The organism is Oceaniglobus ichthyenteri (genome assembly GCF_003057885.1).
Taxonomy (GTDB): domain Bacteria; phylum Pseudomonadota; class Alphaproteobacteria; order Rhodobacterales; family Rhodobacteraceae; genus Oceaniglobus; species Oceaniglobus ichthyenteri.
Map to the genome: position 1 here is coordinate 286191 of NZ_QAGK01000002.1, position 115343 is coordinate 401533.

Here is a 115343-nt window from a genome sequence, read left to right on the forward strand (position 1 = left end):
CATTCCCGGCGAAGATGACGATGTGGTGGTTCATTCCTCAACCCAGCATCCAAGCGAGGCACAGCATATGGTCGCCCATGTTCTGGGCGTGCCATCCAACGCCGTGACGATCAACGTGCGCCGAATGGGTGGCGGGTTTGGCGGCAAGGAAACCCAGATGAACCTGTTTTGCGCCGTGGCGGCGGTGGCGGCGAAAAAGCTCAACCGCGCGGTAAAACTCCGCCCGGATCGCGATGACGATATGACCGCGACCGGCAAACGCCATGACTTCGTGATCGATTACGAGGTGGGGTTTGACGATGATGGGGTGATTCAGGCCGTCACCGGCGATTTTGCCGCGCGCTGTGGCTTTTCATCGGATTTATCGGGGCCTGTCACGGATCGCGCTCTGTTTCATGCCGATAATGCCTATTATTATCCCAACGTTTTGCTGAATTCCCATCCGTTGAAAACCAACACTGTGTCCAACACCGCCTTTCGCGGTTTCGGTGGGCCACAGGGGGTGATTGCCGCCGAACGGATGATCGAGGAAATCGCCTATCACCGGGGCGTTGACAGTTTGGAGATTCGCAAGCGCAACTTTTACGGCGAAAACGGGCGCGATGTGACGCCCTATCACCAGACGGTCGAAGACAATATCGCGCCGCGCATCGTGGCGGAATTGGAACACACCGCCGATTATCAGGCCCGCCGCCGCGCGGTGCTCGATTGGAACGCAAAGGGCGGCATCATCCGCAAGGGGATTGCCCTGACGCCAGTGAAATTCGGCATTTCGTTCACCGCCACATGGTACAATCAGGCGGGCGCGTTGCTGCATATTTATTCGGACGGGTCGATCCATCTGAACCATGGCGGCACGGAAATGGGCCAGGGATTGAACACCAAGATCGCGCAGGTCGTCGCAGATGCGCTTCAGGTGGATTTTGACAAGATCAAGATCACCAAAACCACGACCGAAAAGGTGCCAAATACCTCGGCCACGGCGGCCTCTTCGGGGTCTGATTTGAACGGTATGGCGGCGCTGGATGCGGCGATGCAGATCAAACAGCGCCTGATTGATTTCGCCGCACAGCATTGGAAAACCGACGCCGAAAATGTGCGCTTTGTCGCCAATGCGGTGCAGATCGGCGATGAAACGATCCCGTTTGCCGATTTCATTCGCGCCGCTTATTTGGCGCGCATCCATCTTTCGGCCGCCGGGTTTTACAAGACACCGAAAATCCATTGGAACCGCGACACCGGCAAGGGGCGGCCGTTTTATTATTACGCCTATGGCGCCGCCTGTTCCGAAGTGTCGGTTGACACCCTGACCGGGGAATACCGGGTTGAACGTACCGATATCCTGCATGATGTGGGGCGATCCCTGAACCCGATACTGGACAAGGGGCAGGTTGAAGGCGCGTTCATTCAAGGCATGGGGTGGCTGACCACGGAAGAATTGTGGTGGGATAAGCAGGGGCAATTGCGCACCCACGCGCCATCGACCTATAAAATTCCGCTGGCATCCGACCGACCGCGTGAATTTAACGTTGCCTTTGCCACATGGTCGGAAAACCGCGAAAACACCATCAAACGCTCAAAGGCGGTGGGTGAGCCGCCCTTCATGTTGGGCATTTCGGTGTTTGAGGCTCTGTCGCACGCGGTGGCCAGTGTGGCCAATTACAAAACCTGCCCGCGGCTTGATGCGCCCGCCACACCAGAACGGGTGCTCATGGCGGTTGAGCGGTTGCGGGGCTAGGGCGATGGATCTTGCCGCCTTCCTGAACCGTCACGCCGATGTCATTCACATTCGTCTGACACAGGTGCGCGGATCATCCCCGCGCGAAGAGGGGGCCGAAATTTTCGTCGCCCCCACGGCGGTGCAGGGCACGATTGGCGGTGGCCAACTTGAATATATGGCCATCGACACGGCGCGCGTGATGCTGCGCACTGGCGCGCAATCGGAAGATATGGATGTGCCGCTTGGCCCGGAAATCGGCCAATGTTGCGGCGGGCGCGTCACCCTGACCCTGACCCGGATGAGTGATGCCGACCGAACCGCTGCCTTGGCCGATGAGGCCCAACGCCATGCCGCCCGCCCCCATGTTTACGTTTTGGGGGCCGGGCATGTGGGCCGCGCCCTGTGCCGGTTGTTTCAATTTCTGCCGGTGCGCTGTGTCTTGATCGACAGCCGCGCGGCCGAGTTGAACCTGTCGGATGCGGCGGTTGAAAAACGCCTGACCCCAATGCCCGAGGCCGACATCCGCGCCGCCCCCCCCAACAGCGCCTTTATCGTGCTGACCCATGATCACGCGCTTGATTTTCTGCTGACCTGTGAAGCGCTGAACCGCCACGATGCCGCCTATGTCGGGTTGATCGGATCAGCCACCAAACGGGAAAAATTCGCGCGCTTTCACCGTGCCCATTCGGGTGGCGCAAACGCCAGCCGCCTGATTTGCCCCATCGGCGCAAACTCCAGCACCGACAAACGCCCCGAAGTCATCGCCGCCTTTGTCATGGCCGAGGTGATGAGCGCACTGAGCGTCCCCCAGACCATACCTGCCAAAATCAACAAATAACCCCATAAACCGCCAGAAAGAAGCGGCCAAAGGTCCAACATTTCCGAGGAGGAAACAGATGTCAGACGCGAGTTATGACTATAAATTGTTCAGCAAAGGCGATTCCAGCGCCTTTTGGGCGCTTTTCACCGACAACCTTGTGAATCTTCTGATCCTGTCCGGCGTGTGCCAGTTTGTGTTTCAGATGCCCGCCGAAATCGTGTTTGGCCGGATCGTGCCGGGTGCGGCAATTGCGATTTTGGCCGGTGTGGTGGTGTACACCCTGTTGGCCAAATGGGCGGCCAACAAACAGGGCAAAGACGTAACCGCCCTGCCCTATGGTATTTCGACGCCGGTGATGTTTGTTTACCTATTCGGCGTGATCGGGCCGATTTATTGGGCCACCAATGATCCGCTTTTGGCTTGGCAGGTCGGGATTGGCGCGGGTTTCATGGGCGGGATCGTGGCGGCCCTGGGGGCGATTGTCGGCCCCTATCTGAAACGGATCACGCCGCGCGCCGGGATGTTGGGCACGTTGTGTGGTATCGCGCTGGTGTTCATCGGATCGGTGCCGTTGGCGGAAATCTTTGAACATCCGATCATCGGGTTCACATCGCTTATGTTCATCCTGTGGGGGCTGATTGGCCGCTTTCGCCTGCCGGGCAATGTGCCTGCCGGATTGGTGGCGATTGCCGTTGGTACGATCATCGCGATCTTTCTGGGGCAGTCGTCGTTCGACACCTCAGGCATCGGATTTTACCCGCCCGTGCCGTATTTTGGCGATATGTTTGCGGGCATCCAATATCTGTTTGCCAATCCCGAACTGTTTCTGGTGCTGATCCCGGTGCAGATCTATAACTTTATCGAAACCATGAATAACGTCGAGTCCGCCGAGGCGGCAGGTGACAGTTATCCGGTGGGCCTGTGTCAGGTGACCGATGGGGCCGGCACGATGATTGGCGCGCTGTTTGGTTCCCCCTTTCCTACCACGGTTTATATCGGCCACCCGGCGTATAAACGTCTGGATGCGCGCGCCGGGTATATCATCGGCGTGGCCGTGGTGATTGCCGCTGCTGCATTCCTTGGCTTTCTGTCTTTCCTTGCCGGGCTGATCCCGATTGCCGCCGCCGCGCCAGTGTTGGTTTTTGTATCGGTCAGCCTGATCACCAACACCGCCTTTGCCGTCAAACCGGCGCATATGGCCGCGGTTGCCTTTGCGATCCTGCCGCATATTTCGGCGTTTTTGATCACCAAATGGGGGTCTTTGATCAACGCCCTGCGCTCAACCGGGGTTGAGGGGTTGCCCGCCTTGGGCGATGGCGAACTGACCGCCGCGTTACTGATGGAGGGCGCCCATTACGACGGCCACCTGGCCCTGTCACAAGGGGCGATCATCACCGGTCTGGTCTGGGGCGCGATCGTGGCCGATGTGATTGACGGACGGTTCAAATATGCCGGCGGCTTTGCCATCGCCGCGGCGGTCATGTCATCGGTCGGAGTGATCCACAGCTATACGCTTCAACTACCGCAGTTTGACGGGATCACGATTGGATACCTGATCATCGGGGTGTTCATGGTAATGTATCCCAAATTCGCCCCCAAGGACGATCTGCAACATCGGATCATCGTACCGGACGAGCCTGATTTTCTTGACGATAACAGCCCGGCGTTTGACCGCGCCTGAGGTGTAACAAGGCAAGGCGGCCCATTGGTGGCCTTGCCCCTTAAAAAGGTATGTCCGATGACCGATACTTTGCTGCGCGGGCGGTTTTTGACGTTTCACCGCGAACCCACAGGTGCAGAAGATGCCAGCGCCCATACCTATGTCGAAGATGGCGCGATCCTGATGCGACAGGGCCGGATCGTGGCCACCGGCGATTACGCCGATGTGGCGGCAACTGCAGGCGATGCAGCGGTCATCGATCACCGCCCGCATTTGATGATGGCGGGGTTTATCGACACCCACATTCATTTTCCACAGGTACAGATCGTGGCAAGCTGGGGCAGTCAATTGTTGGACTGGCTGAATGGCTATACTTTTCCTGCCGAGGCGGAATTTGGCAATGCCCAACATGCCCGGGCCATGGCGGGGCAATTCTGTACGCTGTTGACCGATCACGGCACGACAACGGCGGTGGCGTTTTGTTCGGTACACAAAGCATCGGCCGACGCCCTGTTTTCCGAGGCCGCAGATCGCAACATGCGGATCATCGCGGGCAAAACCATGATGGACCGCAACGCGCCCGATGCCGTGTTGGACACGTCGCAATCGGGCTATGACGACAGTAAAGAACTGATCGCCGCCTGGCATGGCAAGGGGCGGGCGTCTTATGCGATCACGCCGCGCTTTGCCATCACGTCATCGCCGGAACAGTTGCAAATGGCCAACGCGTTGGTGGGCGAACATCCCGAATGTTATGTGCAAACCCATCTGTCGGAAAACCACGATGAAATCGCGTTCACTGCCGAATTGTACCCGGACGCGCGCGATTATCTGGATGTTTACGAAACCTATGGCCTGTTGGGCAAACGCACGCTTTTGGGTCACGCCATCCACCTGAAACAGCGCGAGGTTGAGGCGATTGCCCAAACCGGCGCGCATCCGGTATTTTGCCCCACGTCCAACCTGTTTCTGGGCAGTGGCCTGTTTGATGATGCAGGCCTGCGCGCCCACGGAATTTCAAGCGGGATCGCAACCGATATCGGTGGCGGCACCAGTTATTCGATGCTGCAAACCCTGAACGAAGGCTACAAGGTGTTGCAGTTGCAAAACCAAAGCCTGCATGCCTTGCGCGCCTTTTACTGGATCACGCGGGGCAATGCCGATGTCTTGAGCATGGCTGACAGGATCGGAACGCTGGATCCCGGAACCGAGGCGGATATTGTGGTGCTGGACCCCCGCGCCACCCCTGCCATGGCCTTGCGCATGGGGCGGGCCGAAACATTGGCCGAGGAATTGTTTGCCTTGCAGATCATGGGCGATGACCGCGCCATCGTGCAAACCTATGTGGCGGGCGCGCCGCAAAAAGGCGCAACACTGCACCCCTGACACGCAAGCTCAGGGGTTTTGGGCCAAGGCGTCGGCCACCGCTGCATCTGCCATTTTCAATATCGCCTCGCGCGATGCGGCCACCGCAATGAACCGCCCGTTATGGCAAAACTTTGCCCCCGCGACGCCGCTCGCCATTTGCAGTGCTTCATCGGTCAACCCGGCCCAGGCGGCAGGCAGATCGGCGCGGTTTTCGAACGTATCGTCACCTTGGCGGATCGTGGTCAGCGCCCAATCGGTGCCGCGCGGATGAATGACAAACAAAAGATGGTCGGCCCCCGCCTTTTCAACGCCCGCACGAAACGGCATTCCCATTGGCAACTCCAGAATGCGCCCATCACCGGCGGCCTCGATGGCGGCCATGACCATGGATTCCGCGCGAAATTTCGCGGCCCTGCGTTTGATTTGCGCCTCGACAAAAGCGCGGGCCACCGGCAGGGCGGCCATGAAAGCACGATCATCAGCGCCCTCTTCGCGATCATCAAACACAGTTTTCAGGCTTTCCAGCAGAACCGGCAATGTCATGGCAGAAAACAGCGGCCCCGCCTCCGAGGTGTTGACCGCGCCATTATCGACAAGATCGACAGGCAAAACGAAACTGCGGTCAAAGGCGCCATGAATCGCCTCGATATCATCGGCAGGCACATCCATGGCGCGCAGGTAGTCGCGGCCATACTGCGCCCAGATCAAACCAAAAGAGCTGTAGGGCTGGCCATCGCTGCGCAGCGGGTTGGGCCGCTGATGATGATCGAAAATCTGCGCCTCGGCATCAAACTGCCCCCCCACGTCATAGATGATCCGGTCGGGGCCGGGGGTGATCCAGGAGGTGTCACGGCTGCGAATCAACCGGGCCTCGGGATACAGCCGCGTCAGGATGACCGATGACAACAATTCATCGGCATGAAAGCCGCCGGAATGGGTGACAAGGTGGGTGATGGTCATCAGGATGCGCTCCGGCAGGGCTTGAAATGAATTGGGCGACCAGAAAGGCCGCCCGTCGGATTGGTGTGAGAAAAGTTGCAATTAGCGCCGAATGCCCCGGAACAATGCCGTGCAGTCCCGCCATAAATACACGAAAAATTCGCGGGCACTTTGCCGCGGTTTACACGATCCTAATGGGTCCAGGATCCACGCCGGTTGGTGGCAAAGTTTTCGCCATAGCCACCCGCGCGGATGTTGGCGCGCCGCGTACGAGGCTGGGTGACAACGGCAACGATGCCGCGATCGTTGGCATATTCCAACGCTTCTTCTTTGGTTTGGAACCGCAGGCGCACCTGGGCCTGGGTGTCGGCGCTGCTGGTCCAGCCCATCAGCGGGTCAATTTCACGGGGCGCGGTGGGGACAAATTCCAGCACCCATTCATGCGTTTTTGCCGTGCCCGACGACATGGCGGTTTTGGCTGGTTTGTAAATGCGCGCGCCCATGGGGTGACCTCCGACTATGGTGCGACAGGTTATTGGCCACAACACCCCGAAAAGCAAGTGGCGGACAGTTAAAAAGCGCTGGTTGCCGAAGCCCGCGCTGGGTGAGCGAGGGGTGGGTGGAAAACGGGGCTTCGGCAACCAGGCCTTGCTGCTTGCCCTTTTAATAACGCATGGGCGGTCTTTTAAAACAAGTATAAAATACAACCCTAGATTGATTAAAATGCCCCACAGAGCCGTTCAGGCGGCTTACTGCCACCGACATCGGCCCCCTTTGGCAAGGCAACGCTTGCAACTGGCCGCGCGGGGGCCATTTATAAGGCAACCAAGGAATTGCCATGCCACATAACAATACCAACGCGATCACCGAGCGCCCAGATGTCTTGACCAAACCCAAACTTGAGGGTGGGCGCGCCTTTCGCATGAACAGCGAATTTTCTCCGGCGGGCGATCAGCCCACCGCGATCAAAGAGATTTCAGCCGCGATCAAGGCGGGCGAGCGCGATCAGGTGTTGTTGGGGGCCACGGGCACCGGCAAAACCTATACGATGGCGAAAGTGATCGAAGAAACCCAACGCCCGGCCATCATTCTGGCACCCAACAAAACCCTAGCGGCGCAGTTATATGGCGAATTCAAAGGTTTCTTTCCCGACAACGCGGTCGAATATTTCGTGTCGTTCTATGACTATTACCAACCCGAAGCCTATGTCGCCCGGTCCGACACCTATATCGAAAAAGAATCCCAGATCAACGAACAGATCGACCGCATGCGCCACTCGGCCACGCGGGCGTTGTTGGAACGCGACGATGTGATCATCGTGGCGTCAGTGTCGTGTATTTACGGCATCGGCTCGGTTGAAACCTATGGCGCGATGACAATCGATCTGATCGCCGGACAGGAATATGACCAGCGACAGGTGATGGCCGATCTGGTGGCCCAGCAGTACAAGCGCAACGATCAGGCGTTTTCGCGCGGCAGTTTCCGGGTGCGCGGTGACAGCCTCGAGATTTTTCCCGCCCACCTTGATGATCGCGCCTGGCGGCTGTCGTTTTTTGGTAATGAATTGGAAGGCATCACCGAATTTGACCCCCTGACAGGGCAAAAAACCGATACGTTCGACCGTATTCGCGTTTACGCCAATTCCCACTATGTGACGCCCCGCCCGACCATGAAACAGGCGGTGATCGAGATTAAAAAAGAGCTGCGGATGCGGCTGGATCAATTGGTGAATGACGGCAAACTGCTTGAGGCGCAGCGCCTGGAACAACGAACCAATTTCGATATTGAAATGCTTGAGGCCACCGGCGTGTGCAACGGCATTGAAAACTATTCGCGCTATCTGACCGGGCGCGCGCCGGGCGAACCGCCCCCCACCCTGTTTGAATTCATCCCCGATAATGCGATTGTGTTTGCCGATGAATCCCACGTGTCCGTGCCGCAAATCGGCGGCATGTACAAAGGCGACTATCGGCGCAAATTCACTTTGGCCGAACACGGTTTCCGCCTGCCGTCGTGCATGGATAACCGCCCGCTGAAATTCGAAGAATGGGATGCCATGCGCCCACAATCGGTGTTTGTGTCGGCCACGCCTGCCGCCTGGGAGATGGAGCAGACCGGCGGTGTGTTTACCGAACAGGTGATCCGCCCCACGGGCCTGATTGATCCATACGTTGAAATCCGCCCTGTTGAAATGCAGGTTGATGATTTGCTCGATGAAATCCGCAAAGTCACGCAAGACGGGTATCGTACACTTTGCACTGTTTTGACCAAACGCATGGCCGAGGATTTAACCGAATATTTACATGAACAGGGCATCAAAGTGCGCTATATGCACAGTGATATCGACACATTGGAACGTATCGAAATCCTGCGCGATCTGCGGCTGGGGGCGTTTGATGTGTTAATCGGCATTAACCTGTTGCGCGAGGGATTGGATATTCCTGAATGTGGGCTGGTGGCCATTCTGGATGCGGACAAGGAAGGGTTCCTGCGCAGTGAAACCAGCCTTGTGCAAACCATCGGCCGGGCCGCGCGCAATGCCGAAGGCCGGGTGATCATGTATGCCGACCGGATCACCGGCAGCATGGAACGGGCGTTGGCCGAAACCGAACGCCGCCGTGACAAACAGATCGCCTATAACACCGAACATAATATCACCCCGGCCACAGTGAAAAAGAACGTCGAAGACGTGCTTTCAGGGCTGTATCAGGGCGATGTCGATATGAACCGGGTCACCGCCACAATCGACAAGGGGCTGTCAGGAAGCAATCTGAAGGCGGTTCTTGACGGATTGCGCACCGATATGCGCAAAGCCGCCGAGAACCTGGAATTCGAAGAGGCCGCGCGCCTGCGTGACGAACTTAAACGTCTGGAAGCGGTGGACCTGACCATCGCCAACGATCCGCTGGCGCGCCAATCGGCGGTGGATGCGGCAAAGGCAGAATCCACCAAGATGGCAGGCCGTTCGACCGCCGGGCGGCCCGGTCAACGCGGCGGCAATGTGCAAAGGCGAAAGAAACGCTAGCGCGGTTAACAATGTGTTAAGATAATCTGTCGCATTCTGCGCATACGGGACAAAGGACTCCGTATGCGCCAAATTCTTTTCGCCATCCTTTTGCTTTTGCCCAATCTGGCCCTGGCCGGGGCTTGGCCGCGCGCCGAGAGCAGCACCTTTGTCGCGCTCAGTTGGAATACCGGCAAAACGGAGTCCGATCAGACCGACGGATATCGGTCATTTTTCCTTGAAACAGGGTTTACGCCAAAAACCACGCTTGTCGTCAAATCCTGGAGCCGAAATGACGGCGCCTATGGTGATCTGGTCGGATCACTCTCTTATCATCCGCAGGCCACGAAAAATGGCCATCAATTTTCGTTTGGTTTGGGATTGGGCGTGCGGCATTTCAAAAATGCCACACCGCGCCCGTTGATCATGCCGACCGTATCTTGGGGCAAAGGGTTTGAAACCCCGCGCGCAAACGGCTGGATGAGCGCCGATCTGACCCTTGGGCACACTGTGGGGCTTGGTGAAACCTGGCACAAGGCGGATTTCACGTTCGGCCTGAAACCCGATGACACGACACATCTTATCCTGCAACTGCGCAGTTTTCATGAACCCCAGGGGCAGGTGACAGCCCTTGCCCCCAGTTATGTCAAAAAACTTCGTGACGGGGTGAATATGGAAATCGGGATGACCTATCGCACGACAGGGCAGAACCGGGTCGGGTTAACCATCGGCAGTTGGATCGAATTTTGATCGATGCAGGGCGGCCCACCACGCCGCCCTGCCCCGGCCCTTTAAAACGGTTTGTCGCACCGCGCGGTCACCTGCACCCGGCCCCGCGTTGGCACCGACCATCCCAGCCGCACACGGTTCTGGCCCGGACCATCCATCGGCGTCACTGACGGCATATCATAAACCCGCGCCTGCCCCGAGGTCAGCAATTCGCCCTCGGGCACTACGGCGCAAACCGTTCGCGCATAACCTTGAAACGGCAGGAACCCACCAATCCCCAGGGTCCAGGTTTCGGCATTGTCATTCTGGCTGAATTCCAGGGTGACAGGATTGATCGTCAGCTGCTGAATGCCGTTGAACGTGTTGCCCTGAAAATTGATCAACCGTGCCAGACTGTGATCCAGACCGGCGATCGATGTATCCACGCGGTCAATCCGATCAATCTGTCCGTTGATCGATTTGAACGTATTGCCCACCACATTCAGACCCTGCACAAAATGGCCCGGCCCGAATGGTTTTATCACCAGCCAACTGAACCAGGATGCAACGTTATTAGCTGTAAAAATACACCCGGTAATCGAGAGCCCGCCAAAGGAAAATTCATTTGCAAAACCGGGTTGCGCGTCGTGCTCATTGGTCCATTCAATGAAGGAATTGTCGATATAACAGCCGGTAATCACCGTTTTCACGTTTGTTTCAGTCAGAACCAAACCCGCCGTGCGCGGCCCGTTGTTGACATTGTCACCCTGAAACCAATGGTTGCCCACCAACAGATGCCCGTTGCCAAACAACACCATTGTGGTGCCCAATCTCTGAAATCTGCTGTCGCGGATTTTACCATCATTGGCATTGATGTTCAGGCCGACAGAAATTCGTTGTGTCGCGGGCAGGGATTGTTCGGCCGAAATGAAATGACACCGGTCGATTTGCAGATCCTGACAGCCCCGGCCAATGCTGGTAATGCCACGATGTTTCGGCTTGGTGATGAAGCAATCCTTGACGTGAAATGTTTCGCCATCCGGGGCCATCATGATGCCACTGGCCAGGGAATCGAGCTGAAATTCAATATCGGCCAGGGTAAATTTGCTCAGCCGGTTGAACCCGCTGAAATCCAGGGCATAGCGGAATCTGCGAAAGGTGTAATTCTGTGTGCCGACCGCATCATACAACGGCTGACTTAGCGAAATCGTACCTTGGCCGACGTTTTTCGAACTGACGTAAACTTCGCGCCCGACACCGTTCCCCGTAACCAGCGATCCAACCTCGATATTCGCCACATTTGTCACCTGGGTCAGGGTGCGTGGATTATTCTCGGAATACCGCGCCGATGAGGACACGGCCGGCGTGTTCCACCCGGTGCCCGGCACACAGTTGAACTGCCCGTTTCGGATCACCCGGCGGATCTCATAGGTGGTCAGGTTGTCAACCGCGGCCGCCATGTCTATCGGCTCGCTCAGCTCAATCCGCCGCCCGCCCATATCCAGACTTTCATGGTCGGTATTGTTCAAAAGCGCCTGAAAGGCTTTTTTGAATGCCTCAACCTCATTGCCGAAGGCATCAATATAGGTCGGCAAATCGAAATTCTTGCGCAGCACAAGCCGGCGATTGACCGGCATCGAAACTTTGCCGACGAACCGGGTTTCATTCGCCATCGTCACGTCGGAGTTCAGCCGGAAATTTCCCTCGGGCACCACGACATAGCGCCCGTTGGCCGCCGCATCGGCCGCGTTGAAGGCAGCGCTGTCATCGGCGCTGCCGTTGCCCACCGCGCCATAGTCGCGCACATCGACAAAATCCAGAAGGCTGCGCAGAAACGCGCCGGTCACATCCTCGATTTCGATATCGTCAATCCGCACAACACCGCCATTGGGCCCGGTCAGATCCAGCCCGAAATGGCCGTAAATCGCATCGCGGCCCCACACCATGTCAACGCCGTTGCGCGCGCCGACGCCGACAATCGCGCGCACCTCAACCACATCACCGTAGCTCGACAATTGGGTCGTGGGCCCCACCGTCACGACACCGTTGATCGGGTTGCCCCCGGCCCGTGCGCCATAAGCCGCGATGCGCACGCCGGGCAAATTCCCGGTCACCGCCTTGACCCGCGCACGGATCTGCAAATAACAGCCGGGCAAAATCGGGGTTTCGCCGGTATATCGCAACCGCTGGGTGCCTTGGGTCTTGATCAACTCCAGGCAGCCGCCAAAATCCTGATCCGCAGGCACAAAGGCCGCGTTTGACGCACCGGCATAGGTGGCCGACCCCGGCGTGCCATCCTCGCTGGACCAAACATTCAACCCGCCCGAAAACGGCGGAGGCATCAGAACCAGCCCATCGGTTATCGCTTTGTTCATCGCAGTCCCTTTCATACGCCAAGCCCAACCGCGACACCAAAACAAAACCCCGCAGGCCGGTTTGGCCAACGGGGTCTCGCAATGTTGAATGTCGTGATTTTCTGGCCAAAGGAATAACAGCGGGCCGTTAACCACCCCCTAAATCACCGCGCGGTGCAGCGCATCAAACCCCCAGTTGCGGCGCCTGCAAAAGCTGCACACCATTGATCTGCCAACCGATTTCGCCCTTGATCATCTGATAATCAAGCGCGTGATAGACACCCGATGCGTCGCGCACCACCACCTTTTGCCAAAGTTCACCGCGGATTTCACGCAGCTCCTGAAACTCGACGGCACTGGGGCGATGCACCATGGGGTATCCTTGTTGCACCATGGCGGCGAACCTGTCGACCGAGCCGAACATCGATTTTATGGTGGGTGAGGCATAGTCAAACGCCGTGGCGAAATCATCGGCCAGAAAGGCATCGATCTGCCCCTGGATCACCCGTTCAATCGCCGGATATTGCATGGGGTCCGTTTGCGCCTGGATCGGGCCGGCAAGGCCAATCGCCAGGGTCAGGATCATAAACAGCCGTGTCATCGCGCGCCCTTTCATGTGTTCGTTGAAAAACACGTAGCGCGCGATGCAAAAGTTTCACGCCAATCCGTGGCCCGCGTTATCCCGCGGCCAGTTCGCCGCGCGCCCCCGCTTCGATCAGGGCGATACTTTCATCGATCCCGTAAAGCGCGATGAAACCGCCAAACCGTGGCCCTTGCGAGGCACCCAACAACACCTCGTAGAGGGTTTTGAACCAATCGCGCAGTGGTTCAAACCCGTGATCCTTGCCCACGGCAAAGACCACAGTTTGCAATCCTTCGGCGTCCAATCCGCCCTGCCAGTCGCGCAGACGTGCCGCCAGATCATTCAGGGCCGCCGCTTCGCGTTCATCGGGCAGGCGGAACACTTTTTCAGGCTTCACAAAGTCGTTGTAATACCGCACGGCAAACCCCGCCGCCTGATCCAGATCGGCGTGGGTTTCGGGCGTCGCGTCAGGGGCATAGCGTTGGATAAAGCCCCACAGCGCCGCCTTGTCTTCGGCGCTGGACACGCTGGCCAGATTCAACAGCATCGCAAACGGCACCACCATGGTGGACACCGGCACATCGCCGCTGTGTACATGCCACACCGGGTTGTTCACCCGTCCCGCGGCATCCTGATCGACATAGGCGCGCAACTGCTGATGATACTCATCCACCGCCTTGGGGATCACATCAAAATACATCCGCTTTGCGGTTTTCGGCTTTTGATACATGAAATACGACAGGGATTCGGTGCTGGCATAGGTCAGCCATTCATCAATGCTCAACCCGTTGCCCGAAGATTTCGATATCTTCTGGCCCTTGTCATCCAGGAACAATTCATAGGTGAAATGGTTCGGCTTGCGCCCGCCCAAAATCTCGCAAATCCGGTCATAGATCGGGGTGTTGGTGGAATGGTCTTTGCCGTACATTTCAAAATCAACGTCCAGCGCGGCCCAGCGCGCGCCGAAATCGGGCTTCCACTGCAATTTCACATTGCCGCCAGTCACCGGCAGGGTCCATTCGCGCCCTTCTTCATCGTCAAACGTGATTTCACCTTTTGCGCCATCCACATGTTTCATCGGCACATATAAAATCCGCCCGGTTTCCGGATGGATCGGCAGGAAACAGGAATAACTCTGCTGCCGCTCTTCGCGCAGGGATTTCAACATCACCGCCATGATCTGATCATAGCGTTCCGCCGCGCGCAAAAGCACCGCGTCAAACTGCCCCGAGTTGTAATATTCGGTCGCCGAGATGAATTCATACTCAAACCCGAACGTATCCAGAAACCGCCGCAACATGGCGTTGTTATGGGCGCCGAAACTGTCGTGGGTGCCAAATGGGTCGGGCACGCTGGTCAGCGGGCGCTGAAGATGCTCGGCCAGGGCGTCGGGGTTGGGCACATTGCCCGGCACCTTGCGCATCCCATCCAGATCATCGGAAAAACAGATCAGGCGCGTCGGAATATCCGAAATCGCCTCGAACGCGCGGCGGATCATCGTGGTGCGCGCCACTTCGCCGAATGTGCCGATATGGGGCAGGCCCGATGGCCCGTATCCGGTTTCAAACAGCACATATCCCTTTTCGGGCGGTGCCTTTTCATACCGTTTGAGCAGCGCGCGCGCCTCTTCAAAGGGCCAGGCCTTTGATGTCATCGCAGCAGCGCGCAAATCGGACATGGTATTTCTCCTGTTAAAGTGAACGATCGGGAACCGTCACTCCCTATTGCCCCCAAGGCGCGGCGTCAATATTCTGCACCGCAACATAAAGGATATCAGCATGACAGATAACTCTTACGCGATGACGGCCCAGGATTGTCTGGTGGCGGTGATGATTGCCGTCAGCGTGTCGGATGCAAATATCCACACCGCCGAATTGCTGACCATCGAAAGGATCGTGAATCACCTTCCGGTGTTTGCCAGTTACGATCAGGACCGCATCGCAAAAGTGGCCGAAATTGTGTTTGATCTGTTTTCAGAAGAGGATGGGCTGGACGCCCTGTTTGGCCTGATCCGGGATAATCTGCCGGAAAAGCTGAATGAAACTGCCTATGCGATGGCCTGTGATGTGGCCGCCGCCGATGGCCGGATCGAAGACACCGAACTGCGCCTGCTGGAAGAAATCCGTTATGAGCTGACCATTGACCGGCTGCACGCCGCCGCCATCGAACGCGCCGCGCGCGCGCGCCACCTGACCCTGTGAACCAATGTCTGACCGAATAGAGCGCCCATGGCGCACGCCATTGCGGCCCTGACGGGCCTGCGGGCGCCCGTGGCTCAGGCTGCGTAAATCGTCGACCACCGGTCCAACAGCGCCCATTGCAACGTACGCGCCCGCCGCGCCCAGGCAATACCGCCTTCGGGGCGTTCGCGCTCTGCCTCGCTCAGCGCGGCACGGCGCGGCGGATCGGCACAAAAGATCGCAAAGCCCAGATCAACATCGCCTGGCGCCCTGACATATCCCGTCAGGGCCGATACAAAGTTCAACGTGCCGGTTTTCGCCTGAACCAACACATCTGGCCGGTCTTCGATCGGATAGGTTTTCATCAGGCCGCGCAACCGCCCATCAGACGCGGCATGCACCATGACACGCGCCATATCTGCGGCACTGATCCGCGAATCGCCTCCCAGACCCGAATGATCGATCAGGCCTGCGCCCGCCGCGCCCGCCGATTGTGCCAACCAGTGGTTCATCATCGCAGCGCTTTTGGGCAGGTCTGACAGGGTGGCGCCACGCTTGGCGCTGGCGCTCAGGCCTATGATTTCCGCCGTCATGTTGGTTGAATATTTCAGCATATCCTGAACCACATCAGCCAACGGCACGCTGCTGTGGGTCACAAGGGTTTCGCCCCTGGCCTCGGTTGCGCGGTGGGCGTCATGGCCCAGTTGAATGCCGTTTGCCCGCGCCAACGTCATGAACACTTCGCCCGCGTACAGGGCCGGATGGCGCACTGGCAACCACCGTGCCCCACCGGTGCCCAATGCCCGGCGCGATACCGTCCATTCATCGCGCAGATCACCCTTGGCATAGGTGTAAATCGGCACCGCGCGGTCGATCACCTGCATCCGCGACACCGCAACATCGGGGCGGTATTTCGATGATCGGGCATCCATCGTCACCTTGTATGCGCCACCCTCGCGGCGCCATTCAAAATGAACCCGGTTGAAATTAAGGTTCAGGCCGCCAATCGCGGGGTTATACCCCACATGATCGGGCTGCTCCGTGTCGATTTCGGGCAAGCGTGGCAGCGCCTGATCCCAGACGCGGAATCTACCGGCCACTTCGCGCACGCCGACGCGTTTCAACTGGGCCGCCATGTCGGCCAGACCGTCGGTGTCCAGGGTCGGATCACCGCCGCCCACCAAAATCAGATCCCCTTCGATCCGGCCATTTTCAACCGGGCCGGTGGCCACAAGCCGGGTTTCAAACCGGTGATCGGCGCCAAGGGCATCCATGGCATAAAGGGCCGTCAGCGCCTTGGCGGTGCTGGCGGGGGGTTGGGGCACATGGGCGGAACGGGATTCCAGTATTTTGCCGGTGCGCAGATCGGTCACCGCAAAACTGACCGATCCGGTCAGCCGCGCCTCATCAACCAGATCCTGCGCAGATTTGACCGCCTGTTTGAAAAAGTCGCTCGCGCGGGGATGGGGGCGGATTGAGGTTGTCGGCGCCTCGGCCACAAGCGGTGTGGCGGCGCTGGCGAATAAGCCACCCAGAACCGTTCGTCGTGTTAGGCGCACTGCATGTCTCCCCAGGTGCGTCGGTATTTTGCGGGCCGGTTCAGGCCCGACCAGACCCGATTTAACCGCCCCCGCCGCCGCACTGCAACCCCGCAAGGGGCAAATGCCTAGTCCTGCCAGCCCCCCGAGGCGCGAATCGCGCTGGATGACAGGGTATTCATCGGAATATTCACAAAACACCACACCGGGGTGTCATGACGCGCCAACAGATGCGATTCGCGCCCGCGCAGACGAAACCGCTCAAACCGCGCGGCGGCCGGCGACATGCGTGCCGAAATGCGCTGCCCCGGGCGGGCCAGAACGCCGACCGGCACGTTTGACAAAATCCATTGCCAATTGTCCCACAAATGGAAATCGGCCAAACTATCGGCGCCCATAAGCCACACAAACCGCACGCCCGGATACATCCGGTGCAACCGCTGCAGCGTTGCGGCGGTATAGCGGGTGCCGATCCGTTCTTCGATATCGGTAATCTGAACGCGCGGATGATCCATCACGGCGCGTGCCGCCGCCAGACGTTGGGGCATCGGCGCCGGGCCTTTGGATTTCAGCGGGTTGCCGGGCGTGAGCAGCCACCACACCCGATCCAGATCGAACCGTTTCAACGCCTCTTTGGTGATGTGAACGTGGCCGGCATGGGCGGGGTTGAACGACCCGCCCAAAAGGCCAATCACCTGCCCCGCCCGCGCAACCGGAATATCAGGGCCGGTGAGCGCCAAGATACGCCTAAACGCCTTCGCTGGATTTGGCCCACAGGTTGATGTCTTCTTCCTGTGCGACCGCGTCGATCTGGGCCAGCTCATCATCGCTGAACTCAAGGTTGCCAACCGCACCAGCGCAATCCACCACCTGTTCCGGCTTGCTTGCGCCGATCAGGGCAGTGGTGATGCCGCCGCCACGCAACACCCAGGCAATCGCCATCTGCGCCAGGGTTTGGCCACGGTCGCTGGCGATGGCATCCAGCTTGCGGATGCTTTCAATCGCACTTTCGGTAATCTTGCCGGGTGCCAGGGATTTGCCCTGCGCGGCGCGGCTTTCCTCGGGGATGCCGCCCAGATATTTCTTGGTCAACATGCCTTGGGCCAAAGGGGTAAAGGCGATTGATCCGATGCCCAGATCGGCCAATGTGTCTTTCAAACCGTCGCGTTCCACCCAACGGTTCAGTATATTATAGCTGGGTTGGTGAATGACACAGGGCGTTCCGAGGTCTTTCAAAATCGCCGCCGCCGCGCGGGTGCGTTCGGAGTTGTAAGACGAAATCCCCACATACAGCGCCTTGCCCGAGCGCACGATCTGATCCAGCGCGCCCATGGTTTCCTCAAGCGGGGTATCGGGATCAAACCGGTGAGAATAAAAGATATCGACATAGTCCAGCCCCATGCGTTTCAACGACGCATCACAGGACGAAATCAGATATTTGCGCGATCCCCATTCGCCGTAAGGGCCATCGTGCATGTGATACCCCGCCTTGGATGAAATCACCAATTCGTCGCGGTATCCGGCGAAATCCGTGCGCAAAATCTCACCGAATGCGGTTTCGGCCGATCCGGGGGGCGGGCCGTAATTGTTGGCCAGATCGAAATGGGTGATGCCATGGTCAAATGCGGTCCGGCAAATCGCGCGCTTTGTTTCGTGCGGCGAATCGCCTCCGAAATTATGCCACAGCCCCAATGATACAGCAGGCAGTTTCAAACCGGACGCGCCACAGCGGCGGTATTGCATACGGTCGTAACGGTCGGGATCGGGGCGATAGGTCATGTCATATCCTTTTCCAATTCCTCTTCTTTTGGCGGCTGGTGTCGGGCGTGTCAAATCCGCTCTGGGGTGGCGCATCACGCGCAGGTCGGTCATGTTGGGCCAAAGCATGCTCAACAGATCGGACACCCCAATGAAAATCGCGATGATGGCGCAAAACGCCAACCTGTATTCCCATCAACGCCTCAAAGACGTGGCTGAGGCCCGGGGTCATGAGTTCGATATCATCAAGACTTTGGGCTGTTACATGAACATCGCGTCGCGCCGCCCCGAGATTTATTATAACGGCGCAAAGCTGCCGAAATATGATGCCGTGATCCCGCGGATCGGGGCCAGTGTCACGTTTTACGGTCTGGCCGTGCTGCGCCAGTTTGAAATGCAGGGCGTGTTTCCGTTGAACGAATCGGTGGCAATAGGCCGGTCGCGCGACAAACTGCGATCGATGCAATTGATGGCACGCGATGGCATCGGCCTGCCGGTCACCACCTTTGCCCATGACGCGAAACAAACCGAAGAGGTGCTGAAACTGGCCGGGGGCGCACCCACGGTGATCAAGCTGCTCGAAGGCACCCAGGGCATCGGTGTGGTTTTGGCCGATACCGACCGCAGCGCGAAATCGGTGATCGAGGCGTTTCGCGGCGCCAACGTCAATATCATGGTGCAGGAGTTTATCAAAGAGGCCGGCGGCACCGATATTCGCGCGCTGGTGATCGGCGGCAAAGTGATCGCCACCATGAAACGCACCGGGGCCGAGGGCGAGTTTCGTTCAAACCTGCACCGGGGCGGCAGCGCCGAAACCATCAAGATCAGCCCCGAAGAACGCGCAACCGCCGTGCGCGCTGCCAAATCCATGGGGCTGAACGTGTGTGGCGTTGATATGCTACGCTCGAACCATGGGCCGGTGGTGATGGAGGTAAACTCATCCCCCGGACTGGAAGGCGTGGAAAAGGCGACAGGAATCGACATCGCAGGCAAGATTATCGATTTCATCGAAAAGAACGCCAAAGAGGGCAAAACCAAAACGGTTGGCAAAGGCTGATGACGCAGACAGCATTCGAAATCGGCGGCGTTACCCTGGCACCGGGCGAACGGCGCCGTGTTGAATTGCCGGTTTCGGTGCTGTCCGATCACACGCCCGTTACCCTTTCGGTGCAGGTGATTCATGGCAAACGCCCCGGTCCGGTTCTGTTCGTGTCCGCCGCTGTGCATGGGGATGAGGTGATCGGCGTGGAAATCGCCCGCCGCCTGTTGCGCGCGCCGCAATTGCGCAGTCTGGCAGGCACGCTGATGGTGGTGCCGATCGTCAACAGTTTCGGGTTTCTCAACAATTCCCGCTACATGCCCGACAGGCGCGATCTGAACCGGGTGTTTCCTGGCTCGCCCACCGGCTCACTTGCCGCGCGGCTGGCGCATCTGTTCATGTCCGAGGTCGTGGCACGCGCCGATTTCGGCATTGATCTGCATTCTGCCGCGATCCACCGCACCAACATGCCGCAAATCCGGGTATCGGCCAGCAATGAAACCACGCTTGAACGGGCCGAGGCCTTCGGCGCACCGATCATCGTGCGCGCCAAGCTGCGCGATGGCAGTTTGCGCGCCGCCGCCCGCGAAGTGGGCTGTGACATCCTGCTTTATGAGGCGGGCGAGGCGTTGCGCTTTGACGAATTATCGGCCCGTGTGGGCAGTTCCGGCATCCTGCGGGTGATGCACCAAATGGGGATGATCGGCACTAAGGGCCTGCCAAAACGCCGCGCCGCGCCGATACAGGCCAGCTCATCGTCGTGGTTGCGCGCCCCGGCCGGCGGGCTTTTGCGCTGTTTCAAAGAGGTGGGCGAAGGCGTTGAGGAAGGCACATTATTGGCCGCCGTCGCCGACCCGTTTGGCGAACAGGAACACGAAATCATCGCCCCCGCCCCCGGTATCATTCTGGGCCGCGCGATGATGCCGGTGATCAACGAAGGCGACGCCTGCTATCACATTGCCGCCACCCCGATTGATCCCCAAAAACGCATGGAGCGGCTGGCCGCCGATCTGGAAGCTGATCCAATGTTTGACGAAGACGAGATCCTCTAGCCAACGCATTGCCCCCGCGCCAAAGCCCAAGTACACAAGGGCGAAATTCATTTAGCGGAGCATCCCCATGGCAGCCTATCAATACGTCTATCACATGGACGGTGTCAGCAAATCGTATCCCGGCGGCAAAAAGCTGTTCGAGAACATTCGCCTGTCGTTCCTGCCCGGTGTGAAAATCGGTGTCGTCGGGCCAAACGGCGCGGGTAAATCGACCCTGCTTAAAATCATGGCCGGGATCGACAAGGAATTTACCGGCGAAGCCTGGGCCGCCGAAGGCGCCAAGGTTGGGTATCTGCCCCAGGAACCCAAATTGGACGAATCCCTGACAGTGCGCGAAAACGTCATGTTGGGTGTGGCCGGGAAAAAGGCAATTCTTGACCGGTACAACGAACTGGCGATGAATTATTCCGACGAAACCGCCGATGAAATGGCCACCTTGCAAGATGAAATCGACGCGCAAAACCTGTGGGATCTGGACGCGCAAATCGACGTGTCGATGGAGGCCCTGCGCTGCCCACCCGACGATGCCTCTGTCGCGTCACTTTCCGGCGGTGAGGCACGGCGCGTGGCACTGTGCAAACTTCTGCTCGAAGCACCCGATATGCTGCTGCTTGACGAACCGACCAACCATTTGGACGCCGAAACCATTGCATGGCTTCAGAACCATCTGATTGATTATAAAGGCACAATCCTGATCGTCACCCATGATCGGTATTTCCTTGATGATATCACATCCTGGATTCTGGAACTGGACCGGGGCCGCGGTGTGCCATGGGAGGGCAACTATTCTTCCTGGTTGGAGCAAAAGGCCAAACGCCTGGCACAGGAAGCCAAAGAGGACAAATCGCGCCAGAAAACGCTGGAGCGCGAATTGGAGTGGATGCGTCAGGGGGCCAAGGCCCGCCAGGCCAAATCAAAGGCCCGGATCAGCGCCTATAACGAACTGGCCGGCCAATCCGAGCGTGACAAGCTGGCGCGCGCACAGATGATCATCCCGAATGGCGAGCGTTTGGGCAATAAAGTGATCGAGGTCAACGGATTGACCAAGGCGATGGGCGACAAACTCTTGGTCGAGGACCTGACATTTTCGCTGCCACCCGGCGGTATTGTCGGTGTGATCGGGCCCAACGGCGCGGGTAAAACCACCCTGTTCAAAATGCTGACCGGTCAGGAAACCCCCGATGCCGGCACTGTCGAATATGGCGAAACGGTCCAGCTGTCCTATGTCGACCAATCCCGCGATGCGCTGGATCCGAACGTGACCGTATGGGAGGAAATCACCGGCGGTGCCGAAATCATCCAACTGGGCGATGCCCAGATGAACAGCCGCGCCTATTGCAGTGCCTTCAATTTCAAAGGTGGTGATCAACAGAAAAAGGTATCGATGCTGTCGGGTGGCGAACGCAACCGTGTTCACATGGCCAAACTGCTGAAAGAAGGCGGCAACGTGCTACTGCTCGATGAACCGACCAACGATCTTGATGTCGAAACCCTGCGCGCATTGGAAGATGCGCTGGTTGATTTTGCCGGCTGCGCCGTGGTCATTTCCCACGACCGTTTCTTCCTTGACCGGATCTGTACGCATATGCTCGCGTTTGAGGGCGACGCCCATGTCGAATGGTTTGAAGGCGGATTCACCGATTACGAAGAAGACAAAAAACGCCGCCTTGGCGCCGATGCGCTGGAACCCAAGCGCGTGAAATTCAAGAAATTCGTGCGTTAAAAAAATCGCCCCAACAACACGCAAAAATGCCGGTGTTGATGGGGCAAACCCGCTCTGACACAGGCCGCCCTTCGCCGTCTGCGATACAGTCGGTCGCGTGGCATTGGCGAAGTACTCAGTAAAACATGCATGATCCGTGCTGGTATGGCACGGTTGATCCTGCACTGTTCCTTTTGCCAAATACCCCCCCGATCTTTCACTCAACTTCTCACCGCCCAGGCGCGCCCTGCCCCATTGGGCCGGTCAGGTGGGGCGCAAAATTTTTCCTGACTAAAAGGATCAACTATGTTGCAATCCCGTCAGCTTCAGGTAATTGAGTAAATCAGTAAGGTATCACAACGGAGCTTTCGATGACACGCATCACCACAATCTCAACCTTCGCGCTTACGGCTGTGGCAATTCTAAGCAGCACCGCCGCCTATGCAGAGGGCGATCTGAACCTGTATTCCTCGCGCCATTATGATACGGACGAACGGCTGTATTCTGATTTCACCGACCAGACCGGCATCACCATCAACCGGATCGAAGGCAATGCCGATGAGTTGATCGCGCGGATCGAGGCCGAAGGGCGCAATTCGCCTGCCGATGTTCTTTTGACCGTGGATACATCGCGCCTTGAGCGGGCGAAAAACGCCGGTGTGCTGCAAAGCATCGATAGCGCCGTATTGGAAGACCGGATTCCCGCCAACCTGCAGGATTCCGACAATCAGTGGTTCGGCTTTTCACAGCGCGCGCGGATCATCTTTTACGACAAGGCCAACGTGACCGAACCGCCGATGGATTATCTGTCCTTGGCCGATCCAAAGTATAAGGGCATGGTCTGCCACCGCTCGTCCAGCAACGTGTATGGGCAAACCCTGTTGTCCTCGATCATCGAAAACCATGGCGAAGAGGCCGCCAGGGAATGGGCGCAAGGCATGGTTGATAACTTTGCCCGCGATCCCGAAGGCGGCGACACCGACCAATTGCGCGCGCTGGTTTCTGGCGAATGCGATATTTCGGTGTCAAACACCTATTACTTCGCCCGCGCTGTGCGCACTGATGTCAGCGGCCTGTCGTCCGATCTGGACAAAATCGGCTGGGTCTTCCCCGCGCAGGACGCCGAAGGCGCGCATATGAACCTGTCGGGCGCCGGCGTCGCGGCAAATGCACCAAACCGCGACAATGCGATCAAATTTCTGGAATATCTGGCCTCGGATCAGGCCCAGCAGTATTTCAGCGCCGGAAATGATGAATACCCCGCCGTTCCCAGCGTTGAGCGCAGCGAAAGCGTAAAATCACTGGGCGAATTCAAAAGCGACACGGTGAACCTGTCGGATGTGGCGAAAAACCTGCCCACCGCTCAGAAGATCTTTAACGAGGTTGGCTGGGAATAATCCCGTACATCCCTGAAATGACGGCGCGCTTTGATGGCAAAGCGCGCCGTTTTTTTATGGCCCGACGAGGCCAAAGCCGCGTCCGTTAACCGCCCCGCCCCACCTTGCGACACAGCAGGATAACAGGGATCAACCCGATCGCGGCAATCACCAGACTTGGCATCGCCGCCCCCTCCAGCCGTTCATCACTGGCCAGGCGAAAGGCCTGCACAGCCAATGTGTCATAATTGAACGGCCGCATGATCAGGGTCGCGGGCAATTCTTTCATCACATCGACAAACACGATCAGCGCGGCGGTCAGCAAACTGGGCGTCAGAATGGGCATATGCACCCGGCGCAACACGCCCCACTGGCTTTGTCCCAGCACCCGCGCGGCGCTGTCCATATTGGGGCTGACGGCGGAAATCCCCCCCTCATATGCGCCCAGCGCCGCCGCCAGAAACCGGATCATATAGGCGGCGATCAACAACCAGATCGAACCGGTCAAAAGAAGCCCGGTTGAGATATCGAATGTTTCGCGCATCCAACTGTCCAACGCATTGTCAAACGCCGCCATCGGCACCAACAACCCCACGGCAATCACCCCGCCCGGCACCGCATATCCCATCCGCGCAACATATGCGGCAGCAGACGACAGCCGCCCCTTGCGCTGGCGCTGATAGGCGCCCAGCAAAATCGCCGCGCCCACGGTGATAAGCGCGGCCAGACTGGCCAGAGTGAGCGAGTTCCTGATGAACCCGACATAGCGCTGGCTCAGCAGATCCTGTTGCGATTCCAGCGCCATAACCACCAGGGCAATCACCGGAACGATCAACCCGAACACAACCGGCAGCGCGCACAGCAAAACCGCCGCCCATTTGGTCGCGCCGGTCAGGTTCATGCGCGCCATCGCCTCTTGCCGCCGCCCCGAGGTATATTGGGCATCCCCCCGGCTGGTGCGTTCCAAAATCGCCAACAACAGGGCAAACGCCAACAGCCCCAATGACAACTGGGCCGCCGCCGCCCGGTCGGCCATGGAAAACCAACTAGTATAAATGCCGGTGGCAAATGTCTGCACCCCGAAATACGCCACCGTCCCGAAATCGGCGATGGTTTCCATCGCCGTCAGCAAAACCCCCGCCGCAATTGCCGGGCGCGCCATTGGCAACGACACGCGAAAAAACGCACCCAGCGGTGTTTTCCCCAAAGACCGGGCGGCAAAAAACGTGGTCGCGCTTTGCGCCGTAAACGCGGCCCGGGCCAGCAGATAAACATAGGGGTACAGCACCAGAATCAGCATCGCCGCCGCCCCGCCCAGGGATCGGATTTTCGGAAACCAATAATCGCGCGGCCCCCACCCCATCACATCGCGCAGCGTCGATTGCACAATGCCCGGATGATCCAACAGATGCGTATAGGCATAGGCCAGAACATAGGCCGGAAAGGCCAGCGGAATAACCAGCGCAATTTCAAACCAGCGGCGGCCGGGAAATTCGGCCATGGTCACAACCCACGCGGCCCCGGTGCCGATACTGGCCGTGCCGATGCACACCAGCACGACAAGCGCCAGAGTGGTCTGGGTATAGCCGCCCAAAACCGTTTCCGCCAAATGGGTCAGCGTATCAAGCGACCCCATGAACGCCGCCACCAACACGCCCAGATGGGGCAATGCACAGATCACCGCGATGGTCAGCGCGGCAATGGTCAGCCCCCGGTCGGACACTGACTTGAAGAATTGGGATTTCATGATCTGGCGCATTCCGCCCCTAACAGCCGATGAACAGTGCCCTGCACCTAACCCATTCCATCGCCGGGACAAAGGCCCAAGCCAACCTTTTCTGTCGGATATGACGGTTGTGCACGCCCGCCCCGACAGGCAGACGTGCCACCCCAAGAGCCGGGATCAGTCCTTGTCAAACATCAGCCGCACCGTGACCGGCGATGTGCGGGTGATGCCCGGCAAACTGGCCAGTTCCATCATCTTGTCGATCCCCGCCGCAAGGCCCGCATCTTCGATATCAAGAAACACCAGACCATCCGTGCTGACCAATGTCTGGGCCTCGCTTGCGCGCAGAACAAACATATCGCTTTCCACTGCGATGGTTTGTCCAAGAAACGACAGATCGCCCACCGCAAAGACGGTTCCGTGACCGCCCACCGGAATGGCGTTCAACTCAGCCATATCCATTCCGACCGACAATGTGGCGGTGGCACTGTCGCCGAAAACAAATTCGATCATCCGTTCATTTCGGATTTCGATATTGGTTTCAATCGACGTCAGGTCGATCTCGATTTCGACCATGCCATCTGCCGAAACCGTGCCTGAAAGGGATTTGAAACTGTGCACCTCGCCGGTGCGGTCATTCTTGATCGATCCAAAGGACAGCTTTGATGCGTCATTATTCAACGTCCAGGTCTCGGCCGATATCGCCGAAGCCATGAGCGCACCCGCGAAAAACGCCGCCATAGATGTCTTGAGCATTGCATGTCTCCAATTTTGTCTGAATCCGAACATCGCCAGATTCAACCCTAACATGATCCACCTGCAAATGATCCGCGGATTTGCAAAACCGGGTGGCACAGCGCGTGTGATCCCTCAATTGGCGCTTTGTTAGCGTTATAAATTCCAAATTCTGCAATCGTTCGTTGCAAACCTTGCCCCCGCGTTTATCGTTCACGGGTCACTTGGCGCAACTGCGTCAGACCACCACGAACGTCACCCCAAAAAAGGGGTGCGACACATTAGGGAAGGATACCCATGAAAACGGCCATCTTTATCGCCGCCACAGCACTTAGCGCCAATGTGGCCTTTGCCGAGGCACATCAGGACCGCACCGATTGGCCCGAAAGCTTTACCGTGGCCACTGCATCGCAGGGCGGCACATATTTCGCCTATGGCTCGGGCTGGGCCAATCTGGTCGCCAAAGAGCTGGGCATCACCGGCGGTGGCGAAGTCACGGGTGGCCCGGGCCAGAACATGGCCCTGGTTCATACCGGCGATGCGCAATTCGGCATGACCACGATGGGCCCCGCCGCCGAGGCGATTCGCGGTGAAAGCCCGATCGCCCCCGGCCTTGCGATGACCAACGCCTGTGCCATGTTCCCGATGTATCAGACACCGTTTTCGGTAACGGCCCTGGCGTCCTCGGGCATCACATCGGTCAGCGAAATTCCCGATGGGGCGCGGATCGGGTTTGGTCCTGCCGGATCAACATCCGACACATATTTCCCGCTGATGATGGATACGTTGGGCGTGAAATACGAACGCCGCAATGGTGGCTGGACAGATCTGGGCAGTCAGCTTCAGGATGGTCTGCTGGATGTGATCGCATTTGCCGCCGGTGTACCGGTGCCCGCCGTCAGCCAGCTTGAGGTGCAGACCGATGTGAACATCATCGAATTCACCGAAGAAGAGCAGCAAAAGATCATGGATGCCTATCCGGTTGCACCCTTTGATATAGCCGCAAGCACTTATACCACGCTGGAAAAAGATGCACGTTCGGTTTCGATGTGGAACTTTGCGATCGCCAACTGTGATCTGCCCGAATCCTTCGTCAATGCCGTGGTCGACATCGTCATGTCAGACAACGAGCGGATGATGAACATTCACAAGGCGTCACGCTCAACCTTGCCCGAAAACTGGGACAAGAACCGTGGCGTCATCGCATGGCACCCCGGTGCGGCGAAATGGTTTATTGAAAATGCCGGCGCCGACATTCCCGCCGACCAGATTCACAGCAAATAAACATTGCTCGGGGCCGCGCCATTGTGCGGCCCCGCTTGCCTCTGCACTATTTTACGCCCTGAATTGAACGTCAACGCGGCTGCCTTCTGCAGACAACCGCATGGAGGAACCCAATGACAACATCCGCCCCCCGCGATGATCAGATCAACGGCCCATTGGATACCGAAGGGGTGGACGACGAACCAATCGAACATAACCGCCGTATTTTTAGCGGGCGGACCTATCTTGCGGTGGCGGCGTTTTCCGGGTTGTACGCCATTTTTCATATGGCGGTGCTGAACGGGTGGTCGATCCGGTCCTGGACCGGCGTTGATATTCCCGGCTTGCCGGTGTTTCCGATGGAAACCTGGAATTTTCGCATTGTTCATATCGCCGGGGCGCTGATCCTTGGGTTTATCCTGTATTCTGCCCGCGCCTTTCCTGACGATGAAAACGACCGGCGCAATCCTTTGGATATCGTTGCTTTCCTTGGTCTTTTGCCCGCATTTTATGCGCTTTACACGGCCTTTGGCTTTGCCATGGATATTCAGGGCGGCGTGATGTGGAATGGCGTTGATCCGGGGATCAAGGCGCGCGAAATCTATCATTTCGGCATCCCTTTGGTTGTGGCAACCGGCATGGGCATTGTTCTGGGCTGGGTGCGGCCCCGGGTGCGCGGCACCATTGCGCCTGCCGATGTGCTGTTGTCGGTCTGTGCGATCACTGTTGCGACCTATCTGATCACGATCTTTGGCACCTTGATGCGCAATGCCACCGGCACGCCCTTTGCCCCCATCGGGATGAGCATCGCAGCCGTTGCCGGCACCGCCCTGATCATGGAGCTGACCCGCCGTGTGGCCGGTTTGGCGCTGATTGTGATTTCGGGTTTTTTTCTGCTTTATGTGTTCGTGGGTGAAAAGCTGCCCGGTTTCCTGAATGCCCCCGACATCGCGTGGGAGCGTTTCTTTAGCCAGGTTTATACCGATGCCGGTATCCTTGGGCCAACCACCGCCGTTTCATCGACCTATATCATCCTGTTCATCATTTTCGCCGCGTTTTTGCAGGCCTCGAAAGTGGGGGAATATTTCGTCAACTTCGCCTTTGCCGCCGCCGGGCGCGCGCGCGGTGGCCCGGCCAAGGTGGCGATTTTCGCATCCGGTTTGATGGGGATGATCAACGGCACATCGGCGGGCAATGTGGTGGCCACAGGCTCGCTCACCATTCCGCTGATGAAAAAGGTTGGGTATAAACCCAAAACCGCCGGCGCGGTTGAGGCCGCAGCATCGACCGGCGGACAAATCATGCCGCCGATCATGGGCGCCGGCGCGTTCATCATGGCCGAAATCACCGGCATTCCATACACCGACATCGCCATTGCCGCGATCATCCCGGCGGTTTTGTATTTCGTTTCGATCTACTTCATGGTTGATTTTGAGGCGGCAAAACTGGGCATGCGCGGAATGCGCGAAGATGAGTTGCCCAAGTTCAGGGACATGATCCGCCGGGTCTATCTTTTCCTGCCGATCATCATCCTGATCACGGCCTTGTTCATGGGCTATTCGGTGATCCGGGCGGGCACCTTGGCCACCGCCTCGGCCGCGGTGGTCAGTTGGCTGACGCCGTACCGGATGGGCATCAAATCGGTGTCAAAGGCGTTTGAAATCGCTGGCATCATGTCCATTCAGATCATCGCGGTCTGTGCCTGTGCCGGTATCATCGTCGGGGTTATTTCCCTGACCGGGGTTGGCGCGCGGTTTTCATCGGTTCTGCTTGATATTGCCGATGCCAACCAATTGCTGGCGTTGTTTTTTGCCATGTGCATTTCGATCCTGCTGGGCATGGGCATGCCGACCACCGCCGCCTATGCCGTGGCCGCGTCGGTCGTGGCACCGGGCCTGGTGCAACTGGGCATTCCGGCGCTGACGGCGCATTTCTTTGTGTTCTATTTTGCCGTGGTGTCGGCGATCACACCGCCGGTGGCTCTGGCCAGTTACGCCGCGGCGGGCATATCGGGGTCAAACCCGATGGCAACATCCGTGGCGTCATTCAAGATCGGGATTTCGGCATTCATCGTGCCGTTCATGTTCTTTTACAACAGCGCCATCCTGATGGATGGCACCTGGTTCGAAGTGTCGCGCGCTGCGGCCACCGCCATATTCGGCGTGTTCCTGTTGTCCTCGGGCGTTCAGGGCTGGTGGGCGGGCGGCGTGGCCAATCCGCTGATCCGGGTCGCGCTGATCATTGTGGCGCTGTTCATGATCGAAGGCGGCCTGATTTCCGATCTGATCGGGATTGGCGGCGCGGTTGCGCTGTTTTTGCTGGCGCGGATGACCGGCGGCAACAAACCCGCCACCACCTGAATCAAAAAGCGCCCGGCGGTTGTGCCGGGCGCTTTCGATATTCGGTATGCGCGGGCCTATGCGACGCGCGACAACCGATCAGCCTGTGCATATCCATCGCGGGTTTGCGGCAGTTTCATTCCCAAAACGGATGAGGCCACCTGATTGCGCAACATCTGCGCGGTGCCCCCGGCGATGGTGAACATGCGCACATCCCGCGCCATCCGCTCCATCGGCAGGTTGCGCGAATACCCCATCGCGCCGTGAATCTGCAGCGCGTCATTGGCCACCTTGATCGCCGTGTCCGACGCCAGGATCTTGGCCTGTGCGGCATCCTGCATGCTGGGAAACCCGTCACCCGCACCCAGCGCAGCCTTGTAAATCAGCGCCTGAGATGCCGATAACCCGACCGACATATCGGCCAGCATCCACTGCAGCCCCTGAAATTCGGCAATCGGGCGGCCAAACTGTTCGCGCTCCAACATATAATCGCGCGCCCGCTCGAACGCGCCCTGGGCCAGGCCGTGTGCCACAGTGGCCGCACCCACCCGTTGGCCGTTATAGGCATTCATCAACGCGGCAAAGCCCCGCTTGAACCCTTCGGGCAGACGCACAACCATGTTATCAGCCACGAACATATCGTCGAAATGCATGTGGGTTTCGGGAATACCGCGCAGGCCCATGGCCGGTTCGCGCGCGCCCACGCGCAGCCCTTCGGTTTCTCCGCGAAACGCGAGGAAACCACCGATCCCCTGGGTCACGCCGTTTTCGATCACGCGCGCAAACACCAGATGCACCTTTGACACACCGCCCCCGGTGATCCAGTGTTTGGTGCCGTTCAACACATATCCGCCCTCACACCGGGTGGCGGTGGTGGTCATTTCCGTTGCGGCCGATCCGGCCTCGGGTTCGGTGATGCAGATCGCCGGTTTGTCCCCCGCCAGAACATAGGGCGCGACCTTTTGTTTCTGTTCTTCACTGCCATAGGCCATGACAGCGCCGATGCCGCCCATGTTCGCCTCGACCACGATGCGCCCGGTCGCGCCACAATTGCGCGCCATCTGTTCGATCACCAGCACCGTATCAAAATAGCTTAAACCGCGCCCGCCGAATTCCTTGGGAATGGTCATGCCCATGAACCCGCCTTCGGTCAGTTTTTCAACCGTGTCCCAAGGATAGGCTTCGGTGCGGTCCACCTCGGCGGCGCGGGCGGCCACATGGCCATTTGACAGCTCGGCCGCCTGGGCCTGAAGGGTGCGTTGATCGTCGGTCAGGGAAAACATCAGGTATCCTTTCAGGAATGGCTTTGCCCCAGAGTACCAGTAAAGTTTTCCTTTCGAAATATGGCGAAACCTATAATCTAATGTGAGGAAACATCACGAAAGGCGCGCCGTGAACCTGCGATTCTTGCAATCTGCCGTTGCTTTTGCACAGGCCGGCAGCCTGGCCGGGTCGGCACGCGCGCTGGGGCTCAGCCATTCTGCGGTCAGCCTGCATATCAAGGGGTTAGAGGATGAATTGCAGATCGCCATCCTTGATCGCACCACCCGGCCACCGCGCCTGACTGATGATGGATTGGCCTTGGTCGAACATGCGCGCCACATGCTGGCCCTGACCGATACGATCCGCGCCTTGGCCACCGCCGACACATTGGTGGGGCAGGTGCGCATCGGGGTGGTGCCATCGGCCCTGATCCGCCTGATCCCACCGGCGCTGGCGCGCCTGCGCGCCGCCCATCCGGGGCTGGATATTCAAATCAGCAGCGGGTTATCCGGCCAGCTTTTGAACGATCTGCGCAACCGCGATCTTGACACAGCTCTGGTTACCCAGCCCGAAACCCTGCCCGATGGGGTGCAGCAAACGCTGATTTGTCGCGAACCTTTGGATGTGATCACTGCCGCCACGGTGCCATCCGCGCCGCTGCGCGATTTGTTGGAAACGCACCCGTTCATCTGGTTCAGTCGGCGCACCTGGACCGGGCAACAGATTGAACGACACCTGCGATTGCAACAGATCACCGTCAAAACCGCGATGGAAATCGACAGTATCGAAGCGATTGAATCCTTGGTTGCCAATGGGTTTGGCATTGCGATTTCACCGCGGCGCGTGGGATTTTCCGGCAGTGACCCGCGGCTGAACCGGAGCCCGTTTGGCGCGCCGGATCTGGCGCGCGGCCTGTCGTTGATCAGCCTTGAAAGAAACCCCAGAAAACGGGTGGTTCAAGCCCTCACCGCAGAATTGCGCGCGCTTGTGGCTAGCGATACTTGGCCGCAGTGATGAATTCGGAAAATGCCTCGCACCAGATCAGAACCGTGGTGTAATCGCCAATGTCGATGCCTGCGGGAATGTCCAACATGAACCCGTCAAAGGTTTTTACATCGCCAATCTGCAAGGCGCGATCCTTGATCGCCTCGAATTGGGCTTCGGTATCGACAAAATCGCTGACCAGGTACAATTTGTAATCCGGCCCCGGTGCCAACGCGCCCTGGTGAATGATCCGGGTTTCGGTCAGGCTGATTGTGCCTTCGCCCCAGTGCAGAAAATCACTGCCCGGCAATTCCCGCACGAACGTGCCGGTGAACAGCGCATCTTGTGCCGTTTCGGCCAAAACGGCCGGATCGGCGCTGTCGGGGGCGGTCAGGATCGGCAACATATAGATGCCCAATGCCACGCCAATGGTCAAAGCCACAAGGTGGGTCAGAAGGCGAAATGTCCAGCGCATCGGTTCTCCTTTTCAGGGCGCAGTATGGGTCGTGCGGCGCGGTCGCGCCACCCCTAACCGGCGGACAGATCGGCCAGATACAGGCGCACCGCCTCTTGCACATGGCGAAACCGATCCCCACCCAGATGTTTGCCGCCAAACCACCGGGTGACGACGATGATATGATCGTTCAGCCCTTCACGCTCCAGCATCCGCAAAATAACCATGCCGGCCCCGGCTTCGCCATCGTCATCCTTGCTCGGGCCCTGATCGGTGATCAAACCCCAGGTGTTATGGGTTGCCTTGGCGAATTTCTTGTTCCGCTTCAACGCCTTGATGAACGCCTTGGCATCTTGCGCAGTTTTGCACGGGCCACCGGCCACCGCGTATTTCGACCCCCGGTCGGTGATGATTCCTTCAAGTATGCGCATCGCTCAACCCCATATCCTGCGCCACCTGGCGAATCGCCAGACCGAGGTTTTCAAACTGATCGCTCAGCGGGCTGTTCTGGCGCCAGACCAACCCGACCGTGCGCATCGGCTGTGGATCGGCAAACCGGCCCACACATACCGGCGCGGCGCGGGTTTCAACGCCAACCGCCATCTGCGGAATCAGCGTCACGCCAATGCCCGCCCCCACCAATTGCACCAGCGTCGACAGCGAACTGCCATCCAACCCTTCGCCCGACAACCCACTGCCCATATTGCAAAATGACAGCGCCTCGTCCCGAAAACAATGCCCCTCCTCCAAAAGCAGCAACCGCATCTGCGCCAGCGCGTCGCGGCTGGGCACGGGTTCATCCGCCGCATCCCTGTGCCGGACCAACAACAGGTTTTCCCGAAACAGCACCATGTCGCGCAGGCCAGTCGCCTCAATCGGCAGGGCAAGGATTGCCGCGTCCAACCGCCCGCCGCCCAATTCTTCGATCAGGCGCGGCGTGGTGGTTTCGCGCACGTGCAATTCAACCGCCGGATGGGTTTGATCCAGCCGCGCCACCAATCCGGGCAACAGATACGGCGCAATCGTGGGAATCACCCCCAGGCGCAATCGCCCGCTCAACGCCCCCTGGGCCGCGCGGGCCAGATCACCCAATTCATCGACCTGCGCCAAAATCCGCCGGGCACGACGCGCGAAATCTTCGCCAAAAGCAGTCAGCCGCGCATGGCGCGGACCGCGTTCAAACAGCGCCACGCCCAACCCTTGTTCCAATTCCTTGATCTGTACCGACAAGGCCGGTTGCGAAATCGCACAGGCGTCGGCGGCCCGGCCAAAATGGCCATGGGCGGCCAGCGCCTCAAAATAGCGTAATTGTTTCAGGGTCAGGTTCGTCATAGCTTTATGTTATCGTTTTGATCGAAAAATACAACTTAAACTAATGGCGCGGCATTGCTAGGGTTTTACCACCAAATGTGGTCGGCATGATCGCCGCCCCCGAAACAACGACAGGATTGGAAAATACATGGACGGCAACGATATCGGCAAATGCCCGGTGATGCATGGCACATTTTTGAACACCCGCAACAGTGTACGTGGCAACCGCGATTGGTGGCCCAATCAGTTGAACCTGAAAATTCTGCATCAGAACGCACCCGTTGCCGACCCGATCGGCAATGACTTTGATTATGGTGAGGCGTTCAAATCGCTCGATCTCGATGCGCTCAAGGCCGATCTGACCGCCCTGATGACCGACAGTCAGGAATGGTGGCCCGCCGATTATGGCCACTACGGCCCGTTCTTCATTCGCATGGCATGGCACAGTGCCGGCACCTATCGCACCGCCGATGGCCGTGGCGGTGCCACCAGCGGCACACAGCGTTTTGCGCCGCTGAATTCCTGGCCCGACAATGGCAACCTCGACAAGGCGCGCCGCCTGTTGTGGCCTTTGAAACAGAAATACGGCAATGCGATTTCATGGGCCGATCTGATCATCCTCGCGGGCAATGTCGCGCTTGAGGATATGGGGTTTGAAACCTTCGGTTTTGGCGGTGGGCGCGCCGATGTGTGGGAGCCGGAAGAAGACATCTATTGGGGCAAGGAAACCGAATGGCTGGCCGTATCCGGTGGCCCCGGCAGCCGGTATTCCGGCGAACGCGAGTTGGAAAATCCGCTGGCCGCCGTGCAGATGGGCCTGATTTACGTCAACCCCGAAGGCCCCGATGGCAACCCCGATCCCTTGGCCAGTGCGCGCGATATCCGCGATACATTCGCCCGCATGGCAATGAACGACGAAGAAACCGTGGCCCTGACGGCGGGCGGTCACACCTTTGGCAAGGCGCACGGTGCGGGCGATGCGGCCCATGTGGGTGCCGAACCCGAAGGCGGCGCGATGCATGATATGGGGCTGGGATGGCTGTCGACCCACAAGAGCGGCCATGGTGTCGATGCCATTACTTCGGGCATCGAAGGTCCGTGGACCCCAACGCCAACCAAATGGGACATGTCGTATTTCGATGTTCTGTTCGGCTATGACTGGGAACTGACAACATCCCCCGCCGGTGCAAAGCAATGGCAGGCCGTCGCCCTGAAGGACGACGACAAGGCACCGCAGGTCGATGGCAACGGCACGGTGCCCCTGATGATGACCACTGCCGATATGGCCATGCGGATGGACCCGGCATATGAGAAAATCTCGCGCCGCTATCATGCCAACCCCGAAGAATTCGCCGATGCCTTTGCTCGCGCATGGTATAAACTGACCCATCGCGACATGGGGCCAAAGGCGCGGTATCTGGGCAAAGAGGTGCCGACCGAAGACCTGATCTGGCAGGATCCGATCCCGACACCCGATCACCCGCTGGTCAATGCCGCCGATATCGCCGCGCTGAAGGCGCAAATCCTGAATACCGGCCTGTCTGTGGGCGAACTGGTCAACACCGCCTGGGCCTCGGCGGCGTCATTCCGCGGGTCAGACAAACGCGGTGGTGCAAACGGTGCGCGCATCCGTCTGGCCCCGCAAAAGGATTGGGAGGTCAACCAGCCCGCGCAATTGGCCCGCGTATTGGAAAAACTGGAAGCGGTGAAAACCGCATTCGACAATGCCCAGACGGATGGCAAAAAGATCTCGCTCGCCGATCTGATCGTGCTGGCCGGGTCTGCCGCCATCGAACAGGGCGCAAAAGCCGCCGGTCACGATATCGAAGTGCCGTTCACCCCCGGCCGGGGCGACGCCGAGCAAAACCAAACCGATGCCGAAAGCTTTGAGCCTTTGGAACTGACCGCCGATGGGTTCCGCAATTACCTGCGCACCGAATTCAAGGTCTCGGCCGAAGAACTGTTGGTCGACCGGGCGCAACTGCTGACGCTCAGCGCGCCGGAAATGGCCGCGCTTGTGGGGGGATTGCGGGTGTTGGGCGCCAACAACGGTGGCACATCCCACGGCGTATTCACCGACACGCCCGGCGCGTTGACCAACGATTTCTTTGTCAATCTGATGGATATGGGCGTGGTCTGGGCCCCCACCAACGATGAAGAAACCGAATTTGAGGCGAAAGACCGCAAAACCGGCGCGGTCAAATGGACCGGCACCCGTGTTGATTTGGTGTTCGGATCAAATTCGCAACTGCGCGCCATTTCCGAGGTTTACGCCGGGTCGGATGCCAAATCGACCTTTGTCGGCAAATTCGTCGATGCCTGGGTCAAGGTGATGGAGCTGGACCGCTTCGATCTGCACTCGTAAACACCTATCGCGCCCCGGGGTATTGGCCGGGGCGCTTCAACCTTCGTCGCGCGGTAAAATTGCCCCGCGATGGCCGATCACACGCACCGCCTGATCATGGCCCGCCTGCATCGCTTCGCCCAGGGGCGCACCGCCAAGATGACTGGCCAGAAATGCGCCCACGAAACTGTCGCCCGCTGCGGTGCTATCTACCACGCGCTCGGCGGCGGCAAATGACCCCGAAGGCAGGTCACACGGGCCAATCGCAACCGGCCCGCCCGCGCCGCGTTTTAACGCGCCCATCGCGCCATAGCCGCGAAACCGGGCCAGAACCGCCGCCTCGCCGACATCGCCAAACAGCGCCATTTCATCGTCAACCGACGGCAGCGCGATATCGCACAGCCCCCAGGCCCGCCCGATCCAATGGCGCGCCGTATCCGCATCAGCCCACAATCGCGGGCGATAATTGCTGTCAAAGGCAAATCGCCCACCTTTGGCGCGAAACGACGTGATCCAATCCAACAATTGACCGCGCGCCTCTTCAGGCAGGATCGCGAGGGTAATACCGGACAGATACACCACATCGAACCGATCAAGCGCGGCAAATTCTGGCCCCGTATCAGGCGAAAACAAACGCCGCGCCGCCGACTGGTCACGCCAATACGAAAATGAACGCTCGCCGGTTTCATCGACGCTGATCGCGTAAATCCCTGGCAAACGGTCGGGATGGCGCGCAATCAGATCGGTTTCTATCCCCTCGCCCGCGATCATGTCGATCATCTGATCCGAATACCCATCCCGGCCCAGCGCGGTGATGAATGACACCCGGTGGTCACCCGCCAACCCCCGCCGCAGATAAATCGCGGCGTTCAATGTATCCCCGGCAAAGCGTAAATGTGCCAGGCCCGGCTGATCGGCTTGGGAAAGCTCGATCATCGCCTCACCAATACAGGCAATCGCAAGGGGGGTGGATTTGGTCATGGATCGCCCTTCTCTTTCGCTGCGCGCCACCCTAGAACATGATCCAGACCGCGCCAAGCCTGCCGCGAAAGGATCATATATGTCTGGCCCAGCCCACATGCGCCTGCTTGCCGCCCGCGCCATCGCCGCCGAAGCGGGCGCGCTGGCGCTGGAATATTTTCGCGATCTTGACACATTGACCGTTGATCACAAGGGTCATCAGGATCTGGTCAGTCAGGCCGACCGCGAGGTTGAAACCCTGATCCGCACCCGCATCACCCAAGCCTTTCCAGCCGACGCCATAAAGGGCGAGGAACAGGCCGACACCCCCGGCAGCAGCAGGTTCACATGGGTGATCGACCCGATCGATGGCACCGCAAATTTCGTGCGCGGGATACCGGCATGGTGCGTCGTGCTGGCCGTGGTCAGCGGGCCCGATACCGTGGTCGGGGTGATCCATGATCCGGTCCATGGCGAAACCTGCCATGCCGAACAGGGGGGCGGCGCATTTTGCAATCACGCCCCGATCAAGGTCGCCCAAGATGCCACGCTAAGCCACGGCGCTGTGGGGCTGGGCCTGTCGGGCCGGTCAGATCGGGCGCTCACGATACGGACAATCGATGATATCATGGCGCGCGGCGGGTTGTTTTATCGCAATGCCTCGGGTGCGCTGTCGCTATCCTATGTCGCGCGGGGGCGGCTGCTGGGCTATATCGAACAGCATATGAATCCGTGGGATTGTCTGGCCGGACAATTATTGGTGGCCGAGGCCGGCGGCATGACCGAACCTCAGGATGCACAGGTGATGCTGGCCCAAGGCGGCCGCGTCGTGGTTGCGGCCCCCGGCGTGTGGCGCGATCTGTGCGATATTGCCGTGGCCTTTGGCCCGCCCGCGATCACCCAAGACTGACCAAGACAGCGCACGCCTTGGCTTTTTCTTGCTGAAAATATCCCCGCCGGAGGCATCCCGCCCCCACCCCATGCCCAAGCGTTGGATAGATTGCGCCCGGGCGTGCGGGGTGGTTAGATTGGCAAAATCCTAGAAAGGCAGACCATGGCGACAGGCACCAACATCAAAACCTATTTCGAAGGCCGCTGGCACGACGGCGATCTGGCAGTGATGAAAGCCGCCGATCATGGCATGTGGCTGGGCAGCAGCGTGTTTGACGGCGCGCGGTATTTCCAGGGGGTCTGCCCCGATCTTGCCGCCCATTGCGCCCGCGTCAACGCCAGCGCTCAGGCACTTATGGTGACGCCGACCGTTTCGGTGGATGACATGGTGAAGATCGTCCATGACGGGCTGGCGCTCTATTCCAAAGACACCGCCGTGTACATCAGGCCGATGTATTGGGCCATCGACAGCGCCGTGTCGGCCATTGTTCCGGGGCAAACCTCGGGGTTCAGCATTTGCCTTGAGGCGATTCCAATGCCGCCAGCAGATGCAAGCACCACCTTGGGTTATACCCGGTTCCGCCGCCCGGTCATGGAATGCGCGATCGTGAACGCCAAGGCAGGGTGTCTGTACCCAAACAACGCCCGCATGCTGGCCGAGGTGCAACAGCGCGGGTTTGGCAATGCCCTGGTGGCCGATGCCATGGGCAATGTCGCCGAAAGTGCCACATCAAACGTGTTCATGGTGCGGGATGGCGAAGTGTTCACGCCAATCCCCAACGGCACGTTTCTGGCCGGAATCACCCGCGCGCGACATATCCGGAACCTGATCGCCGATGGGATCACGGTTCACGAAACCGTGCTGACATTTGCCGATTTCAAACAGGCGGATGAGGTATTTTTGACAGGCAACATGGCCAAGGTCACGCCGGTCACAGCCATTGAGGATCAGCAATACGAAATCGGCCCAATCACCCGCCGCGCCCGCGCGCTGTATTGGGATTGGGCCTTGTCGGCCTGATATGGCACTGCGCCCCCTGGTGCGCCGTGCACTGACGCTGACAACCGTGGCCACAGGTGCGGCCACGGTTTGGGCGCTGTCCCATAACCCATTTGCCGAGGTTTACGTGCAACGGGGGCTGGAAGATGCACAGGCGGTCATCGCCCGACACATGGCCCGCACCGCAACGCCCGAACGGTTGACCTTTGAGGTGGAACAGGCGTTGGCCGAGGATGACATGGATCGTCTGCTGATCGCACTGGACACCGCGACCGATCAGGGTGTCATCCTGCCCCGCCCGCTGCTGGAACGGGCGCTGCAACAGGCGCAGGCCGCCGAATCCACAGGCCGGCGTCTCAGCGAATGCGCCGTCTGCGCCTGGGACATCGCCCAGTGTCGAACCATCACCCAGATCACCGTCTGTGCCCTGCCCGTTGAAATCACGCCGCTGGGCGATGTGAATGCGTTGCGGCGGTCGGCCATGGCCTATGGCGCAGGCAATGAGGTGGACCGGATCGAAACCGGGCTGGCCTTGGTTGGTCTGGCCGCCACGGGGGCGGTTCTGTTTACGGCCGGGGGCAGTGCCGCGATCAAGGCCGGTGCCACGGCGCTGCGCCTGGCGCGCAGATCCGGGCGGCTCAGCCCGGAATTTGCCGGCGTTCTGGCGCGCAACAGCGATATCGTGACCGATGCGCGCGCCCTGCCCGCCTATCTTGCCGGAAATGTACCGCTGGATCATGTGGCCGACACCGCCAAACTGGCCCGTCTGGGCCGCATTGCCGAAGACATGGGCACCGTGGCGCGCAATACATCGCCGGGCGAGGCCATCGCGCTGTTGCGCCATGTGGACAGCGCCGAGGATGCCGCCCGCCTTGCCCGGCTCAGCACCGCGCAGGGGCCGAAAACCCGCGCGACCCTGAATATGTTGGGCAAAACCCGCGCCTTTCGTGCCATGGTGCGGCTGTCTGACCTTGTTCTGGCCACTTTGGGGCTGTTGGCCGCACTCTTGGCACAGCTTTTTACCCTTGCTCTTGCACTCTTGCGCAAGGCAGTGTGAACGCCAAAGTATGGTTGCCTGCCCACCCCGCCCAAGGCATCATCGCCCCAAATGCCAAAGGAAGACCCATGCGCAAATTTCTCGTTATCCTTGACGACAGCCGCGAATGCCTGAACGCAATGCGGTTTGCCGCGATGCGCGCCGCCAATACCGGCGGCGGCGTCGAAATTCTGGCGGTGATCCCGCCCGAAGAGTTCAACCACTGGATCGGCGTGGGCGATATCATGCGCGCCGAAGCCCGGGAACGGATCGAAGTGCATTTTGAGGTTTTCGCCAAATGGATGCGCGACCGTCAGGGCGTCAGCCCGCAATTGGTGATCCGCGAAGGCGAAACCGTGCCTGAAATCCTGGCACAGATACAGGACAATCCCGATATCGGCGTTCTGGTTCTGGGGGCGGGAGATGACAAGGGCAATCCCGGCCCGCTGGTGACCGCGCTGACCAAGACCGCCGGCAGTCTGACCGTGCCGATCACCATCGTCCCCGGCGAGCTGAGCAAGGAGCGGTTGGAGGCTGTCACCTGATGCGGCTTTTGCGTTGGCTGCTGATTGGTCTGGCTTTGTGCGCGGGAATGGCGCAGGCCCAGACGCCGTTCAACGCCCGCGACCATGATCGCCAGGATTTGACCTATGTGCAGGCGGCGCTGGTATTTCAGGGATTGTACCTGGGCCTTCTGGATGGCGCGTGGGGCGTGCGCAGTCACGCGGCGCTGGCCGAATTTGCCGCGCGGATGGACGGGGCCGATTGGCCGACCGACACCCATCTTGCGGCGCTGCTGGGCGAATTTGAATCCGAACGCTCACGCGCCGGGTGGACCCGGCTGAACAACGATGAAACCAATGTCACGATCATGCTGCCGCTTGAGATGTTGCGCGAAACCGATCCCGATTTGCCCTATCTCACCTATGCCACGCCGGGGCGCGATCTGTTGGTGCGCTGGATTGCCGACACGGCCCGCGCCACCGGTGACATGCACGGCTGGGCCAGAGGCATCCACGCCGGCCCCGACCCCGCCTATTCCAGCGCGACAGGTGATCGCATCATCACCGCCGCGCAGATGGCCAGTGGGCGGCGCGTGTACCTCAGATCATGGGCGCGCGGCGGGCAATACCTGACTGTGCTGATCCAGTCTGATCCGGCACAACATACCCGCGCCGCCCTGATCGCCGCCAGCCTTGCCCAAGGCGCAGCGCCCGATCTTACCCTGCGCCCCGACGGACGGTTGGCGCGGTTGCTGGTGCAACCAGGTATCGAACGCACCCTGCCAGCGGCCCCAAAAACCGACATCCCCGATACGCGGCTGGCCAAAGGCACCGGCACGGGATTTTTCGTCAATGACCGTGACGTGGTGACCGCCGCCCATGTGATCGAAGGGTGCCGCGCGCTGAGTCTGGGCGACGGCACACCGCTGAGCGTGGTGGCACGCGCGCCTGCGCCCGATCTGGCCGTCTTGCGCGCCGCGACGCCCAGCGCCGATTGGCTGCCCCTGCGCGCCGATCCGGAATTGCGCCTTGGTCAGGGGGTGGCAGCGGCGGGGTTTCCGTTTCTGGCGCTGACCGGTGGATCGCTGAACCTGACCATGGGAAATGTCAGCGCGTTGCGCGCCATTGCCACCCGCCCCGATTGGGTGGCCATATCGGCCCCTGTGCAGCCGGGCAACAGCGGTGGGCCGTTGCTTTCGGACATGGGCGAGGTGGTGGGCGTTGTTGTTGCGCGGGCCAATGACGGATTTTACCTCAAGGAAACCGGCACATTGCCGCAAAACATCAATTTCGCCGTGCGCTTGACCCGTTTGCGCGCGTTTCTGAAGGACGCCGGCATCGCCCTGCCCCCCGGCACCGAAGCGGCCGCGCCCCTGTCGCAAGGCCTGTCGGCGCGCAAACAGGCCGCGATCCGACCTGTGCTGTGTTATTGATCCACCTTAGAATGATTCCAAATCGTTGACATCGGGGCCGCGAAGGCGCATATTCGATGCAACAGCGAAAGGCCCGTGTGATGTTTATTCAAACCGAATCCACCCCCAACCCCGCAACGTTGAAATTTTTGCCCGGCCAGACCGTGCTTGACATGGGAACCGCGGATTTTCCGACCCCGGAATCCGGTGCGCCATCGCCCCTTGCGCGGCGCATTTTTGATGTCAAAGGCACGACTGCGGTGTTTCTGGGCAATGATTTCGTGACCGTCACCAAAGACGAAGGCGCCGAGTGGGACCATATCAAACCCGCAATTCTGGGCGCCATCATGGAACATTTCCAATCCGGCGCTCCGGTGATGGAGGGTGAAGGCCAGGCCGCCGGGGGCCATGCCACCCATGATGGCCCCGACAGTGCGATTGTCGATCAGATCAAGGAACTTCTTGACAGTCGTGTGCGCCCTGCCGTGGCCCAGGATGGTGGCGATATCACGTTTCACGGGTTTGAGCGTGGCATCGTGTATCTGCACATGCAGGGGGCATGCGCCGGTTGTCCGTCTTCGACACTGACGTTGAAAATGGGCATTGAAAACCTGCTGCGCCATTATATTCCCGAAGTGGTTGAGGTGCGCCCCGTCGCCGCCTGATGTCACAGTCCAATCCGACCCTTCTGGCGTTTGATACATCGGCCGCGCATTGCGCGGCCGCCTTGCTGTGCGATGGCCGGATCGTGGCACAGCGCCATGAGGAGATGGCAAAGGGCCAGGGCGAACGATTGATGGGCCTGTTGCAAGAGGTGCTGGACGATCATGGCGCCGTCTGGGGCGATCTCGACGGGATCGGCGTGGGCATTGGCCCGGGCAATTTCACCGGCATCCGCATTTCGGTTTCGGCGGCGCGGGGGCTGGCATTGGGGCTGGGCATCCCGGCCATTGGCGTTTCCAATTTCGAGGTATTGCATCACGCCGCCGCGCGAACCGACACGGCGCACCATCTGGTGATTTTATCGCAACGGGCCGGATATTACGTGCAACCCATGGTTGGCCCACTGCGCCGGGGCGCGCCCCTCACCCTGGCGAAAATCGATTCATCGGTCGCGCCACCGGTTTTGGAGGATCCCGATCACACCGTGATTCTGGGCGAAAACGCCGCCGGATTGGCGCATCTGATCGAACAGGCGCAGGGGCGGCCCATCGTCCATCAAGATTGCGCCATGCCATGGCCCGACATCGCCAGTCACATTGCCAAAATCGCCGCCACACGGCTCAACACTCCGCCCGAACGCCCCGCCCCCCTGTATGTGCGCGCCCCCGATGCCGCCCCGCCCCGTGATACCGCACCGGTGATTCTGCCGTGACGCCCGAGGACATGGCGCGCCTGCACGCCGCTGCCATGACCACCCCCCGCCCCTGGAGCAGCGCGGAATTTGCCAGCCTTCTGTCGATGCCCGGCACCTTTGCAATCACCGATGATCACGCGCTGGCGCTGGGCCGCGTCACACTGGACGAAGCTGAGTTGCTGACCTTGGCCACCGCGCCGCTGCATCGTCGCCGGGGGCTGGGCCGCGCGATATTGGGCCGGTTTCACGCCACCGCACAGGCGCGCGGCGCCACCCACGCCCTTCTTGAAGTGGCGGCCGGCAACACGGCGGCGCGCGCCTTGTATCGCGGCGCCGGATATATCCAGACCGGTATTCGGCCGCGATATTACACCACAGGATCAGGCGGCACAGATGATGCACTGATTCTGTGCTGCGCGCTGTAACCATACGTCACTTCTGTGATTTTCTGCCAAACGTCGCCCTGTGCGCCTGCCAAACCCAAAAAGCTATTGACCCTCTTGGGTCCCTGCGGCCTTATTCACCTGTGATCCCTTTGAGGATCGAAAAGATATCAAAGGCAGCGGGGCCAATCCCGCGCCGTGAATAAACCTTGGGAGACGACAATGACCCTCATGCAGAAATTTCTTGGTGCGACGGCTGGTCTGGCACTGTCGGCAGGCGCGGCCCTGGCCGAGCCGGGCCTGATCATCGATCTGGGCGGCAAGTTTGACAAATCGTTCAACGAATCCGCTTACAACGGCGCACAGAACTGGGTTGAAACAACCGGCGGCGAATACATGGAAACCGAGCTGGCCTCGGAAGCGCAGCGCGAGCAGACCATGCGCCGCATGGCCGAACGTGGCGCCAACCCGATTGTCGTTCTGGGCTTTGCCAATGCCTCGACCCTGGAAAAAATCGCGCCCGATTATCCCGATGTCAGCTTTGCCATCATCGATATGGTCGTGGATCAGCCCAACGTGCAATCCATCGTGTTCAGCGAACATGAGGGATCGTATCTGGTGGGTGTCCTGGCCGCCATGGCCAGCAAAACCGGCGCCGTGTCATTTGTGGGTGGCATGGACGTGCCGCTGATTCGCAAATTTGCCTGTGGCTATGCCCAAGGCGCGAAAGCAGCCAATCCTGAAATCAAAGTAATTCAGAACATGACCGGCACCACGCCGTCGGCCTGGAACGACCCGGTAAAGGGCGGCGAATTGACCAAGGCGCAGATCTCGCAAGGGTCTGACGTGGTTTATGCCGCGGCGGGCGGCACCGGTGTGGGCGTTTTGCAAACCGCCAAGGACGAAGGCATTCTGTCAATCGGTGTGGACAGCAACCAGAACTATCTCCACCCCGGTTCGGTTCTCACCTCGATGACGAAACGGGTGGATAACGCGGTTCAGACCGTGTTCACCGCTGGCGCCGACGGGTTCACCCCCGGCATCACCGTCATGTCATTGGAAAACGACGGCGTTGGATATGCCATGGATGAGCATAACGAGGAGTTGATCACCGAAGATATGATCGCCGCCGTCGAAGATGCGAAGGCAAAGATTTTGTCCGGTGAGATTACCGTGCACGATTACACCTCTGACGACAGCTGCCCGGTGCAGTAAGCCGGTATGGTATCTGATACAGACATGGGGCGGCCTGATCGGGCCGCCCCCGCGATTGAACTCAAAGGTATTTCCAAATCCTTTGGGCCGGTTCAGGCGAACAAGGACATTTCGATTCGCGTCATGCCCGGAACGATCCATGGGATCATCGGTGAAAACGGCGCGGGCAAATCCACCCTGATGAGCATCCTTTACGGGTTCTACAAGGCCGATGCCGGTGAGATTTTCATCGCCGGGCGCAAAACCGCGATTCCCGACAGTCAGGCGGCGATTGCCGCCGGCATCGGGATGGTTTTTCAACATTTCAAATTGGTTGAAAACTTTACAGTTCTGGAAAATGTGGTTCTGGGCGCGGAATCGGGCGCGTTTTTGAAACCCAGCCTGGCCAAGGCGCGCGAATTGCTGACGCAGCTGGCCGCCGAATATGAACTGAACGTCGATCCCGATGCGTTGATTCAGGATCTTGGCGTGGGGATGCAACAGCGTGTCGAAATCCTCAAGGCGCTGTATCGTCAGGCCGATATTCTGATTCTGGATGAACCCACCGGCGTGCTGACCCCGGCCGAGGCGGACCATCTGTTTCGCATTCTCGAAGGGCTGCGCGCCCAAGGCAAAACCATCATCCTGATCACCCACAAACTGCGCGAAATCATGGAGGTGACCGACACGGTTTCGGTCATGCGGCGCGGTGAAATGACCGCGACGGTGAAAACCGCACAAACATCGCCAGAACAATTGGCCGAGCTGATGGTGGGCCGTAAGGTATTGTTGCAGGTCGATAAAACCGCCGCCACGCCAAAAGATACCGTGCTGTCGGTTGAGAACCTTAAGGTTGTCGATAGTAAGGGCGTGACCCGGTTGAAGGGCGTATCGCTGAATGTGCGCGCCGGTGAAATTCTGGGCATTGCCGGGGTGGCGGGCAATGGCCAATCTGAATTGCTTGAGGTGCTGGGCGGTATTCGCGCCGGCACCGGGCGGATCACCCTGAACGGTGAAGAAATCGATTTGACCGGCGACGCGTCAGACGCGCGCACCCGGCGCGCAAGGGGCATCGCCCATGTCCCCGAAGATCGTCACCGCGAGGGGCTGATCCTGGATTTTCACGCTTGGGAAAATGTCGCCTTCGGCTATCATCACGATCCGGTTTATAACAACGGGCTGTTCATGGATAACGACGCCCTGCGCCGCGATACCGAAGCAAAGATCGCCAAATTCGATATCCGCCCCGCCAATTGCTGGCAAACCGCCAAGAATTTTTCCGGCGGCAATCAACAGAAAATCGTCATCGCCCGCGAGTTGGAGCGTAATCCCGACCTGTTGCTGGTCGGACAGCCCACGCGCGGTGTTGATATTGGCGCGATCGAGTTTATTCACCAACAAATCGTCGCCCTGCGCGATGCGGGCAAGGCGGTGCTGTTGGTGTCGGTTGAACTGGATGAAATCATGTCACTGTCTGACAGAATCGCGGTGATGTTTGACGGCCAAATCATGGGCGAACGCCTGCCCTCGGAAACCAACGAACGCGAATTGGGCCTGATGATGGCAGGCATCACCGATACCGCGCGCGATGTTTCCGTTGAGGAAGTCGCCGCGAATCTGGCCAAAACCGACGGAGCCACCCCATGAGCCTGCCAAAATGGGCCGATGTCGTCCTTATTCCGCTGATCAACCTGTTTCTGGCGCTGTTTGTGTCAGGCCTGGTCGTGTTGTTGATTGGGGAAAATCCGATCAATGCGATGAAAATCATGGTGAATGGCGCGGTCGGGTCGACCTATGGCTGGGGCTATACCCTGTTTTACGCCACGAATTTCATCTTTACCGGGCTGGCCGTGGCGGTGGCGTTTCACGCGCGGCTGTTCAACATCGGCGGTGAGGGGCAGGCGCAATTGGGCGCATTGGGCGTGGCATTGGTGTGCCTTGCCCTGCCCTGGCCCCATTGGACGCTGGCGCTGCCTTTTGCAATTCTCGGTGGCGCAATCTTTGGTGCCGGTTGGGCGGCGATTCCGGCCTATCTGCAGGCCAAGCGCGGCAGCCATATTGTGATCACCACGATCATGTTCAATTTTATCGCCTCGGCGCTGTTGGTTTATCTTCTGGTGGGTGCGTTAAAGGCCCCCGGCATGGCCCCCGAAAGCGCGCGCTTTCCCGAAGGCACGTTCCTGCCCAGTGCGCGGGATGTGTTTGGAATGATTGGCATAAAATTCGCCCGCTCACCGCTGAACGTGTCGTTCATTGTTGGGCTGATCGCCTGCTTCATGGTTTGGCTGCTGTTGTGGCGCACCCGGTTGGGCTATGAAATTCGCGCCTATGGCCACAGCGAACCGGCGGCGATTTATGCCGGAATTTCGCCGTTCAAAATCATCATGGTTACCATGCTGATTTCTGGCGCGTTGGCGGGCCTTATGGCGGTGAACGCGGTTCAGGGTGAACAACAGCGCCTGTTGCAAGACAACGTGTTGGGCGCCGGGTTTGTCGGCATCGCCGTGGCCCTGATGGGGCGCAGTCATCCGGTGGGCGTGTTGATCGCGGCGATCCTGTTTGGCGCGCTGTATCAGGGCGGCGCCGAGTTGGAGTTTGAAACCAGCGTGCCGCGCGAAATGATTCTGGTGATTCAGGCGTTGGTGATCCTGTTTACCGGCGCGCTTGATAATATGGTGCGCGGCCCGGTCGAGGGCGCGTTCCTGCACTTTGGGCGGCGCAAACCCAAATTGAAGGCGGCGGAATAATGGATCTGAACACACTTATCCAAATCCTGGATTCCACGATTCGTCTGGCCACGCCATTGTTGTTGGCCTGTCTGGCCGGGCTGTTCAGCGAACGCGCCGGGGTGTTTGACATCGGGCTTGAGGCGAAAATGCTGGTCGCGGCGTTTTTCTCGGCGGCCGTGGCGGCGCTGACCGGATCGGTCTGGTTGGGGTTGTTGGCGGGCATCGCCGCATCGCTGATCTTTGCACTGATCCATGGGATCGCGTCGATCACGTTTCGCGGCGATCAGTTGATTTCAGGCGTCGCGCTGAATTTCCTTGCCTCGGGCATGACGGTGTTGATCGCGCGCGATTGGTTCAATCAAGGCGGTCGCACCCCCGCCCTGATTGATGGCGGGCGGTTTCAACCGGTGGAGCTGCCCTTTGCCGAAGCATTGCAGGGCGTGCCGGTTCTTGGCCCGGTCTATAACGAATTGTTATCGGGCCACACGATTTTAACCTATGTCGCCTTCGCGATGGTGCCGCTGACCTGGTACATTCTGTTTCGCACCCGGTTCGGCCTGCGGTTGCGCGCGGTGGGGGAAAACCCCGCGGCGGTGGATACGGCAGGGGTTTCGGTTGTGCGCCTGCGCTACTCCGCCGTGCTGATCGCCGGGGTTTTATGCGGGATTGCGGGGGCTTATCTGGCCACCGGGCTGGCCGCCGGATTTGTCAAAGACATGACCGCCGGGCGCGGGTTTATCGCCCTGGCCGCCCTGATTTTTGCCAAATGGCGGCCTTGGTATGCCATGGGCGCGTGTCTTTTGTTTGGTCTGCTTGATGCCATCGGCAACCGCTATCAATCGATCGAACTGTTGGGCATCGCGGTGCCGGGCCAATTCATGCAGGCCCTGCCCTATATCCTGACCGTTGTTATTTTGGCCGGATTTGTGGGCAAGGCCATTCCACCACGGGCCGGGGGGGCCGCTTATGTCAAGGAACGCTGACGATCTGGTACGGTTCATTCAGGATCGCGCGGGCGATGCGCCGGTCAAATACGGCCTGATCCTGGGGTCGGGGTTGGGTCATTTGGCCGACGCGGTGGATGGGGTGTCGATTGATTACGCCAAACTGACCGGTTTTCCCCATGCGGGGGTGTCGGGCCACAATCCCAAACTGGTGATTGGCACATTGGAAGGTGTGCGCGTGGCCGTGTTCGGCGGGCGGGCGCATTATTATGAAACCGGGCGCGGCGATGCCATGCGCCTGCCGCTTGAGGTGCTGAAAGGGTTGGGCGGCGAGGCGTTGATCGCCACCAATGCCGCCGGATCCCTGCGGCCCGACATGCCCACAGGCAGTTTGATGTGCCTGACCGATCATATCAATTTTTCGGGCCTGAACCCGCTGATCGGCGAACAGTCCGATGCGCGGTTTGTGCCAATGAAAGATGCCTATGACCCGGCACTCCGCGCCGCCCTTTTATCGGCAGCACAGGCCAGCGATGTCGATCTGGCACAAGGGGTCTATGCCTGGTATTCCGGCCCGTCCTTTGAAACGCCTGCTGAAATTCGTGCGATCAAACTGTTAGGCGCGGATGCCGTGGGCATGTCCACCGTGCCCGAAGTGATCCTGGCGCGGTTTCTGGGGCTAAAGGCGGCGGCCATTTCCACGATCACCAACATGGCCGCCGGCATGAGCGATGAGGCCATCAGCCACGAACACACAAAAGCGATGGCGCCTTTGGGGGCTGCGAAGTTGGACAAGGTGCTGCGCCGGTTTCTGCAAACGCAGACTTAGGCCAACTGGACCTAAAGAAACCGCAGTTTGGATCGAAGTGGGGCGTTGCGTCATACGGCCCTTGGGGGCTATGAGGACACATGCAAGTCTATCTTCCTATTGCCGAGGTTTCGGTCAACGCCTTCCTGTTGCTAGGCTTGGGCGGAATTGTCGGCATTCTTTCGGGCATGTTCGGTGTTGGCGGCGGCTTCTTGATGACGCCGCTTCTGTTTTTCATCGGCATTCCGCCCGCTGTCGCCGTAGCCACCGAAGCCAATCAGATTGTCGCGTCATCGTTTTCCGGCGTTCTGGCGCATTTGAAACGAAAGACGGTCGATCTTCGAATGGGGGTCGTATTGTTGATCGGCGGGTTGGTCGGTGCGGCGCTTGGCGTGCAGATCTTCAATTTTCTCAGGGCGTTGGGCCAGGTCGATCTGTTGGTCAAGCTGTGCTATGTGCTGTTTCTGGGGATCATCGGATCATTGATGTTCGTTGAATCGCTGAATGCGATCCGCAATACCCGCAAGGGCAAGCCACCGGCGCGCAAACGGCACAACTGGATTCACAATCTGCCGTTCAAGATGAAATTCCGCACCTCGGGCCTGTATATTTCAGTGATTCCACCGGTGATCGTGGGCGTTCTGGTGGGCATTCTGGCCGCGATCATGGGGGTTGGCGGCGGGTTCATCATGGTGCCGGCGATGATTTATCTGCTGGGCATGCCAACCAAAGTGGTGGTGGGCACATCGCTGTTTCAGATCATTTTCGTCACCGCCTTCACTACCATGCTGCACGCGACCACCAACTTTACCGTTGATATCGTGTTGGCGGTGCTGCTGTTGATCGGCGGGGTCGTCGGCGCGCAGATCGGCGCCCGGATTGGCGTGAAACTGAAAGCCGAACAATTGCGGATTCTGCTGGCGGCGATGGTTTTGCTGGTCTGTGGCAAACTGGCGTTTGATTTGCTGGTACAGCCGTCTGAATTGTATTCGATTGGCGCAGAGGGGGGCCACTGATGCTGCGCATTCTCTTGTTGCTGGTCGCCCTGACCACCCCCGCCCAATCCGAGGAAGTCGTCGCCGGGCTGTCACAGAACACCATCTCGATCAGTACAAATTTTGATGGTTCTGAGATTTTGATTTTTGGCGCGGTGAAACGCGAGCAACAAATCGACCGTGACAGCGATTTGGGCGTGATTGTCACCGTTGCAGGCCCACGCCAATCGCTGACCGTACGGCGCAAGGATAAATGGGCGATCATCTGGGTGAACCAGGATTCGCTTGAGGTGCAAAGCGCGCCTTCGTTTTATGCCATTGCCACCAGCGCGCCGTTTTCGGACATGATTTCGGACGAGGCCGATCAGCAGCATCTGATTTCGGTTGATCGCGCGATTTCGGCCGGCGTTGCGTCGGAAGGGGTGATCGACAAGGATAATTTCACCGAAGCGTTGATTCGTATCCGCAGCAAGGCGAACCTGTATCAAATGAATGAAAGCAGCGTGGCGTTGCGCGCTGATACGTTGTTCAACACCTCAATCGCCCTGCCCGCCAATCTGGTGGCGGGCAATTACACCGTGCGCTTCCTGCTGACCCGTGATCAGCAGGTCGTCAGCCAATATGAAACCGCAATTTTCGTGAACAAGGTTGGGCTTGAACGGTTCTTGTATTCGCTCGCCCATGAACAGCCGATCTGGTATGGTCTGATGTCTTTGGCCATTGCCATTGCCGCCGGTTGGGGCGCGGCGGCTGTGTTCCGCTATATCCGCAGCTAAAGTTCGGCCTCGCCGTCCAGAACCAGAGGCGCGGCAGGCTGTGCCAGATCGTCAATGCCCAAAGGCGTGGTGGGGCGCGCCAATCGGTTGCGCACCACCCAAAAAAGCCGCTCTTCCGCGCGGGTGATTGCCACATAGGCCAGGCGTTTCCACAGGGCGATTCCCGCTTCGGTGCGGTTGGTCCAGGCGGCAGCGCTGATATCGGGGGCAAACACCTGAACATCGCGCCACTGGCTGCCCTGGGCCTTGTGAATGGTCACTGCCGCGCCGTGCAAAAATGTGGCGCCCATGCGCGCGGCAAAAGGAATGAACGGTTCTTCCTCATCGGGCATTTCGATTTTCACGATGCTGGCGGCGCTGACCTGCGGCTCCTCTGCGCCAATCACATGCAGGCGCGAAAACCCCGGTTTGCGCCCCTGCCCCAGAAAAATCACCTGCGCGCCTTTGATCAGGCCGCGCGCCTCAAGATCGATTCGTTTCTTGCGATGCTTCAGCGGCAATTCCAACCCGTCACAAATCAACGGCTCACCGGGCAACAGCGCATCGGCGGGGGCGCCATAGGCGGCACGAAAAGCATGGATCAGGCGGATTCGCGTCACGTTGCGCCATACAAGCACCGGCGAGCGGGCCATTTTTTCGGCCTCAACCCGGCCTGCCACCACCACGCGGGGGTCGGACGCGGCGGCGTCATGCACCATCCGGTCAAACTCATCATAGGTCAGGTTTTGATCGCCCAGCGCATGGGCCAAATCCAGAATCGGATTGCCCAGATCCTGCCGGTGAATCCGGTTCAGCGTTAATTTGCGCGGGCCGTCCAGTTTTTCAAACACCATTGCGCCCGATTGGTTCACCGGCGCCAACTGGGCCGGATCTCCAAACAGCAATAGCGTTGGGAAAATCTCTTGCAGATCGTCAAATTGGCGTGGGTCCAACATCGAGCTTTCATCAACCAGGCCAATATCCAACGGCTCTTCGCGGCGTTTCCATCCGGTGATGAAATCACTGCCGCGCAGCCCTGCCGCCGCAAGCGCGCCGGGCACGGATTTGTTGTTTTGATAAAACGCCAAGGCCCGGTCCAGCGCCAGATCGGTCAGCCCTTCGATCACCGGGCGTTCGCCATTTCCGGCCAACCATTCGGCGACCTTTTCATATTCCGGGTCATAGACCGGCGTGTATAGAATCCGGTGAATCGTGGTGGCGGGCACGCCGCGGTTGCGCAATACGCTGGCGGCCTTGTTGGTGGGGGCAAGAATGGCCAGCGTGCGGCGGTCTTTCTTTTTGCGCGATTCGTAATCGCCCGACACGATGTCGACGCCCGCATCGGCCAAGGCCTGATAAAGCCGCGCCAGCAACAGGGTTTTGCCCGATCCGGCCTTGCCCACCACCGCCATGACGGCTGATTTATCCTCAACCATGGGGTTCAGGGTGTCATTCGTTAAATCAACACCTGCGCCGCGCAGCATGTCGGTGATGCGATCAAAGGCTTCGGCCTGATCTTGTGAAAAGGTAAGAGTGGGGGCGGTTGTCATGGGCGCGACCATAGGCGCGCCCAGCCCGATTGCCCAGACGGATCATGCCGCCAAAACCAATTTCCCACCGCCAAAGGCGCGCCTGTACCAATGGTTTGAAACCTCGGCGCTCAGCCCGGCCTTTTGCAACAGCGGCGCGCGCAAATCAGGGGTAAAGGCCCACAGCCCGGCGCAAATCGCCGCCCGCCCGGCGCCATCCTGCCCCAGAACGGCAGGCGGCCAGCCCAAGCGCCCGTAAACCCGCAACATCCGCGCGTCAAACACCCCAACCGCATGGGACAGGCCCAGGTTCAACCCCACCTCAAGCCCGCCCAGCATCAACGCCGCCGAAACGTTGGGCGCGCCGCCGGGGGCCAGACAAAACCGCGTACATTCCCAGATCTGGCTATGCCGGATCGGTTTTGGCCCGACCAGATAGGCAAAATGTTCTTCGATCATGGTGCGGCCCATGGTCGGCAAGTACCGCAGACTGCCGCCATGGGTGCCATCGGGGCGTTCCCAAATCACATAGAGCGGGTTCAAAGGATCATATTGATCGCGCTCAAACCCGTTTTCATCAACCTGAATATCCCATTTCAGCCGGGTATGAAATTGCGCCGCGCGATCGGCAAACATGCTGTCGCGCAATCGCGGGTAACGGTTCAGGGCATCGCCAAACAAATATCGGATCACTGGTCTTTCCTTCTGCAATCAAGTGCAGGGAAAGATGTGGACCAGCTGTGGTTAACCCGCGCTCAGCAGTGCGCGCGGTGGGTAACGGTTTGATAACGCCTCAGACCACCAACAGACCATAGGCCAGGGCGCGGGCAACAGCGTGGGTTGTATTGGTCGCACCCAGTTTGAACCGCGCGCTTTCGATGTAAACCCGCAAGGTGTGTTCAGAGATGGCCAGTGTATCTGCCGCCTGAGCGCGGTTCAGCCCCGTGGCCAACAGGGTCAGCGCATCAATTTCGCGCGGCGACAGTTTCTGCACCTCGACCCGGTCAGTGCCGCGTTCGATTTCCAACGCCTTCTGGTTGATGAAATGTGCCAGCAGGATCAGATCGGCCAGATGTTCATCGCGGTAGGTTTGCCAATCCTTGTCATTGGCGCGGTGATTGATGCTGAACAGGGCAAATTGCCCGCTGGGGCCGCGAATCGGGATGGAATAGCCTTGGTTGCCAAGCCCGTTTTCGCCCGCCTCACCCAGAAACTGACGTGCGGCCTTTGGCGTCCAATCCAGTTTTTTCCAATCCACCGGATGAAAGCGGCGGTAACAGCCCAACACGACCGGATCAAGACGCGCGTAATCCTGGGCAATATATTGATCAACCCAGCCCTGATCATAGGTCAGCGCAGCGTATTGTTCACCGGTCGAGTTGACCGAGTGATAGACCAGATGATCGACCTCGAACTGGTCGCGGATTTCGAATATTGCGGCGTTCAGCCCTTTAAAACTTGTCACCGACGCCAGTCGTTCGATGAACCATTCGCGATTTCGACGCATGCGCACCAATCAGGGCCGGAGCCCGCCTATGTATCGACGCGATCTCGTGGGCGGCGACAAGCGCAGTTTCATCCAACTGTGCTGCCAACGCGCCAAGATCATTGCTGGCGGCAAATTTTTTAAGGTCTGCCAGAACGTCGAGTATCCAGTCGTTTGCCATGTTCGACTCTCCTGCGCATTTATTAACGAACCGTTAATACAACCCTAGCATGTAACAAGGATGTGTGAATATTCACGAAAATCAACTCCCCAGAAATAGCGAGGGGGTGATTTTCAGGTCCTTGAAACCAAAAGGCCCCCACAAGGGGGGCCAGTGATTCGCCACAATGGGGCGGGCTTAGCGGCCTTTGGCAGCTTCGATTGTATCGTCAAAGGTGCGCAGCCCGGTGCGGGGCGATTGCACCAGCACCGCCATATTGCCCGGCTTGTGTTCATTTTGCAGCATTTTCATATGCGCATCGGGCATCTGATCCCAGGTGAATACCTCGGACATGCAAGGATCAAGCCGCCGTTCCAACATCAACTTGTTCGCGGCCGAGGCCTGTTTCAGATGGGCAAAATGGCTGCCCTGCACCCGTTTTTGATGCATCCACAGATACCGCGCATCCAAAGTCAGGTTGAAACCGCTGGTGCCGGCACAAATCACCACCATGCCGCCCTTTTTCACCACGAACGTGGACACCGGGAACGTCGCCTCGCCCGGATGTTCGAACACCATATCGACATTCACGCCCTTGCCGGTGATATCCCAGATCGCCTTGCCGAATTTGCGGGTTTCGGCAAACCATTCCTTGTATTCGGGGCTGTTTACCTTGGGCATTTGCCCCCAACAGTTGAAATCCTTGCGGTTCAACACGCCCTTGGCCCCCAACGACATGACAAATTCGCGCTTGTCCTCATCGGAAATCACGCCAATCGCATTGGCCCCGGCGGTGTTGATCAACTGAATCGCATAAGACCCCAAACCGCCCGACGCGCCCCAGACCAGCACGTTCTGACCCGGCTTCAGATCATGGGGTTCATGGCCAAACAGCATCCGGTATGCGGTGGCCAGCGTCAGGGTATAACAGGCCGATTCCTCCCATGTCAGGTGTTGTGGGCGTGGCATCAACTGCTGCGCCTGCACGGTGGTGAATTGCGAAAAGCTGCCATCGGGGGTTTCATAGCCCCAAATCCGCTGACTGGGCGAATACATCGGATCGCCGCCGTTGCATTCTTCGTCGTCGCCGTCATCCTGGTTGCAGTGAATCACAACCTCATCGCCGACTTTCCAACGCTTCACCTTGTCGCCCACGGCCCACACGATGCCCGCCGCGTCAGACCCGGCAATATGATAGTCTGCCTTGTGCACATCGAACGGTGAAATCGGTACGCCCAAGCCGGCCCACACGCCGTTGTAATTCACCCCGGCGGCCATCACCAACACGCATACTTCGTGGCTGTCGGGTTTTTTCACATCGACCACTTCGGCCTGAAATGATTTGTCCGGCGCGCCGTGACGTTCGCGGCGGATGGCCCAGGCATGCATTTGCGCCGGAACATGGCCCAAGGGGGGGATTTCACCCATTTCATATAAATCTTTGGTTTCGGCCTCATAGGTCAAAGGCGCGGTATTTGTATCCAAAGCCATCACAGGCCACCTCCGGGGTTCTGTTTCGTGCCGCAGCGCAGAATTGCGGCGGCGGATAAAGATGGATTATCCGCCTATCCGCAACATTACAACCCGGTGAGGTTTGATTTTGTAATTTTATGTCTCTTTAGATTTGGAAAGTTGCAAATCTTCCTGCACTGCGGCATTGGCGCGAAAATGATGCGCGATCGATGCGCCGTAAAATGCGATCACCGGCTCTTGCCCCGGCATTACAGACACAAACCCGTTATCGCACCGCACCAGGCCGCGCCGCACCAACACGGCAAGCGCGGCTGGCACATCGGACAGGCACATCACCTCGGGCATCTTGGCCAGACATGCGCAGAGCGCGGCATTTTCACGTTCCAACCGGTCGGGCGTGACCGGCCCTTGGGCCCCTTGCAGCACGGTACACACCAATGGCACGGGCAATACCGGCACCGCATGGTGCAACCGCAACATCAACGCCTTGGTGATGGCGGCCACATCCGTGGCATCGGGCACATCGCGCAAAGACAGCGGCGCGCCAAAGGCCACCGCCACATGCCCGAACCGGTGTTCGCGCCCGATCAGGCGCGCCCCGATCCAACCCAGAATCCGTGACCCATTGCGCAGAACCGATCCGCGAAACCGCCGCTTGCCCAATTCACCCGCGCGCAACAACAGGCGGTCTTCCAACACCCGGTCATAATTGAACGCCACCGGCACGAATGTGACATCGCGTTTGGCCCCGGCGATGATATAGCTCAAGAGCCCCATTTTTACCGGTCCGGGGCGGCCATCCAACGACAACCGGCCTTCGGGAAACATCGCCTGTGTCACCCCTGCCTCGGTGGCCATTTGCACATAGCGGGCCAAAACCGTGCGATACAGCGCCGAATGCGAATGGCGGCGAATGAAATACGCGCCCATCGCCCGGATAAGCCCCGAAAGAGGCCAGACGCGCGCCCATTCCCCCACCGCATATGACAACGCAGCACGGGGGCTGACCAACCAGGTCAACAAAACATAATCCATGTTCGAACGATGGTTCACCACAAACACCACGGTCGATTGCGGGTCGATCCCGCGCAGCATGTTTTCACCGCCCTGTTCCAGCTGCACATCATACAGGCTGTTTGACAGCCAGCGCGCCGCGCGGCTGGCAAATCCGAAATACGCCGTGGCACTGAAACTCGGTACGATTTCGCGCGCGTATTTCTGCGCCAGCGCAAAAGCCGCATCTTCGCGCAATCCGGTGGCGCGGGCATGGTCGGCCACGGCACGCGTCACTTCGGGGTCGTAAATCAGCCGCAGAATGGTGTCGTGGCGCCGGGCAAGTTTGAAGGGCTGGATCGGTACATGCAAACGGGTGTTCAACTGCGCGACAACCCGCTCCATCCGGGCGCGCAGGAACCAGCGCACGGTGGGATTCAAAAAATGGGTGGCAAAGGTAACCGCCGCAAACAGCAGGATCAGCACCAACAACCAAACCGGAAGGGTAACGTCGGAAAACATGCGCAACGCTTGCACGGATACCCGCCCCCGTAAATGGCGATGCACCGCGGCAAATCGGTAGGTCCACGAAAAATTGCGCCAAGACGTTTCTGTTTGCGCTAGATCAACGTCACGCCCCGAACCAGCGGCGATAAGGGGCCATGGAAACGATTGATCTCAGAGCCCTCGGGCTGTTCGATGCGCGCGTGCCGCGCTATACCAGCTATCCGCCTGCCACGGTGTTTTCGCGCGACACAGGTGTCGCGCAACAGGCCGAATGGCTGGCGCAACTGAACCCGGACATTCCGGTATCGGTTTATGTTCACATCCCGTTTTGCGAACGGCTGTGCTGGTTTTGCGCCTGCCGCACCCAGGGCACCACATCCCTTGCACCGGTGGAACGGTATCTTGCCACCCTTCTGACCGAACTGGAACTGTTGCGCCCGCTGTTGCCCAAAGGGCTGCGTATGGGGCGGCTGCATTGGGGTGGCGGAACCCCCACGATCCTGCCGCCGGATATGATTCGCACCCTGACCCGGGCGGTGATGGATGTATTCCCCCCAACCAAAGATCTGGAATTTTCGGTGGAAATCGACCCGACATTGGTGGATCAGGCGAAAATCGATATGTTGGCCGAACAGGGAATGAACCGCGCCAGCATCGGGATTCAGGATTTCGATCCGTCGGTTCAGGCCGCCATTGGCCGTGAACAAAGCTTTGACACAACCCAAGCCTGCGTAAACATGTTGCGCGCGGCGGGTGTGGCCTCGTTGAATGCTGATCTGGTCTATGGGCTGCCCCATCAAACCCCCGCCCGGTTTGAGGCGACGCTGAATCAGGTGCTCGGCCTGCGCCCCGATCGCGTGGCGCTGTTTGGATATGCCCATGTGCCGCATATGGCAAAACGCCAGACGCTTATTCCCACCGATTCGCTTCCGGGGGATGTGGCGCGGTATGAGTTGGCCTGTCAGGCCGCCGAACGGTTTGTCGCTGATGGATTTGATGCCATCGGGATTGATCATTTCGCGCGCCCGTCCGACACACTTGCCCGGGCCCGCCACAGCGGCCATTTGCGCCGTAACTTTCAGGGGTATACGAACGACACCTGCCCAACGCTGATCGGTCTTGGTGCCTCGTCGATTTCGCAATTTCCCCAAGGGTTCCTGCAAAACGCCGCCGCGACGCCGGCCTATACTGACCGGATTACCGCCGGACAGCTGGCGGCCCACCGGGGCCACACCCACACCGCCGATGACAAACTGCGCGCCCGGGTGATCGAGATGATCATGTGTGATTTTCGCATTGACCTGCCCCGCCTTGAACGCGAATTCGGCGCGGTGGTCGAAACTTTGGCCAAAGACCACGACAAATTATTTGAAACCTACGGCGTTGTGCTGACGCGCGACGCAGACAGCATCACCATCCGCCCCGAGGGCCGGCCGCTGACCCGGTTGCTGGCGCGGGTCTATGATGCCCATGATGGGGTACAGGCGATCTATTCACAGGCATCCTAGGGGCCAAAACCGCCGATTTTAACGGTCAGAAGCAAGGAAAAACGCGACTCTGCGCTTTTTCTTGCTTCAAATATCCGCGCCGCAGGCCGCGCGTCAGCGCGACTTCGCCGCTGCAGCACATACCGTGCTGGCCGCGTCCAATGCGCCTTTGCCATGGGGGATGCCCAGCGCTTTCAGCCCGGCATCGATACTGGACAACATGCCCAACACCATATGCGCATTGACATGGCCCATATGACCCACCCGGAAAAACCCTGCTGTGCCACGATCATTGGCCTCAACCATGCCCAATCCGATGCCCAGGGTGACACCGGCATTTGCAATGGTCCAATCCCGCAGTTGATCGCCATAGGGCGCGCCAATGCGCAGGGATGTCACCGCGTGACTGCGCAGCGCGCGATCTTTGATATTCAACTCCAACGGGCCATCCCTGCCCCAGGTTTCAAACGCGGCCCAGATGGCGCGCGCCAGGGTCGCGTGCCGGTCCAGTACGTTTTCAAACCCTTCCTCGCCAATCATATCAAGCGATGCGCGCAGGCCATACAGATGATGGGTCGGAGCCGTGCCATCGAAATAGCGCCACAGCGCGCCCGGCTCTTCAAAGCCACGCGGGCGCCAATCCCAATAGTGGCTGACGCGCTTCACGGTTTCGCGCACACGATCCGCCTTGTCGTTGAAAAACACAAACCCCAGGCCGGGTGGCACCATCAGCCCCTTTTGACAGGCCGCCACCATCACATCGACGCCCCACTCATCCATGCGAAAATCATCGCAGGCCAGGCTGGCGATGCAATCGACCATCAACAATGCCGGATGGCCCGCGTCATCCATGGTGGTGCGCAGGGCGGCAATATCACTGCGTACCGAGGTTGAGGTATCGACCTGCACCGCCATCACCGCCTTGATCCGGTGATCGGTATCGGCGGCCAGTGCCTCGGCGACCTGCGCCATGTCGATGGGCGCGCGTTTGCCGTAATCGATGATGTCACACTCGGCGCCCAGGCTGCTGGCAACCTCGCTCCAGCCATAGGCGAACCGCCCGGTGGCCAGAACCAGAACCCGGTCGCCCGGTGACACGACGTTGGACAGGGCCGCCTCCCAGGCGCCGTGCCCGTTGCTGATATAGATGGCGCATTGGGCCGTGGTGCGGGCGATGGCCTTCAGGTCGGCGACGATGCCGGGCATCATTTCGACCAGTTCGCCCTCGTAAATGTTGGGCGCGGCGCGGTGCATCGCGTTCAGCACCCGGTCAGGCATGACCGATGGGCCGGGAATGGCAAGGTAATGGCGTCCGTTGGCAAGGGTCATGGGCGGCTCCTGATGATTGGACGCAGAATTAGGGTGCCAATGCGCGGCGGTCAATCTCTGCTGTGCGGGCATTCACGCAACAGTGGACCAAAACCAGATCAGGCTCAGGAATGCACCGATATTCAGCACCCGCAGCACCCGCCAAACCGCCGTATCCGGGGCATCGGGGCGGGGCCGATAATACAGTGGCCCACCGGCCCCCACCGCCAAAAGCACCGCCAGATACAGGGCCTGCGCGCGCAATCCCCCTGTTGATCCGGCAATCGCGTTCAGACACACCACCGCCACCACGCCCCCAAACACCGGATGCGCCCAATGCATCCAGCCAAAACCACCGTCCTGCCGAAAATTCCCCAAGCGTGTGAACTGCGCATCAAGCGTGGAATGGGTGGGTTTGGCCATCACCATCATCACCAGGCCAAAAATCAAACCCGCAGCCATCCACACCCGGATGGCGCGATCATCCATGCCCGGTTGTGCATTCAGCGCATACATATAGACGCCAAAATAAACCGCGTTGCTGATCCCGATGCTCCACCGTTGCGGGTTGGCCCACAGCCCGGGGCGCAACCCGATCCTGTCACCAGTGATCAACCCCGCGCCGCTGGCCGCCAGAACTGCCAGGGCGGTGCACAGCACGGCATCGTCAGGCCGCCCGTCAAAAATGCAAAACCCATAGGTAAAGATCGCCAAAAGGCCGGTCATCGCCATCGCCACCCGGGCGGGATGGCGGCTGGCATAGGGGGCGATGGATACGGTTTGCGACATCGGGCATCTTTGACAGCAGACATGACGCCCCTGATATACCCGCCCAGGTTTCAACAGGAACCCCAAACCACAACCAGCACTCTTTCATCTTGAGGGCCAAGCCGCTAGCTACGCAGCAATCAAAGGATTGCGCCCATGCCAAAACTTCGCAACAGCCAAGCGTCACGCGCCCTGATGGGCCGGTTGTGGCATGAATACGTGGCCCGCCATTGGCCCACCATCGCGCTGGCGCTGACCCTGATGGTGATCGAAGGCTCTACCGTTGGATTGCTCAGCTATATGTTGCAGCCGATGTTTGATCTGGTGTTCGTCGATGGCAATGTTCAGGCGATGTGGTGGGTTGGCTTTGCCATTCTGGCGCTGTTTCTGGTGCGCGCCTTTACCGGCGTGTTTCAACGGGTGTTGATGGTCAAGGTCGCGCAACTGTCCAGCACGGCCATGCAGGTGGATCTGTTGGGCCATATGATGACGCTCGACACCCCCTATTTTCAAAACAATTCCCCCGGCGCCCTGATCGAACGGGTGCAGGGCGACACCCTGGCGGTGCAAAACGTCTGGCAGGTGCTGATTCAGGGGGTGGGCCGTGATATTGTGGCGCTGACATCGCTGTTCATGGTGGCGCTTTGGGTGGATTGGGTTTGGACAGTGACCGCGCTGATCGGCGTGCCGCTGTTGATCCTGCCCTCGGTTGCGCTGCAACGCTATGTGCGGCGCAAAACCGGGCAGATGCGCGATGCGGCCACCAACCGCTCTACCCGGCTCGACGAGATTTTTCATGGGATCCGCGAGGTGAAATTGAACGGGATGGAGGCCTATCAACTGGGCCGGTTCCGCCGGGTGGTCGATGACATCGTCACCGTGAACGTGAAAACCACCGCCGGGCAATCCATGTTGCCCGGTCTGATCGATATCATGACCGGCGTTGGTTTTTTTGGCGTGCTGATCCTGGGCGGGCGCGAAATTATCGAAGGCGACAAGACGGTGGGCGAATTCATGTCGTTTTTCACCGCGATGGCCTTGGCCTTCCAACCCTTGCGCCGGCTTGGATCACTGGCCGGGATTTTCCAGATCGCCGCCGCGTCGTTAGAGCGGTTATATGCGATTTTTGATATGCGGCCCGGCATCACATCGCCTGCGGCACCCGCCACCGTGGCCGCCGCACAGGCCGATGTCGTGCTGCGCGATGTCAACTTTTCCTATGACGACACGCTGGTTTTGAACGGGCTGAGTTTCACCGCACCCGCAGGCAAGACCACCGCATTGGTCGGTGCATCGGGGGCCGGAAAAAGCACCGTTTTTAATGTGTTGACACGTCTGATCGAGCCGCAATCAGGCCAGGTGTGTCTGGGCGACGTGCCGGTTGGCGCACTGAACCTGGCCACATTGCGCGGGCTGTTTTCAACGGTAACACAGGATGCGCTGTTGTTTGATGAAACCTTGCGTGAAAACATCCTTTTGGGGCGCACGGATGTGGATGAGGCCCGGTTGGCAGAGGTATTGGATGCGGCCCATGTCGCCGATTTTCTGCCAAACCTGCCCCAAGGGTTGGACAGCCCCGCAGGGCCGCGGGGATCAAACCTTTCGGGGGGGCAACGGCAACGGGTGGCAATTGCCCGCGCCCTGTTGCGCGACACGCCGATCCTGTTGCTGGATGAGGCAACATCGGCCCTTGATGCCCAATCCGAAGCGGTGATTCAAGGCGCGCTGGAGCGGTTGAGCCAGGGGCGCACCACCTTGGTGATCGCCCATCGTCTGGCCACCATTCGCAACGCCGATCTGATCGTGGTGATGGATCGTGGCCAAGTGGTGGAACAGGGCAGCCATGATGAATTGCTGGCCCAGGGCGGCGTTTATGCCCGGCTGCACCGGCTTCAGTTTGACAAGAAACACAGTTAGGGTTTGCGATAATCCTGCGCCAATCTTTCCGGCGATACCCCGGCGAGATAACGACACAATGTCAATAGGTTGCGCGCGCCCCGGCGTACCCAACCGCCGGTTTCGTACCGTTCGGCACTGGTATGGATTGGGGCGTTCAACCCGCGCAATCGCCCCCGCAGCGCCCGCGCCAGCGCCACATCCTCCATCAACGGCTGGGGTGGCACGCCGCCCACTTCGTGCAATGTCGCCCGCGCAACCAACAGCCCCTGATCGCCATACGGCAGCCCAAGGCGCGAGCGCAGATTGGCCCAGCCCGCCACAAGACGCGGCGCCACACCCTGCGCCCGGAATGACAGGTGAAACCACCCCGCCGCCTGCGGATGGGCGGCCATATGTGCCTCGGCCGCCTCAACCCACCCTGCCCCCGGCCATGAATCGGCATGCAGGATCAACACCCAAGGCGTTTGCGCCGCTGCGACCCCGCTCGCGATCTGGCCACCCCGCCCCGGCGGGCCGGTCACAATCACCGCGCCCAACCGTTCTGCGACAACGACCGTGTCATCGGTTGACCCGCCATCAGACACCACCAGCCCACGGATCAAACCCGCCGCAACACCGGGCATCAGGGCACGCGCACACTCGGCCAATGCGGGCGCGGCATTCAGGGTGGGAATCACGATGGTGAGGGGGGCCGACATATCAAGCCATGGTCATTGCAACTGTCCCTGCCTATATACCGCAAAACGGAGGGCGAATAGATGAGCGATGATCCAAGGCGCATTCTGGCGATTTCGGGCGATGAGGCCCATGATTTTCTGCAAGGGCTGGTCAGCAATGATGTGCCGCGTGATCCCGGCGTGTTGCGATACGCCGCGCTGTTGACGCCGCAGGGTAAATACCTGTGCGATTTCTTCATGTTCGTACAGGAAGGCACGCTGCACATTGATGCCCCCGCCGCCCTGTTTGATGATCTTGCGCGCCGGTTGATGATGTATCGGTTGCGCCGCAAGATTGGCCTGGATGAAATTGACCTGCCTGTTGCCCGTGGCACCGGGCCTGCGCCCGATGGCGCCCTGACGGACCCACGCCATCCGGCCCTTGGCTGGCGCGGCTATGGCCCCGGGTTCAGCAGTGATGACACCGATTACGACGCCCTGCGCGTTGCCCATTGCATTCCCGCCGCCGGGATCGAACTTATTGCGAATGACACCTATCTGCTTGAGGCCGGGTTTGAACGGCTGAATGGCATCGATTTTCGCAAAGGTTGCTATGTGGGTCAGGAGATAAACGCCCGCATGAAACACAAGACCTCGCTGAAAAAGGGTCTGACCACGGTGGCGATCACCGGCGCGGCCCCTGTCGGAACACCAATCACCCGCGAAGGCAAACCCGCAGGCACGTTATTCACCCAATCGGGCGATCGTGCGATTGCCTATCTCAGATTTGATCGCGCCACGGGCGATTTGCACGCCGATCAGGCCACGCTGATCTGGGATGGAGAACCGCCCGCCATCTGACACATTAATCCCCCGGGAATGTGCGAATGAAGTCCAACACCCGCCAAAATTAAGCCTAATTTTCCGATCATTTTATGTGTTGACCACGTCAGTCAAACACCTTCGCAGGCCGCTGTGCTGCAAAGTGACCGATCCGGTTATCAATGATGCACCCCAAGCGGTGATTGGAAAACAAGACGCACCGTTCGCATCGCATTTTGGCGCATTTATAAAGGGCGAGCACTTAAAATGGCGAAAAAAGTAGGCACAGTTCTTAACGATAAAATCTTCGGAACCAACTTCAATGACTTTCTTGTCGGCCTGGACGGCAACGATACGATCTATGGCAAGCACGGAAACGACATTCTGGTTGGCGGCGAAGGCGATGATCACCTGTATGGCGGATCGGGCCATAACACGCTGCACGGTGGCGCTGGCAACGATTACATGACCGCCGGCATGGGCAACGATGTGATGAACGGCGGTGACGGCAATGATCTGATCAAAGCCTCGGGCGGGAACAACCGCGTTTCCGGTGGCCGCGGCGATGACAGAATTTATGCGCTTTCGGGCAATGACACGATTTCCGGTGGCTATGGCGATGATTACATCTCGGCCGGCAACGGCAACAACCGCGTTGCAGGCGGCAGCGGCAATGACACCATGTTTTCTGGTAGTGGGTCAGACAAGATGTACGGCGGATCGGGCCACGATTTCATCAATTCAGGTTCGGGCAATGACATTGTCGCCGGCGGGTCAGGAAACGACACCATATTCGGCGGCAGCGGCGATGACCGGCTTGATGCCGGATCGGGTGACGACAAGGTTTATGGATCTTATGGCAAAGACACCATCAATGGTGGCGGCGGCGACGATGAAATCTATGGCGGCACCAATCACGACCGTATCACCGGTGGCGATGGCAATGATTTCATCGACGGCGGATCAGGCAACGATTGGATCGCTGCGGGCAGCGGCAATGATTTTGTCTATGGCGGTTCTGGTAATGACACGGTTTATGCCGGGTCTGGCAATGACACCGTGAATGGCGGCTATGGAAATGACATCCTGAGCGGCAGCAAGGGCAACGACGTGATCAATGGCGGTCATGGCCACGACAAGATCAACGGCGGGCAGAACAACGATACAATCAACGGCGGAGATGGGAACGACACCATCGACGGCGGCGCAGACCGTGATGTTATTATCGGCGGCCTGGGCAATGACATCCTGGAAGGTGGCCGCGATGCCGACACGTTCGTGTTCTTTGTCAGCGAGGATTATGGCGGAAATTACCGCAGCCATGACACGATCACCGATTTCGATGTCGACGAAGATATCCTGCGCTTTGAATGGGATGGCGGCTGGGAAGGCGACGTGACCATGGACACGATCCTGTCCGAATTCACAGTCTACGAGGCCGATGGCAACACCGTCATCGTCTATGACGCAGGGGCCGATCCGATGGTGTTGGGCAACCTTAGTCAAAGCGTAACGCTGGAAGATATCGAAATTGCGGACCTTACGATCGATCACTTCGAATTCGTCTGACCCAACAGCAATCAAAAACCAGAAAACCCGGCGCTTTGGCCGGGTTTTTTGTGTTTTGCCGATGGATCAGGCGCGTTCGGCGTATTCCATGGTTTCGGTGTTCACGATGATATCTTCATCCTGACCCACGAAGGGCGGCACCATCACCTTGACCCCGTTATCCAGGATAGCAGGCTTGAAACTGTTGGCGGCGGTCTGGCCTTTGACGACCGGTTCGGTTTCAACAACCTTGCAGGTCACCTTTTGCGGCAAGGTCGCATTCAGCGCCTCTTCGTCATAGAATTCGACCAGGATTGTCATGCCATCCTGCAAGAACGGGCGGCGTTCACCCAAAAGATCGGCGGGCAATTCGATTTGTTCGTATGTTTCGGCGTCCATAAACACCAACATGCCATCGGATTCATACAGAAATTGCTGATCTTTCTGCTCAAGACGCACTTTTTCAACCTTATCGGCGGAACGAAACCGTTCATTAAGCTTTGAACCGTTACGAAGATTGCGAAGTTCGACCTGAGCAAAGGCGCCGCCCTTTCCGGGCTTTACATGGTCCACCTTCACGGCTGCCCAAAGGCCGCCGTTATGCTCCAGAACGTTTCCGGGGCGAATTTCGTTTCCGTTAATTTTGGGCATTGAGGCAAAACCATGGCAAAAGGTTGATAGAAAGGTGGGAGGCACTATATCTTGAGTACGGTGTGCTGACAAGGCACCCAATTAGGGAGGAATTGTTCACGCTATGCACTGTACGCATAGGTGCCATTCCAAATGAGAGAGACAGAATCGGTCTGTTAGCGTCCATAAGGGCACCTAAGCCGAAAACACAAGTGCAAGAATGAGGACGGGATGTCAGATTTCGTTGATGGAACAGCTTTTAATCACGAGCAGGGTAACCGGGCGCGCAAACTTTTTGCCGCAGTGGTGTTGGCCGCATTGGATGATGCAATTGCCGACGACAAGAAATATGGCAATGGCCCCGAGCAGATCGCCCGTTGGGCGCGGTCGCGCGACGGGCGCGAAGTGTTGTCATGCGCGGGGATCGACCCGAACGAACGTGTCGTATCGGGCCTGATGGATTTCGTATCCAAGGGTGTACGCACCTCGGTCGCACTATCGCGCGAAGAAAGCGAACGTCGCAACGCCGCGCAAGCAGAAGCCGCCTGATCCCACTGATCCGGTTTGCAATGACGCGCCCAAGTGTGGCGCGTTTTTTGCGGTCTGAGGGGGCGGATTACACCGCTGATCAAAGCATCCAGGACCGAACGATCCCAGACAGGGCAATGAGTGGCCATCGCGCCGCGTTCGCCGATTATGTCGTTTGATAACCGCGATACTGCCGATCAGGCAAATCTATTCGAAATCTCTGATCGAAATCGCGCGCATGATTTCGCGGCGTACCAATTTGCGTACGTTGCGGGTGATCCGTTCTCCCAGCGCGCCCTGAAGCTCATCGCGCACGATTTCGGCCACCATGTCGCGCAGTGTCTCTTCATCAATGATCTTATCATCACTGGAAAACACAAATTCCTGCTCGGGCTTGGCAGTCGCTTCCTTGCGGTGATGTTCCGCTTCCAGAACCTGCACCGTATCTTCTGGCGTTGACCGGGCCGTTGAAACGGTCACGCTCTCGTCAGACCACATTTGCCCATGGGCCACGTGGGCCTCTTCCGGGGCTGTGGTGGCCCGGTCTTGTTTTTGTGCAGTTGCGTCCGGTGAAGGGGCTTTTGCAGCCTCCTGATCATCGCCGGCGCTGTCGGCCTCTTCCATCATTTCGCTGACCAGCACATCCAACCCGGACGTGTCGTCATTCGCCAGACCTTCGGTAGGTTGAAACAGCACTTTGGTCGGTCGATGTTGCGACGTGTCTTCGCTGCCATCGGGTTCATATTCGTTTGCCTGGGCGGTTACCGCGGCCTCAAGTTCGGCAATGCGCCGTTCAAGGGTCTGTGTGTAATCCTGTGCCAGATCTTTCAACTGTGCCGCGCTGACCAGTTCTGGGGTTGGCGGGATGCGCAAATCATCGGTCAGCACCAGCTTGTTATCCGACTTTCGCGGCGCGCCCCCCTGCCCTTGCGCATCAGGTTTGCGCCGCGCACGGGAGGTATCCACCGAAACCAATCGCCGGATCGAGGATAATACGTCTTCGATTTCCACATTCGTCACGGGGTCGGACATTGTTCTGCCTCTGCTGCTCCGGGTCCAAGTGTAAACCTTGTGGCCTGTTCGCACAACCGATTGAACAACCAAATGGTTTCGAAGCCGTTAGTCGGCTCAAAAACCAACCAGCTGCGCTTAGTTTTTGCCCAAAGACTTCAACACACGGTCCAGTTTTTCACCCTGCGGGCTGACAAACCGCGTCGGCGCGTCGCGCACAGCGTTATAATACGCCGCCGGATCATATGTGACAATTCCCAAGCCCAGATGTTCAACCGTCAGCAGACCCATGGCCGACAACAAGCTGTACACCGACAAGACCCGGTCTGTTTCTGCCGTAATCTGGGCGGCCCGTGCATCCAACAGCTCTTGTTCGGCGTTCAGCACATCCAGAGTGGTGCGCGCGCCCAATGTTGCCTCTTCCTGCACCCCGCGAAATGCCACGGTCGAGGCGCGCACCTGCTCTTGGCTGGCTTGCAAGCTGGCCTGCGCGACGGCCAGAAAGGCCCAGGCATTGCCGACGTTCTGATCGACTGCATGGCGGGTTTGATGCAGGGTGGCCCGAACGCCATCGCGGCGAGCCTGGGCCTGACGCATCGCCGATGACAGCGCCCCGCCCTGATAAATTGTCCCCCCCAACCGAAGCCCAAGAGACGACGTATTGTTGAGGTCTTCATCGACCCCGATCTGCCCCTGCAGGGTCAACCTGGGTTTCATCGCCGATTCGGCGCGTGCAATGTTCAATTCAGCCACTGTGACCAACCGCATGGCGCGCCGAATCTCCGGATGAGTGCGACGGGCAACAGCTGTTGCATCGTCAAGGGTGCGCGCGGTCTTTGGCGGGGTTGGCGGCGCACTCAGATCACCGGGATACCGCCCCACGGCCAGACGATACGCCTCGCGCGCCTGGGCCAGATTGCCGATCGCGGCCGCAAGGCCCGCCTGTGACGCCGCCAGGCGCGATTCGGCGATGGCCACATCGGTGCGGGTCACTTCGCCCACTTCAAACCGATCCCGCGCGGCGCGCAATTCCTGTTGAATCAGGCGCACGTTGCTTTGCCGCAAATTGACCTGCGCCGAACTGTTGCGCACGCTTAAAAACGCATCGACGGCATTGAACAACACCTGCATTTCAACGCCGATCAGCGCCTCACGCGTGGCCAGAACCGTTTCCTTGGCCGCCTCGATGGCCAATCGCGATGCCCCGAAATCAAACAAAAGCTGTTGCAGGGACAGGCTCAGGTTGCTGTTCAGCTGGCCCGATCCGGTGGTCCAGGAATAGTTATAGGTCGAGGTGCCCAGATACGAGATAACCGGGCGCAAGGTTGAAACCGCCTGCGCCACATCCTCGTCAGCGGCACGCAAGGTGGCGCGATTTTGTTCCAGCAGTCCGCTGTGGCGATAGGCGCCGATCAACGCATCGGTCAATGTCTCTGCACGCGATAACGTTGGCGCGAAAATACCCGTGGCAAGCACCGATAACGACACCAAGCCTGCTGCAATCCGATTCATTCTCATTTTGGCATCCCTTGCCCCAACGGCGTGTTTAAAGTTGAAAGGCCAGCGCCCGGTCAAATCCGGGCAAGACAGGCGCAGTGGCGTCAAAGGCATAACGCCAGGACATTTGCCCATCCACCTTATACCCAATCCGGCACACACCTGACGCCCCATCCTGAAACAGACAGGCAATGCGGCCCCCTTCATTCAGTTGCTCAAGAATGGCCTGGGGCACCTGTTCAACCCCGCCCTGTATGATGATTGCATCATACGGTCCATGTTTTGGCGATCCGTCAATCAGTGGCCCTTCGATGACGGCAACATTATCAGCACCCGCATCCGACAATGCGCCCGCAGCGTCCTGCGCCATGGAGGGGTCTTCCTCAATGGCAACCACCGCCTCGGCCAACCGCGACAAGATTGCCGACGAATATCCATAGCCACAGCCAAGATCCAACACCAACTCGCCGGGATTCAGATCCAGCGCATCAAGCATTTTCGCCAGAATCCGCGGATCCAGAATAACCCGGCCGCCCCCCACATCGATATGCTCACCGACATAGGCCGCCTCGCGTTTCGCGTTTGGCACGAATGCCTCACGTGGAACCGTCAACATCGCATTGATGATCGGGAATTTCGTAACATCCGACGGACGGATTTGTGTATCAACCATCATGGTGCGGCGTCTGGTGAAATCGTTCATGGACTAAACTCATCCGTTCGTTCTGGGTTGAACTTGGTTTGACACGATTTGTGGCACTGGGCAACAGGTTGCGCACACGCACCCTTGCAACGCGCCGCGCGCGTGATATAGAGCGCACTATAACCCGGACCCAGGGTCGTCGGCGAGTTGGCGGAGTGGTTACGCAGCGGATTGCAAATCCGTGTACACCGGTTCGATTCCGGTACTCGCCTCCATTTAAAAACAATCACTTACATCACTCCTTGCCGTGTTTGAGGCCCCGCGTTTACAGGGGCATTTACATTTTTGTGTCTTGAGACAGTGATTTTGCTCGATTGAGCTTGCGCAAAACCGCATCGCTTTCGTCCGGGCTAACCTGCGCATAATGCTCGATTACCTGCGCCGCGTAGCGAACCGACCACCCCATCAGCACCGCAATCTGGCGCAAAGACAGATCGGCATTTAGCAATCTTGTCGCCGCCGTCCCGCGCGTATCAGACAGAGTCTTCTCCCTGCCGTCGATCCAAGGGGGGATCTGAGCTTCGCGCCGCCACTTGGTGATCTGGTTTGATGCCCAACGGGCCGTCAAAGGCCTGCCAAGCTCTGACACCAGCAACACCTCTTGGCCTTCCAGCGTCTCTGCGATCAATTTCTCAAGGGCTGATGTGGCAGGGATATATGCGATCTGGCCGCGCTTACTGGTCCTGAAACGAAGGCGCTTGCCGTGCGGCGTGTCTTCGAATTGGTCCATCTTGACCTGAACCAGATCAGCAGCTCGCAAACCGGTTTCGCATCCTGCGGTCAGGATCCTCTGCACCCATTTCGGCGCAAATTTGTTGAACTGGGCGATGTCGCCACTCGTCCAGATGATTTCTGTGCGGTTCGATTGGTAGAGCTTCTTGAGCTTGTGACAGTGATGCTCTTTCAGCTTCCCCTCTTCCACCGCCCAATTGAGGACGCGCGTCGCATGGGTGCCCGCCATATCGTGCTGCTTGGGCGAATGAAGCCACTTCTTGCGCCAATTATTAACCTCGCCGCGCGAGGCGCGCTCTTCGAACATCGCGACAGGATCTGCACCGAACTCTTCGCGAAACAGTTCCAGCCATTTGCGGATATCAGCCTTTGAACGCTCAGCTTTAGGCAGGGACGCACTGGACAGAAAATCGTCGACCAAGTGAGTCGTCAGATATTCAGCCGGGCTCACAGGAGTACCGCACTGTGAAAACGCATGGAAGAATTCGGGCTCTTTGGGGTTCGGGTCCGTCCCTTCCCAAAATTTGGGGCCACCCCGCCAAGCATAGAAATGGTAGCGAACACCGGACACGACCTTGCGCCGGACACGGTGGACGCCCTTGGTGAGGTTACTTCTGGGCACGGCGCGCTCTCCGCTGTGCAACGAGGCTCGGTTGCGAAGTGGCCTCGCGTTCTGCCGCGCTAATGCCCTGAACAGCATCCAATCGCGCGCGGATGAGTTTCGGGTCATACCACCCGCGCCGCCCTGGCACCGGAGCGATACCCGTCCTACGGCAGAAGTCATAGAAGGACGCGCTCGGCTCACTGTAGCCGAAGAGAAGCGCGAGCTCTGGGGTCGGAATCAGCTGAATATGGCTTGGGCTCATTTTTCAGCCCTCTCACCCACGGCTTCTTGACGCGACATGGCTGCTCGCAAACAAGACACCACCTGAGCGCCCTGTGAGCGTAAGTTCCGCACAAACGGCTTTCGGTCAATCCAATTCAACAGCGGCCCCAGTTCACGCTCGCGCCAGATCCGCTTCCTCGTGCTCGAAGGCTGTTGCCATCTCCCTGATCTCGCGCTCCGGAGCGCCCAATGTATGGGCAACGTCACGCCAAGCCATCGTCGCTTCGGCTACCTCAGCGATGATGTGATCTGCCTCCTTGCGTTCGAGAAGATAGGATTCATGTTGTGCGCGGTGCAGGGCGATACTGGCATCCGGGTTGTCGTCATCAACGTAGCTTTTGAGCACGCGTGGTTGGTTCGGCACAGGGTTGATGTCGTAGACCGGTGAGAGGTGCCAGCCGCCACGCCCTCGCAGAAATCCGTGATTGCGCATATGGTCATCGAGGTTCGTGACGAGAATGGAAAAGGCCACCCGCCGGTAGAGTTCCTCGCGATCTCGGTCGGGCGTCACGCTTTCGGAAGTGATAATATCGGCTAGGTCCAAATAGCTGTAGCTTTCGCCGTCTTTGCCGCCCAGCATCGCCATGGCAGAGATGAACGGGATCCTGCAGTCATCGTTCCGGTCAAACCGATGGGACAAGAAAACCGGCTTGTCGTCAACCATCTCAAGCGTGTGATCTGAAACCGTAATTCCGGCGCGTCTTGCCAGTTCCAAAGCGACTGCTTCCCAGCGTTCCACGCAATAGGTATCCGTCTCTTTCGGGAACTTGGCGACAGAAAGACGTCCGTGCTGGTCAAGGATGCTGGCCTTCGGCCGTGCGCCACCTAGCGAGCTTCCCGGTGCAAACAGCATCTTGAGGTCCTCAGCGGTCTCCTCCCCGCGCAGAACGCGCTGAGACGCATGAAGCAAATCCCCGAGGCTCACGAGCGCAGGCACGCCGATGCCTTCGCGCGCTTGGAACTCGCCATCAACCCTGAAGCGCAGCGCACCCAAACGGGTTTCGTCATTCACCCCAAGCAGGTAGTCGGTTTCTTGCAGCACTCTCGGACGTCGTCCCTCGGCCTCTGCCATGCGCCCCTCATAGCGCCGCATGACCGTTCTACCCCAGGTATCTGGGGCAGAATCCCCAAGCGGTGCAAGCATATCCTGCCCAGCTTCCGGCACGAATTGCCCTTTAACGAGAGGCATGTTTGGCGAAAGCCCGAAGGCATTTTCGTCGGCTAGCCAGTCGTCATGATAGGTAAAGGATACCCGCTCTCGGCCGCGCCCCGCTGTGCGGTGAAGCGTGCCAACCCGTTTCAGCCCCTTCCAGTCGATCCAGACCTCAACCATTTTTCAGTCTCGCACGCTGCGGGAGGTCATCCAGGGCCATCTGCTCGCCGACCGGGTCATCGAGATCCCCCCATCCCTTCAGAAGGCCAAGCGCCTGCAACACGGCCACGTAAGTGCCGATCTTGACTGCGGGGTTGCCGCTTTCGATCTTGGCGATGGTCTGCCGCGTTGTGCCAGCGCGCTGCGCGACAATCTCGGCGGTCAGTTTGCGGCGCAGTCTCGCAACACGAATGTTTTCCCCAAGTGTCACGAGCTCCTTACGCGCCGCCCTAGGCATTTTGATCGGAACAGCCACAATGATACCTCCAAGTGACACTAAGCGGCTGTATGTTACGATGAGAAAACATTAATGTCAATTTTTGCTCTGTAAAACGACAACCCTACGCTCCCGCTCAAGCCACATTTTATGTTATCTCTGCATTACATTGAGCAGCACAATGTTACGCAAAGGAAGCATTAAATGGCAGATCCGCGCCCCAAAGCCGGTCGAACGCCAGAAGCAGCGGTATCCTAACCTCAGAAACACGGGGTGTTTTTGAGATATGAATATCCTTATCTCAAATCGCCCCACATTCCGGCTACAGTAGCTCTACGTATTGGTGCAAAATTTCAGCGCTTTGAAATAGTTCTCGAGCCTTGATCCGCTGCAATAATGCTTCGGCGTCCATATCAGGATTTTTGAGCCGCTCACGCATTTTCCTCAGGGCAACTACAGCTGCGAGTGGGTCAAGTTCGATTGCATCAGAAATACACTCGTCGGCCGAGATTGCATCGATGTCAAAAGGCGCGAGTGCTTCGCTTGGGTAATCCTTAAGGTTTTCCGTCACAATTACCTGAGCGGATGTCGTGATTGCCGCAGCAAGAACATGGCGGTCATCAGGATCAGGCAACTCCAGACCGGATTCAAGCCCAGCATACCCAGTAACGCATGCTTCGGGGAAAGCGCGCTCCATTGCTGAACGCTGCTTGTTAGTGTCAGCCCTGCCCTTAGTAATCTTGGCTATTGCACCGGCAGTCTCATCCATAATTCTATCGCTCCACCGGGGCCGGAAAAATCCGGCCTCGGCCAGCGACAAGATTATGTTTCTGCGCATCGCGCACGCCAGAACATTTGCGTCAATCAGTGCCGTGAAACGATCGGCATAGTCACTCATAAAAGATCGTTCTCCATGTCCATTGCCGCGAGGTCAGACAGTGCGTCAGAACGATCAGTGTCGCGTTTCTTTTTGTATTCAAACAGATCTGCTGCTTTCACACGGCGATGGCGACCTGTTTTGAAGAAGGCGATTTCCCCGTCTTCTAGAAGTTTCACCAGGTGTGGGCGAGATACGTTCAACAAATCGGCCGCTTGCTGGGTCGTCAGCTCCGCATCCACAGGGATCATCCGAAACCCTCTGCCGCTTGAAACCAACCGCAATAGCTCCATCAATGATGCCGCGAGGGCTGGAGCCAACGTCACAGGTTCAATCTGCTTCTCGCCGAATGCCAGACTCAGCTCAACCGCCTCATCACCGTTCACTTGCGAGGCAAGGATGCGGCGAAGACTGTCAGCATTTTCAATTTCAACCTGATCCGGCAAACGTTCTGCGAACGCTTCTTTTGCTTGCATCATCATGAGTTCTCTCCTTTTCCTACGATGGGATCTTGCGTCCCATTCGCAATATTCAAAATAAACGAAATAAACGTAAATTCAAGCAATGCTTCGTTCACAAAATGAAGATCTTCCGAGGCTGGTTAAACTTCTCGCGACGGAACGACCTCGAATTCCGAGCCAAACCGCATCGCCTGCGATCATCTCTTCACTCACGCCTGCAGCCCCTCGCGCGCACCTGCTCAGGCCTCATCAGCTTTGAAGCTATGATCTATCGATCATAAAGTGGAAATATGATCTGTGGGTCATACGGCATGAAAGGCAATCGCCCGGCGTCGTATGCCAGCGGCAATGGCTTCCGCCAAAGGCTGTGGAAACCCATCCGGCAGGTCTGCGAGTGTCTTGTCCAAGGCGGGTTCAAGCTCTGACGCGATGTTCGACAAGACTTCTTCCGCCAACGCCACACCGTAGCCCGCCGTCTTCGCAGCCTGCAGGAAATGGCGCGGCACGACCTCATTGATCCGGTAGTGTCCGTCGACCGCCATCGCGAGACGCATCCGTTTCTGGCGGATTTGACCGTCATCCACCGCTTTCTGGGCGCTCAGGACGTCATAAAGTGGGGTCATAAGGAAACCACCAGGGCGCAAAGCGATGCTGAAATTCTTGGCGTGCCCGTCCGTCGCTCCCAGGAGCCAAAACAGCACCTGCGCGCGGAAGAAGGCGCGCTGATCCAGCTCGGGGTCATCACTGCCCTTCAGCAACCCGACCCCTTCGGTGATCCCCGGCCCGCCATCCATTTGGTACTTTTGACTGGGTGGGACCGAGAGCGCCTGACAAAAGTCTTCCTGCGGGAGGCGGATCAAGCGACCATCCTTGGTCCAGCGCCGATCGAACCGCGTCACGACAAGGCTTCGCACGTTTTCGAAGTCGGCAATCTCGACCTCCGCCACATCCATGCCCATGGCGCGGCAAAAGCTCATGCAGAAAAATTCGTTCTCGACGCTGTCAGACAAATCGATCCCTGCGGGCAGAACGCCAAGCTGCGTCTTGAGGATATGAGTTGTTGGGGTGAGCCCCGATGGACGGATCCACGCGCCCTCGTGGCGTAGCAGCGCCGTTTTCTCCTGCGCCCCTGCGATAGAGATGCGGAAGTCGTCTTCCTCATCCAGGCCGAGCGGAGCACTTGCGAGGTTGCGTAACATATCCGCAATCTGTGCCTCAGAAACGGGCTCGCCCTCGAGCACGCCAACCTCGGGGATCTCACCCGAAACGAACTGCAAGGCCCCCACACAATCGCGGCCGATCTTCTCCAGCATGTGCCATGCGTCCGTGCCGCCTGCACGCACCCGTGCGGCAACGCGCTCTCGTATCGCCTGATTGTCCGGCAGCAGGTTTTCCAAGTAGGCGATTACGGGGCCGCCCTGGTGTGCCTCTTCACGCAAAGGCAGCGAAAGCGAGATAGGCATGGCATGTTCCCATGCCAACCATTCCGGATCATAGGTAAAGCTGATCGCGCCTGAACCAGCGAGACGCAAAGCCCCCACCAACCGTCCGTTCAGAAGCACTTGCATCGTGCCACTACGCCCGTGTTTGGCCATCAGAAGATATCCTCAATCTCAAGCGAGCCACCGCGCTCCACCAATCGGAACTCAAGCCCAAGTGCCGCCATGACAGCGAGCACTGTGGCGAGCTTCGCTCCCGCGTCGCCATTCTCGAGCGACGAAATCGTCGCGACGCGTAAATTCGTGCGCGCGCTGATATCGCTTTGGGTCCAGCCGCGCGCTTTGCGCGTCCGGCGAAGTGCTTCGCCGATCTGCTCGGCCGTTCGTGCTGTGAGGTCCATGATGCGGCTCCTTTTACGGCATAGCGTAAATCAAAACAAATTACGCTGCAACGTAAATATTCAATTTTTACGCCATAGCGTAACAATCGAGCCGCACTCATGCCTGCAGCCCCGCAGCTCGAACCTGCTCAGGCGTCACCAGCTTCGATGCAATTAAGTCCTCGATCTGCCGGTTGGTGATGTGGCGGCACAAGGGATGGCGCTCGTGGATCCATTCGGCGAGGCTCGCACGACCTTTGGCTTCGGCCTCTCGCGCCTTCTCGCGGTCGACCTGGATTTGGGCAAGCCCCTTCTCCCATCGGCGCATCTTGAACCAATTGTCCGAGAAACAAACCTTGCTGCGCGTATAGCCTTCGCTTTCCTTGGCATAGGCTTTGACCGCCTGCAGAAGGTCATCGGGTGTCACTCCGGCCATCGCAGCCGCTGCGATCAAACGCAGACTGGTCCGCCGGTCTCGGATCCTGTCCTCGGGATAGGCCGCCAAGATCTTCTCAGTTTCAAGATCTTCAACCTCCTCCGCCGCCTCGCGCCTGCGCGTAGGTGGTTTATGGATGGTTTTAGGATGGTTTGGGGTCCACCGTGAACCCCGTACCCCGTTCACCGTGGACCCCGTACCGGGTTCAGGCTGGACGGGGTTCACAGTGACCCCCGTCTCAATGTCGGGCTCGGCCGTGGGTTCGAGCGCGGCCACGCGCTCCAGAACGATACGGTAAATGACCGTATAGCCGTTCTTGCAGTGCCGCCGCCCCGTCTCCATCAAGATGCCTTCACGCAGAAAGTCGATGATGGTGCGCTTCACCGTGCTCTCGCTGAGCTCTGTGTGGCGCTGGATCGTCCCCTTGGAGCACCAGATCCCCGAGCCGTCATCGCTCGCCTTGTCGGCCAGGAACATGATGATCTGCTTGCGCGCGGCGCTGCCAAAGCGGCGCTCGGCGCATTCATTTGCGATACGCCAGCTCATGATCTCACCTCCAATTGGGTTGAGGTCAGACCGAAAATGCCGTAGGTATTGGGACGGAAATATTCTTCTATGCCGTTGAGGTGGGTGGCCGCCCCCTCAGCGGTTTTTCTTTGCCCTTTCGCCAGAGCAAGAGCCTGTGAAAAACCGTTTACTTGGGCCTCGTAACCTATTGAAAAGTGACCCTGAACGAAACAAGTCCGTTTACAATTTTTCCCTTTGAAATCAACAAAATTTTCCGGATTGCAAATCCGTGTACACCGGTTCGATTCCGGTACTCGCCTCCAATGTTTTCAATGACTTGCGTCATAGCTACGCTCCTTGCGTCTGATTTTTGAAACACGTGTTGAAACATTCATGTTTCCTTCTTGTTCTGTTCAAAGCGATTCCGGGCATCTTGTGCCCGCGTTGCCAATTCGCGCTGGCGGACCTTTCCTCCATATTTTTTCAGCATCTCGACACCAGAGTGACCAGTCACAGCCTTCACCATCTCGTCGTCGCAACCTGACTGATAGAGTTCGATTGTCGCGTTCTTGCGCAGCCCGTGGGTGACGTATTTAGCCGCGTCTGGATGTTCCATTGCGGCCTTCACGCTGCGCATTTCTTCGGCCACAGTGCGATAGCGAACGGGGCGGACCGCCTTGTCGATAATGAGTGTCAGGCCCTTTTTCTCGACAGTCGCCAGATAAGCCTTGAGCCCATCCGTCAATGGTATCCACAAGGGTTTGTCGGTCTTGCCCTAGGTGAAGTCATAGGCCTTGCACTTGATATGGCCCCAGCGAATTTGCACCACGTCACCGGTTCGCTGGCCCGTACCAATGCACAATTCATAGACCAACCGAGAGCGTGCCGTTGCAGCCGCTTCAAACTCGACCCGCACATCATCCGGCCAGGGTTCACAGCCTTCGCTTTCCTGCTTAAACAGCGGGATGTCTTTGGCCGGGTTGCCATGCTCTTTCTTGAGAAATCCAACCAGGCGCGCGTGGTTCATCAAGACAACCATCACCTGCACCAGATAGTTCGCCTGCCGCCACCGATCCGCATTGGCGCGGTGCAGTTCAATGGGTCCTGCCCCTACAGCCAGCTTTGCGTGCCAAAAGTCGCTCAAGCAACCACTTGACGACTATAGGAGCTTCAACGCCGCCGTCGAGACATTCTCCAAAACGATCAAGGCCGAGCTGATATGGCGGCGGTCATGGGAAACGCGAAGGCAGGCTGAAATGGCGATCTCCGAATAAGTCAACGGGTTCTATAACCCGCGACGACGTCACTCAGCACTCGGCTGGAAAAGCCCCGTCACTTTCGAACGAAAGGTGGCCTAAACGAACACTTGGGGCGGAACGAAAGCGCGACAGGTCCAAGAAGTAAAACATATCCCAGTTCCGGCGTCCCGTGGCGGTTTCTTTTCAACAGCAAGTTAACGTTACAAAGATGGCAAAAAATCAGAGGGCTGGGGCAAATTCGACAAATAATCCGCCCTGTCCACGCCTCATCGCTGCAGTGTGAGCGTCGTCCACTCCCCGATATCTTCGCGGTGATGCAAGGCAAAACCGCTCTGGACGTAGGCGGCAATCACATCTTCTGCCTGTTCAATCAGGATACCAGACAGAATCACAAATCCACCCGGTGCCGTGTGCTCTGCGACCGATGGTGCCAGATCAATCAACGGCCCCATCAGGATGTTGGCAAATACCAGATCAAAGGGCGCGCCATCACGCAACGTCGGGTGATCAAACCCCGCCGCCTCGACACAAATCAACTTGTCAGCCAAGCCATTTACGGCGGCATTGGCAACGGCAACTTCCACCGCGACCGGGTCAATATCGCTGGCCATCACGCTGCGTGGCCAGACCTTTGCCGCGGCCATTGCCAAAACCGCTGTGCCACAGCCGATATCGGCCACATTCCGTGCCTCAAATCCGTCCGTCATCAACCTGTCCAGCGCGCGCAGACAGCCCAATGTGGTGCCGTGATGCCCCGTACCAAACGCCATCGCGGCCTCGATCAACAGCGCCACAGCATCGGGCGGCACCTGATCGGCATCATGACTCCCATAAACAAAAAATCGCCCCGCCTGCACCGGCACCAGTTCGCGCCGCACCTTGGCCACCCAATCGGTTTCGGGCAATTCGCTGATCGCGAAGGGTTTCGCGCCATAAGCCGCCGAAAGCAGGCTCAGCGCGATATCATCTGGGGCTTGCGTGAAATAACCGCCAACCTCCCACAGGCCCGATCCGTCTTCCATCTCAAACACGCCGACACCGTCGGGCGCGGGCTCCATTTCCTCCATGGCGTCGGCCATGGCTTGGGCTTTCTGGCCATCTGCAAGGGTGGTTAGGGCAGTAAATGTGGGCATCTTCGCCTCCGATCCATATCAGGGTCGATTACGCGTCGAAAAGCCAAGGGTCAATCGCCGCCATTTCTGTTTTTAAAATATCCTCGGGGGGAGGCCGAAGGCCGGGGGGGCAGACAGCCCCCCTTTTCCACTTACCCCGATACGCCGGTTCCTATGGGGCACGACACGCCGGTACCGCCGATGCCACAATACCCGCCGGGATTTTTTGCCAGATATTGCTGATGATAGCCTTCGGCAAAATAGAATGGCGGCGCTGGCAATATTTCGGTTGTGATCGTTCCGTATCCGGCATCGCGCAATTGTGGGGCAAACCGATCACGGCTCGCCTTGGCGGCGGCGGCCTGCGCATCGTCATAGGTATAAATGCCAGACCGATACTGTGTGCCGCGGTCGTTGCCCTGGCGCATCCCCTGGGTTGGATCATGCCCTTCCCAGAATACCCGCAGCAGCTCATCATAGGAAATCACGCTGGGGTCATAGATTATCCGGACCACTTCGTTGTGGCCGGTTTTTCCCGAACAAACCTCATCATAGGTGGCATTCGGCGTATACCCGCCGGCATACCCCGCCATGGTCAGATGGACGCCCGGCAGTTTCCAGAACATCCGCTCCACGCCCCAGAAACAGCCCATGCCAAACATCGCCTGTTCCATCCCCGGCGGCACATCGTCAGTCAGGGGCCGGTCAAACACGAAATGGGTTTTCGCGGTCGGGATGGACGCGGCACGTCCGGGCAAGGCCGCATCTGGTGCGACCATATCGGTGGTTTTCTTTTGAAAAAGAAACATTGGCGTCTCCTGTCTATGCTCAGCTTTATATAGGGGCCAATCGCCGCTCTTCCACCATGGCCCGCTGCGCGCCATGAAACGGTGGAATTGGATATTTTCAGCAAGAAAATGCAAGAAGTGTTTGCCTGACGCACGCGGCGGTGTATGGGGCAAGGATGGCTCAGAATCCCCCAAACCTTCGCCCCGATCTTGCCCCCGCTGCCCGTCTGGGCAATGGCGCGCGCGCCGGACAACCGACCATCGGCATGGTGTCGCTGGGCTGTCCCAAGGCATTGGTCGATAGTGAACGGATTTTGACCCGGTTGCGCGCCGAAGGATACGGCATTTCGCCCGATTATTCCGGCGCCGATGCGGTGATCGTCAACACCTGTGGATTTCTCGATTCCGCCAAGGCCGAATCGCTTGAGGCAATTGGCGAAGCGTTGGCCGAAAATGGCCGGGTGATCGTGACCGGGTGTTTGGGGGCCGAGCCTGATTATATCACCGGCGCGCATCCACGGGTTTTGGCCGTGACCGGACCGCACCAATATGAACGGGTGCTGGATGCCGTCCATGCCGCCGTCCCGCCCAGCCCGGATCCGTTCATTGATTTGTTGCCCGCCACGGGTGTGTCGCTGACCCCGCGCCATTACAGTTACCTGAAAATCTCTGAAGGCTGTAATCACAAATGCAAGTTCTGCATCATCCCCGACATGCGCGGGCGTCTGGTCAGCCGGCCCGCCCATGCGGTCATTCGCGAGGCCGAGCGTCTGGTCACGGCGGGCGTGCGCGAACTGTTGGTGATTTCGCAGGATACCAGTGCGTATGGCGTTGATATCAAACACGCAACCGACAGGGGCCACCGCGCCCATATTACCGATCTGGCGCGCGATCTCGGATCACTTGGGGCATGGGTGCGGCTACATTATGTGTATCCTTACCCCCATGTGCGCGATCTGATTCCGCTGATGGCCGACCCGGCGAACGGGGTCCTGCCTTATCTGGATATTCCGTTTCAACACGCCCACCCGGACGTCTTGCGCCGCATGGCCCGCCCTGCCGCCGCGGCACGCACGCTGGACGAAATCGCCGCCTGGCGCGCCACCTGCCCCGATATCACCCTGCGCAGTACGTTCATCGTCGGGTATCCCGGCGAAACCGAAGCCGAGTTTCAGACCCTGCTGGATTGGCTGGACGAGGCGCAGTTGGATCGCGTCGGCTGTTTTCAGTATGAAAATGTCGATGGTGCGCGGTCAAACGCCCTGCCCGATCATGTGGCACCCGAGGTGAAACAGGATCGTTGGGATCGGTTCATGGCCAAGGCCCAGGCGATTTCCGAGGCGAAACTGGCCGCAAAAGTGGGCAAGCGTCTGGAAGTGATCGTTGATGAAATCGACGCAGACGCCGCCACCTGCCGCACCTGGGCCGACGCGCCCGAAATCGACGGCAATCTGTTCATCGACACGGGCCATGACGCGCTGAACATCGGTGACATTGTGACCGTTGAGGTGGACGAGGCGGGTGAATACGACCTTTGGGGTCGAATCGTCTAGGATCTGACGTCGCAGGCCGTTCATTACGGCCAGAGCTTTTCGTCCGACGCCCGCACCTGCGAAAAACCCAAGGTACAGATTTCGGCCACTGGATTTTTTCCAAGGGGGCGAAAAAGGGTCATGCGCCCTATGCCGGGTCACAGACCAGCCCTTATCCTGCTTGACGTAGCTGTTTCAGACGGCGCGCTGCCGTTGGCCGTGTGCGCGGGCGATCACGGCAGATTCAAATTTCTGTCATGCAACCACCGGTTCTCTGGGAACCAGTCAGCCTGTGAGTGGTTGAATGATCAACGGGCGGTTTGAAATCGCCACACAGCAAAAAAGGAAAACCAAATGCATAGCGTGTTTTATCTTATCGGTGTGATCGTCGTCGTTCTGGCCATTGTCGGTTTTGTATTTTGAGCCGCACAAAAAGGAGTAACACTATGACTTCCCCAAACAATCCCTCGGGCCGCTCGGCTGCTGACACGGCGAAACAGACGGCCAGCACCATTGCGGATGACGCAAAAGACACGGCACAAAGCGCCGTTGAAAGCGTCACCCACGCTGCGGCCTCTCAGGCCAAGGCGGCAAAATCATCGGCCGCCGATGAAATGTCCGGCGTTGCCTCTGCCCTGCGCACGGCCGCCGATGAAATGCGTAGCGGGTCACCGCAAGAGCGCACGTTCGGTCAGATCGCAGAAGGGTTGGCCGATGCGTCAGACGCCCTGCGCGACAAGGATCTTGCAACGATGGTGGATGATGTCACCAAATTCGCACGCAAGAATCCGGCCGTATTTCTGGGCGGTGCCGCATTGATCGGCTTTGCCGCAACCCGGTTTGCCAAGGCTTCGCATGATGTGCCCGCCTCAACCCAAGTGGGCGCGGCAAACACGGTGCAGCCCGCGACGGGCGGCGTCTATGCCCCATCAGTTGCAACGCGAGGGGATGTATCATGAGCGATCACAACACAAATAAAAGTGCCGGCAATCTGTTGTCGGATGCGATGACCAACGTCAGCGCCCTGGTCCGTAACGAAGTTGACTTGGCGCGCGCCGAAGTCAGTGAAAACCTGAACCGGGCCGGCGTGGCCATCGGGTTGATTGCCGGGGCGGCGATTATCGCCCTGGTGTCTCTGAATGTGCTGGCCGCCGCATTGGTTGCCGCCCTGACCGAGGCCGGACTTGACGCAGGATGGTCTGCATTGATCGTGGGTGTTGTCCTTGCCGCCGTTGCATTCGTGATGATTGGCAAAGGGGTCAACGACCTGAAACTCTCCAGCCTGGCACCGACACGCACCGTCAAGAACGTAAAGCGTGACGCCGAAGCCGTAAAGGATGCTTACGATGACAAGTGAAACCCGCACTCCCGCAGAAATTGAACGCGAAATCGAAACACAGCGTTCGGATTTGACATCAAACCTGGAAGATTTGCAGGACAAGTTTTCGATCGATACATTGGTGCGCCAAGTCAGTGACCAGTTCCGTGAACATGGCGGTGATATCGGCAAATCGATCACCGATCAGGTTAAGGCGAACCCGATTCCCTTGGCCCTGACCGGAATTGGTCTGGCGTGGATGATGTTTGGAAACGGCCAGAAACCGGCGGCCGCCCGGGGTTACACCCACGCGGAAGAAGAATTTCGCCGCAGCCGTCTGGATCAGGGTCGCCCCTATACGCCGCCCGTCCGTTCCGTATCGGAGTACGACACCGGCCCATCCTATGGAACCGTCCCGTCCTGGGCGCGCGAGGATCGCTATGACGGTCCGTCGATGACTGATCGTGTGGCCAGCCGTGCCGGTGATCTGAAAGACAATGCCGCATACGGTGCAAAAGCCGTGCGTGACGGCGCATCATCGGCCGCATCTTCGGCATCCGACAGTCTTTCTGCCGCCGGTGAAAAAGTGTCCGATGCTGCATCTTCGGCGCGCTCATCCTTGGAAGATGGGGCAAAATCGGTTCAAAGCAGCATGGCCGCCGCCCGTGAGCGGATTGCACAAGGCACCGAAGACCTGACCGAAGAAGGCCGTCGGCGCGTGATCGAAGCCCGCCAGCGTGCGTTGGAAATGCGCCGACAGGCGGCGCAATCCCTGCATCAGGGCACCGATGCCGCCGCTGACTTTTATGATCGCCAGCCCTTGGTGATTGGCGCACTTGCCCTGGCTGTTGGTGCCGCACTGGGCGGTGCGTTGCCCCGTACCAAGGTCGAAGATGATCTGATGGGCCGCCAAAGCGACGACCTTTTTGACGAAGCAGAGCGGATTTACGAAGAAGAAAAATCCAAGGCGATGAAAGTCGCGCAATCTGTGAAGAATGAGGTTGAGGATATCGCGAAGGAAACCAAATCAGACCTCGACAGTGGTGCACCCGGTGACAAAACCGCCGCACAGGCGGTGGCCGACAAGGCAAAATCTGCCGCCACACGGGTTGCCGACGCGGCCAAGGATACGGCCGAAGACGAAAATCTTGGCAAACCCAAGACCTGATAAAATCAAAAAAGGGGGCATCACAGCCCCCTTTACCTCTGTTGAAAGGAGATCCCATGGCGCGTGGTCGCAACGCTGAAACACCGGTTGGAATACCTGCTATCGGGTTCAAGGATGTGGCGTTTCGCGTCAAGGATGAGATCGCCGATGATCGTGTCGGTCTGCTGGCTGCGGGGGTGGCCTTTTATGGGTTGCTGGCCTTGTTTCCGGCCATTACCGCCCTGATCGCAATCAGTGGTCTGTTGGTTGAACCAAGTCAGATCGTCGCGCAGATGGAGCAACTTTCCGGGCTTGTGCCACAAGAGGTGCTTACCATCGTCACCGATCAGGCCAGCGAAGTTGCCGGTTCACGCAGTGGCGGTTTGGGTCTGGCCGCGATATTTGGTCTGCTGCTGGCGCTTTATTCCGCGTCAAAGGGCATGGGCAGCCTGATCCAAGGCCTGAACGTGGCCTATGACGAAGAGGAAAAGCGCGGTTTTTTCAAACTTAAACTGGTTACGCTTGGTCTTACATTACTGCTGATTCTCGGCCTGTTGATCGGTCTGGGCGCAACATTGGCCGTTCCCGCGGTACTGGCGTTTCTGGATATGGGCCCGTTGGTGGCCACCATTATCACCGCTGTTCCTTGGATTGGATTGGTGTTTCTCACCATTTTCGGTTTGTCCGCGCTTTACCGCTATGGCCCCTCACGCGATGAGCCGGAATGGAAATGGGCCTCGGCCGGCGCGATCACCGGTTGTGTGATGTGGATCGTGGCATCGGCTGGCTTTGCCTTTTACGTCAGCAACTTTGGCTCTTACAACGAAAGCTTTGGCACGTTGGCCGGCGTTATCGTCTTGCTGATGTGGTTCTGGATCTCCGCGTTTATTATCCTGCTTGGCGCCGAGTTGAACGCCGAACTTGAGGCGCAGACGCGCCACGACACCACTGTCGGCGAAGACAAACCGATGGGCACGCGCGAAGCGGTAAAGGCCGACAATCTGGGCGAGGCGGCGGATTGAGCAACGGGACCGTGCCATGATCAATGTCATCCTTTGGGCGCTTACGCTTTTTGTTGCGATAACCACCGCCCTGCCGCTGACCAACAGCGTCAGGTGGTGGATACGCATGTGGGATTTTCCGAGGCTGCATCTGGCGGCACTTGCACTGTTCATCATTCTTCTTGCCGTACCGTTTTCAATCGCGTTCAAACCGGTTCTGATACTGATTGCACTGATATCCGCCGCGTATCAGATTTTTCGGATTTTCCCCTATATGCCGTTGGCCCGCCCCGAGGTGAAAGTTGTCGAAACATCGCCTGAAACACTTACCGTTTCCCTGCTCGCGGCGAATGTGTTGATGGAAAACGCGCGCCATGGCGATCTGATTGCGCTGATCGAACGTGAAGATCCCGATGTGGTGTTTCTGATGGAAACCGATCGGGTTTGGCATGACGCGCTTTTGGCCGGGTTGGAGCGATATTCAACGATCAAGACACATCTGAGCGACAATCATTATGGCCTGATCTTCGCCACCCGCCTGAAGGCGCGTGAGGTCGATCTGAAGTGGCCATCGGATGATGACACACCAGCCCTAAAGGCCATTCTTGCCGATTCAGAGGGGCGCGAATTCAATTTTATCGGGTTGCACCCCCGCCCACCCGTGCCGGGCAATGACACCGCGACACGAGATCGCCAGATCAAGAATGCCGCGCTGATGACGTCATCGGCCGACCGGCCCACGATTTGCATGGGTGATTTTAACGATGCCGCTTGGTCGTGGACAACCCGGCGGTTCAAAAAGTACGGCAATTTCTTGGAACCGCGCGTCGGGCGCGGCCTGATTTCCAGTTTTCATGCGCAATATTCGTTTATCCGGCTGCCGATTGATCAGCTTTTTGTGACAAAGGATGTCGGCCTGGTGGCGTTCGAGCGTTTGGAAGAATTCGGATCAGACCATTTTCCCATCATCGCAACGGTGACGTTCGATCAAACCACGCTTGGCTGATCTGTTCGAACTGATCCCGTGCGCAACGCCTTTGACCGGCGCCTTTTTCTTGCCCCATTGTGAAAGCCAGTCCCGGATGTTTGACCCTTTCAAGCGTGCACGCTCTACCGCCAACCGACGCATTCGGCGCAATGCGTCGAAAACTGTTGGAAATATGTGGGCGGCGATGCTTTCTCCGGCACCGGTCAAGAAACGCACGCCTGCGGCAAAACCGACCAAACCGCGCAGAAATCCGAAAGCCCCCACAAAACGCCCCGCCCCCAAGACATCGCGCACCAAGCACAGCGTGCCACGGGACGCATCGTTTAAAACCATGACCCATAAAGGCCCGTTCGGAACGCGGTCTTACAAAATCTACCGCCCCGCTGCGGCGCACTCTGCGCCCACTGCCCTGCCTTTGCTGGTGATGCTCCATGGCTGCGGCCAGACCCCTGATGATTTTGCGCGGGGCACGGGCATGAATGCCCTGGCCGAGGAATTCGGCTTTCTGGTCATTTATCCCGGCCAGTAGCGCGAGGCACAGTTCAACAGATGCTGGAACTGGTACAACACGGCCGACCAATCCCGTGGATCGGGCGAACCTGCACTGATCGCCGAAATCACCCGGGATGTCATCGCGACCCATCATGTCGATCGCGCCCGGGTGTATGTTGCGGGCCTGTCAGCCGGAGCGGCGGCCGCCCTGATCACTGCCAATGGCTATCCCGACATTTTCGCGGCGGTGGGCGCACATTCGGGTTTGCCTGTCGGGGCGGCCCATGACACCAGCTCGGCAATCATGGCCATGCGGGTGGGCGCGCCGGGGCGGGCGCAAACTGCGCAAATGCCCACCATCATCTTTCACGGTGAGGCCGACAGAGTGGTAAATTCGGCCAATGGACGGTTCATCGCGTCCCGCGCGCTGGACACCTACACAGGTTTAACCAAAACCGAAATCAAAGGCCGCGTGGCCGGAGGCCACAAATATGTGCGCACCCGCCACCGCATTGGCCGCGGCCGGGCGTTCACCGAACATTGGGCCATCCACGAGGCTGGCCATGCCTGGTCAGGGGGCAACACCGCAGGCAGTTTTACCAACCCGGCAGGCCCCGATGCATCCCGCGCGATGGTACGTTTCTTCCTGCGTCACCGCACCAGCGCCAAATATCGAAAAACCATGGCTGCCTGACAGATTAGTGCCGTTTCACACCGGTCAGGATTTCATCCTCAAGCGGGGGGCCATCGACGGCGCCGTGCAACACGCTGATATCGCCCGTCGGCTCAATCACCACGGCGCGCACATTTGCCATGCTCAGGGCGTTTGCCTCGCGCAGTTTGCCATAAACATCGCCTTTGGTCACATTCGCCTTGATAAGATTCTCGGGAATAAACGTACCGTGTTCGACCAACAGCAGGGGTTCGTTTTCTATGGCCCCCCGAAATCCGGTTGATGAAAATCTGACCCTTGAAATCGTCGCCTGAATTGCAAACACCGCAATCAGGGCCACTGGCCCGACCCACAGCGCCTGATCCAGATTCAGCACGGTCGAAGCGATGATCGAACCGGTTGCAACGGTCAGCGCAAAATCGAAACTGGTCATTTTCGAAAAGGATCGCAGACCGTTCACCCGGGTCAATGCAATTACGGCGACAACCGCAATCAGCGCACGCAGGAAAGGTTCAAGATACTCCATAAAATCGCTCCAGACTGAGCCGCATCAAACAGGATGCGTTTCAAAAAGACAGTGATAATGGAACGATCTGCGCGCTGTCTTGTTCCCAAATCGCCAAAGCGACCATGCGCACAACAAAAAGCCGCGCAGGGTATCCCGGCGCGGCCTGTAAAATCAAAGTACCGAAACGGTTTACTTGATCTTGCCTTCTTTGTACTCGACATGCTTGCGCGCGACGGGGTCGTATTTGTTCACAACCATCTTTTCGGTCATGGTGCGCGCGTTTTTCTTGGTCACATAAAAGTGGCCGGTGTCAGCCGTCGAGTTGAGACGGATCTTGATGGTGGTTGGCTTGGCCATTGGTCTCTCCTCAGCACGGGCGCGACACGGGGTGCGGCCCATCGAATTCTTGAACCTTGGCTTTTAGACAGGTGGCCGCCACTGTCAACCGTTTATCGCGATTTCGCGCTGGTGTATTGCAAAAGTCCGGTGCACTGTGGCCCTATGCCCGTCAAACATTCGCTTCCCATTGCCGAAATTCAAATTCCGGCCAAACGCAAAAAAACGCTGGACCCAGCCAAAGTGGCCGCCATGGCCGAAGATATCCTGGAAAACGGCCAGACCACGCCAATTTCCGTGCGCGCATCGAAAACCGGATATGTCCTGATTGAGGGTTATCACCGGCTTGAGGCGTTGCGCGCCCTGGGCGAAAAAACCGTGGTCGGATACGAAGTGCGCGCGCGGCTGCATTAGCGCGCGGGATCGGGAAAATCCTTTTATTTCGGGATGGTCAGGGTGAACACGGTGACATCATCATCCGATGTGAACGTCAGTGTGCCGCCGTGGCCCTTGGCAATTTCGCTGGCTATAAACAGGCCAAGCCCCAGCCCGTTTTGCGAATCACGCACATCGCCCCGCGCAAAGGGTTGAAACAGCAATGGTCGCGCTTGGTCCGAAATACGCGGGCCGTTATTTTCCACCGACAGGATGAAATTGCCATTCTGATCATAGGCGCGCACCCGGACGGGTTGCGAAATATCGCCATGACTGATCGCATTGCTCAGCAGGTTGGACAAAAGTTGCGCGATACGATTCGCCTCGCAAAGGACCGGCTGATCGAATCGATAGTCTTCGACGATTTGCGCCGTGGGCTGGCCTGCCCGGATTTCCTGTACGGTTTGTTGCAATGTCGGGGTCAGAACCACCGCAGTTTTCATTGTCATCGAAATACCGGTGCCCAGACGGGCGCGGGCCAGATCCATCACATCGTCAATCAATCCGGTCATCCGTTTGATCGACCCTCCCATCGCCTCTAACAGGTCGCGGTCGGCATCGGCCCCGTATTTCCGGCGCAAAATATTCATGCCTGAATTCAGCGCCGCCAATGGATTGCGCAAATCATGGCTGAGAACGGCGATGAACTGTTCGCGCAACACCGCCTCTTCGGCACTGGTTTTCAGCGCGGCTTCGGTTTCTTTTTGCTGAGTGATGTCGCGCGCCATACAAAAAATCCGGCCACCCACCGGCACAGAATTCCACGCCAGCCAACGGTACGATCCATCGGCATGACGATAGCGGTTTTCAAAGTTCAACACCGGCTTGCCACGTTGGACATCGGCAAAGGCCAGGATCGACGTATCCTTGTCATCGGGATGAAGAAAATAATCATAGGTTTTTGATTCAACTTCTTCGGCACGATACCCAAGGGTCGTAAACCAGGCCGGATTGGTATCGGTGAACTGTGCGCTGGAATCGAGAAACCCCAGAAGATCGGGGGTCACTTGCCAGGTCAGACTGCCGCGCTCACTCAACTCCAACGTCATGTTCCCTTTGTCAGGAGCGTCGTCATCGCTGCATGCTCAATCCGAGCGCTGTTCGTACGTCGCAATTTCGGCTGCTGTTATCACAAAGCCAATCCAACTTACACCCTTATCCCGTCGCCCCGGATCGGGGGCAAGGTGCGCGGATGGCCTGTAAGCCGGATTTTGTCTATGGCCAAAGCCACGAGATGACCATTCCTCTGGCCCCTGGATTGCTCCAGCGGTCAAGCTGCCAACCCGGATTTCGGGGCTGAAGCGGCCCTGGGGAAACCCCGTGAAATCCCTATTCGGCATTGCTCCTGGTGGGGCTTGCCATGCCGGTTGTGTTGCCACCCCCGCGGTGCGCTTTTACCGCACCGTTTCACCCTTACCCACGCATGCGCGGGCGGTTTATTTTCTGTGGCGCTTTCCGTCGGGTTGCCCCGCCCGGGCGTTACCCGGCACCATTGCTTCAAAGAGTCCGGACTTTCCTCGCGTTTCTTGCGAAACACGCGGCCATCCAGCCATCCACGCCTGTTTGACTTAGGCAGGCGATGCGGCCCCGTCAACGGGAAAGCGCGCGGCGATATCGGCCAGAATCGCCATATCCCGCGTGTTCAGTGGCCCCGTCGCCCATGGCGCAAAACGCAACCGCACGGCCGACAGCAGCGTGGCATCATCCGTATCTGCGGTAAACCCGGCGCGCGCCGCCAGCGCGCGAAACTGCTCCGGCGGGGCCGGATCGGCGGGGGCGGGCCAAACGGCCAACCCTTGTCGCGCCAAACGCTGCCAGTCGAATTTCGGGCCCGGGTCAATCTTGCGCCCCGGGGCCATGCAGGAATGTCCGATCACCCGGTGGGGCGGAATCGCCCAGCGGTTGATGATATCGGCCAACAGGCGTTCAACGGCATCCATCTGCGGCGCGGGAAACGGCGCCAGCCCGGTGTTGGAAATTTCAATTCCGATAGAGCGGGAATTCACGTCGCCGACCGCGCCCCACCGCCCTGCCCCGGCATGCCAGGCGCGCGCGGCCTCATCCACCATTTGGGTGATGCGCCCATTGCTGCCAATCAGGTAATGCGCCGACACCTGGGCTTCGGGGTTGCACAACCACGCCCCTGCCCGCGCGGCGCTGTCCATCGCGGTGTAATGCAGCACCACCATATCGGGCCGCACGCCACCCCGCCGCGCACCACAATTGGGCGACGGGTTTTGAAGGATATCAAGGCTCAGTTTTGCGCAACCTTGCGAAATGGCGTCGGATCCCAGTAACAGGCAAAGCCATCGCCATCGGGATCAACACCTTTGCTGTCTTTTTGCGGGCCACCGTTTTTCAGAAAATCCTCTTGGGCGCGGTCAGACGAGCTGTAGGAGGCACAGGCGCGCAGGAATTTCGATTCGGCGTTAAAGCCCGAGCGGTTATAGATTTTTTGCCCCACCGCATTGGTTGTGCTTAATGCAAAGGCCACGATATTGGGCGCGCTGCTGCCGGGGCGGGCCGGCACGGCGGTGGGTTGCACCACCTCATAGGCGGCGCGTTGGCGCGCAATACGCTCGGCGTCGGATTCGATGGTCTGGCGCTCGGATACGGCGCCGAAATCCTGTTCGTCGGAAATGCCCGGATTGCTGGTGCGGGGTGCGCCCGGGGTGATTGGATCGGCGGTTGCCAGATCGGGCTGCATGGCGCTGGCCGGTGCGCCGATCGGTTGTGTGCTGACGGGCGGCGTGGCGGCGGCAGTGGTCGCCGCACCTGTGGGCAGGCCGGCGGCGCGCAGATCTTCGGTGGAAATGACCTGCCGCGCGGGGGCGGGGGGGGTGGCAGGCGCATCGACGGTTCCCTGCGGGAAAACCGATTCGCCCCGGCGCAGTGCCGCATCGCGATCAATCCGCGACTGTTCATAGGCCGCATAATCGGTAAATCCGACGCCTGCGCCACTGTCTGGCACCGCAGGTTGACAGGCGGCCAAACCAAAGGTCGCCATCACCAAAACCAGGCGCGTACCGGAAAATTGCATCACTCTTCTGCCCACATCTGTCATTCTTTTAGGGTCGCAGTTTACCACCATCTTGTCGGCTTGGCCACAAATCCGGCCGCACGTTCCAGTGAATAGGCTGTGTTCAGCAAATCCGCCTCTTCCCACGGCTTTCCGATCAGTTGCAGCCCCAAAGGCAGACCGTTCTTATCAACCCCGGCAGGCACGGAAATGCCCGGCAAACCGGCCAGATTTACCGTCACGGTAAAGACATCGTTCAAATACATCTGCACCGGGTCGTCATGGTTCATACCCAATTCAAACGCCGACGATGGTGTGGCGGGCGTCAGTATCGCATCCACGCCCTGGGCAAACACATCGTCGAAATCTTTCTTGATCAGGGCGCGCACCTTGCGGGCGCGGTTGTAATACGCGTCGTAAAATCCCGCACTCAGAACATAGGTGCCGATCATCACCCGGCGCTTTACCTCGTCGCCAAACCCTTCGGCGCGGGTTTTTTCATACATTTCGGTGATGCCATCGCCCTGCTCCAACTTGGCCCGGTGACCAAAGCGCACGCCATCATACCGCGCCAGATTCGAGGATGCCTCGGCCGGGGCAATCACATAATAGGCAGGCAAAGCGTATTTGGTGTGCGGCAGCGAGATATCGACGATCTTCGCCCCCGCATCGCGCAGCATCGCGGTGCCATCGGCCCAGAGTTTTTCAATCTCCGAAGGTATCCCGTCCATGTGATACTCTTTGGGAATCCCAATGGTTTTGCCGCGTATATCGCCGGTCAGCGCCGCCTCAAAATCGGGCACGGGCAAATCGGCGCTGGTGCTGTCTTTGGGATCGTGGCCGCACATCGCGCCCAGCATGATCGCGCAATCGCGCACATCGCGGGTCATCGGCCCCGCCTGATCCAGGCTGGAGGCAAACGCCACGATGCCCCAGCGCGAACACCGCCCATAGGTGGGTTTCAACCCAGTGATGCCGGTGAATGCGGCGGGCTGCCGGATTGAACCGCCGGTATCGGTGCCGGTGGCCGCAAGACACAGATCGGCGGCAACCGCGCTGGCCGATCCCCCCGAACTGCCGCCAGGGGTCAGATCGGTGCCGCTGGCGGTTTTCCAGGGGTTGATCACATTGCCATAGGTGCTGGTTTCATTGCTGCTGCCCATGGCGAATTCATCCATGTTCAACTTGCCCAACATCACCGCACCCGCATCGAACAGGTTTTGGGTGACCGTGGATTCATATTCGGGCTTGAACCCGTTCAAAATTGCGCTGGCCGCTTGCGATGGCACACCTTTGGTGCAGAATAAATCCTTGATCCCCAAGGGGATACCGCACATCGCCGGGGCGTCGCCACCGGCAATGCGGGTATCTGCGGCACCGGCCTGGGCGCGGGCAATATCGGGGGTGTGATGGGCAAATGCGTTCAACGCCTGGGCGCCGTCGATCTGGGCCAAACACGCGTCGGTCAGCTCCACGGCGGTGAAATCCTTGGCACGCAGCCCGTCACGGGCGGCGGCAATGGTCAGTTTATTCAGATCAGACATTATTCCACCACCTTTGGCACCGCAAAGAAGCCTTCGCGCGCATCCGGCGCATTGGCCAGAATGGCGCGTTGTTGATTGCCGTCAGTCACCACATCATCGCGCCGCTTCAGGCGTTGTGGCGTGACGCTGGTCATCGGTTCAACCCCGGTCACGTCAACCTCGTTCAACTGCTCGATAAATCCGAGGATGGTGTTGAATTCATTGGCCAGCGCGGGCAAATCCGCAGGATCAACCTTGATCCGGGCCAATTTTGCCACTTTGGCGGCGGTTTCAGTGTCAATCGACATGGGCGGCTCCGATATAAATTTGATCTGCGTTTAGCGGGTGTGCCCGGCAGCTTCAAGATGGCGGTAGCTGTCGCAGCTTTGCAAAGAACGCTTTTAACAATGCCTCGGACGGGGCGGCACCGATGCCATCATAGATTTCCGGCACGTGATGCGCCTGGGGATGGCTGAAAATGCGCGGCCCCTGTGCCACACCGCCCGATTTCGGATCACCCGCGCCGTAATACAGCCGCGCAATCCGCGCCGATGCGATGATGCCAGCGCAGGCCGGGCATGGTTCAAGCGTAACGTAAAGATCGCAACCGTTCAGCCGCTCAGACTCCATCACGCCACAGGCGGCGCGAATCGCCAGAATTTCGGCATGGGCGCTGGGATCGTGCAATTCACGGGTGCGATTGCCCGCAGCCGCCAGAATCGCGCCAGATGGCCCCACCACCACCGCGCCCACCGGCACCTCGCCCCGCGCACCGGCGTCGCGGGCCTGATCCAATGCCAGTTCCATATATGAGCGAAACACCATGGCGCCAAATCGGATGTTTTACGTCGGTTCAAGCGCGGCCGCGATCCGGTCGGCCAATTGGCGCGCCACAGCATCCTTGGCCATACGCGGCCAGGTTTCGGCGCCTGAATCGCTGATCACGGTCACGGCGTTTTCGGTGCCGCCCATGATGCCGCTGGCCGGTGATACATCGTTGGCCACGATCCAGTCACAGCGTTTGCGCGCCCGCTTGGCGGTGGCATGGGCGATCACATCTTCGGTTTCGGCGGCAAATCCAACCACCAGACCGGGGCGGCCCGCGCCCATCTGCGAAATTTCGGCCAATATGTCGGGGTTTTCGCCGAATTGCAGCGTCGGCAGGCCGCCTTTGGTTTTCTTGATCTTCTGATCCGACGCGCCCACCACATGCCAATCGGCCACCGCCGCCGCAAACACCGCGGCATCGGCGGGCAATGCGCCGTGCACCGCATCGCGCATCTGCCGGGCGGTTTCGACTGCGATCACATTCGCGCCGGCGGGCGGCGGTGCGGTGGCGGGGCCGGTCACGAATGTCACCCGCGCGCCCAAGTTCAACAACGCCCGCGCCACCGCTGTGCCCTGCGCGCCCGAAGACCGGTTGGCGATATAGCGCACCGGATCGATCGGTTCATGGGTTGGGCCGGATGTGACCAACACATGTTTGCCTTGCAACGGCCCACCACCAAAGGCGGCATCAATCGCGGCGACAATTTCCAAGGGTTCGGCCATGCGCCCCGGCCCGAATTCGCCACAGGCCATATCGCCATCATTGGGCCCACAGATTAAAATACCGTCACCGCGCAGGGTGGCCAGATTGCGCTGTGTGGCCGGATGATCCCACATGCGTACGTTCATCGCGGGCGCAATCAGCACCGGTTTGTCGGTGGCCAACAAAAGGGTCGTGGCCAGATCATCGGCCTGCCCGATTGCCATTTTCGCCATCAGATTGGCGGTGGCGGGGGCAACCACCACCAAATCGGCGGCGCGCGACAATTCGATATGGCCCATTTCCGCCTCGGACGTCAGATCGAACAGTTCGGTGAAAACCTTGGTGCCGCACAGGGCCGAAACCGACAGGGGCGTCACAAATTCATGGGCGGCGGCGGTCATCACCGGGGTCACACGCACGCCACGTTCGCGCAAACGGCGGATCAGATCCAGCGCCTTGAACGCCGCGATTCCGCCGCTGATGATCAAAAGAATATGTTTGCCCTGTAACATCGACTGGCCCCGCGATTATTCAGCCGCGACTTTAGGGCGGCAGGCCCAAACTGGCAATTGCCCCTAGCGAAACGCATCGCAAGGGTCGTCGCGCGCGGGCGCGGGGGACACCGTCAGCACATCAAAGGGCTGTGCCGTCGTTGGCACTGTCTCCAACTGACCGATGGTCAAGACCGAAATATCGCCCAGAGGTGTGTCGTCGATCGCCTGGTGCAGCGCCGCAGGTATGCCCCAATCATTGCGCGCATGGCCATTGCCGGTGATCACCGCCACGGGCGGACCTTCGGACAACAAAGCCGCGATCACTGCCTTGGCCAGGGCTGCATCGCGCAGGCGCTGTGCCTCGACCATGCCGGGCAAAGCCGACACCGGCAGCGCGCCACAGTGCGATTCGGCCATCATTGTTTCGCGGGCTTCTTGCTCGGACGTTAATAGCGGAACATCCAACCCAAATAATTTGGCGGCATCGCCCATGGCCTGTCCCGCGCCATGGCGCATGGCCTGGCCCAGCGCATCGCGCGACACATCGCCGCCATAAACAGCGGCCCCGTTCGCGGCGCTAAATATCGGCGCATACATGGAAAAATCGCCCCATCCGCGCTGTTCCCACTGCAACACTGCGCCCAAATCCGGCGCATCCGGCCCCGCCTTTTGCCCCACATCGGCCAGTTCCGGCGTCAGCATTTCATACACCACCGCCGTGGGCTGCATCCGCGCCACCCAGGCCGCTTGGTTGGCGTGATGGGCGGGGTTGTCATGCACCTCGCCCATGATCACCACGTCATAGGGCGCAACATCAATTGCATCAGGCGGATCGAAAAAGAAATCGCCCGCCGCGGCACACAGTATCACCGCCGAAACGGCAACGCCCCTCATACCAGCAGTTGCAGAACTTCGCGTGACTGACCCTCAAGCGATTTGCGCATCTTTGTGAACGCTGCTGCCTCAAGCTGGCGCACCCGCTCTTTGCTGAGGCCCAATTCGTTGCCCAACGATTCCAGCGTGCGCACCTCGTCGCGCAACTTACGCTCGCGCACGATAAACTGTTCCCGGTCGTTCAGTTGCCCCATGGCGAACAACAACCATTCGCGCAGGGTGGCCAAATCCTTGTCACGGGCGACGGTTTCGTCGGCCTGTTCGCTGTCATCTTCCAGCGCGTCAATCCATTCGCGGCCCTCATCCTCGGTGCTTTGGGTCGCATTGAGGGAATAATCACTGCCCGAAAGGCGGCCCTCCATCATTTCCACATCATGCAGAGGCACGCCCACTTCGGTTGAAATCATCTGGCGCAACTGATGATTGTCCAACTTTTCGCCCCGCGCCGCCGCTTCGCGTTCAAGCCGGGCCTGCACCCGGCGCATGTTGAAAAACAGTGATTTCTGCGATGATGTCGATCCGGTGCGCACCATTGACCAATTGCGCATCACATAATCCTGAATGCTGGCCTTGATCCACCATACCGCATAGGTCGAAAAGCGCACGCCGCGATCAGGGTCGAATTTTTCGGCCGCCTTCATCAGGCCCAAACTGGCCTCCTGGATCAGGTCATTCATCGGCGCGCCGTAGCGGCGGAATTTGCTGGCCATGGAAATGGCAAGGCGCATGTAAGCGGTGATAAGGCGGTGCAACGCGGCCTCGTCCCGCTGATCGCGCCAGGCATAGGCCAGGCGCAATTCGGTTTCGGCATCCAACAGTTCGGCCTTCATCGCGCGGCGGGGCAAAGTCTGATCCGTAAATCCTTTGACAGCCATGGCAAATTCCCCCAGTTGCAGCCCAGAGTGCGGGGCTTTAATGAATTATTTGTAAACCTCTACGCAGGGTAAACACTCTTGGATCAAAGAAAGTTGCCAATCATGTTGCCAAATCTTTCCCTTGTCCTAGGGGGCGCCAATTCGGGAAAATCGGCATTCTCGGAACTGTTGTTGCGCAACACCGGGTTGCCCCGCACATATATTGCAACGGCGCAGGCGTTCGATTCTGAAATGGCTGATAAGATTTCGGCACATCGGGCCGCCCGTGGCACAGAGTGGCACACGGTTGAGGCCCCGTTGCGCGTGGCCGAGGCGTTGACAGAATGCGCCGCCGACGGGATCGCGTTATTGGATTGCGCCACCCTTTGGTTGTCGAACCACCTGTTGGCCAACAGTGATCTTGAACATGAATGCACCGGCCTGATGACGGCATTGCAAAATGCCCCCTGCCCCGTGGTGGTGGTCAGCAATGAGGTGGGACAGGGAATTGTGCCCGACAACCAACTGGCACGACAGTTTCGCGCAGCACAGGGCCGGTTGAACCAACGCATCGCCGCACAGGCCGGATTGGTGGTGTCCGTTATTGCCGGTTTGCCGATGGTGCTGAAAGGCGCCCTGCCAAAGGAAATGTCATGAGCGCGATCTGGTATTGGGTGCGCCATGGCCCGACCCATGAAAAAACATTCGTTGGCCACCGCGATGTGCCTGCCGATCTGTCGGACACCGCCGCATTGGCGCGCCTGTCGGCCTATCTGCCGCGCGATGCTGTGGTTGTATCATCCGATCTTTTGCGGTCTGTCACCACGGCCGATGCGATTACCGATGGGCGGGTGCGGCTGCCCCATGCCCCGGAGTTGCGCGAATTCGACTTTGGCCTGTGGGATGGGCTGACCTTTGATGCCATCGCCGCGCGCGATCCCGAATTGTCGCGCGCCTATTGGGAAACACCCGGCGATATCGCCCCACCCCACGGCGAAAGCTGGAACATGGCGGCCGCCCGCATCGCGCCGTTTGTTGACCATATGAACCGGGAATATTCTGGCCAACGGGTGATTGCCGTGGCCCATATTGGCGTGATCCTGACGCAAATCGCGCGCGCCGCCGATCTGGACCCGGTTCAGGCAATCATGCAAAGCATCGACAATCTGTCAGTGACGCGCATTGACTATGGCGTGGGTGCCGATCCGATCAATCACTGCCCGTAACAATCCGCCTTGGCGTTAACTGTTCGGTAACCCGCGGCCTTTAGCCGTTAACCATTATCTTGGGTGAGGACGGGTCATGATCGCGCGGGCCTATACAGTAGCGTTTGACGGGATCGAGGCCCGCCCCGTCGAGGTGCAATGCGCCGTCGCACCCGGCCTGCCCGCCTTTACCATTGTCGGGCTGCCCGACAAAGCCGTGTCAGAGGCGCGCGAACGGGTGCGCGCGGCGCTGGGGGCGTTGTCCATCGCGCTGCCCAGCAAACGGATTACGGTTAACCTGTCGCCTGCGGATTTGCCAAAGATCGGGTCGCATTTCGATCTGCCTATCGCGCTGGCCTTGCTCGCCGCCCTAGATATTTTGCCCAAAGACACGGTCGAGGCGACGCTGGCGTTGGGCGAATTATCCCTTGATGGCACCCTCGTGCCAGTGATTGGCGCCCTGCCCGCGGCGATGACCGCCGCCGCCGAGGACCGCACCCTGTTGTGCCCCAAAGCCTGCGGCGCCGAGGCGGCATGGGTGGGCGCCGCCACGGTGATTGCGCCCGCCGATCTTGGCGCGGTAATTCGCCACTATACCGGCCGCGCACCGCTGACCCCGGCGGTTGGAGGTCAGGTGTCCCTTGCGCCCCAGACCCGCGATCTGATCGAAGTGAAAGGCCAGGAACGCGCCAAACGCGCCTTGGAAATTGCCGCCGCCGGGCGCCATCACCTGCTGTTGATTGGCGCACCGGGGGCGGGAAAATCCATGTTGGCACAGCGTTTGCCCAGCATTCTGCCCCCCCTCACCCCGCATGAGGCACTGGATACATCGATGATCCATTCACTTGCCGGGTTGCTGAACGAAGGCGGCATATCCCGACAGCGCCCGTTCATGGAACCGCACCACACCGCATCGCGCGCTGCCATCGTCGGTGGTGGCAAGGGCGCCAAGCCCGGTCAGATTTCACTGGCGCACAATGGCGTCTTGTTCATGGATGAATTCCCAGAATACGAACGCAGCGTGCTGGAAACCCTGCGCCAACCGATCGAAACCGGCGAAGTGGTGATTGCCCGCGCCAATGCCCATGTGCGCTATCCCTGCCGGTTTTTATTGATTGCCGCTGCAAATCCCTGCAAATGCGGCCATATGTCTGATCCGGCCCGCGCCTGCGCCCGCGCACCTGTGTGTGGCGAAGATTACCTCAGCCGCATCTCTGGGCCGCTGATGGATCGATTCGATCTGCGGGTTGATGTGCCGCCTGTCGCCTTCACCGATCTTGACCTGCCGGCAACAGGCGACACATCCGCGGTTGTCGCGGCCCGCGTCGCCGCCGCGCGCGACATTCAAACCACGCGCTTTGCCAACCACGACGGGCTGACCTGCAACGCCGACGCGGTCGGCCAGGTGTTGGAGGATATCGCCCGCCCCGACACCGAAGGGCGCGATCTGCTGCTGCGCGCGGCAGACCGCTTTGGGCTTTCGGCGCGGGGGTATCACCGGGTGTTGCGGGTGGCGCGCACCATTGCCGATCTTGCCGGATCACCCAAGGTTGAGCCGCCCCATATTGGCGAGGCGCTCAGCTTTCGTTTCCCGGGCGGCGGTTAAGGCCGGGCCAGGCGGCGCTCGATTGCTTCCCAAATTTTCGCGGTTATGTTGACGTTGTCGAACCGCTCAAGCTCTTGAATCCCGGTGGGTGAGGTCAGGTTGATTTCGGTCAACCAATCGCCGATCACGTCGATTCCCACGAAAATCTGGCCTTTTTCCCGCAGCAAAGGGCCAATCGCGGCGCAAATTTCACGGTCGCGGTCGGTCAGCTCTACCTTTTCCGGGCGTCCGCCGACATGCATGTTTGATCGGGTTTCCCCCGCGGCCGGCACCCGATTGATGGCGCCCACCGGCTCTCCCTCAACCAGGATCACGCGCTTGTCGCCTTTGGTGACAGCGGGCAGATATTTCTGCACAATCAACGGTTCGGTGTTGATACCGCTGAACAACTCGTGAAGGCTGGCGATGTTGCGATCATCCGGGCCAAGCCGAAAAACCCCGGCGCCACCATTGCCATAGAGCGGTTTCAGGATGATATCCTGATGCACCTCTTTGAAATCCCGCAGGGTTTGCAGATCGCGGGCAATGGTTGTGGGCGGAATCAGATCAGGAAACCGCAAACACAACAGTTTTTCCGGATAATTCCGCACCCAGAACGGATCATTCACAACCAGGGTTGTATCGGGCAGAAAATCAAGCAGATGGGTTGTGGTGATATAGCCCATATCAAACGGCGGATCCTGGCGCAGCCACACCACATCGAAATCGGCCAGATCCACCTCGGCCCGATCGCCAAGGGTGAAATGATTGCCCACCTCGCGGCGCACGGCAAGGGGCCAGCCCCGCGCCATCACCCGCCCCTGCTGCCATGACAGGCAATCTGGCGTGTAATAAAACAGGCTGTGACCGCGCGCCTGCGCCTCTTCTGCGATGCGAAACGTACTGTCGGCCGCGATGTCAATCGGCCCGATTGGATCCATTTGAATGGCAATTTTCAACGGCATGGTGCCCCCTTGAACAACTTTGTCCCTTCATGGCCCGTGAATGGGCGGGTGACAATGCCCCAACAGCGCGGCTTACATGAAAGCGTTTTCGATAATATCAATTGTTCCGGCACGATCCATCAACGCCACATCAAACCGCATTTCACTCAGCTGCCCATCGGGTTCGTTGGCGACAAATTCAGTGGCGGCATCAAAAATCCGCTGCATCTGCTGGCGTCCAATCCGCAGCGCAGCGCGGTGATGGGTGCGCGATGCCTTGACCTCGATGAAAACAAACCCACCGTGGCCTTGGGCGATCAGATCAATCTCACCGCCCTTGCCGCGCCAACGCCGCCCCACAATCCGATGGCCGCGCCGTTCATATTCGGCCGCAACCGCATCTTCGGCGCAGCGCCCCGCGTGGTACGAAACCTGACCAGACATCGCTGACCTTTCACTTTTTCGCCATGGCAAGCGCGGCCTGATACACATCGCGCCGCGCCAACCCCAGATCATCGGCCACCCTCTTGGCCGCGTCTTTCACCGACATATCGGCGAGCGCGGTGGATAACGCAGCATTCATATCTTCCGCTGTCGGTTCTGATCGGTTTCGGTCAATCAACAGAACCACTTCGCCTTTTGGCGGCACCGCAATGTAATGTTCCAACACGTCTGCGGCGGGTCCGCGCCGCACCTCTTCGAACTTTTTTGTCAATTCACGACACACGGCAATTTCCCGGTCTTCCCCCAGTGTTGCACATATTTCCCTAAGAGTTGGTAAAAGCCTTTTGGCGGATTCAAAAAATACCAGCGTTGCCGGGATTGACCCCAGTTCGGCCAGGGTTTTCTGCCGTGCGCCTTTGGTCGAGGGCAAAAACCCCGCGAACATGAACCGGTCCGTTGGCAATCCGGCGATCATCAATGCCGCCGTCACCGCCGATGGCCCCGGTGCGCCGGTGACCAAAAAACCACCGGCCAAAACATCGCGCGCCAGAGCAAAGCCCGGATCGGCCACCAAAGGTGTGCCCGCATCCGATGCATAAGCCACTGATTTGCCATCGGCAATCAACGCCAAAAGTTTCGGGCGCATCGCGGCCCCGTTGTGATCGTGATAGGGCAAAAGCCGCCGCGCCCCCATTTTCACCCCATGCAGTTCCATCAGATGCCGGGTGTTGCGCGTGTCTTCGCAGGCGATGACATCGGCCGAGGCCAGCACATCCAGCGCCCTTAACGTGATGTCGCGCGCGGTGCCGATCGGGGTGGCAACAAAATGCAGGCCCGGCGCAAGTGGGCGAATTTGCGCAATCGTGGTCATTGGGTGGCCTCACTGATTTACACGGTGGCATTCTCCACCTAATGTCTGCGGGCCTGTCCCCCCATGTTGCAAGAGAGTTTGCCGATGTTTTCGTTTTTGTCCACCGCCCCCGTGCCGATTCGCCGTTTTGCCACGATGGCGGTCGCGGCCTTTGCCCTTGCGGCCTGTGAACCCATCGCCCTGGGCGGTGTTGGAACCGGGCCTTCGATTGATGCCTCGGCGCCCGTGCCTGTGGCGCTTCTGGTGCCGGCCGGGTCGGCAGATGGTGGCGCGATCCTGGCGCGCAGTCTTGAAAATGCGGCACGTCTGGCGATGGCTGATCTGAAGGGCGTCAAGATCGATCTGCGGGTCTATGACACGGCAGGTTCGGCCAGCACAGCCGCACAGGTGGCCGCGCGCGCCGTGGATGAGGGCGCAAAAATCATCATCGGCCCGGTCTTTGCCCAGGCGGCAAATGCGGCCGGTGTTGCGGTGGCCAATCGGGGCGTGAATGTACTGGCGTTTTCCAACAACACCTCGATTGCCGGGGGCAACGTGTTTGTTTTGGGCAATACGTTTGAAAACACCGCAGATCGCCTGGTCAGCTATGCCCGCAACAAAGGCAAATCGAACATCTTTGTCGTCCATGGCCAAAGCGCGGCCGAGGAGACCGGCCGCGATGCGATTGTGGGCGCGATTCAGAACAACGGCGCGCGCGTTGCCGGTGTTGCTTCGTTTCCACTGTCGCAACAGGGCGTGACACAGGCAATTCCCGGAATTGCCGCACAGGCCAAAGCCGCCAATGCCGATTCGGTGTTCATGACATCGGGCACCGCCGGGGCATTGTCATACCTGGTTGATGGATTGGCCGGCGCGGGCCTGCCCTCATCGACGGCACAATATATGGGCCTGCAACGTCTGGATATTCCCAGCAGTGCCTTGTCGTTGAAAGGCATCCAGGGCAGCTGGTTCGCCCTGCCCGATCCCAACATGTCGGCCCGGTTCAACAGCCGTTATGCCGCCGCCTATGGGGGGCAGCCCCACGCGATTGCCGGCCTGGCCTATGATGGCATTGCCGCCATCGGTGCATTGGTCGCCCAAGGGAAAAGCAACGCCTTGAACACGTCGGCACTGACCCAAGGGTCGGGCTTTATCGGGGTAAACGGCATTTTCCGCCTGCGCGCGGACGGCACCAATCAACGGGGCATGGCCATCGCGCAGATCCAGAACAATCAGGTTGTCGTGATCGACCCCGCACCGAGAAGCTTTGGTGGTGCAGGTTTCTAATTCAGCCACGGCGCATTCTGATCCTGCGGCCTTGCCGGACGGTTTGATCTGTCCGGCAGAGCACATTCTTGACGTGGCCCGTCTGCGGGCCGCGATAGATGGTGATATTGCCACCTGCGATGATCCTGCAGACCGCCGCGCCTGTGTCGTGCAACATCTGAAAACGGCGCTGGCGGATGGGCGGGAAACGATTGCCCGCGCCTTTACCGACCAGCCCCACAAGGCGCGCGAAACCGTGCATTCCTATAGCTATCTGACCGATGGCATCGTCACCACGATTTACGATATGGCCCTGCGCCATTTGCACCCCCCGTCTGATCCAACCGGGGATGATGTGGTGTCGATCCTGGCCGTGGGCGGATATGGCCGGGCCGAAATGTGCCCCTATTCCGATGTCGATCTGTTGTTTCTCAGCCCTCACAAACTGACCCCATGGGCCGAAACCCTGATCGAATCCATGCTTTATATATTCTGGGATTTGCATCTGAAGGTGGGCCATTCCAGCCGCACGGTTGACGATTGTCTGGATATGGCACGCGAAGATTACACCGTGCGCACCGCCCTGCTTGAGCGGCGATATTTATGCGGCGACACAACCGTGGCCGACCGGCTGGACGAAACCCTGTGGCAAGATCTGTTTCACAACACCGGCGCCGAATATATCGCCGCCAAGCTGGAAGAGCGCAGCATCCGTCATCAGAAACAGGGCGGCCAACGCTATGTGGTTGAACCCAACGTCAAAGAGGGCAAAGGCGGCCTGCGCGATCTGCAAACCCTGTTCTGGATCGCGAAATACGTCAACGGTGTGAACAAGGCCGTCGAACTTGTGGCCGCCGGTGTGTTCAGCGATTCCGAGTATCAGAATTTCAACAAGGCCGAGACTTTTCTGTTGGGGGTGCGGTGCCACATGCATCTGGTCGCCGGGCGGGCGATGGATCAGCTGACCTTTGACATACAGGTCGAAGTGGCCGAGCGTATGGGATATGCCGACAAGGGCGGGCGGCGCGGGGTCGAGCATTTCATGCAAACCTATTTTCGCCATGCCAATCGCGTGGGCGAATTGACCCGCATTCTGCTGACCGCGCTTGAGGCCGATCACAAGAAAAACGTGCCCAGTCTGGTGGGCAAGTTGCGCCGCAAAAAGGTGCGCGCGGGCTATCAGATCAAACAGAACCGCATCAGTTTCGAAGACCGCGCGACGTTTCTGGCCGATCCGCTGAACATGCTGCGCATTTTCGATGAGGCGATGCGCACCGGTTATCTGCTGCATCCCGATGCCATGCGTGCGATTGCTGCAAACCTGACATTGGTTGACGATGCCGTGCGCAAAACCCCCGAGGCGATGCGCCTGTTCATGCATATCATCCTGAAATACCCCAACCCCGACCGGGCGCTGCGGCGGATGAACGAAATCGGCGTACTATCGGCGTTTCTGCCCGAATTTGAACCCATCGTCGCGATGATGCAGTTCAACATGTACCATCACTATACGGTCGATGAGCACACGATTCAGGTGATCAGCGCCATGGCGCAAATTGAACACGGCGAATTGGATACCGAACTGCCGATTGCAACGCAGATCGTGAAATCCGGCAGTGTGAACCGAAAGGTGCTGTATATCGCCCTGTTGCTGCACGATATCGGCAAGGGACGCGATGAGGATCATTCGGTTTTGGGCGCAAAAATTGCCCGCAAGGTGGCGCCGCGCCTGGGCCTGAAACAATCCGAGGTGGACACCGTTGAATGGCTGGTGCGCTATCACCTGTTGATGTCGGATATCGCCCAAAAGCGCGATCTGTCCGATCCGCGCACCATCCGCGATTTCGCCAAGGCGGTGCGCAATCGCAAACGTCTTGATCTGCTGTTGTTGCTGACGGTGTGCGATATTCGCGGTGTTGGCCCCGGCACCTGGAACAACTGGAAGGCGCAGCTTTTGCGCACGCTGCACCGCGAAACGGCGCGCGCCCTTGAAAACGGGCTTGAGGATCTCAACCGTGAAACCCGTGGTGCCGACGCCCGGCGACGTCTGCGCGAGGCCTTGCCAGATTGGGATAAATCCGCCCTGCGCCGCGAAACCCAACGCCATTACCCGCCCTATTGGCAGGGGTTGGATACCGGCGCCCATGTGGTGTTTGCCAATCTGCTCAGCACGATTGAAGACGGCGACATCTGTATCGATCTGAAACCCGATCCCGACCGCGATGCCACCCGCGCCTGTTTTGCCATGGTCGATCATCCGGGTATCTTTTCGCGCCTGGCGGGGGCATTGGCCTTGGTCGGGGCAAATGTGGTGGATGCGCGCACCTATACCAGCAATGATGGTTTTGCCACAGCGGTGTTCTGGGTGCAGGACGGCGATGGCGCGCCCTATGACGAATCGCGCCTTGGTCGGCTGCGCAAAATGATCGGCCGCACCCTGAAGGGCGAAGTGGTGGCGCGTGACGCCCTGGAACCCCGCGACAAGATGAAAAAGCGCGAGCGTGGGTTTCGCGTGCCGACCTCGATCATTTTCGACAATGACGGATCGGAGATTTATACGATTATCGAGGTGGATACACGCGACCGCCCCGGCCTTTTGTACGATCTGACCCGCACCCTAGCGGCGGCCAATATTTCCATTGCCAGTGCGGTGATCGCCACCTATGGCGAACAGGTGGTCGATACGTTTTATGTGAAAGACATGTTCGGTTTGAAATTCTATTCCGAAAGCAAACAACGCGCATTGGAACGCAAACTGCGCGAGGCCATCACCCAAGGCTCGGAACGGGCGCGCGCCTGATGCTGCGCGGTTTTTTCACGGTCGGCGCCTGGACATTGGTCAGCCGGGTTTTGGGCTTTGTGCGCGATATATTCATTGCCGCCTATCTGGGTGCCGGTCCGGTGGCCGAAGCGTTCCTTGTGGCGTTTTCCCTGCCCAACATGTTTCGCCGGTTTTTCGCCGAAGGCGCGTTCAACATGGCATTCGTGCCGCTGTTTTCCAAGAAACTGGAAACCGGCGACGACCCCCATGGATTTGCCAGGGATGCCTTTGCCGGCATGATTTTTATCTTATCCACCTTCACCATTCTGGGGATGGTGTTCATGCCCTGGCTGGTCACCGCCATGGCCAGCGGATTTCATGGCGACGAACGGTTCGATCTGGCGGTCACCTATGGGCGCATTGGGTTTTCCTATATCCTGTTCATCTCGCTGGCCGCGCTTCTTTCTGGTGTTCTGAACTCGACCCGCCGGTTTTTGGCCGCTGCTGCAGCGCCGGTTTTGCTGAACGTGGTGTTCATTGCCGCGATCCTGTTGGCGGGCCTGACAGGCCCCGGCGATCCGGCGCAAATGGCCGACCGGGTGGGCATCACCCTGGCCTGGGCGGTGCCGGTGGGCGGCATTGCACAGCTTGCTCTGGTCTGGGTTGCGGCGGCGCGCGCGGGCTTTCGGCTGACCCTGCGCCGCCCACGCATGACGCCCGAGCTGAAAAAACTCGCCATCATTGCCGCCCCCGCCGCACTGGCCGGGGGGGTGGTGCAGATCAACCTGTTGGTGGGGCGGCAAGTGGCCAGCTTTTATGACGGCGCGATTGCCTGGCTGAACTATGCTGACCGGTTGTATCAACTGCCTTTGGGTGTGGTGGGCATCGCCATCGGTGTCGTCCTGCTGCCCGAACTGTCGCGCCGTTTGGGGGCCGAGGATACGGCGGGCGGGCGCCATGCCTTCAACCGTGCGGCAGAAATGGCGCTGACGCTGACGGTGCCTTCGGCGGTGGCTTTTGTGGTCATTCCCCTGCCCGTGGTGGCAACGCTGTTTCAACGCGGCGCCTTTGGCCCCGATGACACCGCCGCCACGGCAATTGCCTTGGCGATTTATGGTTTGGGCCTGCCGGCATTTGTATTGCAAAAGGTACTGCAGCCGTTGTTTTTTGCCCGCGAAGACACAAGATCGCCGTTTCGTTATGCCCTGGTTTCGCTGGTGGTGAATGCCGGGCTGGCGATTGGCCTGATGCCGTTCATCGGGTTCTTGGCCGCGGCCATTGGCACCACCGTCGCGGGGTGGGCCATGGTCTGGCTATTGGCGCGGGGCGGGCGCAAGATGGGCGAGGCCGCGCAATTTGATGACCGTTTTCGCAGGCGGATCTGGCGGATTTTGGCGGCATCGCTGGGCATGGGCCTGTGCCTGTGGGTGGCCACCGTGATTCTGGGCCCGTTGTTCGGAATGGCAGGGTTGAAATATCTTGCCCTTGCCGTGCTCGTCTTGATCGGGATGGGCAGCTATTACATTATCGGTACGGCCATCGGTGCCTTTGCCTTGTCCGATATTCGCGGCGCGGTCCGGCGATAATCAAATAAATGACGCCACATTCCCGGCGGCTCAGCGAAATCCGTCATCGCCCGCGCGATGCAATTTCGCGCCACGCTCGGCCAAGGGCTCCAATGCCCGATCTACCGGCGTATTCGGCGCTTCAGTCACATTCGTGATGCGCGCGGCGGCGTTGCTGGCCCAACGGGTTGCGTTGATCAGAACCTGTTGCACATTGGCATCGTGAAACGTGGGATAGGTTTCATGCCCCGGACGAAAATAAAATACATTTCCGGCACCGCGTTTGTAGGTCAGCCCTGATCGAAACACCTCACCACCCTGAAACCATGAGATGAAAACAGTTTCCAGCGGTTCAGGAACGCCAAAGGGTTCGCCATACATCTCCTCATGCTCAAGCTCGAAATGATCAGGCAGGCCCGCCGTGATCGGATGATGGCGGGCGGTGACCCAAAGGCGCTCGCGCTCGCCCGCCTCGCGCCATGTCACGGTGCAAGGTGTGCCCATCAGCCGTTTGAAAATCTTGGAAAAATGCGATGAATGCAGCAGGATCAACCCCATTCCGCCCCACACTGCCTCGGCCACACGTTCAACCACCGCATCATCCACATCACCATGCGCGCAATGGCCCCACCACAACAACACATCGGTTTCGGCCAAACGCGCGGCGGTCAGCCCATGTTCGGGTTCGTGCAATGTGGCGGTGGTGGCGGTGACACCGACAGCCTGATTCAGCGCCTCGGCGATACACGCGTGAATCCCGTCTGGATAAATCTGCGCGACGATCTCATTTGTCTGTTCGTGAACGTTTTCGTTCCATACTGTCGCCCGGATCATCCCATGCCCCTTTTCACATCGCACAGAGCATAATGATCAGATCGCACCCAGTGGCAAGATCGCGATGCCGGTTTTGCACGCTGGCCCCTGACCCCAAGGAGGGTGTGGATTTGTCATGTTCAGGGGGCTTCACAGATCGCCGGGCGGGTGGAATAGTGTTTGCATGTTGCGTTTTTTGATCCCGCTGTTCCTGATGGCTTTTCCCCTGAACGCCCAGACCCGGGCGCAGGTGATGGATCATGTATTTGTCACCGCACAACGCGCGGGCGTGACCGCGGCCAGCGCCGCCTTAGCCCAATCGGCTACCCGCATCGCCGCAGGCAGCGCCGATTTGGCCGCCCTTTTGCGCCAACAACAAGACAGCGGCGCAGAGTTGCAAATGCTGACCGAACGTCTGGCCACCGTGGCCGAAAACACCGGTGCCGCGGCCGAAACCCTTCAAGGTGAACTGGCGCAGGAAATTGCCGACATACGCGCCCGGTTACGCGCCCTTGATACACGGATCGGCGCAAAATTCCCCGAATTTCGCGAACTGACCAACCCCGCACCTTTGACCATCGCCCAAGTGCAATCCGTGCTGGACCCGGACGAGGCGCTGTTGTTCACCTTCAGCGATCAATATTATACCTATTCTTGGGCGATCAGCCCGAAAAACGCCGATTGGCACCGCGCCGAGATTGATCTGAGCGCGCGAAACGAACGGGTAAAAACCCTGCGCCAGCAGGTTTCGGCACAGGGCGGCGAACGTGCGGGCGTCGCGCTGAACCCCGGGGCGCGGCCCACAGGGCGCGCGTTTGATCGCACAACCGCCCATGAAATCTATGCCCAGTTCTTTGCGCCCCTTGAACACGTGTTCGGCGATGCCGCCCACCTGATGACGGTGGTCGATGGCCCGCTGACCAGCCTGCCTTTGGCGCTGTTGGTGCGCCGCCCGCCCATGGGCGGCGATGATGACCCGACCGCCCTGCGCACGACCGATTGGCTGGTGCGCCAGCATGCCCTGACGACATTGCCCAATGTGTCGGCCCTGCGGGTGCTGCGGTTTGCCCGGGGCCGGTTGAACACCGAGGATAAAGACCCGTTCATCGGCTTTGGCAATCCGGTGCTGGGCTATCAACTGGCCCAAGGGCCGGCAGATGCCAGCGCGCCCACCGTGATCACACGCGGTGTGTATGAGGATGTGCGCCGCGTCGCCGATCTGGCCCCCCTGCCCAACACCGCCCGTGAATTGCGCCGTCTGGCCGCGACCATGGGCGCCGATCCGGAGGCGGTGTATTTGGCCGAAAACGCGACCGAGGCGCAGGTGAAAGACACCGATTTCAGCCGCGTTCGGGTGGTTGCCTTTGCGACCCATGGGTTATTGGCCGACGGATTGCCGGGGCTAAACGAACCGGCGTTGGTGTTCAGCATTCCCGACACCCCCACCGAACGCGATGACGCATTATTGACGGCAAGTGAGGCGGCACAACTGAAACTGGCCGCCGAACTGGTGATCCTGTCGGCCTGTGATACAGCGGGCAGCGATGGCACACCGGGGGCCGAGGGGCTGTCGGGCCTGGCACGGGCGTTTTTATATGCCGGCGCGCGGGCGATATTGGTGTCACACTGGCCGGTTGATGATTTCGCGGCATCGGTGCTGACCACCTCCATGCTTGATGGCATGTACGGCGCCGATTCCCGCCCCCGCGCCGAGGCCCTGCGCGCAGCAATGCTGACCCTGCTGGAGGATGAATCCGAAACCCGGTTTGCCCACCCCCGCCTCTGGGCGCCTTTCGTTCTGGTGGGCGAAGGCGGCGGCGATACCTAGTCGGGCAAGGTTTGGGCGTAATCCCAACCGATGCTGGCGGTCCAACTGGCGCGGGTCTGAAATTCGGCGGTCCGATCCACCTGAACCGTGCCGGTTGCGTCCTGGGCGATATCCTGTGCCATGCGTTCATTGGAAAACTGCATTTCGGCCCAGCCGTAATCACCGATATCATAAAGATATTCGGCCTTGGCCCGGAAAAACGCCACCCCTGACCGTTGATAGGGCAGATCATGCCCCACATCATCCAACGCGCGCCCTGCCCGATCCAGCAAATCGCGCACCTTGTCCCATTCGCCCCCCGCATCGACCAAGGCATCGGCATAGGCCAGCAGTTGATCCTTTTGGTTCACCGGCGTCATTCGATCCAGATAGGCGGGGTCATCCACATATTGCGCAAAAACCTCAACCACGCGGTTCGAATCCTGGGTACGGGCGCGCAATGTACTGGCATAATTGGTAATCACCGCCGATACCAGATTGGGCCGCCCGGTCAGCGGATCGATCATGTCAAATGCCTCGCGCGCGATCAGGGCCGCCTGATCCGTGCGCCCCAGACCAAGCAGCAATCGCGCCTGATCCGACAGGGTGAATGCGATGGTATCGGCATTGGGAAACGGGTGCAGGCGCGCGGTGGTGGTGGCGCGGTCCAGCCATTCGATGGCCTGTTCAATTTCACCGCGCCGTTGGTGGGCATTGTTCAGGGCAAATTCGGCATAGGCCACCAGACTGTGATAGGCGGGCAATCCGTCGCGCACCTGTCGGCGCAACGCGTTCAGACGCACCAGGCTGTCAGGCCCCAGTTCGGATTCAACCGCCGAGCCAATGATCGACAACTGACCATAGGCGCGCAACACTGTCAGATCGGGCGCGGTTTCGATGTCACGCTCAAATTCGGCCCGCAGGGCGGCGCGGGTTTGGGGGCCGGATATGTTCATTCCCGCCTCAAGCGCAACCGCTTGGGCAAACAGGCTCCATGCCGTCGGGGCGGCGGGGCGCGGCAGGGCCAACCAGCCCTCGATCCCCTGCAAGGCAGCGGTGTTTTGATCAAATATATACGCCAGATACACCCGCAGACTTTCGGCAACCATCCGCAGATCCGGGCGGATCGGATCGCGCATCGCATCCAGTGCCTCAAACACCCGCGCTGCTTCGGCCTGATCGGGGTCAGGGCCCCAGATGGCGGCGATCAATTCGACAATCAGCGGCACAGCCGGATCAATCCCGGGGGGGGCATTGCCAAATGCCGCGCGCAACGCGGCGATGTCGCCCAACGCCTGATCCCGGTATCCCCCAAGGCCAAGATACAGCGCCCGGTTCAACAGATACTGCGATGTTTCGGCGTCGGATGTCTCGGCCAAGGCAATCATTACCCGATCCAGTGCAAGGTACTGACCGGCAAAGAATGCGCCCAGAACCCGCGTGCCATCCTGATCCAGCGTGATATCGGTTTGCACCAAACGCAACTCATCGGCAAAGGCAAAGGTGGCAAACCCCGGATCGCCCTGATCCAACAGGGAATGCAGCGCCAATACCTGAGAATCGTACCGTTCGCGCGTGCGCCGGATAATTTCGTATGCATTGCGAAAATGCTGTTGCCCCTGGGCGATATTGCCCAGATTGGTCTGAAATATCCCCAGATCCTGCTCGAACGTCACAAATCCTTCGGGGTTGATGCCCGCACGCCCGCGCAGAGCGTTCATATTTGATTCCAGAAATTCAATCGCGCCGACGGTATCGCCCATATTGTTGCGGATCATCGCAAGGCGTTGAATGTTTTTCAGATAATCATCATCAATCAGGTCATTCCGGGTCAGATAATCATGCCGCTCTTGCAAGGTGGCGCGCGCCGCTTCCAATGTGCCTGCCTCGCCCTGTAACAGGCCCAGAAACCCGCGAAAATACGACTGTGTCTGCGGATCGGACGCCGCCACATCGGGCGATGCGTCAAGATATTCGGCGTAAAGCTGTGCCAGAACGCCCGGATCATCGCCCGCGCGAAATGCGGCAAACACCCGGACGTAAACCAGAAACGCCACCATTTCCGGCGCGATCCAGCTGTGTTCAACGGTGGGGGCATCAAGATACGCCTGAAGAACATCAATCGCATCGGGCGCATTGGTCTGAAACGCTGTCGCGGCCAGATAGGCATGGGCCAGATCCTGTGTGACCACCAGATCGGCACGCCCCGCACTGGCCGCAAAGGCGGCGCGCAACAACAGATCGGCCTCGTTCAGGCGGTCATTGGCATAGGCGGCCGCACCCTGAAACGCCATTGCCTCAATCCGGTAGGGATGATCGCGGTAGCCATCGACATCCAGCGCGCTGGCCACCGATGCGGCAAAGCGCGCGACCTCGTCCCAATCTTCGATCTTCAGATAATAACGCGCCAAGGCCAGATTGGGCAGATGTTTGGCCGACAGTCCAAGATTATTGGTGCTGAATGTGAGGTCATTGGCGGCTTCAAATCGCTGCAACGCCGCATCGGTGTTTCCGGCATGAAAGTCGGCCATGCCTGCCTCGATCATCGCAATGATGTCGCTGTCGGTTGGCGTGCGCGGGGCCTGCGCGGTGGGGGCCGCACCCCAGCTTTGTGATTGCGCGATGGCGGGGCCCGTCGCACACGCCATCCCCAGCGCAAGACAGATAATCGGGCGACCAAAGGCCGCCCAACCGATATGCGCGTCAGTTTTGCGCAATGGTCTGTTCCAACCAGGGCAGATAGTTGGCCACCTTGGTATAGGCCGAGAACAGCGCCTGTTCATTGCAACCATTGCCCGCCTCACCCGACAGGCCCCAACTGACAACACCGGCCTGCACATAAGACCCGTCATCCAACGGCACCACCAAAGGCCCGCCGCTATCCCCCGAACACGACGTGCGCCCGCCCTCATAGGTGCCCGAGCACAACATATTTTCACTCAGCGGCAGCGGCGCGCGATCAATCAGCGCCTCCCAGGCGGCCTGTGCATCGTCCTGTTTCAGGTCAAAAATGCTGGCCGCTTCAGAGAACCCCTTGCTGGCGGCATTGGCCCGGGCCTCCATCACTGCGCCGTTGCATTGTTCGCGCGGCAACATCTGAATGCTGCCCTGACGCATTTCTGCCGGGCTGGTCTGACCGTTGATCAACCCCCAACCGGTGACAATCGTCGGCACACCGGGGCGATCCAGAACTTCGCCCAACTGGGCGTTTGGCACCTGAATCGTGCGATAGGCAGCGTTGGGTTTGCGGGCCAGTTTGACCAACGCGATATCATGGTTGAAATCATCCAGCGCGTAATCGGGGTGCTTGTACACCGCCTCGACCGGAACAAGATCACCGGTGCCATCCTGCAATGTGTTGGTCCCCACCAGAATGTTGAACCGATCCGGGCTGATCGCGCGGCCGTTGCCGTTTTCATCGGGGAAAAACACGCAATGCGCGGCGGTCAAAACCCATTCATCCAGAATGATCGTGCCGCCGCAAAACTGTGAATCCGGGGCCACGGGTCGGCCCCCGATCAACAGACCCACCTGCCAGGGCCACGCGCCTTCGGCAGCGATTTCACCGCCGATAACCCGCCCACCGCTGGATTCTGCGGCCTTTTCGGCGGCGGCGCGCGCTTTTGCCTTGGCTTCGCTTTCGGCAAACGCAAAGGGTGATCGCGCCGCCGTGTCCGTCGGCCCCACGGCCGAGGTTTCCTGCGCCGTGGCCGTGGCCGCAAATAGGGTTGCAACCACAAATCCGGTGAAAATATCTTGCTTTGAAATAGGCATGGCGTTCTCCTCCTGGTTCCAAATATTCATCGCGCCACCGGCACCAGGTGAAGCCGGGTGCGCGTGATGTTCAAAGGCGCAACCGCGCCGGTGAAACCGAAATTACGATTGGTCGCCGTCAGATCGGACGCCAATTCAAGATATAGCTGCAGGGCGGGCGCGCCGGGGCCGGCGCGGGTGATCGTGGGGTCGGCCAGCCCCGACAGCACCGTGCGCGCCGCGCCGGGCTGTGCCGGAACCGCCAGCACGATCAGTTCTTCCTGTCCGGGCAACCCGTTGGGGGTGCGAATTTCCAATCCGACCTCTTGCATTTCACCGAAATTGATCCGGTTCGACAGGCCCGGTTCGGGCCACAGCACCGATGTGTTGAAATCACGGTCGACATATAAAACCGTCACATCCTGCGCGGTTTTCGATGTATTGGTCAGTGACACCCACAACCGGTCGCAGGTGGTGACAGTCTGATCGGCCTCAAACGGGCCGACACCGGCCACCGGCTCGGCACAACCATCGGCGGTGGGGTTGCCCAGCACACGCTCAATCTGTTGTTGCAGCCCGGCACCGGGCAGGGAAAATCCGACCGGCCCATGGGATTCGGCCAGCGCCAGGGCCCGGCGCAACCGATACACCCGCGCCGCACGTTCGAAAAACCCGGCCGGATCAGCGCCCATGCGCGGGCTGCTGCCCGGGCCATCGGGGTCAAGCACACCGTCAGGCCCGGTCAGGGCCAGGGTGCCGCCCGACAGTATAATCACCGCATCGGGGTTTTCGGCGTTCCATTCCACGCCCTCGGGCAGACCGGCGGCAACCAACCCGCCCAGCGCATCCAGGATCGGGCTGTGGTCGGCCGCATCCATCAACACCGGCACCGATAAACGAAACGGCGCCGGCACGCCGGGGCGGCGTTGCACACCATAGCCCCGGGC

The 115343-nt window shown here is 59.1% G+C and carries 106 protein-coding genes, 1 tRNA gene, 1 other RNA gene and 3 pseudogenes (2 of these 111 cut by a window edge); 52 read left to right on the plus strand and 59 right to left on the minus strand.

What is annotated here, in order from left to right:
• The 4 genes in view from xdhB to guaD are tightly spaced (at most 58 nt apart) and all read left to right on the plus strand, a layout consistent with a single transcriptional unit that may run on beyond the window.
• Positions 1-1738, plus strand: the 3' portion of a protein-coding gene (xdhB, locus tag C8265_RS04385; protein ID WP_108482978.1) for a xanthine dehydrogenase molybdopterin binding subunit. 584 nt of this gene lie to the left of the window's left edge; the window shows 1738 of its 2322 coding nt (coding positions 585-2322); its start codon lies beyond the left edge, outside the window; it ends in the stop codon at positions 1736-1738.
• Between the two features lie 4 nt (positions 1739-1742).
• The gene (gene xdhC / locus C8265_RS04390; RefSeq protein WP_108482764.1) at positions 1743-2558 is read left to right on the plus strand and encodes a xanthine dehydrogenase accessory protein XdhC; all 816 of its coding nucleotides are present in this window, start codon (positions 1743-1745) and stop codon (positions 2556-2558) included.
• Between the two features lie 58 nt (positions 2559-2616).
• The gene (locus C8265_RS04395; protein ID WP_108482765.1) at positions 2617-4221 is read left to right on the plus strand and encodes a xanthine/uracil/vitamin C permease; all 1605 of its coding nucleotides are present in this window, start codon (positions 2617-2619) and stop codon (positions 4219-4221) included.
• Between the two features lie 57 nt (positions 4222-4278).
• Positions 4279-5586 carry a guanine deaminase gene (guaD, locus tag C8265_RS04400; protein ID WP_108482766.1) on the plus strand — a complete coding sequence of 436 codons (1308 nt, stop codon included), beginning with the start codon at positions 4279-4281 and terminating at the stop codon, positions 5584-5586.
• A 9-nt stretch (positions 5587-5595) separates the two neighbouring features.
• Here the strand turns inward: guaD and C8265_RS04405 are convergent, their stop codons facing one another.
• Positions 5596-6528: an MYG1 family protein gene (locus C8265_RS04405; RefSeq protein WP_108482767.1), complete on the minus strand. Its 933-nt coding sequence runs from the start codon at positions 6526-6528 to the stop codon at positions 5596-5598.
• 170 nt (positions 6529-6698) lie between these two features.
• Entirely contained in the window at positions 6699-7010 is a 312-nt protein-coding gene (locus C8265_RS04410) for an ETC complex I subunit (protein ID WP_108482768.1), read from the minus strand.
• Between the two features lie 335 nt (positions 7011-7345).
• Here C8265_RS04410 and uvrB point away from each other — a divergent pair, with 335 nt between their 5' ends.
• Positions 7346-9532, plus strand: a complete 2187-nt coding sequence (gene uvrB, locus C8265_RS04415; RefSeq protein WP_108482769.1) for an excinuclease ABC subunit UvrB — start codon at positions 7346-7348, stop codon at positions 9530-9532.
• A gap of 63 nt (positions 9533-9595) precedes the next feature.
• Complete coding sequence (locus tag C8265_RS04420; RefSeq protein ID WP_108482770.1) at positions 9596-10261, plus strand: hypothetical protein; 666 nt, start codon at positions 9596-9598, stop codon at positions 10259-10261.
• A 41-nt stretch (positions 10262-10302) separates the two neighbouring features.
• On the opposite strand, the gene C8265_RS04425 is transcribed toward C8265_RS04420, so the two are convergent.
• The 3 genes from C8265_RS04425 to C8265_RS04435 all read right to left on the minus strand — a co-directional run bounded on the left by C8265_RS04425 (position 10303) and on the right by C8265_RS04435 (position 14834).
• Entirely contained in the window at positions 10303-12594 is a 2292-nt protein-coding gene (locus C8265_RS04425) for a glycosyl hydrolase family 28-related protein (RefSeq protein ID WP_108482771.1), read from the minus strand.
• A gap of 163 nt (positions 12595-12757) precedes the next feature.
• Positions 12758-13174, minus strand: coding sequence for a DUF4864 domain-containing protein (locus C8265_RS04430; RefSeq protein ID WP_108482979.1), 417 nt, complete (start codon positions 13172-13174; stop codon positions 12758-12760).
• A 76-nt stretch (positions 13175-13250) separates the two neighbouring features.
• Complete coding sequence (locus tag C8265_RS04435) at positions 13251-14834, minus strand: lysine--tRNA ligase (protein WP_108482772.1); 1584 nt, start codon at positions 14832-14834, stop codon at positions 13251-13253.
• Positions 14835-14934: 100 nt separating this feature from the next.
• Here C8265_RS04435 and C8265_RS04440 point away from each other — a divergent pair, with 100 nt between their 5' ends.
• Entirely contained in the window at positions 14935-15357 is a 423-nt protein-coding gene (locus C8265_RS04440; protein ID WP_108482773.1) for a tellurite resistance TerB family protein, read from the plus strand.
• 74 nt (positions 15358-15431) lie between these two features.
• Here the strand turns inward: C8265_RS04440 and dacB are convergent, their stop codons facing one another.
• From dacB to mgrA, 3 genes are all read right to left on the minus strand, one after another.
• Positions 15432-16895: a D-alanyl-D-alanine carboxypeptidase/D-alanyl-D-alanine endopeptidase gene (gene dacB, locus C8265_RS04445; RefSeq protein ID WP_108482774.1), complete on the minus strand. Its 1464-nt coding sequence runs from the start codon at positions 16893-16895 to the stop codon at positions 15432-15434.
• 107 nt (positions 16896-17002) lie between these two features.
• The gene (locus C8265_RS04450; protein WP_420818841.1) at positions 17003-17614 is read right to left on the minus strand and encodes a nicotinate-nucleotide adenylyltransferase; all 612 of its coding nucleotides are present in this window, start codon (positions 17612-17614) and stop codon (positions 17003-17005) included.
• A 7-nt stretch (positions 17615-17621) separates the two neighbouring features.
• On the minus strand, positions 17622-18653 hold the full coding sequence (gene mgrA, locus C8265_RS04455) for an L-glyceraldehyde 3-phosphate reductase (protein ID WP_108482776.1): 1032 nt from the start codon (positions 18651-18653) through the stop codon (positions 17622-17624).
• A 130-nt stretch (positions 18654-18783) separates the two neighbouring features.
• Here mgrA and rimK point away from each other — a divergent pair, with 130 nt between their 5' ends.
• From rimK to C8265_RS04475, 4 genes are all read left to right on the plus strand, one after another.
• Entirely contained in the window at positions 18784-19689 is a 906-nt protein-coding gene (gene rimK, locus C8265_RS04460; protein ID WP_108482980.1) for a 30S ribosomal protein S6--L-glutamate ligase, read from the plus strand.
• Positions 19686-20723, plus strand: coding sequence for a succinylglutamate desuccinylase/aspartoacylase family protein (locus tag C8265_RS04465; protein WP_108482777.1), 1038 nt, complete (start codon positions 19686-19688; stop codon positions 20721-20723). The genes rimK and C8265_RS04465 overlap by 4 nt, the downstream gene beginning before the upstream one ends.
• A 67-nt stretch (positions 20724-20790) precedes the next feature.
• Positions 20791-22446: an energy-dependent translational throttle protein EttA gene (gene ettA / locus C8265_RS04470; protein ID WP_108482778.1), complete on the plus strand. Its 1656-nt coding sequence runs from the start codon at positions 20791-20793 to the stop codon at positions 22444-22446.
• Between the two features lie 350 nt (positions 22447-22796).
• Positions 22797-23822 carry a Fe(3+) ABC transporter substrate-binding protein gene (locus C8265_RS04475; RefSeq protein WP_108482779.1) on the plus strand — a complete coding sequence of 342 codons (1026 nt, stop codon included), beginning with the start codon at positions 22797-22799 and terminating at the stop codon, positions 23820-23822.
• Between the two features lie 85 nt (positions 23823-23907).
• Here C8265_RS04475 and C8265_RS04480 read toward each other — a convergent pair whose 3' ends face one another.
• Together C8265_RS04480 and C8265_RS04485 are read right to left on the minus strand one after the other, a co-directional pair.
• Positions 23908-25548 (minus strand): ABC transporter permease, encoded by a 1641-nt coding sequence (locus tag C8265_RS04480; RefSeq protein WP_240610975.1) that lies wholly within the window; start codon positions 25546-25548, stop codon positions 23908-23910.
• A 156-nt stretch (positions 25549-25704) separates the two neighbouring features.
• Positions 25705-26283 (minus strand): YceI family protein, encoded by a 579-nt coding sequence (locus tag C8265_RS04485; RefSeq protein ID WP_108482981.1) that lies wholly within the window; start codon positions 26281-26283, stop codon positions 25705-25707.
• Between the two features lie 276 nt (positions 26284-26559).
• Between C8265_RS04485 and C8265_RS04490 the strand changes: the two genes are divergently transcribed.
• Together C8265_RS04490 and C8265_RS04495 are read left to right on the plus strand one after the other, a co-directional pair.
• Positions 26560-27546 carry a TAXI family TRAP transporter solute-binding subunit gene (locus C8265_RS04490; RefSeq protein ID WP_108482781.1) on the plus strand — a complete coding sequence of 329 codons (987 nt, stop codon included), beginning with the start codon at positions 26560-26562 and terminating at the stop codon, positions 27544-27546.
• Positions 27547-27659: 113 nt separating this feature from the next.
• The gene (locus tag C8265_RS04495; protein WP_108482782.1) at positions 27660-29885 is read left to right on the plus strand and encodes a TRAP transporter permease; all 2226 of its coding nucleotides are present in this window, start codon (positions 27660-27662) and stop codon (positions 29883-29885) included.
• A 56-nt stretch (positions 29886-29941) separates the two neighbouring features.
• Here the strand turns inward: C8265_RS04495 and acdA are convergent, their stop codons facing one another.
• Positions 29942-31147 (minus strand): 3-sulfinopropanoyl-CoA desulfinase, encoded by a 1206-nt coding sequence (gene acdA / locus C8265_RS04500; protein WP_108482783.1) that lies wholly within the window; start codon positions 31145-31147, stop codon positions 29942-29944.
• 109 nt (positions 31148-31256) lie between these two features.
• Between acdA and C8265_RS04505 the strand changes: the two genes are divergently transcribed.
• On the plus strand, positions 31257-32141 hold the full coding sequence (locus C8265_RS04505; RefSeq protein WP_164512268.1) for a LysR substrate-binding domain-containing protein: 885 nt from the start codon (positions 31257-31259) through the stop codon (positions 32139-32141).
• Here C8265_RS04505 and C8265_RS04510 read toward each other — a convergent pair.
• The 3 genes from C8265_RS04510 to C8265_RS04520 are packed head-to-tail and all read right to left on the minus strand — an operon-like array spanning position 32119 to position 33897.
• Complete coding sequence (locus C8265_RS04510; RefSeq protein WP_108482785.1) at positions 32119-32586, minus strand: DM13 domain-containing protein; 468 nt, start codon at positions 32584-32586, stop codon at positions 32119-32121. The genes C8265_RS04505 and C8265_RS04510 overlap by 23 nt on opposite strands.
• A 53-nt stretch (positions 32587-32639) precedes the next feature.
• Positions 32640-32996 carry a YigZ family protein gene (locus C8265_RS04515; RefSeq protein WP_108482786.1) on the minus strand — a complete coding sequence of 119 codons (357 nt, stop codon included), beginning with the start codon at positions 32994-32996 and terminating at the stop codon, positions 32640-32642.
• Entirely contained in the window at positions 32983-33897 is a 915-nt protein-coding gene (locus C8265_RS04520) for a hydrogen peroxide-inducible genes activator (protein ID WP_108482787.1), read from the minus strand. Before C8265_RS04520 ends, C8265_RS04515 begins: the two co-directional genes overlap by 14 nt.
• Before the next feature lie 127 nt (positions 33898-34024).
• On the opposite strand from C8265_RS04520, the gene katG reads away from it, so the two are divergent.
• Positions 34025-36241, plus strand: a complete 2217-nt coding sequence (katG, locus tag C8265_RS04525; protein WP_108482788.1) for a catalase/peroxidase HPI — start codon at positions 34025-34027, stop codon at positions 36239-36241.
• A gap of 36 nt (positions 36242-36277) precedes the next feature.
• Here the strand turns inward: katG and C8265_RS04530 are convergent, their stop codons facing one another.
• Complete coding sequence (locus C8265_RS04530) at positions 36278-37201, minus strand: sugar kinase (protein WP_108482789.1); 924 nt, start codon at positions 37199-37201, stop codon at positions 36278-36280.
• Positions 37202-37280: 79 nt separating this feature from the next.
• Between C8265_RS04530 and C8265_RS04535 the strand changes: the two genes are divergently transcribed.
• The 15 genes from C8265_RS04535 (at position 37281) to C8265_RS04605 (ending at position 51208) form a co-directional block, all read left to right on the plus strand.
• Positions 37281-38090 (plus strand): inositol monophosphatase family protein, encoded by an 810-nt coding sequence (locus C8265_RS04535; RefSeq protein WP_240610976.1) that lies wholly within the window; start codon positions 37281-37283, stop codon positions 38088-38090.
• Positions 38091-38234: 144 nt separating this feature from the next.
• Entirely contained in the window at positions 38235-39092 is an 858-nt protein-coding gene (locus tag C8265_RS04540; protein ID WP_108482790.1) for a branched-chain amino acid aminotransferase, read from the plus strand.
• Between the two features lies 1 nt (position 39093).
• On the plus strand, positions 39094-40128 hold the full coding sequence (locus C8265_RS04545) for a hypothetical protein (RefSeq protein WP_108482791.1): 1035 nt from the start codon (positions 39094-39096) through the stop codon (positions 40126-40128).
• A 68-nt stretch (positions 40129-40196) separates the two neighbouring features.
• Positions 40197-40652, plus strand: coding sequence for a universal stress protein (locus tag C8265_RS04550; RefSeq protein ID WP_108482792.1), 456 nt, complete (start codon positions 40197-40199; stop codon positions 40650-40652).
• Positions 40652-42043 (plus strand): S1C family serine protease, encoded by a 1392-nt coding sequence (locus C8265_RS04555; protein WP_108482793.1) that lies wholly within the window; start codon positions 40652-40654, stop codon positions 42041-42043. The genes C8265_RS04550 and C8265_RS04555 overlap by 1 nt, the downstream gene beginning before the upstream one ends.
• A gap of 80 nt (positions 42044-42123) precedes the next feature.
• Positions 42124-42687, plus strand: coding sequence for a NifU family protein (locus C8265_RS04560; protein WP_108482983.1), 564 nt, complete (start codon positions 42124-42126; stop codon positions 42685-42687).
• Positions 42687-43397: a tRNA (adenosine(37)-N6)-threonylcarbamoyltransferase complex dimerization subunit type 1 TsaB gene (gene tsaB / locus C8265_RS04565; RefSeq protein ID WP_108482794.1), complete on the plus strand. Its 711-nt coding sequence runs from the start codon at positions 42687-42689 to the stop codon at positions 43395-43397. Before C8265_RS04560 ends, tsaB begins: the two co-directional genes overlap by 1 nt.
• Positions 43394-43804, plus strand: a complete 411-nt coding sequence (locus C8265_RS04570; protein ID WP_108482795.1) for a GNAT family N-acetyltransferase — start codon at positions 43394-43396, stop codon at positions 43802-43804. The genes tsaB and C8265_RS04570 overlap by 4 nt, the downstream gene beginning before the upstream one ends.
• Before the next feature lie 180 nt (positions 43805-43984).
• Positions 43985-44977, plus strand: coding sequence for a BMP family lipoprotein (locus tag C8265_RS04575; RefSeq protein WP_108482796.1), 993 nt, complete (start codon positions 43985-43987; stop codon positions 44975-44977).
• A 6-nt stretch (positions 44978-44983) separates the two neighbouring features.
• Complete coding sequence (locus tag C8265_RS04580; protein WP_108482797.1) at positions 44984-46603, plus strand: ABC transporter ATP-binding protein; 1620 nt, start codon at positions 44984-44986, stop codon at positions 46601-46603.
• Positions 46600-47703, plus strand: a complete 1104-nt coding sequence (locus C8265_RS04585) for an ABC transporter permease (protein WP_108482798.1) — start codon at positions 46600-46602, stop codon at positions 47701-47703. The genes C8265_RS04580 and C8265_RS04585 overlap by 4 nt, the downstream gene beginning before the upstream one ends.
• The gene (locus C8265_RS04590; protein ID WP_108482799.1) at positions 47703-48668 is read left to right on the plus strand and encodes an ABC transporter permease; all 966 of its coding nucleotides are present in this window, start codon (positions 47703-47705) and stop codon (positions 48666-48668) included. The genes C8265_RS04585 and C8265_RS04590 overlap by 1 nt, the downstream gene beginning before the upstream one ends.
• Positions 48652-49458, plus strand: a complete 807-nt coding sequence (locus C8265_RS04595) for a purine-nucleoside phosphorylase (RefSeq protein ID WP_108482800.1) — start codon at positions 48652-48654, stop codon at positions 49456-49458. The genes C8265_RS04590 and C8265_RS04595 overlap by 17 nt, the downstream gene beginning before the upstream one ends.
• Before the next feature lie 80 nt (positions 49459-49538).
• Positions 49539-50453, plus strand: coding sequence for a sulfite exporter TauE/SafE family protein (locus C8265_RS04600; protein WP_108482801.1), 915 nt, complete (start codon positions 49539-49541; stop codon positions 50451-50453).
• Positions 50453-51208, plus strand: coding sequence for a TIGR02186 family protein (locus C8265_RS04605; RefSeq protein WP_108482802.1), 756 nt, complete (start codon positions 50453-50455; stop codon positions 51206-51208). The genes C8265_RS04600 and C8265_RS04605 overlap by 1 nt, the downstream gene beginning before the upstream one ends.
• Here C8265_RS04605 and C8265_RS04610 read toward each other — a convergent pair.
• From C8265_RS04610 to C8265_RS04635, 6 genes are all read right to left on the minus strand, one after another.
• Positions 51205-52737 carry an ATP-dependent DNA helicase gene (locus C8265_RS04610; RefSeq protein ID WP_108482984.1) on the minus strand — a complete coding sequence of 511 codons (1533 nt, stop codon included), beginning with the start codon at positions 52735-52737 and terminating at the stop codon, positions 51205-51207. The two genes, C8265_RS04605 and C8265_RS04610, sit on opposite strands and share 4 nt — an antisense overlap.
• Positions 52738-52779: 42 nt before the next feature.
• Positions 52780-53409 (minus strand): acyl-homoserine-lactone synthase, encoded by a 630-nt coding sequence (locus C8265_RS04615; RefSeq protein WP_108482803.1) that lies wholly within the window; start codon positions 53407-53409, stop codon positions 52780-52782.
• A 100-nt stretch (positions 53410-53509) separates the two neighbouring features.
• Positions 53510-54181, minus strand: a complete 672-nt coding sequence (locus C8265_RS04620; RefSeq protein WP_240610977.1) for a helix-turn-helix transcriptional regulator — start codon at positions 54179-54181, stop codon at positions 53510-53512.
• A complete protein-coding gene (locus C8265_RS04625; RefSeq protein WP_108482805.1) occupies positions 54168-54383 on the minus strand; it encodes a hypothetical protein in 216 nt (71 codons plus the stop codon). Before C8265_RS04625 ends, C8265_RS04620 begins: the two co-directional genes overlap by 14 nt.
• 177 nt (positions 54384-54560) lie before the next feature.
• Complete coding sequence (ccrA, locus tag C8265_RS04630) at positions 54561-55853, minus strand: crotonyl-CoA carboxylase/reductase (protein ID WP_108482806.1); 1293 nt, start codon at positions 55851-55853, stop codon at positions 54561-54563.
• Positions 55854-55970: 117 nt separating this feature from the next.
• Complete coding sequence (locus tag C8265_RS04635) at positions 55971-57350, minus strand: 1-acyl-sn-glycerol-3-phosphate acyltransferase (protein ID WP_108482807.1); 1380 nt, start codon at positions 57348-57350, stop codon at positions 55971-55973.
• 140 nt (positions 57351-57490) lie between these two features.
• On the opposite strand from C8265_RS04635, the gene hemN reads away from it, so the two are divergent.
• Positions 57491-58843 carry an oxygen-independent coproporphyrinogen III oxidase gene (gene hemN, locus C8265_RS04640; RefSeq protein WP_108482808.1) on the plus strand — a complete coding sequence of 451 codons (1353 nt, stop codon included), beginning with the start codon at positions 57491-57493 and terminating at the stop codon, positions 58841-58843.
• Between the two features lie 93 nt (positions 58844-58936).
• Here hemN and C8265_RS04645 read toward each other — a convergent pair whose 3' ends face one another.
• Both C8265_RS04645 and C8265_RS04650 read right to left on the minus strand, forming a co-directional pair.
• Positions 58937-60151, minus strand: a complete 1215-nt coding sequence (locus tag C8265_RS04645) for a pyridoxal-phosphate-dependent aminotransferase family protein (RefSeq protein WP_108482809.1) — start codon at positions 60149-60151, stop codon at positions 58937-58939.
• A 72-nt stretch (positions 60152-60223) separates the two neighbouring features.
• Positions 60224-60919: a hypothetical protein gene (locus C8265_RS04650; protein WP_108482810.1), complete on the minus strand. Its 696-nt coding sequence runs from the start codon at positions 60917-60919 to the stop codon at positions 60224-60226.
• A 135-nt stretch (positions 60920-61054) separates the two neighbouring features.
• On the opposite strand from C8265_RS04650, the gene C8265_RS04655 reads away from it, so the two are divergent.
• Positions 61055-62815 (plus strand): ABC transporter ATP-binding protein, encoded by a 1761-nt coding sequence (locus C8265_RS04655; RefSeq protein ID WP_108482811.1) that lies wholly within the window; start codon positions 61055-61057, stop codon positions 62813-62815.
• Here C8265_RS04655 and C8265_RS04660 read toward each other — a convergent pair.
• Complete coding sequence (locus C8265_RS04660; protein ID WP_108482812.1) at positions 62812-63495, minus strand: glycosyltransferase; 684 nt, start codon at positions 63493-63495, stop codon at positions 62812-62814. The genes C8265_RS04655 and C8265_RS04660 overlap by 4 nt on opposite strands.
• Positions 63496-63555: 60 nt before the next feature.
• On the opposite strand from C8265_RS04660, the gene ygfZ reads away from it, so the two are divergent.
• Entirely contained in the window at positions 63556-64314 is a 759-nt protein-coding gene (gene ygfZ, locus C8265_RS04665; RefSeq protein ID WP_108482813.1) for a CAF17-like 4Fe-4S cluster assembly/insertion protein YgfZ, read from the plus strand.
• 228 nt (positions 64315-64542) lie between these two features.
• Positions 64543-65844, plus strand: a complete 1302-nt coding sequence (locus C8265_RS04670) for a calcium-binding protein (RefSeq protein WP_108482814.1) — start codon at positions 64543-64545, stop codon at positions 65842-65844.
• 66 nt (positions 65845-65910) lie between these two features.
• On the opposite strand, the gene efp is transcribed toward C8265_RS04670, so the two are convergent.
• Positions 65911-66474: an elongation factor P gene (gene efp / locus C8265_RS04675; protein WP_108482815.1), complete on the minus strand. Its 564-nt coding sequence runs from the start codon at positions 66472-66474 to the stop codon at positions 65911-65913.
• 210 nt (positions 66475-66684) lie between these two features.
• Between efp and C8265_RS04680 the strand changes: the two genes are divergently transcribed.
• Positions 66685-67002 carry a DUF6280 family protein gene (locus tag C8265_RS04680; RefSeq protein WP_108482816.1) on the plus strand — a complete coding sequence of 106 codons (318 nt, stop codon included), beginning with the start codon at positions 66685-66687 and terminating at the stop codon, positions 67000-67002.
• Between the two features lie 186 nt (positions 67003-67188).
• Here C8265_RS04680 and C8265_RS04685 read toward each other — a convergent pair whose 3' ends face one another.
• From C8265_RS04685 to C8265_RS04695, 3 genes are all read right to left on the minus strand, one after another.
• Positions 67189-68013 carry a hypothetical protein gene (locus tag C8265_RS04685; RefSeq protein WP_108482817.1) on the minus strand — a complete coding sequence of 275 codons (825 nt, stop codon included), beginning with the start codon at positions 68011-68013 and terminating at the stop codon, positions 67189-67191.
• Between the two features lie 117 nt (positions 68014-68130).
• On the minus strand, positions 68131-69510 hold the full coding sequence (locus tag C8265_RS04690) for a TolC family outer membrane protein (protein WP_108482818.1): 1380 nt from the start codon (positions 69508-69510) through the stop codon (positions 68131-68133).
• A gap of 28 nt (positions 69511-69538) precedes the next feature.
• Positions 69539-70192 carry a protein-L-isoaspartate O-methyltransferase family protein gene (locus C8265_RS04695; protein ID WP_108482819.1) on the minus strand — a complete coding sequence of 218 codons (654 nt, stop codon included), beginning with the start codon at positions 70190-70192 and terminating at the stop codon, positions 69539-69541.
• 141 nt (positions 70193-70333) lie between these two features.
• Between C8265_RS04695 and C8265_RS04700 the strand changes: the two genes are divergently transcribed.
• Positions 70334-70407: transfer RNA gene (locus C8265_RS04700), tRNA-Cys, on the plus strand.
• A gap of 62 nt (positions 70408-70469) precedes the next feature.
• Here C8265_RS04700 and C8265_RS04705 read toward each other — a convergent pair.
• From C8265_RS04705 to C8265_RS19685, 10 genes and pseudogenes are all read right to left on the minus strand, one after another.
• Positions 70470-71546, minus strand: coding sequence for a tyrosine-type recombinase/integrase (locus C8265_RS04705; protein WP_108482985.1), 1077 nt, complete (start codon positions 71544-71546; stop codon positions 70470-70472).
• A 376-nt stretch (positions 71547-71922) separates the two neighbouring features.
• Positions 71923-73143 (minus strand): type II toxin-antitoxin system HipA family toxin, encoded by a 1221-nt coding sequence (locus C8265_RS04710; RefSeq protein ID WP_108482820.1) that lies wholly within the window; start codon positions 73141-73143, stop codon positions 71923-71925.
• On the minus strand, positions 73136-73438 hold the full coding sequence (locus C8265_RS04715) for a helix-turn-helix transcriptional regulator (protein WP_240610978.1): 303 nt from the start codon (positions 73436-73438) through the stop codon (positions 73136-73138). The genes C8265_RS04710 and C8265_RS04715 overlap by 8 nt, the downstream gene beginning before the upstream one ends.
• A 283-nt stretch (positions 73439-73721) precedes the next feature.
• Positions 73722-74297 (minus strand): PIN domain-containing protein, encoded by a 576-nt coding sequence (locus C8265_RS04720; RefSeq protein WP_108482821.1) that lies wholly within the window; start codon positions 74295-74297, stop codon positions 73722-73724.
• Positions 74294-74758 carry a helix-turn-helix domain-containing protein gene (locus C8265_RS04725; protein WP_096789485.1) on the minus strand — a complete coding sequence of 155 codons (465 nt, stop codon included), beginning with the start codon at positions 74756-74758 and terminating at the stop codon, positions 74294-74296. The genes C8265_RS04720 and C8265_RS04725 overlap by 4 nt, the downstream gene beginning before the upstream one ends.
• 281 nt (positions 74759-75039) lie before the next feature.
• Positions 75040-76332, minus strand: coding sequence for a type II toxin-antitoxin system HipA family toxin (locus C8265_RS04730; RefSeq protein WP_108482822.1), 1293 nt, complete (start codon positions 76330-76332; stop codon positions 75040-75042).
• Positions 76332-76577, minus strand: a complete 246-nt coding sequence (locus C8265_RS04735; protein ID WP_025059995.1) for a helix-turn-helix domain-containing protein — start codon at positions 76575-76577, stop codon at positions 76332-76334. Before C8265_RS04735 ends, C8265_RS04730 begins: the two co-directional genes overlap by 1 nt.
• A gap of 97 nt (positions 76578-76674) precedes the next feature.
• On the minus strand, positions 76675-77538 hold the full coding sequence (locus C8265_RS04740) for a hypothetical protein (protein WP_108482823.1): 864 nt from the start codon (positions 77536-77538) through the stop codon (positions 76675-76677).
• Positions 77539-77890: 352 nt separating this feature from the next.
• Positions 77891-78259: pseudogene (locus tag C8265_RS19680) on the minus strand (tyrosine-type recombinase/integrase); the annotation flags it as partial.
• A 15-nt stretch (positions 78260-78274) separates the two neighbouring features.
• Positions 78275-78643: a site-specific integrase gene (locus C8265_RS19685; RefSeq protein WP_240610990.1), complete on the minus strand. Its 369-nt coding sequence runs from the start codon at positions 78641-78643 to the stop codon at positions 78275-78277.
• 28 nt (positions 78644-78671) lie between these two features.
• Here C8265_RS19685 and C8265_RS19630 point away from each other — a divergent pair.
• A pseudogene (locus C8265_RS19630) lies at positions 78672-78857 on the plus strand (integrase core domain-containing protein); the annotation flags it as partial.
• Between the two features lie 167 nt (positions 78858-79024).
• Here the strand turns inward: C8265_RS19630 and C8265_RS04755 are convergent.
• Together C8265_RS04755 and msrA are read right to left on the minus strand one after the other, a co-directional pair.
• Positions 79025-79891 carry a 50S ribosomal protein L11 methyltransferase gene (locus tag C8265_RS04755; protein ID WP_108482825.1) on the minus strand — a complete coding sequence of 289 codons (867 nt, stop codon included), beginning with the start codon at positions 79889-79891 and terminating at the stop codon, positions 79025-79027.
• Between the two features lie 131 nt (positions 79892-80022).
• Positions 80023-80679, minus strand: coding sequence for a peptide-methionine (S)-S-oxide reductase MsrA (gene msrA / locus C8265_RS04760; RefSeq protein WP_108482826.1), 657 nt, complete (start codon positions 80677-80679; stop codon positions 80023-80025).
• A 155-nt stretch (positions 80680-80834) separates the two neighbouring features.
• Between msrA and rimO the strand changes: the two genes are divergently transcribed.
• The 7 genes and pseudogenes from rimO to C8265_RS04795 all read left to right on the plus strand — a co-directional run bounded on the left by rimO (position 80835) and on the right by C8265_RS04795 (position 87830).
• On the plus strand, positions 80835-82211 hold the full coding sequence (rimO, locus tag C8265_RS04765; protein ID WP_108482827.1) for a 30S ribosomal protein S12 methylthiotransferase RimO: 1377 nt from the start codon (positions 80835-80837) through the stop codon (positions 82209-82211).
• 425 nt (positions 82212-82636) lie between these two features.
• Positions 82637-83149, plus strand: coding sequence for a hypothetical protein (locus C8265_RS19635; protein WP_206050261.1), 513 nt, complete (start codon positions 82637-82639; stop codon positions 83147-83149).
• On the plus strand, positions 83146-83547 hold the full coding sequence (locus C8265_RS04775; RefSeq protein ID WP_108482828.1) for a phage holin family protein: 402 nt from the start codon (positions 83146-83148) through the stop codon (positions 83545-83547). The genes C8265_RS19635 and C8265_RS04775 overlap by 4 nt, the downstream gene beginning before the upstream one ends.
• Positions 83537-84676 carry a DUF3618 domain-containing protein gene (locus tag C8265_RS04780; protein WP_164512269.1) on the plus strand — a complete coding sequence of 380 codons (1140 nt, stop codon included), beginning with the start codon at positions 83537-83539 and terminating at the stop codon, positions 84674-84676. The genes C8265_RS04775 and C8265_RS04780 overlap by 11 nt, the downstream gene beginning before the upstream one ends.
• A 56-nt stretch (positions 84677-84732) precedes the next feature.
• Positions 84733-85677 carry a YihY/virulence factor BrkB family protein gene (locus C8265_RS04785; RefSeq protein WP_108482830.1) on the plus strand — a complete coding sequence of 315 codons (945 nt, stop codon included), beginning with the start codon at positions 84733-84735 and terminating at the stop codon, positions 85675-85677.
• A gap of 16 nt (positions 85678-85693) precedes the next feature.
• Positions 85694-86662, plus strand: coding sequence for an endonuclease/exonuclease/phosphatase family protein (locus tag C8265_RS04790; RefSeq protein ID WP_108482831.1), 969 nt, complete (start codon positions 85694-85696; stop codon positions 86660-86662).
• A 313-nt stretch (positions 86663-86975) separates the two neighbouring features.
• Positions 86976-87830: pseudogene (locus C8265_RS04795) on the plus strand (extracellular catalytic domain type 1 short-chain-length polyhydroxyalkanoate depolymerase).
• Between the two features lie 4 nt (positions 87831-87834).
• Here the strand turns inward: C8265_RS04795 and C8265_RS04800 are convergent.
• On the minus strand, positions 87835-88335 hold the full coding sequence (locus C8265_RS04800) for a DUF421 domain-containing protein (RefSeq protein ID WP_108482832.1): 501 nt from the start codon (positions 88333-88335) through the stop codon (positions 87835-87837).
• Between the two features lie 171 nt (positions 88336-88506).
• Positions 88507-88674, minus strand: a complete 168-nt coding sequence (gene rpmG / locus C8265_RS04805; RefSeq protein WP_108482833.1) for a 50S ribosomal protein L33 — start codon at positions 88672-88674, stop codon at positions 88507-88509.
• A 144-nt stretch (positions 88675-88818) separates the two neighbouring features.
• Between rpmG and C8265_RS04810 the strand changes: the two genes are divergently transcribed.
• On the plus strand, positions 88819-89067 hold the full coding sequence (locus C8265_RS04810; RefSeq protein ID WP_108482834.1) for a ParB N-terminal domain-containing protein: 249 nt from the start codon (positions 88819-88821) through the stop codon (positions 89065-89067).
• Between the two features lie 23 nt (positions 89068-89090).
• On the opposite strand, the gene C8265_RS04815 is transcribed toward C8265_RS04810, so the two are convergent.
• From C8265_RS04815 to C8265_RS04860, 10 genes are all read right to left on the minus strand, one after another.
• On the minus strand, positions 89091-90137 hold the full coding sequence (locus C8265_RS04815; RefSeq protein ID WP_108482835.1) for a PAS domain-containing sensor histidine kinase: 1047 nt from the start codon (positions 90135-90137) through the stop codon (positions 89091-89093).
• A 135-nt stretch (positions 90138-90272) separates the two neighbouring features.
• Positions 90273-90645: RNase P RNA component class A (rnpB, locus tag C8265_RS04820), an RNA gene on the minus strand.
• A gap of 11 nt (positions 90646-90656) precedes the next feature.
• Positions 90657-91277: an N-acetylmuramoyl-L-alanine amidase gene (locus C8265_RS04825; protein ID WP_108482987.1), complete on the minus strand. Its 621-nt coding sequence runs from the start codon at positions 91275-91277 to the stop codon at positions 90657-90659.
• A gap of 65 nt (positions 91278-91342) precedes the next feature.
• Positions 91343-92128 carry a hypothetical protein gene (locus C8265_RS04830; protein ID WP_108482836.1) on the minus strand — a complete coding sequence of 262 codons (786 nt, stop codon included), beginning with the start codon at positions 92126-92128 and terminating at the stop codon, positions 91343-91345.
• Between the two features lie 41 nt (positions 92129-92169).
• Entirely contained in the window at positions 92170-93651 is a 1482-nt protein-coding gene (gene gatA / locus C8265_RS04835; protein WP_108482837.1) for an Asp-tRNA(Asn)/Glu-tRNA(Gln) amidotransferase subunit GatA, read from the minus strand.
• The gene (gatC, locus tag C8265_RS04840; RefSeq protein ID WP_108482838.1) at positions 93651-93938 is read right to left on the minus strand and encodes an Asp-tRNA(Asn)/Glu-tRNA(Gln) amidotransferase subunit GatC; all 288 of its coding nucleotides are present in this window, start codon (positions 93936-93938) and stop codon (positions 93651-93653) included. Before gatC ends, gatA begins: the two co-directional genes overlap by 1 nt.
• Positions 93939-93990: 52 nt before the next feature.
• Positions 93991-94455 carry a nucleoside deaminase gene (locus C8265_RS04845; RefSeq protein ID WP_108482839.1) on the minus strand — a complete coding sequence of 155 codons (465 nt, stop codon included), beginning with the start codon at positions 94453-94455 and terminating at the stop codon, positions 93991-93993.
• Between the two features lie 18 nt (positions 94456-94473).
• Entirely contained in the window at positions 94474-95673 is a 1200-nt protein-coding gene (coaBC, locus tag C8265_RS04850; RefSeq protein WP_108482840.1) for a bifunctional phosphopantothenoylcysteine decarboxylase/phosphopantothenate--cysteine ligase CoaBC, read from the minus strand.
• Between the two features lie 63 nt (positions 95674-95736).
• Positions 95737-96549, minus strand: coding sequence for a ChaN family lipoprotein (locus C8265_RS04855; protein WP_108482841.1), 813 nt, complete (start codon positions 96547-96549; stop codon positions 95737-95739).
• Entirely contained in the window at positions 96546-97424 is an 879-nt protein-coding gene (locus tag C8265_RS04860; protein ID WP_108482842.1) for an RNA polymerase factor sigma-32, read from the minus strand. Before C8265_RS04860 ends, C8265_RS04855 begins: the two co-directional genes overlap by 4 nt.
• Before the next feature lie 102 nt (positions 97425-97526).
• Between C8265_RS04860 and cobU the strand changes: the two genes are divergently transcribed.
• From cobU to C8265_RS04875, 3 genes are all read left to right on the plus strand, one after another.
• Positions 97527-98060, plus strand: coding sequence for a bifunctional adenosylcobinamide kinase/adenosylcobinamide-phosphate guanylyltransferase (gene cobU, locus C8265_RS04865; RefSeq protein ID WP_108482843.1), 534 nt, complete (start codon positions 97527-97529; stop codon positions 98058-98060).
• Entirely contained in the window at positions 98057-98629 is a 573-nt protein-coding gene (locus C8265_RS04870) for a histidine phosphatase family protein (RefSeq protein WP_108482844.1), read from the plus strand. Before cobU ends, C8265_RS04870 begins: the two co-directional genes overlap by 4 nt.
• 76 nt (positions 98630-98705) lie before the next feature.
• Positions 98706-100214 carry a YifB family Mg chelatase-like AAA ATPase gene (locus C8265_RS04875; protein ID WP_108482845.1) on the plus strand — a complete coding sequence of 503 codons (1509 nt, stop codon included), beginning with the start codon at positions 98706-98708 and terminating at the stop codon, positions 100212-100214.
• Here C8265_RS04875 and gshB read toward each other — a convergent pair.
• The 3 genes from gshB to rsmI all read right to left on the minus strand — a co-directional run bounded on the left by gshB (position 100211) and on the right by rsmI (position 102452).
• On the minus strand, positions 100211-101158 hold the full coding sequence (gshB, locus tag C8265_RS04880; protein WP_108482846.1) for a glutathione synthase: 948 nt from the start codon (positions 101156-101158) through the stop codon (positions 100211-100213). The two genes, C8265_RS04875 and gshB, sit on opposite strands and share 4 nt — an antisense overlap.
• A gap of 72 nt (positions 101159-101230) precedes the next feature.
• Positions 101231-101581 carry a YraN family protein gene (locus C8265_RS04885; protein ID WP_108482847.1) on the minus strand — a complete coding sequence of 117 codons (351 nt, stop codon included), beginning with the start codon at positions 101579-101581 and terminating at the stop codon, positions 101231-101233.
• 10 nt (positions 101582-101591) lie between these two features.
• Positions 101592-102452, minus strand: a complete 861-nt coding sequence (rsmI, locus tag C8265_RS04890) for a 16S rRNA (cytidine(1402)-2'-O)-methyltransferase (RefSeq protein WP_108482848.1) — start codon at positions 102450-102452, stop codon at positions 101592-101594.
• An 84-nt stretch (positions 102453-102536) separates the two neighbouring features.
• Between rsmI and C8265_RS04895 the strand changes: the two genes are divergently transcribed.
• From C8265_RS04895 to murJ, 3 genes are read left to right on the plus strand one after another with little or no spacing between them, the layout of a single operon-like run.
• Positions 102537-103718 carry a penicillin-binding protein activator gene (locus C8265_RS04895; protein WP_108482849.1) on the plus strand — a complete coding sequence of 394 codons (1182 nt, stop codon included), beginning with the start codon at positions 102537-102539 and terminating at the stop codon, positions 103716-103718.
• Complete coding sequence (locus C8265_RS04900; protein ID WP_108482988.1) at positions 103705-106497, plus strand: [protein-PII] uridylyltransferase; 2793 nt, start codon at positions 103705-103707, stop codon at positions 106495-106497. The genes C8265_RS04895 and C8265_RS04900 overlap by 14 nt, the downstream gene beginning before the upstream one ends.
• Positions 106497-108044: a murein biosynthesis integral membrane protein MurJ gene (gene murJ, locus C8265_RS04905; RefSeq protein ID WP_108482850.1), complete on the plus strand. Its 1548-nt coding sequence runs from the start codon at positions 106497-106499 to the stop codon at positions 108042-108044. Before C8265_RS04900 ends, murJ begins: the two co-directional genes overlap by 1 nt.
• A 30-nt stretch (positions 108045-108074) precedes the next feature.
• On the opposite strand, the gene C8265_RS04910 is transcribed toward murJ, so the two are convergent.
• A complete protein-coding gene (locus C8265_RS04910; protein ID WP_108482851.1) occupies positions 108075-108857 on the minus strand; it encodes a ThuA domain-containing protein in 783 nt (260 codons plus the stop codon).
• Positions 108858-109020: 163 nt separating this feature from the next.
• Between C8265_RS04910 and C8265_RS04915 the strand changes: the two genes are divergently transcribed.
• Positions 109021-110664 carry a CHAT domain-containing protein gene (locus C8265_RS04915; RefSeq protein ID WP_164512270.1) on the plus strand — a complete coding sequence of 548 codons (1644 nt, stop codon included), beginning with the start codon at positions 109021-109023 and terminating at the stop codon, positions 110662-110664.
• Here C8265_RS04915 and C8265_RS04920 read toward each other — a convergent pair.
• The 3 genes in view from C8265_RS04920 to C8265_RS04930 are tightly spaced (at most 26 nt apart) and all read right to left on the minus strand, a layout consistent with a single transcriptional unit that may run on beyond the window.
• The gene (locus C8265_RS04920) at positions 110661-113360 is read right to left on the minus strand and encodes a tetratricopeptide repeat protein (RefSeq protein WP_108482853.1); all 2700 of its coding nucleotides are present in this window, start codon (positions 113358-113360) and stop codon (positions 110661-110663) included. The two genes, C8265_RS04915 and C8265_RS04920, sit on opposite strands and share 4 nt — an antisense overlap.
• Positions 113347-114417 carry a serine protease gene (locus tag C8265_RS04925; RefSeq protein ID WP_164512271.1) on the minus strand — a complete coding sequence of 357 codons (1071 nt, stop codon included), beginning with the start codon at positions 114415-114417 and terminating at the stop codon, positions 113347-113349. Before C8265_RS04925 ends, C8265_RS04920 begins: the two co-directional genes overlap by 14 nt.
• A gap of 26 nt (positions 114418-114443) precedes the next feature.
• A protein-coding gene (locus C8265_RS04930) for a caspase family protein (RefSeq protein ID WP_108482855.1) crosses the window boundary here: on the minus strand, positions 114444-115343 show its final stretch. 1173 nt of this gene lie beyond the right edge of the window; only the last 900 of its 2073 coding nucleotides appear in the window; the start codon falls outside the window, past its right edge — the gene reads right to left on this strand; the stop codon is at positions 114444-114446.

What these genes read in the sequence shown, in the direction of transcription:
- xdhC (WP_108482764.1), top strand. Translation starts at nt 1,743, where the DNA reads ATGGATCTTGCCGCCTTCCTGAACCGTCACGCCGATGTCATTCACATT.
- C8265_RS04395 (WP_108482765.1), top strand. Translation starts at nt 2,617, where the DNA reads ATGTCAGACGCGAGTTATGACTATAAATTGTTCAGCAAAGGCGATTCC.
- guaD (WP_108482766.1), top strand. Translation starts at nt 4,279, where the DNA reads ATGACCGATACTTTGCTGCGCGGGCGGTTTTTGACGTTTCACCGCGAA.
- C8265_RS04405 (WP_108482767.1), bottom strand. Translation starts at nt 6,528, where the DNA reads ATGACCATCACCCACCTTGTCACCCATTCCGGCGGCTTTCATGCCGAT.
- C8265_RS04410 (WP_108482768.1), bottom strand. Translation starts at nt 7,010, where the DNA reads ATGGGCGCGCGCATTTACAAACCAGCCAAAACCGCCATGTCGTCGGGC.
- uvrB (WP_108482769.1), top strand. Translation starts at nt 7,346, where the DNA reads ATGCCACATAACAATACCAACGCGATCACCGAGCGCCCAGATGTCTTG.
- C8265_RS04420 (WP_108482770.1), top strand. Translation starts at nt 9,596, where the DNA reads ATGCGCCAAATTCTTTTCGCCATCCTTTTGCTTTTGCCCAATCTGGCC.
- C8265_RS04425 (WP_108482771.1), bottom strand. Translation starts at nt 12,594, where the DNA reads ATGAACAAAGCGATAACCGATGGGCTGGTTCTGATGCCTCCGCCGTTT.
- C8265_RS04430 (WP_108482979.1), bottom strand. Translation starts at nt 13,174, where the DNA reads ATGACACGGCTGTTTATGATCCTGACCCTGGCGATTGGCCTTGCCGGC.
- C8265_RS04435 (WP_108482772.1), bottom strand. Translation starts at nt 14,834, where the DNA reads ATGTCCGATTTGCGCGCTGCTGCGATGACATCAAAGGCCTGGCCCTTT.
- C8265_RS04440 (WP_108482773.1), top strand. Translation starts at nt 14,935, where the DNA reads ATGACAGATAACTCTTACGCGATGACGGCCCAGGATTGTCTGGTGGCG.
- mgrA (WP_108482776.1), bottom strand. Translation starts at nt 18,653, where the DNA reads ATGACCTATCGCCCCGATCCCGACCGTTACGACCGTATGCAATACCGC.
- rimK (WP_108482980.1), top strand. Translation starts at nt 18,784, where the DNA reads ATGAAAATCGCGATGATGGCGCAAAACGCCAACCTGTATTCCCATCAA.
- ettA (WP_108482778.1), top strand. Translation starts at nt 20,791, where the DNA reads ATGGCAGCCTATCAATACGTCTATCACATGGACGGTGTCAGCAAATCG.
- C8265_RS04475 (WP_108482779.1), top strand. Translation starts at nt 22,797, where the DNA reads ATGACACGCATCACCACAATCTCAACCTTCGCGCTTACGGCTGTGGCA.
- C8265_RS04480 (WP_240610975.1), bottom strand. Translation starts at nt 25,548, where the DNA reads ATGAAATCCCAATTCTTCAAGTCAGTGTCCGACCGGGGGCTGACCATT.
- C8265_RS04485 (WP_108482981.1), bottom strand. Translation starts at nt 26,283, where the DNA reads ATGCTCAAGACATCTATGGCGGCGTTTTTCGCGGGTGCGCTCATGGCT.
- C8265_RS04490 (WP_108482781.1), top strand. Translation starts at nt 26,560, where the DNA reads ATGAAAACGGCCATCTTTATCGCCGCCACAGCACTTAGCGCCAATGTG.
- C8265_RS04495 (WP_108482782.1), top strand. Translation starts at nt 27,660, where the DNA reads ATGACAACATCCGCCCCCCGCGATGATCAGATCAACGGCCCATTGGAT.
- acdA (WP_108482783.1), bottom strand. Translation starts at nt 31,147, where the DNA reads ATGTTTTCCCTGACCGACGATCAACGCACCCTTCAGGCCCAGGCGGCC.
- C8265_RS04510 (WP_108482785.1), bottom strand. Translation starts at nt 32,586, where the DNA reads ATGCGCTGGACATTTCGCCTTCTGACCCACCTTGTGGCTTTGACCATT.
- C8265_RS04515 (WP_108482786.1), bottom strand. Translation starts at nt 32,996, where the DNA reads ATGCGCATACTTGAAGGAATCATCACCGACCGGGGGTCGAAATACGCG.
- C8265_RS04520 (WP_108482787.1), bottom strand. Translation starts at nt 33,897, where the DNA reads ATGACGAACCTGACCCTGAAACAATTACGCTATTTTGAGGCGCTGGCC.
- katG (WP_108482788.1), top strand. Translation starts at nt 34,025, where the DNA reads ATGGACGGCAACGATATCGGCAAATGCCCGGTGATGCATGGCACATTT.
- C8265_RS04530 (WP_108482789.1), bottom strand. Translation starts at nt 37,201, where the DNA reads ATGACCAAATCCACCCCCCTTGCGATTGCCTGTATTGGTGAGGCGATG.
- C8265_RS04535 (WP_240610976.1), top strand. Translation starts at nt 37,281, where the DNA reads ATGTCTGGCCCAGCCCACATGCGCCTGCTTGCCGCCCGCGCCATCGCC.
- C8265_RS04540 (WP_108482790.1), top strand. Translation starts at nt 38,235, where the DNA reads ATGGCGACAGGCACCAACATCAAAACCTATTTCGAAGGCCGCTGGCAC.
- C8265_RS04545 (WP_108482791.1), top strand. Translation starts at nt 39,094, where the DNA reads ATGGCACTGCGCCCCCTGGTGCGCCGTGCACTGACGCTGACAACCGTG.
- C8265_RS04550 (WP_108482792.1), top strand. Translation starts at nt 40,197, where the DNA reads ATGCGCAAATTTCTCGTTATCCTTGACGACAGCCGCGAATGCCTGAAC.
- C8265_RS04555 (WP_108482793.1), top strand. Translation starts at nt 40,652, where the DNA reads ATGCGGCTTTTGCGTTGGCTGCTGATTGGTCTGGCTTTGTGCGCGGGA.
- C8265_RS04560 (WP_108482983.1), top strand. Translation starts at nt 42,124, where the DNA reads ATGTTTATTCAAACCGAATCCACCCCCAACCCCGCAACGTTGAAATTT.
- tsaB (WP_108482794.1), top strand. Translation starts at nt 42,687, where the DNA reads ATGTCACAGTCCAATCCGACCCTTCTGGCGTTTGATACATCGGCCGCG.
- C8265_RS04575 (WP_108482796.1), top strand. Translation starts at nt 43,985, where the DNA reads ATGACCCTCATGCAGAAATTTCTTGGTGCGACGGCTGGTCTGGCACTG.
- C8265_RS04580 (WP_108482797.1), top strand. Translation starts at nt 44,984, where the DNA reads ATGGTATCTGATACAGACATGGGGCGGCCTGATCGGGCCGCCCCCGCG.
- C8265_RS04585 (WP_108482798.1), top strand. Translation starts at nt 46,600, where the DNA reads ATGAGCCTGCCAAAATGGGCCGATGTCGTCCTTATTCCGCTGATCAAC.
- C8265_RS04590 (WP_108482799.1), top strand. Translation starts at nt 47,703, where the DNA reads ATGGATCTGAACACACTTATCCAAATCCTGGATTCCACGATTCGTCTG.
- C8265_RS04595 (WP_108482800.1), top strand. Translation starts at nt 48,652, where the DNA reads ATGTCAAGGAACGCTGACGATCTGGTACGGTTCATTCAGGATCGCGCG.
- C8265_RS04600 (WP_108482801.1), top strand. Translation starts at nt 49,539, where the DNA reads ATGCAAGTCTATCTTCCTATTGCCGAGGTTTCGGTCAACGCCTTCCTG.
- C8265_RS04605 (WP_108482802.1), top strand. Translation starts at nt 50,453, where the DNA reads ATGCTGCGCATTCTCTTGTTGCTGGTCGCCCTGACCACCCCCGCCCAA.
- C8265_RS04610 (WP_108482984.1), bottom strand. Translation starts at nt 52,737, where the DNA reads ATGACAACCGCCCCCACTCTTACCTTTTCACAAGATCAGGCCGAAGCC.
- C8265_RS04625 (WP_108482805.1), bottom strand. Translation starts at nt 54,383, where the DNA reads ATGGCAAACGACTGGATACTCGACGTTCTGGCAGACCTTAAAAAATTT.
- ccrA (WP_108482806.1), bottom strand. Translation starts at nt 55,853, where the DNA reads ATGGCTTTGGATACAAATACCGCGCCTTTGACCTATGAGGCCGAAACC.
- C8265_RS04635 (WP_108482807.1), bottom strand. Translation starts at nt 57,350, where the DNA reads ATGTTTTCCGACGTTACCCTTCCGGTTTGGTTGTTGGTGCTGATCCTG.
- hemN (WP_108482808.1), top strand. Translation starts at nt 57,491, where the DNA reads ATGGAAACGATTGATCTCAGAGCCCTCGGGCTGTTCGATGCGCGCGTG.
- C8265_RS04645 (WP_108482809.1), bottom strand. Translation starts at nt 60,151, where the DNA reads ATGACCCTTGCCAACGGACGCCATTACCTTGCCATTCCCGGCCCATCG.
- C8265_RS04650 (WP_108482810.1), bottom strand. Translation starts at nt 60,919, where the DNA reads ATGTCGCAAACCGTATCCATCGCCCCCTATGCCAGCCGCCATCCCGCC.
- C8265_RS04655 (WP_108482811.1), top strand. Translation starts at nt 61,055, where the DNA reads ATGCCAAAACTTCGCAACAGCCAAGCGTCACGCGCCCTGATGGGCCGG.
- C8265_RS04660 (WP_108482812.1), bottom strand. Translation starts at nt 63,495, where the DNA reads ATGTCGGCCCCCCTCACCATCGTGATTCCCACCCTGAATGCCGCGCCC.
- ygfZ (WP_108482813.1), top strand. Translation starts at nt 63,556, where the DNA reads ATGAGCGATGATCCAAGGCGCATTCTGGCGATTTCGGGCGATGAGGCC.
- C8265_RS04670 (WP_108482814.1), top strand. Translation starts at nt 64,543, where the DNA reads ATGGCGAAAAAAGTAGGCACAGTTCTTAACGATAAAATCTTCGGAACC.
- efp (WP_108482815.1), bottom strand. Translation starts at nt 66,474, where the DNA reads ATGCCCAAAATTAACGGAAACGAAATTCGCCCCGGAAACGTTCTGGAG.
- C8265_RS04680 (WP_108482816.1), top strand. Translation starts at nt 66,685, where the DNA reads ATGTCAGATTTCGTTGATGGAACAGCTTTTAATCACGAGCAGGGTAAC.
- C8265_RS04685 (WP_108482817.1), bottom strand. Translation starts at nt 68,013, where the DNA reads ATGTCCGACCCCGTGACGAATGTGGAAATCGAAGACGTATTATCCTCG.
- C8265_RS04690 (WP_108482818.1), bottom strand. Translation starts at nt 69,510, where the DNA reads ATGAGAATGAATCGGATTGCAGCAGGCTTGGTGTCGTTATCGGTGCTT.
- C8265_RS04695 (WP_108482819.1), bottom strand. Translation starts at nt 70,192, where the DNA reads ATGAACGATTTCACCAGACGCCGCACCATGATGGTTGATACACAAATC.
- C8265_RS04710 (WP_108482820.1), bottom strand. Translation starts at nt 73,143, where the DNA reads ATGGTTGAGGTCTGGATCGACTGGAAGGGGCTGAAACGGGTTGGCACG.
- C8265_RS04720 (WP_108482821.1), bottom strand. Translation starts at nt 74,297, where the DNA reads ATGAGTGACTATGCCGATCGTTTCACGGCACTGATTGACGCAAATGTT.
- C8265_RS04725 (WP_096789485.1), bottom strand. Translation starts at nt 74,758, where the DNA reads ATGATGATGCAAGCAAAAGAAGCGTTCGCAGAACGTTTGCCGGATCAG.
- C8265_RS04730 (WP_108482822.1), bottom strand. Translation starts at nt 76,332, where the DNA reads ATGGCCAAACACGGGCGTAGTGGCACGATGCAAGTGCTTCTGAACGGA.
- C8265_RS04735 (WP_025059995.1), bottom strand. Translation starts at nt 76,577, where the DNA reads ATGGACCTCACAGCACGAACGGCCGAGCAGATCGGCGAAGCACTTCGC.
- C8265_RS04740 (WP_108482823.1), bottom strand. Translation starts at nt 77,538, where the DNA reads ATGAGCTGGCGTATCGCAAATGAATGCGCCGAGCGCCGCTTTGGCAGC.
- C8265_RS04755 (WP_108482825.1), bottom strand. Translation starts at nt 79,891, where the DNA reads ATGCCCACATTTACTGCCCTAACCACCCTTGCAGATGGCCAGAAAGCC.
- msrA (WP_108482826.1), bottom strand. Translation starts at nt 80,679, where the DNA reads ATGTTTCTTTTTCAAAAGAAAACCACCGATATGGTCGCACCAGATGCG.
- rimO (WP_108482827.1), top strand. Translation starts at nt 80,835, where the DNA reads ATGGCTCAGAATCCCCCAAACCTTCGCCCCGATCTTGCCCCCGCTGCC.
- C8265_RS19635 (WP_206050261.1), top strand. Translation starts at nt 82,637, where the DNA reads ATGACTTCCCCAAACAATCCCTCGGGCCGCTCGGCTGCTGACACGGCG.
- C8265_RS04775 (WP_108482828.1), top strand. Translation starts at nt 83,146, where the DNA reads ATGAGCGATCACAACACAAATAAAAGTGCCGGCAATCTGTTGTCGGAT.
- C8265_RS04780 (WP_164512269.1), top strand. Translation starts at nt 83,537, where the DNA reads ATGACAAGTGAAACCCGCACTCCCGCAGAAATTGAACGCGAAATCGAA.
- C8265_RS04785 (WP_108482830.1), top strand. Translation starts at nt 84,733, where the DNA reads ATGGCGCGTGGTCGCAACGCTGAAACACCGGTTGGAATACCTGCTATC.
- C8265_RS04790 (WP_108482831.1), top strand. Translation starts at nt 85,694, where the DNA reads ATGATCAATGTCATCCTTTGGGCGCTTACGCTTTTTGTTGCGATAACC.
- C8265_RS04800 (WP_108482832.1), bottom strand. Translation starts at nt 88,335, where the DNA reads ATGGAGTATCTTGAACCTTTCCTGCGTGCGCTGATTGCGGTTGTCGCC.
- rpmG (WP_108482833.1), bottom strand. Translation starts at nt 88,674, where the DNA reads ATGGCCAAGCCAACCACCATCAAGATCCGTCTCAACTCGACGGCTGAC.
- C8265_RS04810 (WP_108482834.1), top strand. Translation starts at nt 88,819, where the DNA reads ATGCCCGTCAAACATTCGCTTCCCATTGCCGAAATTCAAATTCCGGCC.
- C8265_RS04815 (WP_108482835.1), bottom strand. Translation starts at nt 90,137, where the DNA reads ATGACGTTGGAGTTGAGTGAGCGCGGCAGTCTGACCTGGCAAGTGACC.
- C8265_RS04825 (WP_108482987.1), bottom strand. Translation starts at nt 91,277, where the DNA reads ATGGTGGTGCTGCATTACACCGCGATGGACAGCGCCGCGCGGGCAGGG.
- C8265_RS04830 (WP_108482836.1), bottom strand. Translation starts at nt 92,128, where the DNA reads ATGCAATTTTCCGGTACGCGCCTGGTTTTGGTGATGGCGACCTTTGGT.
- gatA (WP_108482837.1), bottom strand. Translation starts at nt 93,651, where the DNA reads ATGTCTGATCTGAATAAACTGACCATTGCCGCCGCCCGTGACGGGCTG.
- gatC (WP_108482838.1), bottom strand. Translation starts at nt 93,938, where the DNA reads ATGTCGATTGACACTGAAACCGCCGCCAAAGTGGCAAAATTGGCCCGG.
- C8265_RS04845 (WP_108482839.1), bottom strand. Translation starts at nt 94,455, where the DNA reads ATGGTGTTTCGCTCATATATGGAACTGGCATTGGATCAGGCCCGCGAC.
- coaBC (WP_108482840.1), bottom strand. Translation starts at nt 95,673, where the DNA reads ATGTTACAGGGCAAACATATTCTTTTGATCATCAGCGGCGGAATCGCG.
- C8265_RS04855 (WP_108482841.1), bottom strand. Translation starts at nt 96,549, where the DNA reads ATGAGGGGCGTTGCCGTTTCGGCGGTGATACTGTGTGCCGCGGCGGGC.
- C8265_RS04860 (WP_108482842.1), bottom strand. Translation starts at nt 97,424, where the DNA reads ATGGCTGTCAAAGGATTTACGGATCAGACTTTGCCCCGCCGCGCGATG.
- cobU (WP_108482843.1), top strand. Translation starts at nt 97,527, where the DNA reads ATGTTGCCAAATCTTTCCCTTGTCCTAGGGGGCGCCAATTCGGGAAAA.
- C8265_RS04870 (WP_108482844.1), top strand. Translation starts at nt 98,057, where the DNA reads ATGAGCGCGATCTGGTATTGGGTGCGCCATGGCCCGACCCATGAAAAA.
- C8265_RS04875 (WP_108482845.1), top strand. Translation starts at nt 98,706, where the DNA reads ATGATCGCGCGGGCCTATACAGTAGCGTTTGACGGGATCGAGGCCCGC.
- gshB (WP_108482846.1), bottom strand. Translation starts at nt 101,158, where the DNA reads ATGCCGTTGAAAATTGCCATTCAAATGGATCCAATCGGGCCGATTGAC.
- C8265_RS04885 (WP_108482847.1), bottom strand. Translation starts at nt 101,581, where the DNA reads ATGTCTGGTCAGGTTTCGTACCACGCGGGGCGCTGCGCCGAAGATGCG.
- rsmI (WP_108482848.1), bottom strand. Translation starts at nt 102,452, where the DNA reads ATGACCACGATTGCGCAAATTCGCCCACTTGCGCCGGGCCTGCATTTT.
- C8265_RS04895 (WP_108482849.1), top strand. Translation starts at nt 102,537, where the DNA reads ATGTTTTCGTTTTTGTCCACCGCCCCCGTGCCGATTCGCCGTTTTGCC.
- murJ (WP_108482850.1), top strand. Translation starts at nt 106,497, where the DNA reads ATGCTGCGCGGTTTTTTCACGGTCGGCGCCTGGACATTGGTCAGCCGG.
- C8265_RS04910 (WP_108482851.1), bottom strand. Translation starts at nt 108,857, where the DNA reads ATGATCCGGGCGACAGTATGGAACGAAAACGTTCACGAACAGACAAAT.
- C8265_RS04915 (WP_164512270.1), top strand. Translation starts at nt 109,021, where the DNA reads ATGTTGCGTTTTTTGATCCCGCTGTTCCTGATGGCTTTTCCCCTGAAC.
- C8265_RS04925 (WP_164512271.1), bottom strand. Translation starts at nt 114,417, where the DNA reads ATGCCTATTTCAAAGCAAGATATTTTCACCGGATTTGTGGTTGCAACC.